At 55.2% G+C, this 111,131-nt stretch carries 120 protein-coding genes, 1 tRNA gene and 2 pseudogenes (1 of these 123 running past the window's edge); 41 read left to right on the top strand and 82 right to left on the bottom strand.

Features of this window, described 5'->3' with window-relative positions; translation table 11 throughout:
- Nucleotides 1-839, top strand: the 3' portion of a protein-coding gene (locus C8N30_RS04685; RefSeq protein WP_025063345.1) for an L-threonylcarbamoyladenylate synthase. Its footprint begins 106 nt before the window's first position; only the last 839 of its 945 coding nucleotides appear in the window; its start codon lies off the left edge, out of view; it ends in the stop codon at nt 837-839.
- A 1-nt stretch (nt 840) separates the two neighbouring features.
- Here the strand turns inward: C8N30_RS04685 and C8N30_RS04690 are convergent, their stop codons facing one another.
- Nucleotides 841-1,395, bottom strand: a complete 555-nt coding sequence (locus C8N30_RS04690) for a YqgE/AlgH family protein (RefSeq protein ID WP_025063346.1) — start codon at nt 1,393-1,395, stop codon at nt 841-843.
- A gap of 139 nt (nt 1,396-1,534) precedes the next feature.
- Here C8N30_RS04690 and C8N30_RS04695 point away from each other — a divergent pair, with 139 nt between their 5' ends.
- On the top strand, nt 1,535-2,341 hold the full coding sequence (locus C8N30_RS04695) for a protein-disulfide reductase DsbD domain-containing protein (RefSeq protein WP_025063347.1): 807 nt from the start codon (nt 1,535-1,537) through the stop codon (nt 2,339-2,341).
- A 5-nt stretch (nt 2,342-2,346) separates the two neighbouring features.
- Here the strand turns inward: C8N30_RS04695 and C8N30_RS04700 are convergent, their stop codons facing one another.
- The 5 genes from C8N30_RS04700 to C8N30_RS04720 all read right to left on the bottom strand — a co-directional run bounded on the left by C8N30_RS04700 (nt 2,347) and on the right by C8N30_RS04720 (nt 9,562).
- On the bottom strand, nt 2,347-6,003 hold the full coding sequence (locus tag C8N30_RS04700; RefSeq protein ID WP_025063348.1) for an efflux RND transporter permease subunit: 3,657 nt from the start codon (nt 6,001-6,003) through the stop codon (nt 2,347-2,349).
- A 3-nt stretch (nt 6,004-6,006) separates the two neighbouring features.
- Nucleotides 6,007-7,464 carry an efflux RND transporter periplasmic adaptor subunit gene (locus C8N30_RS04705; protein WP_025063349.1) on the bottom strand — a complete coding sequence of 486 codons (1,458 nt, stop codon included), beginning with the start codon at nt 7,462-7,464 and terminating at the stop codon, nt 6,007-6,009.
- Between the two features lie 155 nt (nt 7,465-7,619).
- Entirely contained in the window at nt 7,620-8,162 is a 543-nt protein-coding gene (moaB, locus tag C8N30_RS04710; RefSeq protein WP_025063350.1) for a molybdenum cofactor biosynthesis protein B, read from the bottom strand.
- A gap of 3 nt (nt 8,163-8,165) precedes the next feature.
- On the bottom strand, nt 8,166-8,771 hold the full coding sequence (locus C8N30_RS04715; protein ID WP_025063351.1) for a LysE family translocator: 606 nt from the start codon (nt 8,769-8,771) through the stop codon (nt 8,166-8,168).
- On the bottom strand, nt 8,768-9,562 hold the full coding sequence (locus C8N30_RS04720; RefSeq protein WP_025063352.1) for a uracil-DNA glycosylase: 795 nt from the start codon (nt 9,560-9,562) through the stop codon (nt 8,768-8,770). The genes C8N30_RS04715 and C8N30_RS04720 overlap by 4 nt, the downstream gene beginning before the upstream one ends.
- Before the next feature lie 107 nt (nt 9,563-9,669).
- On the opposite strand from C8N30_RS04720, the gene C8N30_RS04725 reads away from it, so the two are divergent.
- From C8N30_RS04725 to C8N30_RS04765, 9 genes are all read left to right on the top strand, one after another.
- Entirely contained in the window at nt 9,670-10,608 is a 939-nt protein-coding gene (locus C8N30_RS04725; RefSeq protein ID WP_025063353.1) for an aspartate carbamoyltransferase catalytic subunit, read from the top strand.
- A 113-nt stretch (nt 10,609-10,721) separates the two neighbouring features.
- Entirely contained in the window at nt 10,722-11,102 is a 381-nt protein-coding gene (locus C8N30_RS04730) for a hypothetical protein (protein WP_147419676.1), read from the top strand.
- Complete coding sequence (locus tag C8N30_RS04735; RefSeq protein ID WP_025063355.1) at nt 11,096-11,629, top strand: hypothetical protein; 534 nt, start codon at nt 11,096-11,098, stop codon at nt 11,627-11,629. The genes C8N30_RS04730 and C8N30_RS04735 overlap by 7 nt, the downstream gene beginning before the upstream one ends.
- 97 nt (nt 11,630-11,726) lie before the next feature.
- On the top strand, nt 11,727-12,158 hold the full coding sequence (locus tag C8N30_RS04740) for a hypothetical protein (RefSeq protein ID WP_025063356.1): 432 nt from the start codon (nt 11,727-11,729) through the stop codon (nt 12,156-12,158).
- Nucleotides 12,159-12,234: 76 nt separating this feature from the next.
- The gene (gene pyrC / locus C8N30_RS04745) at nt 12,235-13,509 is read left to right on the top strand and encodes a dihydroorotase (protein ID WP_025063357.1); all 1,275 of its coding nucleotides are present in this window, start codon (nt 12,235-12,237) and stop codon (nt 13,507-13,509) included.
- A 15-nt stretch (nt 13,510-13,524) separates the two neighbouring features.
- Complete coding sequence (plsY, locus tag C8N30_RS04750; protein WP_025063358.1) at nt 13,525-14,133, top strand: glycerol-3-phosphate 1-O-acyltransferase PlsY; 609 nt, start codon at nt 13,525-13,527, stop codon at nt 14,131-14,133.
- Complete coding sequence (locus tag C8N30_RS04755; protein ID WP_232222836.1) at nt 14,130-14,414, top strand: hypothetical protein; 285 nt, start codon at nt 14,130-14,132, stop codon at nt 14,412-14,414. Before plsY ends, C8N30_RS04755 begins: the two co-directional genes overlap by 4 nt.
- Nucleotides 14,411-15,058 (top strand): DUF3108 domain-containing protein, encoded by a 648-nt coding sequence (locus C8N30_RS04760; RefSeq protein ID WP_025063360.1) that lies wholly within the window; start codon nt 14,411-14,413, stop codon nt 15,056-15,058. Before C8N30_RS04755 ends, C8N30_RS04760 begins: the two co-directional genes overlap by 4 nt.
- A 290-nt stretch (nt 15,059-15,348) precedes the next feature.
- Nucleotides 15,349-15,927 (top strand): DUF805 domain-containing protein, encoded by a 579-nt coding sequence (locus C8N30_RS04765; protein WP_025063361.1) that lies wholly within the window; start codon nt 15,349-15,351, stop codon nt 15,925-15,927.
- A gap of 7 nt (nt 15,928-15,934) precedes the next feature.
- Here C8N30_RS04765 and C8N30_RS04770 read toward each other — a convergent pair whose 3' ends face one another.
- Genes C8N30_RS04770 through C8N30_RS04780 form a run of 3 tightly spaced genes read right to left on the bottom strand, consistent with a single transcriptional unit; the run spans nt 15,935 to nt 18,610 of the window.
- Nucleotides 15,935-17,305, bottom strand: coding sequence for a glutamate--cysteine ligase (locus tag C8N30_RS04770; protein ID WP_025063362.1), 1,371 nt, complete (start codon nt 17,303-17,305; stop codon nt 15,935-15,937).
- A 55-nt stretch (nt 17,306-17,360) separates the two neighbouring features.
- Nucleotides 17,361-17,888, bottom strand: a complete 528-nt coding sequence (locus C8N30_RS04775) for a hypothetical protein (RefSeq protein ID WP_025063363.1) — start codon at nt 17,886-17,888, stop codon at nt 17,361-17,363.
- Complete coding sequence (locus C8N30_RS04780) at nt 17,885-18,610, bottom strand: 16S rRNA (uracil(1498)-N(3))-methyltransferase (RefSeq protein WP_025063364.1); 726 nt, start codon at nt 18,608-18,610, stop codon at nt 17,885-17,887. The genes C8N30_RS04775 and C8N30_RS04780 overlap by 4 nt, the downstream gene beginning before the upstream one ends.
- An 11-nt stretch (nt 18,611-18,621) precedes the next feature.
- Between C8N30_RS04780 and ubiA the strand changes: the two genes are divergently transcribed.
- The 3 genes from ubiA to C8N30_RS04795 all read left to right on the top strand — a co-directional run bounded on the left by ubiA (nt 18,622) and on the right by C8N30_RS04795 (nt 21,879).
- Entirely contained in the window at nt 18,622-19,596 is a 975-nt protein-coding gene (gene ubiA / locus C8N30_RS04785) for a 4-hydroxybenzoate octaprenyltransferase (RefSeq protein ID WP_025063365.1), read from the top strand.
- 61 nt (nt 19,597-19,657) lie between these two features.
- Complete coding sequence (locus C8N30_RS04790; RefSeq protein ID WP_025063366.1) at nt 19,658-21,556, top strand: OmpA family protein; 1,899 nt, start codon at nt 19,658-19,660, stop codon at nt 21,554-21,556.
- A complete protein-coding gene (locus C8N30_RS04795; RefSeq protein WP_025063367.1) occupies nt 21,553-21,879 on the top strand; it encodes a hypothetical protein in 327 nt (108 codons plus the stop codon). Before C8N30_RS04790 ends, C8N30_RS04795 begins: the two co-directional genes overlap by 4 nt.
- A 93-nt stretch (nt 21,880-21,972) precedes the next feature.
- On the opposite strand, the gene C8N30_RS04800 is transcribed toward C8N30_RS04795, so the two are convergent.
- The 11 genes from C8N30_RS04800 to C8N30_RS04855 form a co-directional block, all read right to left on the bottom strand.
- Nucleotides 21,973-22,419 (bottom strand): universal stress protein, encoded by a 447-nt coding sequence (locus tag C8N30_RS04800; protein WP_025063368.1) that lies wholly within the window; start codon nt 22,417-22,419, stop codon nt 21,973-21,975.
- Between the two features lie 77 nt (nt 22,420-22,496).
- A complete protein-coding gene (locus C8N30_RS04805) occupies nt 22,497-22,940 on the bottom strand; it encodes a molybdenum cofactor biosynthesis protein MoaE (protein WP_025063369.1) in 444 nt (147 codons plus the stop codon).
- Between the two features lies 1 nt (nt 22,941).
- Entirely contained in the window at nt 22,942-23,187 is a 246-nt protein-coding gene (gene moaD, locus C8N30_RS04810; protein ID WP_025063370.1) for a molybdopterin converting factor subunit 1, read from the bottom strand.
- A complete protein-coding gene (pgsA, locus tag C8N30_RS04815; RefSeq protein WP_025063371.1) occupies nt 23,187-23,852 on the bottom strand; it encodes a CDP-diacylglycerol--glycerol-3-phosphate 3-phosphatidyltransferase in 666 nt (221 codons plus the stop codon). Before pgsA ends, moaD begins: the two co-directional genes overlap by 1 nt.
- 145 nt (nt 23,853-23,997) lie before the next feature.
- Nucleotides 23,998-25,863, bottom strand: a complete 1,866-nt coding sequence (gene uvrC, locus C8N30_RS04820; protein WP_025063372.1) for an excinuclease ABC subunit UvrC — start codon at nt 25,861-25,863, stop codon at nt 23,998-24,000.
- Nucleotides 25,864-26,148: 285 nt separating this feature from the next.
- Entirely contained in the window at nt 26,149-26,928 is a 780-nt protein-coding gene (locus tag C8N30_RS04825) for an SDR family oxidoreductase (protein ID WP_025063373.1), read from the bottom strand.
- Between the two features lie 10 nt (nt 26,929-26,938).
- Entirely contained in the window at nt 26,939-27,898 is a 960-nt protein-coding gene (locus C8N30_RS04830) for a calcium/sodium antiporter (RefSeq protein WP_025063374.1), read from the bottom strand.
- A 168-nt stretch (nt 27,899-28,066) separates the two neighbouring features.
- Complete coding sequence (locus C8N30_RS04840; protein ID WP_025063376.1) at nt 28,067-28,864, bottom strand: S49 family peptidase; 798 nt, start codon at nt 28,862-28,864, stop codon at nt 28,067-28,069.
- Nucleotides 28,865-28,913: 49 nt separating this feature from the next.
- Nucleotides 28,914-29,675, bottom strand: a complete 762-nt coding sequence (locus C8N30_RS04845) for an ABC transporter permease (protein ID WP_025063377.1) — start codon at nt 29,673-29,675, stop codon at nt 28,914-28,916.
- Entirely contained in the window at nt 29,672-30,604 is a 933-nt protein-coding gene (locus tag C8N30_RS04850) for an ABC transporter ATP-binding protein (RefSeq protein WP_025063378.1), read from the bottom strand. The genes C8N30_RS04845 and C8N30_RS04850 overlap by 4 nt, the downstream gene beginning before the upstream one ends.
- Nucleotides 30,605-30,672: 68 nt before the next feature.
- Complete coding sequence (locus C8N30_RS04855; protein WP_025063379.1) at nt 30,673-31,182, bottom strand: CoxG family protein; 510 nt, start codon at nt 31,180-31,182, stop codon at nt 30,673-30,675.
- Nucleotides 31,183-31,260: 78 nt separating this feature from the next.
- On the opposite strand from C8N30_RS04855, the gene C8N30_RS04860 reads away from it, so the two are divergent.
- A complete protein-coding gene (locus C8N30_RS04860; RefSeq protein WP_025063380.1) occupies nt 31,261-32,238 on the top strand; it encodes a DMT family transporter in 978 nt (325 codons plus the stop codon).
- Nucleotides 32,239-32,248: 10 nt separating this feature from the next.
- On the opposite strand, the gene C8N30_RS04865 is transcribed toward C8N30_RS04860, so the two are convergent.
- The 6 genes and pseudogenes from C8N30_RS04865 to C8N30_RS04890 form a co-directional block, all read right to left on the bottom strand.
- Nucleotides 32,249-33,214 carry an NADPH:quinone oxidoreductase family protein gene (locus C8N30_RS04865; RefSeq protein WP_025063381.1) on the bottom strand — a complete coding sequence of 322 codons (966 nt, stop codon included), beginning with the start codon at nt 33,212-33,214 and terminating at the stop codon, nt 32,249-32,251.
- A 68-nt stretch (nt 33,215-33,282) separates the two neighbouring features.
- A complete protein-coding gene (locus C8N30_RS04870) occupies nt 33,283-33,381 on the bottom strand; it encodes a DUF2474 family protein (RefSeq protein WP_084273613.1) in 99 nt (32 codons plus the stop codon).
- Complete coding sequence (cydB, locus tag C8N30_RS04875; protein WP_037967994.1) at nt 33,381-34,388, bottom strand: cytochrome d ubiquinol oxidase subunit II; 1,008 nt, start codon at nt 34,386-34,388, stop codon at nt 33,381-33,383. The genes C8N30_RS04870 and cydB overlap by 1 nt, the downstream gene beginning before the upstream one ends.
- Nucleotides 34,375-35,802: pseudogene (locus C8N30_RS04880) on the bottom strand (cytochrome ubiquinol oxidase subunit I). Before C8N30_RS04880 ends, cydB begins: the two are co-directional and overlap by 14 nt.
- Before the next feature lie 139 nt (nt 35,803-35,941).
- A complete protein-coding gene (locus tag C8N30_RS04885; RefSeq protein ID WP_025063383.1) occupies nt 35,942-37,273 on the bottom strand; it encodes a sensor histidine kinase in 1,332 nt (443 codons plus the stop codon).
- Nucleotides 37,270-37,941: a winged helix-turn-helix domain-containing protein gene (locus tag C8N30_RS04890; RefSeq protein ID WP_025063384.1), complete on the bottom strand. Its 672-nt coding sequence runs from the start codon at nt 37,939-37,941 to the stop codon at nt 37,270-37,272. Before C8N30_RS04890 ends, C8N30_RS04885 begins: the two co-directional genes overlap by 4 nt.
- Nucleotides 37,942-38,076: 135 nt before the next feature.
- Here C8N30_RS04890 and C8N30_RS04895 point away from each other — a divergent pair, with 135 nt between their 5' ends.
- Nucleotides 38,077-39,159, top strand: coding sequence for a Do family serine endopeptidase (locus C8N30_RS04895; RefSeq protein WP_025063385.1), 1,083 nt, complete (start codon nt 38,077-38,079; stop codon nt 39,157-39,159).
- Nucleotides 39,160-39,745: 586 nt separating this feature from the next.
- Complete coding sequence (locus tag C8N30_RS04905) at nt 39,746-40,240, top strand: copper chaperone PCu(A)C (RefSeq protein WP_025063387.1); 495 nt, start codon at nt 39,746-39,748, stop codon at nt 40,238-40,240.
- A gap of 35 nt (nt 40,241-40,275) precedes the next feature.
- Here the strand turns inward: C8N30_RS04905 and C8N30_RS04910 are convergent, their stop codons facing one another.
- Nucleotides 40,276-40,707 (bottom strand): MarR family winged helix-turn-helix transcriptional regulator, encoded by a 432-nt coding sequence (locus C8N30_RS04910; RefSeq protein WP_025063388.1) that lies wholly within the window; start codon nt 40,705-40,707, stop codon nt 40,276-40,278.
- A 74-nt stretch (nt 40,708-40,781) separates the two neighbouring features.
- Here C8N30_RS04910 and hmgA point away from each other — a divergent pair, with 74 nt between their 5' ends.
- From hmgA to maiA, 6 genes are all read left to right on the top strand, one after another.
- Nucleotides 40,782-42,143, top strand: coding sequence for a homogentisate 1,2-dioxygenase (hmgA, locus tag C8N30_RS04915; RefSeq protein WP_025063389.1), 1,362 nt, complete (start codon nt 40,782-40,784; stop codon nt 42,141-42,143).
- Between the two features lie 33 nt (nt 42,144-42,176).
- Nucleotides 42,177-43,430, top strand: a complete 1,254-nt coding sequence (gene fahA / locus C8N30_RS04920; protein WP_025063390.1) for a fumarylacetoacetase — start codon at nt 42,177-42,179, stop codon at nt 43,428-43,430.
- Nucleotides 43,431-43,450: 20 nt separating this feature from the next.
- The gene (locus tag C8N30_RS04925; RefSeq protein WP_025063391.1) at nt 43,451-44,401 is read left to right on the top strand and encodes an MBL fold metallo-hydrolase; all 951 of its coding nucleotides are present in this window, start codon (nt 43,451-43,453) and stop codon (nt 44,399-44,401) included.
- A 366-nt stretch (nt 44,402-44,767) separates the two neighbouring features.
- Nucleotides 44,768-46,387: an FAD-dependent oxidoreductase gene (locus C8N30_RS04930; protein ID WP_025063392.1), complete on the top strand. Its 1,620-nt coding sequence runs from the start codon at nt 44,768-44,770 to the stop codon at nt 46,385-46,387.
- A 3-nt stretch (nt 46,388-46,390) separates the two neighbouring features.
- Complete coding sequence (locus C8N30_RS04935; RefSeq protein ID WP_025063393.1) at nt 46,391-46,570, top strand: DUF2783 domain-containing protein; 180 nt, start codon at nt 46,391-46,393, stop codon at nt 46,568-46,570.
- The gene (gene maiA / locus C8N30_RS04940) at nt 46,567-47,184 is read left to right on the top strand and encodes a maleylacetoacetate isomerase (RefSeq protein WP_025063394.1); all 618 of its coding nucleotides are present in this window, start codon (nt 46,567-46,569) and stop codon (nt 47,182-47,184) included. The genes C8N30_RS04935 and maiA overlap by 4 nt, the downstream gene beginning before the upstream one ends.
- 98 nt (nt 47,185-47,282) lie before the next feature.
- Here maiA and C8N30_RS04945 read toward each other — a convergent pair.
- The 4 genes and pseudogenes from C8N30_RS04945 to C8N30_RS19270 all read right to left on the bottom strand — a co-directional run.
- Nucleotides 47,283-47,359: transfer RNA gene (locus C8N30_RS04945), tRNA-Arg, on the bottom strand.
- A gap of 78 nt (nt 47,360-47,437) precedes the next feature.
- On the bottom strand, nt 47,438-48,823 hold the full coding sequence (locus tag C8N30_RS04950; RefSeq protein ID WP_025063395.1) for a sensor histidine kinase: 1,386 nt from the start codon (nt 48,821-48,823) through the stop codon (nt 47,438-47,440).
- Between the two features lie 63 nt (nt 48,824-48,886).
- A complete protein-coding gene (locus C8N30_RS04955; RefSeq protein WP_025063396.1) occupies nt 48,887-50,305 on the bottom strand; it encodes a dihydrolipoyl dehydrogenase family protein in 1,419 nt (472 codons plus the stop codon).
- A 12-nt stretch (nt 50,306-50,317) separates the two neighbouring features.
- Nucleotides 50,318-50,989, bottom strand: a pseudogene (locus C8N30_RS19270) (TVP38/TMEM64 family protein); the annotation flags it as partial.
- Nucleotides 50,990-51,350: 361 nt separating this feature from the next.
- Here C8N30_RS19270 and rpmH point away from each other — a divergent pair.
- The 3 genes from rpmH to yidD are packed head-to-tail and all read left to right on the top strand — an operon-like array spanning nt 51,351 to nt 52,151.
- Complete coding sequence (gene rpmH, locus C8N30_RS04960; protein WP_025063397.1) at nt 51,351-51,485, top strand: 50S ribosomal protein L34; 135 nt, start codon at nt 51,351-51,353, stop codon at nt 51,483-51,485.
- A 22-nt stretch (nt 51,486-51,507) separates the two neighbouring features.
- Nucleotides 51,508-51,927 (top strand): ribonuclease P protein component, encoded by a 420-nt coding sequence (gene rnpA, locus C8N30_RS04965; protein ID WP_025063398.1) that lies wholly within the window; start codon nt 51,508-51,510, stop codon nt 51,925-51,927.
- Nucleotides 51,924-52,151, top strand: coding sequence for a membrane protein insertion efficiency factor YidD (yidD, locus tag C8N30_RS04970; protein ID WP_084273615.1), 228 nt, complete (start codon nt 51,924-51,926; stop codon nt 52,149-52,151). Before rnpA ends, yidD begins: the two co-directional genes overlap by 4 nt.
- 22 nt (nt 52,152-52,173) lie before the next feature.
- Here yidD and C8N30_RS04975 read toward each other — a convergent pair whose 3' ends face one another.
- Complete coding sequence (locus C8N30_RS04975; protein ID WP_025063399.1) at nt 52,174-52,707, bottom strand: DUF3833 domain-containing protein; 534 nt, start codon at nt 52,705-52,707, stop codon at nt 52,174-52,176.
- Nucleotides 52,708-52,778: 71 nt separating this feature from the next.
- Here C8N30_RS04975 and ttcA point away from each other — a divergent pair, with 71 nt between their 5' ends.
- From ttcA to C8N30_RS05010, 7 genes are all read left to right on the top strand, one after another.
- On the top strand, nt 52,779-53,618 hold the full coding sequence (ttcA, locus tag C8N30_RS04980; protein ID WP_025063400.1) for a tRNA 2-thiocytidine(32) synthetase TtcA: 840 nt from the start codon (nt 52,779-52,781) through the stop codon (nt 53,616-53,618).
- 102 nt (nt 53,619-53,720) lie between these two features.
- On the top strand, nt 53,721-55,283 hold the full coding sequence (locus C8N30_RS04985) for a putative bifunctional diguanylate cyclase/phosphodiesterase (protein WP_025063401.1): 1,563 nt from the start codon (nt 53,721-53,723) through the stop codon (nt 55,281-55,283).
- A 119-nt stretch (nt 55,284-55,402) separates the two neighbouring features.
- The gene (yidC, locus tag C8N30_RS04990) at nt 55,403-57,232 is read left to right on the top strand and encodes a membrane protein insertase YidC (RefSeq protein ID WP_025063402.1); all 1,830 of its coding nucleotides are present in this window, start codon (nt 55,403-55,405) and stop codon (nt 57,230-57,232) included.
- Nucleotides 57,229-57,984 carry an MOSC domain-containing protein gene (locus tag C8N30_RS04995; RefSeq protein ID WP_025063403.1) on the top strand — a complete coding sequence of 252 codons (756 nt, stop codon included), beginning with the start codon at nt 57,229-57,231 and terminating at the stop codon, nt 57,982-57,984. Before yidC ends, C8N30_RS04995 begins: the two co-directional genes overlap by 4 nt.
- On the top strand, nt 57,984-58,631 hold the full coding sequence (gene yihA, locus C8N30_RS05000) for a ribosome biogenesis GTP-binding protein YihA/YsxC (protein ID WP_025063404.1): 648 nt from the start codon (nt 57,984-57,986) through the stop codon (nt 58,629-58,631). The genes C8N30_RS04995 and yihA overlap by 1 nt, the downstream gene beginning before the upstream one ends.
- 35 nt (nt 58,632-58,666) lie before the next feature.
- Nucleotides 58,667-59,530, top strand: coding sequence for an acetylglutamate kinase (gene argB / locus C8N30_RS05005; RefSeq protein ID WP_025063405.1), 864 nt, complete (start codon nt 58,667-58,669; stop codon nt 59,528-59,530).
- Between the two features lie 26 nt (nt 59,531-59,556).
- Nucleotides 59,557-60,051 carry a SixA phosphatase family protein gene (locus C8N30_RS05010; RefSeq protein WP_025063406.1) on the top strand — a complete coding sequence of 165 codons (495 nt, stop codon included), beginning with the start codon at nt 59,557-59,559 and terminating at the stop codon, nt 60,049-60,051.
- Between the two features lie 48 nt (nt 60,052-60,099).
- Here the strand turns inward: C8N30_RS05010 and C8N30_RS05015 are convergent, their stop codons facing one another.
- The 14 genes from C8N30_RS05015 to rpsM all read right to left on the bottom strand — a co-directional run bounded on the left by C8N30_RS05015 (nt 60,100) and on the right by rpsM (nt 72,956).
- Nucleotides 60,100-60,867: an amino acid ABC transporter ATP-binding protein gene (locus C8N30_RS05015; RefSeq protein WP_025063407.1), complete on the bottom strand. Its 768-nt coding sequence runs from the start codon at nt 60,865-60,867 to the stop codon at nt 60,100-60,102.
- A gap of 51 nt (nt 60,868-60,918) precedes the next feature.
- Nucleotides 60,919-62,217 (bottom strand): amino acid ABC transporter permease, encoded by a 1,299-nt coding sequence (locus C8N30_RS05020; RefSeq protein ID WP_025063408.1) that lies wholly within the window; start codon nt 62,215-62,217, stop codon nt 60,919-60,921.
- A gap of 1 nt (nt 62,218) precedes the next feature.
- Nucleotides 62,219-63,457: an amino acid ABC transporter permease gene (locus C8N30_RS05025; RefSeq protein WP_025063409.1), complete on the bottom strand. Its 1,239-nt coding sequence runs from the start codon at nt 63,455-63,457 to the stop codon at nt 62,219-62,221.
- Nucleotides 63,458-63,600: 143 nt separating this feature from the next.
- Nucleotides 63,601-64,617 carry an amino acid ABC transporter substrate-binding protein gene (locus tag C8N30_RS05030; protein WP_025063410.1) on the bottom strand — a complete coding sequence of 339 codons (1,017 nt, stop codon included), beginning with the start codon at nt 64,615-64,617 and terminating at the stop codon, nt 63,601-63,603.
- A 194-nt stretch (nt 64,618-64,811) separates the two neighbouring features.
- Nucleotides 64,812-65,525, bottom strand: coding sequence for an ATP12 family chaperone protein (locus C8N30_RS05035; protein ID WP_025063411.1), 714 nt, complete (start codon nt 65,523-65,525; stop codon nt 64,812-64,814).
- A 4-nt stretch (nt 65,526-65,529) separates the two neighbouring features.
- Nucleotides 65,530-66,210: an HAD-IA family hydrolase gene (locus C8N30_RS05040; protein WP_025063412.1), complete on the bottom strand. Its 681-nt coding sequence runs from the start codon at nt 66,208-66,210 to the stop codon at nt 65,530-65,532.
- A complete protein-coding gene (locus C8N30_RS05045; RefSeq protein WP_025063413.1) occupies nt 66,207-67,256 on the bottom strand; it encodes an RluA family pseudouridine synthase in 1,050 nt (349 codons plus the stop codon). The genes C8N30_RS05040 and C8N30_RS05045 overlap by 4 nt, the downstream gene beginning before the upstream one ends.
- The gene (gene crcB, locus C8N30_RS05050) at nt 67,253-67,633 is read right to left on the bottom strand and encodes a fluoride efflux transporter CrcB (protein WP_025063414.1); all 381 of its coding nucleotides are present in this window, start codon (nt 67,631-67,633) and stop codon (nt 67,253-67,255) included. The genes C8N30_RS05045 and crcB overlap by 4 nt, the downstream gene beginning before the upstream one ends.
- A gap of 42 nt (nt 67,634-67,675) precedes the next feature.
- Nucleotides 67,676-68,983: a replication-associated recombination protein A gene (locus tag C8N30_RS05055; protein WP_025063415.1), complete on the bottom strand. Its 1,308-nt coding sequence runs from the start codon at nt 68,981-68,983 to the stop codon at nt 67,676-67,678.
- Nucleotides 68,984-68,985: 2 nt separating this feature from the next.
- The gene (locus C8N30_RS05060) at nt 68,986-70,362 is read right to left on the bottom strand and encodes a trypsin-like peptidase domain-containing protein (protein ID WP_025063416.1); all 1,377 of its coding nucleotides are present in this window, start codon (nt 70,360-70,362) and stop codon (nt 68,986-68,988) included.
- Nucleotides 70,363-70,497: 135 nt separating this feature from the next.
- Complete coding sequence (gene rplQ / locus C8N30_RS05065; RefSeq protein ID WP_025063417.1) at nt 70,498-70,914, bottom strand: 50S ribosomal protein L17; 417 nt, start codon at nt 70,912-70,914, stop codon at nt 70,498-70,500.
- A gap of 134 nt (nt 70,915-71,048) precedes the next feature.
- On the bottom strand, nt 71,049-72,065 hold the full coding sequence (locus C8N30_RS05070; RefSeq protein ID WP_025063418.1) for a DNA-directed RNA polymerase subunit alpha: 1,017 nt from the start codon (nt 72,063-72,065) through the stop codon (nt 71,049-71,051).
- A gap of 117 nt (nt 72,066-72,182) precedes the next feature.
- Complete coding sequence (gene rpsK / locus C8N30_RS05075; protein ID WP_025063419.1) at nt 72,183-72,572, bottom strand: 30S ribosomal protein S11; 390 nt, start codon at nt 72,570-72,572, stop codon at nt 72,183-72,185.
- A 15-nt stretch (nt 72,573-72,587) separates the two neighbouring features.
- Nucleotides 72,588-72,956 carry a 30S ribosomal protein S13 gene (rpsM, locus tag C8N30_RS05080; RefSeq protein ID WP_025063420.1) on the bottom strand — a complete coding sequence of 123 codons (369 nt, stop codon included), beginning with the start codon at nt 72,954-72,956 and terminating at the stop codon, nt 72,588-72,590.
- A gap of 360 nt (nt 72,957-73,316) precedes the next feature.
- On the opposite strand from rpsM, the gene C8N30_RS19165 reads away from it, so the two are divergent.
- The gene (locus C8N30_RS19165; RefSeq protein ID WP_147419677.1) at nt 73,317-73,469 is read left to right on the top strand and encodes a DUF2461 domain-containing protein; all 153 of its coding nucleotides are present in this window, start codon (nt 73,317-73,319) and stop codon (nt 73,467-73,469) included.
- A 56-nt stretch (nt 73,470-73,525) separates the two neighbouring features.
- The gene (locus tag C8N30_RS19170) at nt 73,526-73,690 is read left to right on the top strand and encodes a DUF2461 domain-containing protein (RefSeq protein WP_147419678.1); all 165 of its coding nucleotides are present in this window, start codon (nt 73,526-73,528) and stop codon (nt 73,688-73,690) included.
- 118 nt (nt 73,691-73,808) lie between these two features.
- On the opposite strand, the gene C8N30_RS05085 is transcribed toward C8N30_RS19170, so the two are convergent.
- The 15 genes from C8N30_RS05085 to rpmC form a co-directional block, all read right to left on the bottom strand.
- Nucleotides 73,809-74,459: an adenylate kinase gene (locus C8N30_RS05085; protein WP_025063421.1), complete on the bottom strand. Its 651-nt coding sequence runs from the start codon at nt 74,457-74,459 to the stop codon at nt 73,809-73,811.
- A complete protein-coding gene (gene secY / locus C8N30_RS05090) occupies nt 74,456-75,820 on the bottom strand; it encodes a preprotein translocase subunit SecY (RefSeq protein WP_025063422.1) in 1,365 nt (454 codons plus the stop codon). Before secY ends, C8N30_RS05085 begins: the two co-directional genes overlap by 4 nt.
- Nucleotides 75,821-75,937: 117 nt before the next feature.
- Nucleotides 75,938-76,423, bottom strand: a complete 486-nt coding sequence (rplO, locus tag C8N30_RS05095; RefSeq protein ID WP_025063423.1) for a 50S ribosomal protein L15 — start codon at nt 76,421-76,423, stop codon at nt 75,938-75,940.
- 134 nt (nt 76,424-76,557) lie between these two features.
- Complete coding sequence (locus tag C8N30_RS05100) at nt 76,558-77,559, bottom strand: acyltransferase family protein (RefSeq protein WP_025063424.1); 1,002 nt, start codon at nt 77,557-77,559, stop codon at nt 76,558-76,560.
- Between the two features lie 166 nt (nt 77,560-77,725).
- The gene (gene rpmD, locus C8N30_RS05105; protein ID WP_005849797.1) at nt 77,726-77,914 is read right to left on the bottom strand and encodes a 50S ribosomal protein L30; all 189 of its coding nucleotides are present in this window, start codon (nt 77,912-77,914) and stop codon (nt 77,726-77,728) included.
- Nucleotides 77,915-77,916: 2 nt separating this feature from the next.
- On the bottom strand, nt 77,917-78,504 hold the full coding sequence (gene rpsE, locus C8N30_RS05110; protein ID WP_025063425.1) for a 30S ribosomal protein S5: 588 nt from the start codon (nt 78,502-78,504) through the stop codon (nt 77,917-77,919).
- A 129-nt stretch (nt 78,505-78,633) separates the two neighbouring features.
- Nucleotides 78,634-78,993, bottom strand: coding sequence for a 50S ribosomal protein L18 (gene rplR / locus C8N30_RS05115; RefSeq protein ID WP_025063426.1), 360 nt, complete (start codon nt 78,991-78,993; stop codon nt 78,634-78,636).
- 12 nt (nt 78,994-79,005) lie between these two features.
- A complete protein-coding gene (rplF, locus tag C8N30_RS05120; protein ID WP_025063427.1) occupies nt 79,006-79,539 on the bottom strand; it encodes a 50S ribosomal protein L6 in 534 nt (177 codons plus the stop codon).
- A gap of 10 nt (nt 79,540-79,549) precedes the next feature.
- On the bottom strand, nt 79,550-79,942 hold the full coding sequence (rpsH, locus tag C8N30_RS05125; RefSeq protein WP_025063428.1) for a 30S ribosomal protein S8: 393 nt from the start codon (nt 79,940-79,942) through the stop codon (nt 79,550-79,552).
- Nucleotides 79,943-79,954: 12 nt separating this feature from the next.
- Nucleotides 79,955-80,260 carry a 30S ribosomal protein S14 gene (gene rpsN, locus C8N30_RS05130; RefSeq protein WP_025063429.1) on the bottom strand — a complete coding sequence of 102 codons (306 nt, stop codon included), beginning with the start codon at nt 80,258-80,260 and terminating at the stop codon, nt 79,955-79,957.
- A gap of 20 nt (nt 80,261-80,280) precedes the next feature.
- Nucleotides 80,281-80,844 carry a 50S ribosomal protein L5 gene (rplE, locus tag C8N30_RS05135; protein WP_025063430.1) on the bottom strand — a complete coding sequence of 188 codons (564 nt, stop codon included), beginning with the start codon at nt 80,842-80,844 and terminating at the stop codon, nt 80,281-80,283.
- Nucleotides 80,844-81,149 (bottom strand): 50S ribosomal protein L24, encoded by a 306-nt coding sequence (gene rplX, locus C8N30_RS05140; protein ID WP_025063431.1) that lies wholly within the window; start codon nt 81,147-81,149, stop codon nt 80,844-80,846. The genes rplE and rplX overlap by 1 nt, the downstream gene beginning before the upstream one ends.
- A gap of 2 nt (nt 81,150-81,151) precedes the next feature.
- Nucleotides 81,152-81,520, bottom strand: a complete 369-nt coding sequence (gene rplN / locus C8N30_RS05145) for a 50S ribosomal protein L14 (RefSeq protein ID WP_007118848.1) — start codon at nt 81,518-81,520, stop codon at nt 81,152-81,154.
- A 112-nt stretch (nt 81,521-81,632) separates the two neighbouring features.
- Nucleotides 81,633-81,869 (bottom strand): 30S ribosomal protein S17, encoded by a 237-nt coding sequence (gene rpsQ, locus C8N30_RS05150; RefSeq protein WP_025063432.1) that lies wholly within the window; start codon nt 81,867-81,869, stop codon nt 81,633-81,635.
- A gap of 15 nt (nt 81,870-81,884) precedes the next feature.
- Nucleotides 81,885-82,091, bottom strand: a complete 207-nt coding sequence (gene rpmC, locus C8N30_RS05155; RefSeq protein ID WP_025063433.1) for a 50S ribosomal protein L29 — start codon at nt 82,089-82,091, stop codon at nt 81,885-81,887.
- 815 nt (nt 82,092-82,906) lie between these two features.
- Between rpmC and C8N30_RS05160 the strand changes: the two genes are divergently transcribed.
- Genes C8N30_RS05160 through C8N30_RS05170 form a run of 3 tightly spaced genes read left to right on the top strand, consistent with a single transcriptional unit; the run spans nt 82,907 to nt 84,595 of the window.
- Nucleotides 82,907-83,479 carry a hypothetical protein gene (locus C8N30_RS05160; protein WP_025063435.1) on the top strand — a complete coding sequence of 191 codons (573 nt, stop codon included), beginning with the start codon at nt 82,907-82,909 and terminating at the stop codon, nt 83,477-83,479.
- Between the two features lie 60 nt (nt 83,480-83,539).
- On the top strand, nt 83,540-83,941 hold the full coding sequence (locus C8N30_RS05165; protein WP_025063436.1) for a hypothetical protein: 402 nt from the start codon (nt 83,540-83,542) through the stop codon (nt 83,939-83,941).
- Between the two features lie 45 nt (nt 83,942-83,986).
- Nucleotides 83,987-84,595, top strand: coding sequence for a 2OG-Fe(II) oxygenase family protein (locus tag C8N30_RS05170; protein ID WP_025063437.1), 609 nt, complete (start codon nt 83,987-83,989; stop codon nt 84,593-84,595).
- A gap of 62 nt (nt 84,596-84,657) precedes the next feature.
- Here C8N30_RS05170 and C8N30_RS05175 read toward each other — a convergent pair whose 3' ends face one another.
- Nucleotides 84,658-84,864, bottom strand: coding sequence for a hypothetical protein (locus tag C8N30_RS05175; RefSeq protein ID WP_025063438.1), 207 nt, complete (start codon nt 84,862-84,864; stop codon nt 84,658-84,660).
- Nucleotides 84,865-85,097: 233 nt separating this feature from the next.
- Here C8N30_RS05175 and C8N30_RS05180 point away from each other — a divergent pair, with 233 nt between their 5' ends.
- Nucleotides 85,098-85,565: a hypothetical protein gene (locus C8N30_RS05180; protein WP_025063439.1), complete on the top strand. Its 468-nt coding sequence runs from the start codon at nt 85,098-85,100 to the stop codon at nt 85,563-85,565.
- Nucleotides 85,566-85,701: 136 nt separating this feature from the next.
- On the opposite strand, the gene rplP is transcribed toward C8N30_RS05180, so the two are convergent.
- The 11 genes from rplP to rpsJ form a co-directional block, all read right to left on the bottom strand.
- The gene (gene rplP / locus C8N30_RS05185) at nt 85,702-86,115 is read right to left on the bottom strand and encodes a 50S ribosomal protein L16 (protein WP_025063440.1); all 414 of its coding nucleotides are present in this window, start codon (nt 86,113-86,115) and stop codon (nt 85,702-85,704) included.
- An 11-nt stretch (nt 86,116-86,126) separates the two neighbouring features.
- Nucleotides 86,127-86,834, bottom strand: a complete 708-nt coding sequence (gene rpsC, locus C8N30_RS05190) for a 30S ribosomal protein S3 (protein ID WP_025063441.1) — start codon at nt 86,832-86,834, stop codon at nt 86,127-86,129.
- Entirely contained in the window at nt 86,834-87,214 is a 381-nt protein-coding gene (gene rplV / locus C8N30_RS05195) for a 50S ribosomal protein L22 (protein WP_025063442.1), read from the bottom strand. Before rplV ends, rpsC begins: the two co-directional genes overlap by 1 nt.
- Nucleotides 87,215-87,217: 3 nt before the next feature.
- Complete coding sequence (rpsS, locus tag C8N30_RS05200) at nt 87,218-87,496, bottom strand: 30S ribosomal protein S19 (RefSeq protein WP_025063443.1); 279 nt, start codon at nt 87,494-87,496, stop codon at nt 87,218-87,220.
- Between the two features lie 2 nt (nt 87,497-87,498).
- A complete protein-coding gene (rplB, locus tag C8N30_RS05205) occupies nt 87,499-88,341 on the bottom strand; it encodes a 50S ribosomal protein L2 (protein WP_025063444.1) in 843 nt (280 codons plus the stop codon).
- Nucleotides 88,342-88,596: 255 nt separating this feature from the next.
- Nucleotides 88,597-89,478 carry a DUF1206 domain-containing protein gene (locus C8N30_RS05210; RefSeq protein WP_051567218.1) on the bottom strand — a complete coding sequence of 294 codons (882 nt, stop codon included), beginning with the start codon at nt 89,476-89,478 and terminating at the stop codon, nt 88,597-88,599.
- A 187-nt stretch (nt 89,479-89,665) separates the two neighbouring features.
- The gene (locus C8N30_RS05215; RefSeq protein ID WP_025063446.1) at nt 89,666-89,872 is read right to left on the bottom strand and encodes a cold-shock protein; all 207 of its coding nucleotides are present in this window, start codon (nt 89,870-89,872) and stop codon (nt 89,666-89,668) included.
- A 262-nt stretch (nt 89,873-90,134) separates the two neighbouring features.
- Nucleotides 90,135-90,431: a 50S ribosomal protein L23 gene (locus C8N30_RS05220; RefSeq protein ID WP_025063447.1), complete on the bottom strand. Its 297-nt coding sequence runs from the start codon at nt 90,429-90,431 to the stop codon at nt 90,135-90,137.
- Complete coding sequence (rplD, locus tag C8N30_RS05225) at nt 90,428-91,045, bottom strand: 50S ribosomal protein L4 (RefSeq protein WP_025063448.1); 618 nt, start codon at nt 91,043-91,045, stop codon at nt 90,428-90,430. Before rplD ends, C8N30_RS05220 begins: the two co-directional genes overlap by 4 nt.
- Nucleotides 91,042-91,926, bottom strand: a complete 885-nt coding sequence (gene rplC, locus C8N30_RS05230) for a 50S ribosomal protein L3 (protein WP_037967996.1) — start codon at nt 91,924-91,926, stop codon at nt 91,042-91,044. Before rplC ends, rplD begins: the two co-directional genes overlap by 4 nt.
- Before the next feature lie 18 nt (nt 91,927-91,944).
- Complete coding sequence (gene rpsJ / locus C8N30_RS05235) at nt 91,945-92,262, bottom strand: 30S ribosomal protein S10 (RefSeq protein ID WP_025063450.1); 318 nt, start codon at nt 92,260-92,262, stop codon at nt 91,945-91,947.
- Nucleotides 92,263-92,743: 481 nt separating this feature from the next.
- On the opposite strand from rpsJ, the gene C8N30_RS05240 reads away from it, so the two are divergent.
- On the top strand, nt 92,744-93,796 hold the full coding sequence (locus C8N30_RS05240) for a fatty acid desaturase (RefSeq protein ID WP_025063451.1): 1,053 nt from the start codon (nt 92,744-92,746) through the stop codon (nt 93,794-93,796).
- A 692-nt stretch (nt 93,797-94,488) separates the two neighbouring features.
- Here the strand turns inward: C8N30_RS05240 and tuf are convergent.
- The 4 genes from tuf to rpsL form a co-directional block, all read right to left on the bottom strand.
- Nucleotides 94,489-95,664 (bottom strand): elongation factor Tu, encoded by a 1,176-nt coding sequence (gene tuf / locus C8N30_RS05250; RefSeq protein ID WP_025063453.1) that lies wholly within the window; start codon nt 95,662-95,664, stop codon nt 94,489-94,491.
- 66 nt (nt 95,665-95,730) lie between these two features.
- On the bottom strand, nt 95,731-97,851 hold the full coding sequence (fusA, locus tag C8N30_RS05255) for an elongation factor G (RefSeq protein WP_025063454.1): 2,121 nt from the start codon (nt 97,849-97,851) through the stop codon (nt 95,731-95,733).
- A 75-nt stretch (nt 97,852-97,926) separates the two neighbouring features.
- Nucleotides 97,927-98,397, bottom strand: coding sequence for a 30S ribosomal protein S7 (rpsG, locus tag C8N30_RS05260; RefSeq protein ID WP_025063455.1), 471 nt, complete (start codon nt 98,395-98,397; stop codon nt 97,927-97,929).
- A gap of 93 nt (nt 98,398-98,490) precedes the next feature.
- Nucleotides 98,491-98,862, bottom strand: coding sequence for a 30S ribosomal protein S12 (rpsL, locus tag C8N30_RS05265; RefSeq protein ID WP_025063456.1), 372 nt, complete (start codon nt 98,860-98,862; stop codon nt 98,491-98,493).
- Between the two features lie 349 nt (nt 98,863-99,211).
- On the opposite strand from rpsL, the gene C8N30_RS05270 reads away from it, so the two are divergent.
- Nucleotides 99,212-100,024, top strand: a complete 813-nt coding sequence (locus C8N30_RS05270; RefSeq protein WP_025063457.1) for a putative rhamnosyl transferase — start codon at nt 99,212-99,214, stop codon at nt 100,022-100,024.
- Between the two features lie 175 nt (nt 100,025-100,199).
- Here the strand turns inward: C8N30_RS05270 and C8N30_RS05275 are convergent, their stop codons facing one another.
- The 5 genes from C8N30_RS05275 to rplJ all read right to left on the bottom strand — a co-directional run bounded on the left by C8N30_RS05275 (nt 100,200) and on the right by rplJ (nt 110,916).
- Nucleotides 100,200-101,066 (bottom strand): DMT family transporter, encoded by an 867-nt coding sequence (locus C8N30_RS05275; protein ID WP_025063458.1) that lies wholly within the window; start codon nt 101,064-101,066, stop codon nt 100,200-100,202.
- Between the two features lie 156 nt (nt 101,067-101,222).
- Nucleotides 101,223-105,473, bottom strand: coding sequence for a DNA-directed RNA polymerase subunit beta' (gene rpoC / locus C8N30_RS05280; RefSeq protein ID WP_025063459.1), 4,251 nt, complete (start codon nt 105,471-105,473; stop codon nt 101,223-101,225).
- A gap of 98 nt (nt 105,474-105,571) precedes the next feature.
- A complete protein-coding gene (gene rpoB, locus C8N30_RS05285; protein WP_025063460.1) occupies nt 105,572-109,711 on the bottom strand; it encodes a DNA-directed RNA polymerase subunit beta in 4,140 nt (1,379 codons plus the stop codon).
- Nucleotides 109,712-109,952: 241 nt separating this feature from the next.
- The gene (gene rplL / locus C8N30_RS05290) at nt 109,953-110,324 is read right to left on the bottom strand and encodes a 50S ribosomal protein L7/L12 (RefSeq protein WP_025063461.1); all 372 of its coding nucleotides are present in this window, start codon (nt 110,322-110,324) and stop codon (nt 109,953-109,955) included.
- Between the two features lie 79 nt (nt 110,325-110,403).
- Entirely contained in the window at nt 110,404-110,916 is a 513-nt protein-coding gene (gene rplJ, locus C8N30_RS05295) for a 50S ribosomal protein L10 (RefSeq protein WP_025063462.1), read from the bottom strand.
- Nucleotides 110,917-111,131 lie beyond the last annotated feature (215 nt).

Genomic DNA, 111,131 nt, shown 5'->3' on the forward strand with positions numbered 1-111,131 from the left:
ACGGTCTCGGCGCCGATGCGCGGCAAGGAGAAGCTGTAGCGCGAATATATACTGCGAAAGGGCGGCCCACGTTTAACCCCCTGATTGTGCATGTAGCAGACAGCACCGCAGCAAAGACTTATGTGGAATGGCCGGCGCAGGCCGATACTCTCGCGCGCCTGTTTTGGCCTGGCCCCCTTACGCTGGTGCTGCCTTTGCGGGCGGGACATGGCCTGTCGCCATTGGTCACAGCGGGCCTGCCTACTGTCGGCATCCGCGTACCGGCGCACACAGTCGCGCATGAATTGCTCCGCGCATTCGGAGGGCCCGTTGCCGCACCATCGGCGAATCCCTCGGGACGGATCAGTCCGACGACAGCCGATCACGTCGTTGCAGGACTGAAAGGGCGCATCGCGGCAGTCGTTGATGGTGGTGCGTGCGATGTCGGGCTGGAAAGCACGATCATCGGGTTCGACGGTCCAAATGCTGTATTATTGCGCGAAGGCGGACTGCCGTCCGAGCAGATCGAGACGGCCCTCGGCACACCTCTATTGGGCGCGCAAGCAGGTGCCATTACCGCACCTGGCCAGATGTCATCACATTATGCGCCGAAAGGTGCAGTGCGCCTGAATGCGATTTCGGCACGCAGAGGCGAGCATTTTCTGGGGTTCGGCGCGATTGCAGGTGATCTGACCCTTTCAGCCTCGGGCGACACGGCCGAAGCAGCCGCAAACCTGTTTGGTCACTTGCACAGACTCGATGCGATGGGCGGGCCGATTGCCGTGGCACCGATCCCGATGGAAGGGCTGGGCCGTGCTATAAATGACCGCCTTGCCCGCGCGGCAGCCCCGCGTGATTAGATCACGCACGTCCTGCCGCGCTTGACAGGCTCACGGGATCAATGCCGATACTGCGCAAGGCAGCTTCCCAAAGCACATCGGGGTCCGTCCCGAAAACAAGCGCAGGCGTTGCCGGCGCCGTAAGCCAGCCGTTATGTACAATCTCCCGCTCAAGCTGCCCCACCCCCCAGCCGGAATAGCCAACCGTAAAAAGGAACGGTTCAGGCCCTTCACCCGCGGCAATGTCCTCCAGAATATCCTTTGTCGCCGTCAGGAGATAGCCGCCGGGAATAACCGATGGCTCGGGCGCGAGGCGGGCCTGATCACGGTGAAGTACAAAGCCACGCCCTGTTTCTACAGGCCCCCCGAAATGAACAGGCCGCTGCACAGGCCCGCCCGTGGTCGGGATGTCGACCCGGGCAAATACCTCGCGCAGCGTAAGCTCGCGCGCCGGTTTATTCAGGATCAGCCCCATCGCCCCATCAGCAGAATGGGAACAGATAAAAACAACCGAGCGGGAAAAGAGCGGGTCGTCCGTTCCCGGCATGGCAATCAATAATTCCCCTGTCAGATCCATCACATTTTCCTGCCCGTTAATATCAATTCGCCGACCAGCACTCTGACCAGCCCTTCCGCCTGCTGCAAGGTGCATCAGCGAAACATGGCTGACCTACTTGTGACTTGGCAAAACCTGCAGGCAAGCGCAAACAGGAGGAATGATAAAAACACTTCTTTTCGCCACCGCCACGATCTTTACAGTGAACGCTGCCCATGCCGATGACACGTTTGGCGTGCCCGTCACAGCCGAGCTGATTGATGGATGGCAGCAGGCCGATGGTACCCGCGTCGGCGCCATTCGCATCACACTGGCTGATGGATGGAAGACCTACTGGCGTGCCCCGGGCGATGCCGGCATCCCGCCGCATTTTACCTGGGACGGTTCGAGCAATCTGGCAGGTGTTAGCGTGGGTTGGCCTACGCCGGAAGTGTTTGTGCAAAACGGTATGCGCTCTGTGGGGTATTCGAATCAGGTAACCCTGCCTCTGACCTTCGCTGCACAAAAGACCGGCCAACCTGTCGATATCAATCTCGATCTCGAGATCGGGGTCTGCAAGGATATTTGTGTACCTAAAACGCTGTCGATCAGCGGAACGCTGGACAGTGCTGAAACCAGCCCTGTCCCAACCATCGCCGCAGCCATGGCCGAGCGCCCCTATACAGCGCGCGAGGCAGGCGCACGCGGCGTGACCTGTGCAATCAGCCCGTCGAAGGATGGATTGAATATAACCGCTACGATGACCCTACCCGCAACTGGAGGGCGCGAACATGTTGTCATCGAAGCAGGGCGCCCCGACGTTTGGGTGTCGGAGGCAACCTCGACCCGGAGCGGCAACACCCTCACAGCGCAGGCCGAGATGATTGCAGGCGCAGGCGGCGCATTCGCCCTCGACCGCTCCGCGATCCGGTTCACCGTTCTGGGATCGTCCCACGCCGTGGATTTACAGGGCTGCGTCCCGGGCTGAGCAGCCTAGTCACGCAGGGTAGGTGGTTTCCGCAGGAGCATTGCAACGCCGCCAACAATGTAACCCAACAGGGCAATTCCGCCCACGCCGATAACAAATAACAAGAACGCAGCCGGCATAACAGGTCGGCCCGACAGCGCAGGTAGTATTCCATCAATCAACGGGTGAAATGCGCCTGTAACAGCCGCCCAGCCAATAGTGAGCGCGCCCCACCCCAGCACTGCGGCCCATAATCCTACAAGCCCTAGCTGCAGGCCGCGCGCCCGCGACCTTAATCCTCGCCGCATCGCCAAAACCTGTCGCGCTACATCGTGCTGGGCCGCCATCAACGCCGGCACAATCAGCAGAACCAGCACCATACCGAACCCCAAACCGTAGACCAGCGTGATCACAGTGGGTTTGAGAAACTGCGCTTGCTCGCTCCGCTCGAACAGCAGCGGGGCCATGCCCAGAACGGTGGTGAGTGTCGTCAGCATCACAGGCCGCAGGCGGTCTGCTGCACCATCAATGATCGAGGGGATAAGACCACGATCGTGCGCGTATTCATCAATTGTAGTCACCAGCACGATGGAATCGTTTATGATAATGCCCGTCATGCCTAGCAGCCCCACAACGGTGAACATGCTCAGCGGCACACCCCATGCATGGTGCCCATATATTGTGCCAATCAGGCCAAAGGGGATAATTGCCATCACTACCAATGGGCGCGTCCAGCTTCCGAACACCCATGCCAGAACCAGAAATATCCCTGTCAAACACAAGATCAGACCCGTCATCGCATCTCGCAGAAATTCGTCCTCCTGCTCGCTCAAACCTGCGATGCGGTATTCGACCTGTAACTCTGATGCGATGCGCGGCAGAATTTCAGTGGACACCGCTGTGGTAATCTCGGTGGCACGGTCGGCATCATCCTCCGAGATGTCGCCAGTGACCGATATCAACCTGATACCGTTTTCGCGTCGAACCGTGCTGAACCCTGTGCGCTGTTGCACACTTACAATATCACCCAAGGCGACGTAGTTGCCTGCGGCTGTGCGCAACTGGGTGCGGTCCAGAAAATCCGCCGTCAGCTCCCCCTCCGGCAACTCGACCCGTATTGCGGCAGAGCGCGGGCCATCGGGATATGTTGCCGCTTCGATCCCGCCCAGACGGTTACGCAGCACACGGCCAAGCTCGTCGATGGTGAACCCCAGCGCCAGCCCTTGTGGCGTGAGATCGAGGATCAGCTCCTCCTTGTCATACGCCAGATTATCCTGAACAGCACTCACTTCGGGATATTGCAGCAGAGCTGTTTGCAATGCTTGTGAGGCCTCTTTGAGAGTTTGTGTATCCGCACCATAGAACTCGACATCCAGCGCGTCGCCCCCCGGCCCAGAGCGCCAGCCGCGAAAACTCACCGCCTCGGCCAACGGGTGGTTCACTACCTCTTCCTGCAATTCTGCGACAAACGCGAAGCTGGAATAGGGGCGCAGATCGGCGTCGATAAGCTCAATCGAAATGCCCCCCAGCAAATCACCGTCCTTTCCCTCTGCCGCCTCAAGGCCACGCCCGCCGTTGCCCCCGATTTGCGCCATTACATAATCCAGAGGGCTTATTCCGTGTTCTGCCTCGAGCCGTGCAGCGATGGCATCGGTGGCGCGCTGCATCTCTCGCATCATCTCCATGGTATCGCTGCGGGTTGCGCCTTCGGCCATGATGAAGTTACCGGTAACGGATCCGCGCTCGGGGGCGTTGAAGAAGCGCCATTGGACATCCCCCCGAGCAAAAAGCGCAACCTGACTGGCTAGTGCTACCAGCACACCCGCCAAAACGACATATCGCGCCTTGATAACCAACGCCATGAACGGGCGAAACAGGCCCTCGCGCACCCTCTCGAAACCTGCATTGATCACGGTCGACGGTGTGTCGATACCGTGCCGCCCGATGATTTGCATGATCGCACGTAGCCGCGCAGGGCGTGACATCAGATACCCCCCCGCCAGTACCAGTAAAATTCCCGCTATAACGGAAGCATTGCCCGACATAATCGCAAAAGCACCGCCGGGATCCGCACCCGTGATCCACAAGAAACCACTGATCAACCCAAGTAGCAGGCCGGTGACCAGCGCTGTCGCGACAAGGGCAGAGACCACTCCACCTACAATCAGCTTCGACATCGAGAATTTCGAGCGCGACTGCACACCTTCCAGAGCATTTTTCATATGATGAGGCAGGATCAGGAAACATTCGATCAGCGAGGCCACCAGAACGGCGATTACTGTGTAAGGAATATCGCTGATCAATCCCCCGAACCGCCCGCCCACTGCAACCAGACCAAAGAATGCAATGATGGTGGTAAGCGTAGCTGCAAACACCGGCATTGCCATACGCTGCGCCGCACCCTCGGCGGCCTCCGCAGCACTCATCCCCCCCATGCGGTAGCGGTGATCAGCATGCTCACCCACGACGATTGCATCGTCCACCACAATGCCGAGCGTTATGATAAGCCCGAACAGCGAAATCATATTGATCGTCAAACCGCCCAGATACATGAAGGCAATAGACGCACCCATCGCAACCGGAATACCAGCAGCCACCCAAAATGCAGTGCGCGCATTCAAAAACAAAAACAACAAGGCCAACACAAGGCCAAGGCCCATGATGCCATTATCAACAAGCAAATCGAGGCGGCCTGTAATTTCTGCGGCGCGCGTGCGGATCAACTCGACGGCCACGCCTGCTGGAAGGCTCTCCTGCAATGCCGCTGCAACCTCTTCGACGGCCTCCTGAATCCCGATTGCATCACCACGGTCAGAGCGGTCAACACGGACAGAAATCGCCGGATACTCACCAACAAAAAAGCCGATATTGCGATCCACGCCCTGCGCAAACACAGTTGCGACATCCCCCACCAACAAATTGGATCCGTCGGGGTTTGAGCGCAGGGTAATCGCTTCGAGCTCTTGCGGCGTTCGTTTTGCTGTGCCGGTGCGCACGCGGGCATTGGCCCCCGCCACGTCTCCGGCAGGATCTGCGTCAACCTCTTGAGCGATGGCCGCAGCGATCTGCGCCATGCTCACGTCAAATGCCACCAGCTTCGAGGAAGGCACCTCGACGATCGTCTGGGGTGCGGCTACGCCCTGAATGGTGGTACGGGTCACACCTGCAGCGAACAATCGGACTACAAACTCGTCCGCGAACCGGCCAAGTTGTTCGGGACCTACAGGGCCGGTAATTATAACATCCGTTACGCGGTCCCGCCATGCGCCGCGCCGCACGTCAGGCTCCTCCGCCTCCTCAGGCAGTGTTGTGATTGCATCTACTGCCGTTTGGACATCCGCAGTTGCCCGCGCCATGTCCCAGCCAGGCTCGAACTCAAGGAGGATTGTACCGCTTCCCTCGCGGGCAGCGCTCGACGAACTCTCGACCCCCTCAAGACCCAGCAAAGCGGTTTCGAGAACCTGCGAAATCGCCTCGTCAACATCTTCGGCGCCAGCGCCGCGCCAAATTGTGGTAACTGTTACGTTGTCCACAACCACATCGGGAAAAAATTGCGCCCGCATGTTTGGCGCAGAGACGATACCCGCCACCAGCATCAGTACCAACAGAAGGTTGGCAACTGTTTTATGCCGTGTGAAATACGCTAGAATGCCGCCAGCCGTTTTTGGAATTGCACGCCCCATGGCTTAGCCCCCCATCCTGCTTTCAAGCCGCTCGACCACCTGTGCAGGTACCTGCGGCTCTGCTAGTTGGGCTAGCACGCGGGCTTTTGCCTCTTGCGGCATCTGGTTGTTCGCCTCGACAAAGGCTACCAGTCTCGCACGCCGCTCCTCGGTCAGTTCCAACATCTGTGGTGCTGTGGGGGGATCGGGTTGCATCCCTTTGCGAAGTGGTTTGACTGCAATGCCCGCACCCAACAAAGGCGAGCGGGCCTCGACAACTTCGCGTCCTACAATATCGCCTCGAACCAGTACATCATCGCCCTGACGGCGCAGAACTGTCACGCTGCCGGCCTCCAAACGGTCTCCTTCAATAAGCAAAAGCACCCCACCGGAAGCATCCACCGACGAGGACGGAAGGCGGATCACATTCTCCAACGCAGGCTCCTGCACACGCACAGTCACAAAATCACCGGGCTTAAATCCGGCCCCTGCGTCCAGCGAAGCGAACACAAGGCGGCCGGTCTGTCCCTCACCTGTAGCCGCTGATGTGCGGGTTACGCGGCCGCTGGCCTCCAGATCGACACCGGCCACGTCAAGTGTGACAGTTACAGCCGCCTTCAAGATTTCGCCCTGCAGATCGAGCAAGCGCGCAAATTGCGCTGTCGACAGGCGAAATGATACCTCGAGATCCTGCGGGTCTATCAGATCTGCCAAACGCTCGTTTGCACTCACCAACCGCCCTTCGACTACGCTGGCTCCGCTCAGAGTTCCGCCAAAGGGAGCGCTGATGTTTGTTTCGTCCAGACGGCGCTGGGCCTCAGCCACGGCAATTTCGACCCTTACAATGCCTGTAGTGGCCTGATCGATCCGTGCCTCGGCCTGTGCCAGCGCCTGCCGCCGCGACAGGACAGCCTGCCGCGCCGCAGATGCAGCAAGGTCGGTGGTTTCTGAGGCCGCTGCTGTGCCAATGCCGCGCTGGGTCAGATCGGTTTGGCGCTCTGCTGCCCGCACCCTCAGCTCCGCCTGCTCTTGGGCCGCGAGCACTTCATCGCGGGCCAGTTCCAACCCGCGCCGCGCATCACGGGCCTCGGCCTGAGCGTCGGCAAGATCGCTCTGAGCGCGCTGCAAGGCAGATTGTGCATCGGCAGGATCAAGGCGCACCAGAACATCCCCTGCCTGTACCGCGCCACCATCCTCGAATTCGTCGGCCAATGCGATCACACGCCCGCCGCCGGCGGCGCGTAGCTCAAGGGTGCGGCGGCTCGCGATCTCGCCAAAGGTTTCCAGCAAAGGCGTATGTGCGCCTGCCTGCGCCGTGATGACATTGACAGTAAACACACGTTCGCGGGCAGTGCGCTCTTCCGGCGCGTCCGCCAACCGAGATTGAACCGCGCCGCCAACAATCTGCACAGCCCAGACTAGCATACCTAATGTGACTGCGGCCAGAAACAGACCAATCATACTTTGTCTCAGAAACCGCATGCTGTGTCCGCTTTGTTCATATTGTTCCCATTTAGCGCCGGATGCACCTTAACCCAGTAGGAGTTTATACGCGCATCAATCACGTTTCCGTCGCCAATTCGGGACGGAGGGCCAACAAACCTATTGCAGGCGGTCCCCAAGTAGAGCCAAAGCAATTATTTGCGGCGGTGATGCTCGTCCAGACGGGGCAAAATTTCGACAAAATTACAGGGCCTGTGACGGTAATCCAGTTGTTTGAGCAGGATCTCGTCCCATGCATCCTTGCACGCGCCAGGACTACCGGGCAGCGCAAAAAGATAAGTTCCGTTTGCCACACCACCCGTCGCACGCGACTGAACCGCGCTTGTTCCGATCTTTTGCATTGATACGATCGTGAAGATGGTTCCGAACGCATCAATCTCTTTTTCGTACACGTCACGGTGTGCCTCGACTGTAACATCGCGCCCTGTCAGGCCTGTCCCTCCGGTCGATATCACAACATCAACCTGTGAGTCGGTGCACCACGCGCGCAACTGCGCCGCAATCTCCTTACGCTCGTCGCGAATAATTTTACGGTCCGCCAGAATATGCCCAGCATCCTCCAGCCGTGCTACCAGCACATCACCCGAGCGATCTTCGCCCATGCTGCGGGTGTCTGAGACGGTAAGCACCGCGATGCGCACGGCGATAAATTCTTTGGAAAGGTCAATCGTGCTCATCATTCACTCCATCACTGCAAGGCGCACTGCCAGCGCAGCATAAATACTTCCGGTAACATAGCCCAAAGCACTCGACGATTTAACAAGTTTGGCGCCAATGGTTCCTGCAAAGGCACCAACAAGACCGTTCACCACAAAACCGCCCAGTGCGATCATTGCACCGAACGCGAGAAATTGCAGAAATACGGGTCCTGCTTCCGGCACTACAAATTGGGGAATAAAAGCGAGAACAAACCAGATCACTTTGAAGTTGCTCAAATTTGTAAAAAACCCTGCGCGAAAGGCACGCAACGGCCGCATTCCTTCACCCCGTGCGTTTACACCGCTGCTACGAAGGGCCTGCACTGCAAGATACAGAAGGTACGCCACCCCTATCCAGCGGATCGCCATAAATGCCCAAGGAAACGCAGTTATTACCGCCCCGAGGCCCAAACCCGCAATGGTAACATGGACCAAAGCACCCGCGCTCACGCCCGCACTAGCAGCCCAGGCAGAAGCCCGCCCCGAGCGCATCCCTTGTGCAAGGCACAGCATCATATCCGGCCCTGGGGTCACGTTAAGCGCGAGTGCGGCCGGAACAAACGCCAGCAAGACCAGCGGGTCGATCATCTAGACACGTCCTTTGACTTATCCAGAGCAGCCTTGAGATTTAACAAGTCTGCCCAAGCCTCTCGTTTTGCTGCCGGATTGCGCAACAGATAGGCAGGATGGCACATCGGCAAAGCAGGCTTATCGACCGCCACGGTCCATTCCCCCCGCAGTCGCGTGATACCGCGTTTTGACAAAAGCGCCTGACAAGCCCAATTACCCATGACGACCAGCACCGCTGGATCAGCCAGTTCGATATGCCGCTGCAAAAACGGTTTCATCATCGCGATCTCTTCGGGTTTGGGATCACGGTTGTGCGGGGGGCGCCATGGCAATGTATTGGTGATATAGATGGGTGCATCTGCGCGTGTGCGTCCCATATCGATTGCCGCAAACATCTTGTCCAACAGCTGCCCCGCAGCGCCGACAAAAGGCTGGCCTGTACGGTCCTCGTCCCGGCCCGGCGCTTCACCGATAATCATCACGGGCGCACCTGCTATCCCGTCACTAAATACCATATTACGCGCGCCGCGCTTGAGTTCGCACAGATCGAACGCCTCCATGGCTGCGCGCAATTCCTCCAGCGTGGTTGCTGATTGTGCCGCGTCTTGCGCCTCGGCCACCGGGTCCCGTTCGGCCATTCTGACGGGTCCGCGTGTCAGATGCGGCTTTTCCTCTGGTTGTTTGGGCTTTGTCAGACGGTCGGGTAGTGCATATCGGTCAACAGGTTCATTCCCGATGCACTCGTCCGCGCCCAGCTCTATCTGCCAATCCAAAAGCGCGCGCGCTGTGTCAAAGTCCACTGATTCCATGGTGCCACTCTACGCCCCTGTCCACAGGATCAAAATGCCCCATCCGCCGCTTCTTGCCCGTCTGGGCACAGCTCCCTATAACGAGCCAAACAGCGTAGGGTTTGATCATGAGTTATCCACACCGCCACCTGCTTGGTATCGAACCACTACACCCGTCAGAGATCACTACCCTGCTGGATCTCGCAGACAGCTATGCCGACAAGAACCGTACCGCCGACAAACATGGGACAGCCCTTAAGGGGTTGACCCAGATCAACATGTTTTTCGAAAACTCTACCCGCACTCAAGCAAGCTTTGAGATCGCGGGAAAGCGACTCGGAGCGGATGTGATGAACATGGCGATGCAGGCGAGCAGCATTAAAAAGGGTGAGACCCTGATTGATACGGCAATGACCCTCAATGCGATGCATCCCGATCTGCTGGTGGTGCGTCACCCGCAATCAGGAGCGGTAGATCTGCTTGCACAAAAGGTAAATTGCGCTGTGCTGAATGCAGGTGACGGGCGGCACGAGCATCCCACTCAGGCGCTGCTTGATGCCTTGACGATCCGGCGCGCCAAGGGGCGGCTCCACCGGCTTTCTATAGCGATTTGTGGCGATATTGCCCACAGCCGTGTTGCCCGCTCCAACATCATGTTGTTGGGCAAAATGGAAAACCGCATCCGTCTGATCGGCCCACCAACGCTGATGCCTGCCGGCATCGCAGAGTTTGGCTGCGAGGTTTTCGACAACATGGAGGAAGGCCTCAAGGACGTTGACGTGGTGATGATGCTAAGATTGCAAAAAGAGCGCATGGATGGCGGCTTTATCCCCAGCGAAAGGGAGTATTACCATCGATATGGTCTTGACGCAGAAAAGTTATCCCACGCCAAGCCGGACGCGATTGTGATGCATCCCGGTCCGATGAATCGTGGCGTTGAGATTGACGGCACGCTGGCCGATGACATCAACCGCAGCGTCATTCAGGATCAGGTCGAGATGGGCGTGGCCGTGCGTATGGCTGCAATGGATCTCCTGGCACGCAATCTCGTGAGTAATCGCGGATGACGACATCAGAATTCTGGGACAAGGTGCTTGAACCAAACGAAAACCTCCTCTGGTCCGGGAGGCCCGCCCCGACATTTCACCTGCGAAACTGGCGGCTTTACGGATCAGCGCCGATGGCCGCACTGGGCCTTTTTTCAGCGGCATGGCTCATCATTGCGACAACCGGCAGTGAAGGCGACATCTGGCTGCTGGTGTTGCCCGCCCTTTTAGTCGCAATACCTGTCCGAAGCACCTTGCAACAGATCCGAGTCTACGGGGCGACCCGTTACGCCCTTACCAACAGGCGCGTATTGTTTTTCAGAATCGAGGGCGACGAGACCCGCGTGAAAGCGCACCCACATAGCGCAATCTGCGCGCCTGATGTTATCAATACCTTCCCGCCCAGCGTCAGCTTCCTGCGGTATGGAAAGGATCCGAAAAGCACTTTAGGCTTTGAGTATATCAAGAATTCCGAAATTTTAGTGCATCATCTGGAGCAGCGGGAAGAATGGTAACAATCGATATTCCGCGCAATGAAAGCGGCACAATCCGCGTCTTTGCCATTTCACGCCCGATGGCCGATATGGCCCGCGCCGTACAACGGCAGGGAACTCAAGCGCTAGGCGCAGAGCTGTTGGGCCACGAGGTCAAATCTGACGAGATCGAGCTTTTTGCCCTTTCCGATCTGGCAGGAGTAGGTCTGCACGGCTACTTAAGTGAAGGGTATGATATTGACAAATTCGCGCTTCAAAAAGATTTCAGACGGCTCAAAGCGCTGGACGGCTATGTCCTGCTGCATTTCTCGCGGCTCGGGGCGACGCAAGATATCACGTTGTCCCTCCACAGCGATCTGACGCTTATCGGCAGCTATGCGGAACCAAAACCACTTCATACCGGCCCGCCGATTACCGCAGCCTCAGCGGAGCTTTATTCGGGAGCCAGGGCTGCGTTGAAATCACCGGCCCGATCCCGATTGGGCAGTATTCTGACAGGCGTGATCGTACTGCTGCTTTCCCTTTTTATATGGTGGATACTGCGATGAAAGAACCCAAACCTGATCCCAAAATGTCAGGCCGTATTGCGATGATTGCACTTCTGGTCGCCTTTGCCGTAGCCGCGGGCATGGTGTGGATGGCCGGATGAGCGACGCACTTGCCGCATGGTCGCCTACACTGCCGGTTTTTATGCGGCGTTGTGCGATTGTCGGCTTGCTCACGATTGGCCTGATGATGGGGCTTGGCTGGGGCATCGGCAAAACCACCGGTTTTTGGCAGGTGATATATGTCGGGCCTGTTCTAGTGCTTGCGTATAACATCGGGTTCGACGATCCCGCCCGGTGGCGCGCTGTCCGCCAGGACAGGTGGTATCTACGCTCTGACGCCCTCATCCACCACGGGCCTGACGGTGAGGTACGCATACCGCTAGCGGATATTTTGGATGTGCGCACACGGCTGGGGTGGAGCGCGGTTGTCTACCTCAAGGACCGGCAACGCGTGCGCATCGCCTATGTAGAAACGCCAAATAAAATCGCAGCGCAAATCATTGCAGCACGCAACCGCCTGACCCTGTGACACGAGCAAGATACATCTGTATTGACGCAAGGAAAAAACTGCGCCACGCCCTGCATCAGCACCGGAAAGACACGCCATGACCCTTCATTTCATTAACGCTATGCTGATCGATCCCGAAAATGGCACCGAATTCTCCGGATCCGTTACCGTCGATGGCGCGTTCATCAGTGCCGTGACTGCGGGCGGGATCGCCAATCCAATAGGCGAGGTGATTGATTGTCGTGGTAAATTCCTTGCTCCCGGCATTGTCGATCTGGGTGTCAAGGTGTGTGAGCCCGGCGAACGTCATAAAGAAAGCTACCGCTCCGCAGGTCTTGCGGCAGCCAAAGGTGGGGTAACCACCATGGTGACACGCCCCGACACGACCCCTGCCATCGACAGCCCCGAGACCCTTGAGTTTGTGACCCGCCGCGCGAACGAAGCATCGCCCGTGCACGTTCTCCCCATGGCCGCCCTGACCAAAGGACGCGAGGGTCGCGAGATGACGGAAATCGGATTTTTGATGGACGCAGGCGCCGTGGCCTTTACCGATTGCGATCATGTGATCACCGACACACGCGTGTTTTCCCGCGCACTGACTTATGCCCGCAGCCTTGGTGCGTTAGTAATCGCTCATCCTCAAGAGCCGGTTCTGAGCAAGGGAGCCGCCGCAACTTCGGGCAAATTTGCCTCCCTACGCGGATTGCCAGCGGTCTCTGCAATGGCTGAGCGCATGGCGCTGGACCGTGATATGGCGCTGGTCGAGATGACAGGCGCGAAATACCACGCGGACCAGATTACAACAGCACGCGCTTTGCCACCATTGGCACGCGCCAAAGCGAACGGGCTGGACGTCACGGCGGGTGTAGGCATTCATCATCTGACCCTCAATGCACTCGACGTTGCGAATTACCGGACCTTTTTCAAGCTCAAGCCACCGCTGCGTGAAGAGGAGGACAGGCTTGCCATGGTAGAAGCAGTGGCCTCCGGCCTCATCGACATTGTCTGCTCTATGCACACACCGCAGGATGAAGAGAGCAAGCGGTTGCCCTTTGAGGAGGCGGCATCGGGGGCGGTAGGCCTTGAGACATTGCTGCCTGCCGCCCTGCGCCTCTGGCATTCCGGCATGATTACCCTGCCCCAGCTCTGGCGGGCATTGTCGTTCAACCCCGCTCAGCGCTTGGGTTTGCCATCGGGCAGGTTGGCGGCCGGCGCGCCAGCCGATCTGGTGCTATTCGATGGACACACACCTTTTGTGATGGACCGCGCCACGCTGCGCTCGAAATCGCGTAATACGCCGTTTGACGGAGTGCGGATGCAAGGTAAGGTCCTCACCACATACGTATCCGGTGCCTGCGTTTATACCGCCTGATTTGGAGAATACCTCATGCCGATGATTGAAACCTCGCTGATGCTACTGCTGCTTTGGGCGGTAATGGGATACCTTCTCGGTTCTGTACCATTCGGAATAGTAGTGGCCCGTGTGATGGGTTTGGGCAATTTACGCGAAATCGGGTCCGGCAATATCGGGGCCACCAACGTCTTGCGTACCGGATCCAAACCAGCCGCAGCCGCTACATTAATTCTCGATGCTGGAAAAGGGGCCCTTGCCCTTTTGCTGGCACGCCATTTCGCGGGCGAAGACGCAGCGCAGATTGCAGCGTTCGCGGCGATGGTTGGTCACTGCTTCCCTGTTTGGCTCAAATTCGAAGGCGGCAAAGGCGTCGCGACCTTTCTCGGCATATTGATCGCGCTGGCGTGGCCGGTCGGCTTGGCCGCATGCCTCGCATGGCTGATAGGCGCAGGTTTGTCGCGTATGTCGTCCATGGGTGGGCTGTTATCAGCTGCCGCCTCCAGCATTCTGGTTGTCTTAATGGGATACGGCACCGGCTACTTGCTGTGCGTGCTGCTCACTGTGATTATCTTTTGGCGTCACCGCGCCAATATCGCCCGCATCCGAGCTGGAACAGAGCCCAAGATCGGCCAAAAAAAGTGAGGCAAAGCGCGCCGCAGGGATTTGCCAAGGCCCTCAGAGCGATCCCGAAGGGTACGTCAACAGGGTGGATGGACGGCAAACGCTATACAGCGACCCGCACGGATTTCAATAATGGCCGCTCGGTGAAGCTGGTGGCAGAAGCGCTGGACCAATCCGATTATATCAGTCTCAATTTCTACGACCTGCAAAGTGGTGGGCAGATTGCCCCATGCGAAATGCCGCCTGAAAAGGTGATCGAATTCGTCGATAAGTATGCCTCGCTACCGGAGGGCGCGCCGTGAAATACTTTGCGCTGATCTGCGCAGGGCTTCTCGCAGCGCCTGCCTGTGCTCAAGAATTCAACGTATCAATGGGGGGCAAGACCCTTGGACAGTTAGAATTTGTAGAGCAGGGGAACACAGCCACCCTAGAAACCACCCTCGATAGCACCCCGATGGGCGTCTTTAACGGCACATTCACCGGCACCAGCAACGGCACAACCGCAACCAGCCGCTTTGTCGCAGAGAGCCGGTCTTCACGTAAACAGCGCAGTGTCACTGTCGAGATCGCCCAAGGTCGTGCCACAAGTACCGCCGTTACCCCACAAGAGGAGTTAACAGACCTCTCGGATATCACTCGTGTGCCCTCAGGCGTTATGGACCCCGTGCGTACTATTGGCGCCTTGATAAGTGCAGGCAGTTGCCCCGCTGCGATGCAGATGTATGACGGCCGCCGCGTAGTCTCACTCTCACCGGCGGCACGCGACATGGAAGGGGGCACCCTGACATGCACGATGGACTACCGTGTCATTGCGGGACCGGGGCATCTGTCACCGCTGGGTATATCGTCAGCCAAATTGCTGATGCGGTATGATCCAGACGGCGTATTGCGCCAGATCCAGATTGTATCGGGCATTTTCCGCGTAAGCCTTGATCGACAAGGTTAGCGCGTTGCACCAAGCTGATGCCGTTTTCGCGAGCTAAATCCATGAGCGGCCCTCCCACACCGGGGAATCATGTGCAGGTAGCATTGGGTTACCCTGCCACTCGTGCCTGAAGACCCTGTCTTTCGACCGGCATTACCTGCATTTGGGTCCGTGCCCGCGCAGAGATAATTGCAAACAAAAAGAGCCTGCGCATACCGCGGTTTTCTCAACGGCCTTGATTGAACACATTTTCAACCAGATTTGGCCATTTCGCCCGATCAAACTGGGGTTTATTCATGAGGGAAAGCGCCATGACAGGACCATTAACCGCACTCAACCTTGCGTTCGTAAACTACTTTAAATTCTCTGGTCGTGCGACACGGGCGGAGTTCTGGTGGTTCACATTGGTCTATATAATCGTTGGGGCTGCCCTCTTGGCGCTGGATTTTATGACAATCGCCCCCATCTTTTTGGCAGAGAATTACTCCGCGCTCGCGACACTTGGGTTTTTTGACCTTTACTATCCGATCTTTGCCATCCTCACCGCCATACCCTACCTTTCGTTGTCGATCCGGCGCTTACACGATGTCGGATTTTCAGGCTTTTGGTGGCTGCTTAACTTTATTCCCTTTGTCGGTAGCCTTGCCCTGATCGTGCTTTATTGCATCCCCGGCAACAACAACTCTTCACATCACGGCGGGCCCAGATCGTCACCACCAGACGCAACAGGCAAACAACCGACTGCGGACGCGCACAAACGTGCGATGCAAGGCTACGCCCTGCTGTTTGACAAAGACAAACCTGTCACGGCTGAAGTACAAGCCGCCCGCAAGGCAGAGATATCAAATTATTACCGCCAAAAGGTCCTTAAACCTGTAGCGGGCGTTTGACTTTTCCTTAGTAGGAGAACTCGGAATAGATGCGGCTCAGGTCGCCTTTCCACTCGCCGTTGTAGCAATCCAAAAGCTCGTCGGCGGGTGTCTTTCCGGTTTCGATACTTTCCTTCAGAGCGTTGAGGAAATGCGTCTCGTCGGGGACCAGACCACCTGCACCGCTGCGCGCACGCGCTTTGAGCCCCGCCTCGGAAATTGCGACAACCTCGCGTGCGAGATCGTGCATATTGATCCCTCCGACCTTAGCCTGAAGGCCGTCAACCGACGCCGCGACACGCAGGGAATCACGGGTTTCAGCATCCCAGCCTTTTACCAGATCCCAAGCGCCATCCAGCGATGTTTGGTCATACATCAGGCCGACCCAGAAGGCTGGCAGAGCGCACAGGCGGCGCCACGGCCCGCCGTCAGCGCCACGCATCTCGATATAGCGTTTGGCCCGCGCTTCGGGGAATGCTGTCGTCAGATGATCGGCCCAATCACTCAGGGTCGGCGTCTCGCCGGGCAACGCCGAGAGTTTACCGGCCATAAAGTCGCGGAACGACAGGCCCAGCGCATCGATGTATTTGCCATCGCGGTAGACAAAATACATCGGCACATCGAGTGCATAGTTCACCCAACGCTCGAAGCCAAAACCCTCGTCAAAGACGAAAGGCACCATACCAGTACGCGCCGGATCAAGGTCGCGCCACACACGGCTGCGCCATGATTTATGGCCGTTCACCTTGCCCTCAAAAAACGGCGAGTTGGCAAACAGGGCCGTAGCAACAGGTTGCAAAGCGATGGCGACACGCATTTTCTGGACCATGTCTGCCTCTGACCCGAAATCGAGGTTGACCTGAACGGTACAAGTCCGGCGCATCATAACGCGTCCCATTGTCCCAACCTTGGTCATATATTCGTTCATCAGCTTGTAGCGGCCCTTGGGCATCAGATCCATTTGGTCATGGGTCCATTCCGGTGCAGCGCCCAAGCCAATAAACCCGACACCGATCTCGTCGGCAACATCCTTGACCTCTCGTAGGTGGGTATTCACCTCGTCGCAGGTCTCGTGGATGGTCTCGACAGGTGCGCCGGACAGTTCAAGTTGCCCACCGGGTTCAAGCGATACATTGGCCCCGTCTTTCTCCAGTCCGATGAGTTTTCCGCCCTCTTCGACAGGTGTCCAGTTATGGCGGTCGCGCAGCCCTTCCAGCATCACACGAATCGAGCGCTCACCCTCATAGGGGAGCGGCAGGTTGGTATCAGTGCAATAACCGAACTTCTCGTGCTCCGTGCCAATTCGCCAGTCTTCCTTCGGCTTGCAACCGTCAGCAAGGTATTGGGTAAGTTGATCAAAATGCTCGATCGGGCCGCCGCCGGATTGGGGAATAGACATTTTTGGCACTCCGCTTGGTGTTTAGTCCGCAGCGTTGCGGAGAATCTCTGGCTCGTCAATGCAGCAGGGCGTGGGCAGGGCGCAAGGGGGTGCGCTCCCAAATCACAACTGTGTGCCTGCGCCCCGCGCGCAATTCAGTCAGCATGCGTTCAGTCCGCAGGCCCGGCAATTTGGCAAAAGCATCAAATAATGCGTCCGAACCGGCGGCATTCACAGGGATCAGCAGCGCCTCCTGGCCCGACACATCAAGCTGCCAGTGCGCAGGCCGTGAGGTGGTATCGAGGCTAAGGCGTTCAAGATTTTCGAGCGCGACAACTCCGCCAGTGAGCGGCCCGAAATAGGCAATTTGTCCCTCGTCTACCTGCACCGCGCCAGGTCCGTCACCTGTTCCGCGAAACCGCGCACGTTGAAAACCCACAACACCAAGGGCGACACTGCCCAGCACCAGCGCCCAACCGGGCACGGCAAGCAACAAGCCCGGCCCGAAGATCAACCACATCCCCAGCAGTACAAGCCCCACCGCCACCAACACCTCGCGCCAGCGCCACAAAACGGCCATTGCTTCGGGTCTGAAAAACATCAGCGCCAGTCCCCCAACGCCTGTTGCCAAATCGTCAGCGCTGCGACTGCCGCCGTATCCGCTCGCAGGATTCGCGGCCCGAGCGATACAGAAGTAGCACATCCCAGTGTTTGCAATCTTGCGCGTTCACGTTCCGAAAATCCGCCTTCCGGCCCAATGAATATCGCCCATGGCCCAGCATGCGCTGCCGCAAGGGGCGCATGCACTGAAGAGGAGAGAGCCTCGTCGCAGAACATGATGTGGCGTTTTTTGTTCCAAGCGCCCAACAGCTTGTCAAACCGCACCATCTCAGCCACTTCGGGCACAAACGTGCCGCCGCACTGCTCCGCCGCTTCTACGGCATGAGCCTGCAAGCGGTCCCGCTGTATCCGGCCCGAATTTGTAAATTCGGTCTGTACAGGCACAATCCGCGCAGCACCCATTTCGGCCGCTTTCTCAACAATAAAATCGGTCCGGGCTTTTTTGATCGGCGCAAAACAAAGCCAGAGGTCGGGCGGCATCTGCAACGGCCTAGCCTGCCCCAGACACGTCAGCGCCCCGCCACGCTTGCCCGCTTCGGTGACCTCGGCACGCCATTCGCCATCCTGACCATTGAACAGGAGTATCTGCGCGCCTGTCGTCTGCCGCATTACCCCGAAAAGATAATGCGCCTGCCCACGGTCCAAAGGAACTGTTTGCCCATCCCCTAAAGGGTGCTCTACATAAAGTCTGATTTTCGCGTCCATGGGATGGATATATGCAAGACAACGCCCCACCGCCAGAGCGCCCTGACACGGGAACGGTTGCAGATGCCTATTCCCGCAACTGGGTTGACCTTTACGCACCTGCGGCAACGCGCCCCTATCTCCGGCTTAGCCGAGCAGACAGACCGATCGGAACGTGGCTGCTGCTGATCCCGTGCTGGTGGGGATTGGCGCTCGCAATGCTTTATGACGGGCGGGCCTCATGGTTTGATTTGTGGATATTCTCAGGCTGCGCCATCGGCGCGTTCCTGATGCGCGGGGCTGGCTGTACGTGGAACGACATATCCGACCGCGACATAGACGCGCAGGTAGCCCGCACGCGTTCGCGGCCGATTCCGTCAGGTCAGGTCAGCGTCAAAGGCGCTGTGATCTGGATGATCGTGCAAGCTCTCGTTTCGTTCGCGATTCTGCTGACGTTTAATGCGGCTGCGATCCGTCTCGGGATTCTCGCGCTGATTCCCGTCGCGATCTACCCTTTTGCAAAGCGGTTCACATGGTGGCCACAGGTTTTTCTGGGCCTTGCGTTTAACTGGGGGGCGCTGCTGGCATGGACCGCCCATACCGGACGCCTCGACGCGCCTGCGGTTGTTTTGTACCTCGCGGGAATCGCATGGACCCTGTTTTACGACACGATTTACGCCCATCAAGACACCGAAGATGATGCACTGATCGGGGTTAAATCAACCGCCCGCCTGTTCGGCGAGAATACTGCACAATGGTTAAGGCGGTTTTTGATGGCCACCGTTGGGCTCATGGGGATCGCTGTGGTTTATGCTGCACTTCCAAACGCGCCTGTCCTCGCCCTTGCCGTTGCAGTTTGCGGTCCTTGGGCGATGGGGTGGCACATGGCTTGGCAGCTTAGGGGGCTGGACATCCACAATACCGATAAAATGCTACAATTATTTCGGGTTAACCGCGACACCGGCATAATCCCGCTCTTGTTTTTCGCCGCGGCCCTAGTCCTTTGATTGCACCACGCGCGGCGGGGGCGTATCACACTGCTAACCGTCAACAGTTCTGAAAGTGCCTATGCGCCTCTCATCAATGCTCACGATTTTTCTGACCTTTGCGGCCGCCGCTGTGGTGGCCCTAGTAGCAGCAAGTTTCTCGGTACAGCTGATCGAGGACTCGTCGGAGATCGGTGTGCGTGATGCACTTGATGAAAAAGGCATGACATGGGCAGAAGTCGAGGCGAACGGGCTGCAAGTCTCTTTGTCAGGAATTGCCCCCACTGAAGCAGTCCGGTTTTCCGCGCTTACAACCGCAGGGTCTGTTGTTGATGCGGCCCGTGTGATCGACGATATGGGTGTTGCCGCTCAGGAAGCGCTCGCCGCTCCTAAATTCTCGGCGGAGATTCTGCGTAATGAAAGCGGTCTTTCAGTTATTGGCTTGATCCCGACGAGCACGGACCGCACTTACGTGATTTCGCGATTTATTAGCATTGCGGGCACAAAAGGCGTAACCGACTTGCTCGAGACTGCAGATTATCCAGCGCCCGAAACTTGGGAGAGCGCGCTTGAATTCGCGCTGTCAGCCATGAGCAGCCTGCCTCGTGCAAAGGTATCCATCGAGGCAGAGCGAGTCGCGATTACTGCGATAACGAACACAGCACAGGAAAAGGCCCGGCTTGAGCAAAATTTGCGCCGCATGGTGCCAGCCCGGATCAACCTTGTCCTCGACATTTCTGCCCCCCGCCCTGTAATTACTCCTTTTACCACACGGTTCCAGATCACTCCCGAAGGGGCCAGCTTTGATGCCTGCTCGGCCGATACGGCCGACGCTTCAGAGCGGATATTGGCCGCGGCGCGGGCCGCGGGTGCGCAGAATCCACGCTGTATTGTCGGCCTTGGTGTACCCACCCCGCGGTGGGCAGACGCTGTGACCGCCTCGATCAGCGCACTCACAAAGCTTGGCGGCGGATCCATAACGATTGCAGATGCCGATATCACACTCGTGGCAGCACCTGGTACAGAACAGTCTGACTTTGATACAGTTGTAGGCGAACTTGAGAATACACTTCCTCCGGTGTTCGCCCTTCAATCAAAGCTGCAGCGAGAAACTGATCCGAATGCAGGTCCGCCTGAATTCAACGCGAGTCTGAGCCCCGAGGGACGGGTACAGCTGCGCGGCCGCGTCAATGATGATGCCTTGCGCGAACTGACAACCAGTTTTGCAAAAGCCCGTTTTGGCTCTGATCGCGTACAAACCTCCACACGCGTAGTGGACGATTTGCCGCCGGATTGGGCGACCCGCGTTCTTGCCGGACTAGAAGGATTGGGCCAGCTCAGCAACGGTTCTGTGACTGTGACGCCCGACAGCGTTCAGTTGACAGGCAACACTGGCAATCCTGACGCATCCACGACAATTGCATCGATGTTGGCGGGAAAACTGGGCGAAGGCGCTGCATTCGATGTAAATGTAACCTACCAGAAACAACTTGATCCTGTCCTTGGTCTTCCGACACCCGACGAGTGCGAGGCCGAGATTGGCGCGGTGGTCGCTGCGGGCAAGATCAACTTTGAGCCGGGATCGGCAACCATTGACGCCTCCGCGCTGGGAACGATGGACAGTATCGCGACTATCCTCAAGCGCTGTGGAGAGTTGAACCTTGAAATTCAGGGCTATACGGACAGTCAGGGTGGTGGTGAGATGAACCTCGCGCTGAGCCAGAGCAGAGCGGAGTCCGTCCTGAACGAGCTGCGCGCCCGTCGTGTGGTGACCGGATCGTTCAAGGCCGTTGGCTATGGCGAAGAAAGCCCTGTAGCGGACAATGGTACCGAAGCAGGCCGCGAAGCAAACCGGAGAATCGAGTTTCGTCTTGTTCGCTCCGCCGCAGAGAGCGAACAAGACGAAACAGCACTGGAAAACGCTGCCGAAAACGGTGATACAGCATCAGATGCATCGACCGAAGAAAGCGTTACAGAATGAGCAGATTTGAATTCGTCCTTGCGACAGCCATCATTCTTTTCGTTGCATTCTGTATGGGTTGGTTTGCCAATTGGCTATTGCACCGCTTTACCCGCGTGGCTTCGGATGATGTGGCACAGCTTGACCGAATGAGTCAGGAGCTGCACGAGGCCGAAGAAACCCGCGACCAAGCGATTACCTATCTCCAGCAACGCGAGGCAGAACTCACGAACCAGCTGTCGCAAGCCGAAGCAGAACTGCGTGCCGCCATGGACGGTCTGCGCGATGCCCGCCATGAGGCGGAGGAAATGCGCGCCTATATCGAGAGCCAGCGCGTAAGCTAGCACTCTGCCCTCTCCAAAGCCATACAACCCAAAGTCTGGATGTGTCACGGAACGCGCAGGCGCTGGCACTTGGGCCAGTACCGTTTCGAACGTTTAGGGCACTGTCAGACAGGCACATTTAGCTTTTTTGCTAATCTGGTGGGATGTGCTTCCCAATACAAATGATCCTAAATCCCCCAGACCACGCCGACCGGTAATGATGAGATCGGCGCCGACAGCTTCTGCATGATCGAGAATGTCATGGGCCGGATCGCCATGACCGATATGCATTTCAACCTTGCTCACACCTTCGGACGCCGCCGTGGCAAGTGCCTGCTCCCCGAGCTTTTCTGCCGCCTCGCGCAAGAGTTCCTGTTGGGCAATATTTGCCCCCACATAAAACCCCGAGATCGCGTCGGCCGCATAGACCACTGTTTCATCTCTGGGTGTGTGCATGATTGCGAGCGTTGCATCGAATTTCAACGAAATGCAACAGGCCAGACGCAGCGCACGATCCGAAGCATCAGAACCATCAATACCGACAATAATAGATGTAATCATCTTCTGTCCTCCAATTCAGGTTATCACAGAAGAGTAGTCCAAAAACGGTTGGCCGCTTTGACCTAGATCAAGGCGCGCTACCAACGCGCCAATGCGGCCTCATCCTCATCCATTGATGCGACCCATTCCGCCCCAGCCGCAGTAATCTCGCATTTCCAGAAGGGCGCGCGGGATTTAAGGTAATCCATCAGGAATGTGGCACCTTCAAACGCATGTTTGCGGTGTCGCGCTGCGGTGGCGACCATCATGATCATTTCACCAGGGACGAGACGGCCATGACGGTGAATAACAAGGGCGTCCCCGAGATCGAAGCGCTCTATCGCTTGCTGGACCATCGCCGCGATCGCCTTTTCAGTCATGCCGGGATAATGCTCGATCTCCATAGCTTCAAGCGTATCTTCCGGCAGATCGCGCACAACACCTGTGAATGTAACGATCGCACCCATATCACGCCTGCCGGAGGCAAATGCCTCAGCTTCCGCTCCCAGATCGAAAGCCTGCTCCTGAACGCTGATACGCACGCTATCCACCAGTCATCGGGGGGAAAAATGCCACTTCGCGCACACCGGCGAGAGATGCGTCAAAATCCGACAACTCCTGATCAAGGGCAACGCGTAAGGCCGATAGATCCGCAAATGCCGCAGCGTAGCGCTCTTCACGCGCGCACAACTCGGCGACCAGTTCATTCACCGTGGTCGCCGATGTCTCAATCTTCTCACGCGGCAATCCTGTCCGCTCACGTACCCATGCGAAATACAAAATATCCATTAGCGGCCTTCCTTGAGATGTGGCATCGCTTTGACCAGATAATCCCATCCGGTTACCGCCGTAAGCGCCGCTGCTAGCCAAAGCAACCACAGGCCGATCCGACCGGACCATTCCATCGCGATCGCCTTCCACCCCAAACCCAAATGATCCGGCGCTGCACCCGTCAGAATGTCCTGCACCATCTTATCGTCCATGCCGTAAATACTCATGCCCAGATAATGCTCGAAAACGCCCTGGCTGAACAAAACCGCAATTGCCGTCATCTGAAGGGCGGTTTTCCACTTTGCTAACTTCGTAACCTTCAGCGTACCCGCAGTATCGCCCAGATATTCGCGCAAACCTGAAACAAAAACTTCTCTAAACAGGATCACAGTGGCGGGCAGAACCAAAGAAGGTGACCAACTTGAAAAACCGATGATGACCATCAGCGCGATCACCACCATCGCCTTGTCTGCAATCGGGTCCAGCATCGCACCCAGTTTCGTCTCCTGCTTCCATGCCCGCGCAAGATATCCGTCAATCCAGTCTGTTGCGGCCGCCGAGACAAATAGTAAAAGCGCGAACCAGTCCGCGTAGGGGCGCGTAAAATACAAGAACATGACCGCGACACAGGGTGCTGCGAGCAACCGCAAAACGGTCAGGATATTGGGTACATTCCACTTCATAATCGCACCCTACACTGGCCTCCCCGAACCTAAAAGCACCAACCAAACAACAATTGCTCAGGCCATTGCAAATGTCGGGACTTGCGCCTCAAGTTTTACATATATCCAGTCTGCTGCAGCATAAAGAAGCAAAAAGCCTGATATTCTAACCCTTTTCGTGGAAGTAGGCATAAATAGTCTCGGCCAAAGCGCCCGAAACTCCTTCAACCGCCTTGAGGTCCTGCAAATTCGCCCGTGCAACAGCCTTGGCCGAACCGAAATGAGCCAGCAAGGACCGCTTTCGGGCTGCACCAACCCCGGGCACGTCGTCCAGCGGCGTTGCTCCGACAGATTTTGCGCGTTTGGCGCGGTGCGTCCCGATAGCAAACCGGTGAGCTTCGTCGCGCATACGCTGGATGAAGTAGAGGACCGGATCATTGTGACGCAGCGCCATAACGGGTCTGCCTGTCCGGTGGAACTCCTCCTTGCCAGCATCTCGGTCTTCGCCCTTGGCCACACCGATCATCGGAATATCCTCGACCCCATATTCTCGCATAATATCCCGTACGGCGCTGACCTGACCTGCGCCACCATCAATGAGCAGGAGGTCGGGCCAGTGCCCTTCTTTACGCTCCGGATCCTCCTTGATCAGGCGCTTGAAACGACGGGTTAGCACCTCTTTCATCATGCCAAAATCATCACCGGGGGTGAGATCATCCCCGCGAATATTGAAATTGCGGTATTGGCTCTTAAGCATACCCTCCTGCCCTGCAACGACCATCGCCCCCACTGCGAAAGCCCCCTGAATGTGGGAGTTGTCATACACCTCGATCCGATCGGGGACACGCGGTAAGTCGAACGCATCGGTCAATCCCTTGAGAAGCTTTGTCTGGGTGGCACTTTCCGCCATCTTGCGCGCCAGACTTTCGCGGGCGTTGCGCAGCGCGCCATCTACCAGTTCCGCCTTCTCGCCCCGCTGTGGCACCAGCAACTCGACCTTGCGGTTGATCTTGGTGGCAAGCGCATCTGCCATCAAATCTGGATTTTCAATTTCGTGGCTGAGGATCAACTGCGGTGGCGGATCGCGTTGATCATAGAACTGGCCGATAAAGGCTTCGAGCACCTCTGCGGCTTCCACATCATCGCCTATCCGCGGGTAATAGTCATGGTTGCCCCAATTCTGTCCCGAGCGAATGAAAAACACTTGAACACAGGCCTGACCATCCGACATGTGCAGGCCGATAATGTCCGCTTCGGTAACGCCTTTGGGGTTTATTCCTTGGGTCGTCTGAACTTGTGTCAGCGCCTTGATCCGGTCACGTAATGCTGCGGCACGCTCGAATTCCATTTCCTCCGAAGCGGCAGCCATTTCAGCGGCCAGACGTGTCTGAATGCCAGTACTCTTTCCTGACAAGAACTTTTGGGCATCATCCACCGTCTGCCGATACTCCTCGGCACTGATTTTACCCACACACGGGGCCGAGCACCGCTTGATCTGAAATTGCAGGCAGGGGCGCGTGCGGCTCTCGAATTGCGCATTTGTGCAGTCGCGCAGCAGAAAAACACGTTGAAGCTGGTTGAGGGTCCGGTTCACGGCGCCCGCGCTCGCGAAGGGGCCGTAATATGCGCCCTTCTCTTTCTTTGCGCCACGATGCTTTTTGATCTGGGGGTAATCATGATCACGGGTCACAAGAATATTTGGAAAACTTTTATCGTCGCGCAGCAGAACATTGAACTTGGGCTTGAGCTGCTTGATCAGGTTCTGCTCGAGCAGCAGCGCCTCGGTTTCGGTTTTGGTGGTAAGAAACATCATCGACGCTGTGTTGTCGATCATACGCGCTATGCGAGGGCTGTGACTTCCAGGGCGAGAATAATTGCTGACCCTCGCTCGCAAGTTGCGCGCTTTGCCCACGTAAAGAACGCGGCTTTCACTGTCCAGCATCCGGTAAACGCCCGGCGATCCATCCAGTGTTTTGAGATATCCGTGGATTACCTCATATCCAGTCAATTGGATATTTCCCCCGTCAGACATAAGCGCACGATTCTCTCTTTCCGGTCACGTTTTAGCAGCTTCGGCAACCGTTAACATGTCCACGTTTCCTGTGGATAACTCTGTCGATAACTTTCCGAAATCTAAGATTTTTCGTTACTTCCTAGGGACTTCTCTGAATTGGCTAATTTTTAGGCACATTCTCAACATATTGTTTTAATTTACTTTTTTATATTGAAGCACTAATTATATAGCCATCCTAGGTGAATTGCCGACCAAAAGCAGTGCCAGAGCGTACAACGTGCAAAACTTTGCCTCAGATAGCGACTATTCGACCCCCATCACGTCCGGCGTCTGCCAGCCCAGATGCTGGCCCCCATCCACACAGAGCATTTGCCCTGTCACTGCAGATGCGTCCAGAAAGTAGCCAAGCGCTGCTGTGATGTCATCGGGGTTTGCTCCGCGCTCTAGAACTGTGGCGGCGCGCTGCCCCTCAAAATGGGCTGTCGACTGCCGGCTGCCTTGCAGTGTGGGGCCCGGCCCGATCGCGTTCACACGGATCTGCGGCGCGAGGGCCTGTGCAGTGGTTTGGGTCAATGACCACAGAGCAGCCTTTGCCAGAGTATACGTCATGAATTCAGGAGTAAGCTTGCGGACACGTTGGTCCAGCATGTTGATGATGAGACCTTGTGCCAAGGGCTCCCCCATCGCGTCGGGCAATGACTCCAACTCCTGCAGCGCCATCGCCTGACTCAGAACGAAAGGGGCACGCAGATTTGAATTGATATGCCTTTCCCAGCTGTCGCGGGTGGCGCTGGTGATTGTGTCATATTCGAAGATCGAGGCATTGTTGACCAAACAGGTGATCGGGCCGCCAAGCGCATCGACAGCACGCGGCAGCAACGCCTCCATTGCATCAAGTTCGAGAAGATCGGCCTGTAGGGCAACCGCAACGCGCCCCATTGCATTTATCTGCGCGACAACCTCATCAGCACCCTCGCGCGATGATGCATAATGCACCACAACGTCAAATCCGCGCTCTGCCAGATACAACGCCATCGCACGACCCAGTCGCTGCCCTGCGCCTGTTACTAATGCTCGTTTCATATTGCCGTCCTTAACCTGCCAAAACCACAAAGAGATAGGCGGCATATAGTGCCGTGAGCGCAATTCCCCACAGGCGATTGATGTTTTGGCCAAGATAAACAAAAGGAACGAGCAAGAGCGATGCACCTAACATGACCCACAGATCAAAGCGCAGGAACTCCGGATCCACCTCGATTGGCCCGACCAACCCGGCAATGCCGATAATGGCCAATAGATTAAACATGTTAGAGCCGATAACATTTCCCAACGCCACATCAGCCTGACGTCGCAGCGCGGCAACAACCGTCGTCGCAAGCTCTGGCAGGGACGTGCCGATTGCGACCAACGTGAGACCGATTACCGTATCGCTAACTCCGAAAACCTTGGCAATAATCGTGGCATTATCTACCAGTAGCGTTGCCCCCAGGGGCAGTCCAACCAGCCCGAGGACCAGATACATCCCGATCTTCCAAGCCGGCATATCCGGATCAAACCCCTCAAGGTCCTCAGCGTCATCCGTGGCCTCCGCCATGTCCGAATGCCGGTGCGCACGTGCGTCCCGCGCGGCATCAAACAACATCGCCGCAAGGGCCACCAACAGCGCAATCGAGGCAATCCAGTCAAACACGCCACGATATGCTAACGCGATAAACAACAGCGTCGCGGCGATCATATGGTTAAAAGATTTGCGGGTATTGCATTCGGAGGTGTGCATCGTGGCCAGAAGGGCGGGAATGCCGAGCACCAGTAGGATATTAGCAGTATTTGAGCCGACGACATTGCCCATCGCAATTCCGGGAACGTCATCAAGGACGGCCTTTACCGAAATTAAAAGCTCCGGCGCGGAGGTCCCGAATGCGACGATTGTCAAACTTACAATGAGCGCTGGAATACCGACCCGTAGGCTCAGGTTCACTGCTCCTTTGACCAGCGCATCACCCGCAAGCAACAAAATCACAAGACCCAGCCCCGACAATAACCACGCAGTCATCATCCCTGCTTTCCTCCGCAGGCACAGGGCCCTTTGCCGATGCGGTATCGTCCACATCCCTTACATTTGCGCTGGCTCAGAGTCTTACCACCGATCCAGTGCATTTTGCCAAACCATCCGAGCACGCCAATAAACACCAAAAAAAGAGCAACAATTTTAAGAACCATACTACAGGCCGAACCGTGCATATTGGGCACGTTCTTCAATGCCATGTAGCGCGTCCCCGACGACCTGCGCGCCAAAGCGGCTCAGAATGCCTTTTTTGACACCGTAGCGGCGCAACTTGACCTTCTCGCCAAACCGTTCCTGCAGGTGGGGTTTGAGATGGCCGATGCCATCAATCAATCCAACTTCGATTGCCTTGCGGCCAAGCCATATCTCACCGGTAAACAAGTCACGATCCTGCGTAAGTTTACCTGCACGCCGTTCCGTCACATGCTCTTTGAAGTTAATGTGAATATCCTCCAATAACTCCTTGAGCCGTGCAATATCTTCAGGTTTTTCGGGCTGAAACGGGTCGAGCATGGATTTTGAGTTACCGGCAGTATACACGCGTCGCTGAACACCGTTTTTCTCCAATAGCTCGTGCAAGCCGAACCCCGCCGAGATGACGCCGATGGAGCCCACAACAGACGATGTATCGGCATAAATCTCATCCGCTGCCGCCGCGAGCCAGTAGCCACCAGAAGCCGCCACATCCTCGACAAATGCAATCACAGGTACTTTTTTCTGCTCCGCCAACCGCCGGATGCGCGCCCCGATCAAAGAGGACTGCACAGGGCTCCCCCCTGGTGAGTTTATCTCAAGGGCGACCGCCACGGGCTTACCCTTCGAGAATGCCTTTTCGATTACCGGCGCAAGACTTGCGTCATTGAGCGCACCGCGCCCCGAAGTGCCAATCATGCCCGACAGCCGGATTACTGCGACGGTCGGATCGCTTTTTATAAAGGATAGCAATTTTTTCATATTTCACATGTAGAGCCGCGCAGCCCTCGCAACAAGGAGGCGCGCAATATTATTGCCGGATCCGCCAGCCGGTTTTGAAGATCCACCAGATCACTGCCAAACACACTGCCGTAAATCCGGCGATTGCGATCAAACTCACCCCGATCGGCACATCCGCCGCGCCGAAAAATGACCAGCGGAAACCGGAGATCAGATATACTACAGGGTTGAAATGCGAAATCACTTGCCAGACAGGCGGCAACATCGAGATCGAATAGAAAGAGCCACCAAGGAACACGAGCGGCGTGACAATAAGCAATGGCACCAGTTGCAGTTGCTCAAAGTTACCAGCCCAGATGCCGATAATGAACCCCATCAGCGAAAAGCTGACACAGGTAAGCAGCAAAAAGCCGACCATGGCAAAGGGGTGCTGTATCTCGAAATCCACGAACAAAAATGCAGTGGCAAGGATGATCACACCGATGAATAACGCTTTGGTCGCTGCTGCACCTACATAGCCCATCACGATTTCAAGGAAATTCACCGGCGCTGACAAAAGCTCGAATATCGTGCCTATGAATTTCGGGAAATATATACCGAAACTGGCATTCGAAATGGACTGCGTGATCACACTCAGCATGATCAGGCCCGGTACAATGAAAGCACCGTAAGATACGCCCTCAACCTCTTGAATACGGCTGCCAATGGCCGCGCCAAAGACTACGAAATAAAGTGATGTCGACAGAACCGGCGAGATAAAGCTTTGCGCGATTGTCCGAAAAAATCGTGCCATTTCGAACACGTAGATTGATTTGACTGCGGTCCAGTTCATGGCGCATCTCCTTCATGAACGAGGCCGACAAAAATATCTTCCAGACTTGATTGCCGGGTCTCGACATCGCGCAGGATCAGGCCCGCTGCGGCAACGTCAGCCAATAACTTGGTGATGCCCGTCCGCTCGCCTCTGGTATCATAACTGTAGATCAGCGCAGAGCCGTCCTTTTTGAGGCGCAGCACGTCCGACACCAGACTTGACGGGATTTCGCGAAGAGGCTCGGAGAGTTGTACCTCCAGCTCCTTTTTGCCCATGCGTGCCATCAGTTTTTCCTTGTCCTCGATCAACAGGATCTCGCCCTGTGCAATGACCCCCACACGGTCGGCAATCGCCTCCGCTTCCTCGATATAATGGGTTGTAAGGATGATCGTGACGCCATCGCGCTTAAGATCTGCAACGATCTCCCACATGTCACGCCGTAGCTCGACGTCCACGCCCGCTGTCGGCTCGTCCAGAAACAACACCCGCGGTTCGTGGCTGAGCGCTTTTGCGATTAAAACGCGGCGCTTCATCCCGCCAGACAGCTCCCTGATTTGGCTGTCACGCTTGTCCCACAAGGAAAGCTGGCGCAAAATCTTTTCAATAAGCGCAGGATTGGCGGGTTTTCCGAATAATCCACGCGAGAATTTGACCGTGTTCTGCACCCGTTCGAACGGCTCGAGGTTGATCTCTTGCGGGACCAGTCCGATCATCGCCCGAGCGGCGCGAAAATCTGTCACCGTATCGTGGCCACCCACTTTTACTGTACCGGATGTCGCTGTTGTGATCCCGCAAATTGTCGAAATCAAGGTTGTCTTGCCCGCACCATTCGGGCCGAGCAGGGCAAGGATTTCACCCTCTTCAATCTGTAAATCGACGCCTTTGAGCGCCTCGAATCCGCCTGCGTAGGATTTCCGCAGCGCGGTCACATCAACAATAAAAGGCATCGTCACTCTCCGGTTAGGCTACCCCTACCTAGCCCGGAATACCGCAGCGCAACAAGGGTGCCGCAACACTACGACTTGGTGCGCCCGAACCAGCCTTTTTTAGCCTCCGGCTCGGCCAGCTCTTCAGACGGCTCGGCGGGACCCTCAAGGGTTGTTTGCAGATTGTTAAAGAACTGGTCCGCCATTTTCTTCGCAAAGCCGTCGATGATCCGACTGCCCAGTTGGGCCAACTTGCCGCCCACCTTGGCCTCCACATCATAGCTGAGCTCACAGCCGCCATCTTTTTCCAGCAGCCGTACATCGGCACCGCCTTTGGCGAAACCCGCAGCGCCCCCCTTTCCCGCGCCATCAATACGCAGGGAAGTATCAGGCACCATATCGGTTATCTGAACCTCGCCGGTGAATGTCGCTTTGACCGGTCCAACCTTTTGCACAACAGTCGCGACAAACCCCTCTTCGGGAGATCCGGACACCTCGGTGGCACCCGGCACACATGCCTTGAGCATCTCTGGATCCAGCAGGGCGGCATAAACCTGCGCGGGCGTTGCCGCGATCTGGCGTGTGTCTGACATTTGCATGGCGCTCTCCTGATTGGCTCAGCAACTACGCTATGAATTTTTCTGGACACCTGCAACGGGATTGATGAAGGTGCGCGAATGACAACAACCTCAAACCGCGCAGGAACTGCAATCGCTTTTGTGCTGTTTGGCGTCTTATGCATCTCTTTGAACGATATGCTGATCAAGCAACTCTCGGACGGGTATCCTCTGCATCAGATTATCTTTTTCCGCTCGGTTATCGGCCTATTGGTAACCCTCGTCTTTCTACATTTTGAAGGCGGCCTGCCCGCCCTGCGCACCGATACGCCGGTGTTGCACATCCTGCGCGGCGTGTTGGTGGTGATCGCGAACATGTCCTATTTTTTGGCGCTGGCCGTGCTTCCGCTGGCCGATGCGACGGCGCTGTTTTTCGTGGCGCCGCTATTTATCACGCTGCTGTCGATCCCGCTTCTGGGTGAAAAAGTTGGACCGCTTCGCCTCGGTGCTGTTTTCGTAGGGTTTGTCGGCGTGATCATCATGCAACGTCCATGGGCCTCTTCAGACAGTTTGGATGTCTCGCGGATCGTGCTTTTGCTGCCGGTACTGGCCGCTCTGACCTACGCTTTGAATCAGTTGATGACCCGCAAACTAGGGGTGAAAGCTCCAGCCTCCACGCTGGCGATCTATATTCAGGTCACGTTCCTTGTCGTGTCGGTCACATTCTTTCTTGTGGCGGGGGATGGGCGCTTTGCCGCAAATACAACCAATGCCTCGCTGCAGTTTTTGCTGCGCCCTTGGGTCTGGCCCGCGCCCGATGACAAATTGGTATTTCTGGGTATGGGGGTAAACGGCGCATTGATCGGTTACTCACTCAGTCAGGCATACCGTCTGGCGGATGCTGCAACTGTGGCACCGTTTGAATATATCGGTCTGCCCCTCGCTGTCTTTTGGGGACTATGGGTTTTTGGCGATCTGCCGACATGGGAGGTCTGGACCGGCATTATCCTCATCCTCGCCTCCGGCCTTTTTGTGTTCTTCCGCGAGCGGGTCAAATCAAAGCGGGTCACACCGCGGCCCGTGGCAAGGCGACATTAACGTCTGGGCGCTACGCGCCCACATCTACAACAACCTTGCCAACAGCCTTGCGCGTGCGCAAGAGATCAAGTCCGTCATTTGCCCGCTCCAGTGGTAGAACATTACTTACATGAGGTTTGAGACGCCCCTCTAGATACCAGGCCATGAGCTTCTCGAAACTGCGCGGCAACGCTGCGGGGTGCAACTTGGCATATCCTCCAAGGTAAAAGCCCAGAACTGTCATATTTTTAACCAGCAGAATATTCGCGGGGATCTGCGGGACATCACCACTGGCAAACCCCAGTGGCAGCAGGCGTGCGCCAGGGTTGCAAGCGCGCATTGCCGCCTCAAACTGTATGCCCCCAATTGGATCATAGACCACATCGGCCCCGCCCAGCGCCTTTACACTTGCACGTATGTCATCTGTATCCGAATTGATCAGATGATCTGCCCCCAGTGTCGCACATAGCGCAAGCTTGTCCGCGCCGCGTGCGCAGGCGATCACTTCTGCACCCATCAACTTTCCCAACTCCACAGCCGTGAGGCCGACTCCCCCGGACGCGCCCAACACCAACAAACGCTCGCCGGAGCGCAATTGCGCACGATCCTCGAGCGCGATGTGGCTAGTCCCATAGGTGATCAAAAATGCTGCCGCGTCGGTGAAAGGCATAGCATCAGGGATTGCGACGCACACCTCCGCCCGCAATACCGCATACTCTGACAGCCCGTTTACACCGCAATAGGCCGCAATGCGCTGACCCACATAAAAACCGCCTACACCTTCGCCGGTCTGCGTGATCGTTCCCGCCAGCTCCATCCCAGGCACAAAAGGAAGTGCAGGCTTTTCTTGATATTTTCCATTAATCAACAAGGTATCGCCAAAATTCAGCCCACAGGTGGCCACCTGCACAACGACCTCACCGGCCTTGGCAATGGGCATCTCGCGTTCCACCAACTCAAGCGCGGTGTTGTAGTCTGTCAGCTGCATCGCACGCATGGGGGGAGCTCCTATGGCATCAAATCATAGGGCAGAGTGACCCGCACTTCGCCAGTACGCAAGACCACTCAGGGCATAATCGCCAGCCGGATCGCAAAGGCGACAATGCCCAGCGCGCCAACACTCAGTATCCAGATCAGCGCGAACCAGCCTAGCTTACGCAGCATTAGTGATAGCCTTCGGAGGGGTCGATCTTTCCACGGAAAACCCAATAGGCATAGCCCGTGTAGATGAGGATCATCGGCACCAGAACAACCGTGCCCACCAACGCAAAACGCAGGCTTTCGTCAGGTGCAGCAGCATCCACAATCGTCAGGGACGGCGGAATTATGTATGGATAAAAGCTCACCCCGATACCGACAAACCCCAAGACAAACAACGCTTGCGCGCAGAGAAAAGGCCTGACCTCTTGTTGCCGCTGAAGGCCGAAGAAGAGCCCCGCTATCGCTGCAATTACCAAAACCGGCACAATCGCACTGAATGCAGCCGTCGGCCATGCGAACCACCGCTCAAAGTAAACGCCATCAAGAAATGGTGTCCACAGGCTGACCAGCCCCATACAGATCACCGTACCGATGGCAGCCGGCCAAGCCAGACTGCGCATATGACGCTGGATACGGCCCTCAAGCTTTAGGTTGAGCCATGTCGCGCCAAGCATTGCATACCCGATCACCACGGCCACACCGCACAGGACAGAAAATGGCGTGAGCCAGTCCCACCAGCCGCCTGCATAAGCACGGTTTTCGATCTCGATGCCCTGCACCAGCGCCCCGAGGGCGATGCCTTGACAGAATGATGCCATCAGCGAGCCGCCAAAAAACGCCATGTCCCACAGCGGCTTCCACCGATCAGTACGCCAGCGGTATTCGAACGCGACCCCGCGAAAAACCAGTCCCAGCAACATCAGAATAATCGGCATATAAAGTGCCGGCATCACAATCGAATAGGCCAGCGGGAAAACGGCAAACAGTCCCCCGCCACCCAGCACCAGCCATGTCTCGTTACCATCCCACACGGGCGAAACAGAGTTCATCATTACGCTACGCTCCTCCTCGTCGGTGGTAAGCGGAAACAGAAGTCCGATACCCAAATCAAAGCCGTCAAGAATGATATAGACCAACACCGCAAAGGCGATGATCCCTGCCCAGATGAATGAAAGCTCAAGCCCCAGCATTGGATGTCTCCTTTTTGCGGTCCATGTGCTGCTGCGCAGGTGTAATGCCTGCAGTACGGATCGGCCCTTCGTCGCGCAGCGCCTTTTCGGCCAATTCCTTGACCGGTTTGTTCATCATTCTCAGCAAGTAGTACGTCCCTGCGCCGAACACGAAGAAGTACACAACGATAAACGCCAGAAGCGACGCGGCCACAGCGGGTGCTGCGATTGGTGAAAGGCTATCAGAAGTGCGCATCAACCCATAGACTGTGAAGGGCTGGCGCCCGACTTCGGTGGTGATCCAACCGGCAAGCACAGCAACAAAACCCGCAGGTCCCATCGCGACGCTGGCGCGATATAACCATGGTGCATCATAAAATTTTCCGCGCGCCCGCTGCACAACGGCCCACATACCCAGTCCAAGCATCGCAAACCCGAGTGAAATCATCACACGGAACGACCAGAACACAATCCCCACCGGCGGCTCGTCCTCATCCGGTATGGTGTCCAGACCGTCCATCGGCGCGTTTAAATCATGCTTGAGAATAAGCGAGCTGAGCTTAGGAATCTCGATGGCGTAATCTATCCGCTTTTCCGCAGAATTCGGGATGCCGAACAAGATAAGCGGTGCACCCTCGGGATGACTGTCAAAGTGACCTTCCATCGCCATTACTTTTGCGGGTTGATGCTCCAGCGTGTTAAGACCGTGAAAATCGCCAGCGAGAATTTGCAAGGGCGTAACGACAATCAACATCCACATCGCCATCGAGAACATCTTGCGGCTATAGGCGTCTGCACGGTCGCGCAGCAGATGCAAAGCGCCCACCGCACCCACCACAAGCGCCGTGGTGAGATAGGCCGCCAGCACCATATGTACCAGACGGTAAGGAAAAGACGGGTTGAAAACGATGGCCCACCAATCCTCGGGCACGAACTGACCGACATCATTGATTGCGAAGCCTGCGGGTGTGTGCATCCAACTGTTGACCGACAAAATCCAAGTCGCGGAGAGCAGCGTACCAAACGCGACCACTGCCGTTGCGACCATGTGCAGGGTATTCCCCACCCGCTCGCGTCCGAACAACATGATGCCGAGGAAGCCGGCCTCTAGAAAGAACGCCGACAAAACCTCATAGGCCATCAAAGGTCCAACGACTGGACCAGCCCTGTCCGAGAAAACCGACCAATTGGTGCCAAATTGGTAGGACATGACGATCCCAGATACGACCCCCATGGCAAAAGCCACCGCAAATATCTTTTTCCAGTATTAGAACAACATTTTGTAAGTGCCATTGCCAGTTTTCAGCCACAGCGCATTCAGCACAGCAAGATAGCTGGCCAATCCGATCGAGAAAGCAGGGAAAATAATGTGAAAAGAAACAGTAAATGCGAACTGAAACCGCGCCAGAAGCTCGGCTGAAAACCCGTCAAACATCGTCTTTTTCCTTGTGTCTTACGGCGCAGCGATACCTTATAAGCATGCTAAATTAAAACATGCCTAAGTGTCACAGGCCACAATTTAATGAAAAAAATTCACTGGCCGATTTATGCGGTGTGTCATGTCCCGGCATCGCTCAGGTCGGGAAGCTCACGCGCACCCGCAATCCTGGACAAGCATCTTCAAACGCCAGTGTCGCACCGTGTAACCGTGCAACGCCGTCCACAAGGCTCAACCCAAGCCCGTTGCCGGGCGTATTGCGGCTACGGTCAAGACGGTAGAGGCGCTGCACCACGCGCCCATGCTCGGAGGCTGGAATACCCGGGCCGGTATCCTGCACCACCAGCGCAATCTGCCCTGTAGATTGCTGCACACTCACAATAATATCTGCCCCTTCACCGGTGTGCGAAAGCGCATTTTCCAACAGGTTGGCGATCATCTGGCCCAGTAGATTACGCTCACCCGACACCATCACCCGCTCCGGAGCCTCCAGCCCGAGCGATTGCCCGCGCTCCGTCGCAGTCGGTTCATAAACCTCGACCATCGTGCGGCACAGCTGCGCGAGATCTACGGGCGCGAAGCGGGCCTTGAGCGTGCCATTCTCGACCTGCGCCAATTGCAGCAACGAGGTGAATACCGCCGAAATCCCCTCAACCTCTGTCCGCGTTTGGGCCACCAGTTCGGATGCTTCGCCTTCTTGAACCACATCGGCCAAAGCCTCGAGGCGCAGTGAAACGCGCTGTACCGGTGTTTTCAGGTCATGCGCGATATCGGAGGATACCTGCCGCAATGCCGCGACCGAGCGCTCCTGAGCGCCTGCCATGCCATTGACGGCAGCGCCGATTCGTACAAGGTCATCCGCCCAGCGCGGGCCGGTCGCTACGCGCGCACCCAGATCGCCGCTGGTCAATCTTTCCAGCGCGGCGCGGATCACCTCCACATGCCGCTGGGAGCGCCGCGCCAATATCAACCCGCCTGACAGCGCAATCAGCACCGTAGGTAGCAGGCTGATCCACAAGATATTCAAAAAAACGGGGCGTAGCGCCTCAATCTCGGCACGGCTGCGCGCAATGGTCAAACGGCCTCCGTAGAGCCGCGCACTTAGCGCGAGGTATTCGCCGGCAAGCTCCGCGCGCCCCTCCTCGAGCGAGATGATATGAAAGCCTTCGTCGTCCCGCGCCACCGCACCATTGCCGAAAATCTGGCCATCGCGGCTCACAAAACTCAGGACCAGACGTCCGGGATCTGTCTGTGCTGATTCAGCTTGCACCAGTATTGCCACTGCGCGGGCAGACGGCGCAGCGCGAAAGCCCGCCATATCCTGTGCCAGATCATCGCGTACCGATTGCTCGAAAGCGGCGCGGGTAACCGCATAACTGGCCGCAAGGCTCAGTAGGCTCACGGTGCCGAACAACACAACCAGCACTAATGCCAAACGCAGCGGCATGGAGCGCCACAGCTGCTTCATGCGTCGATCCGGTAGCCTGCACCGCGCACTGTTTTGATCAGCTCGGACGCAAATGGTTTATCAACTTTTGCCCTTAAACGACTCACGTGGGTTTCGACAACATTTGTCATCGGATCAAATGACAAATCCCATACCCCTTCAAGAAGCATAGTGCGGGTCTGCACACGCCCCTTGCGGCGCAGCAAAAACTCCAGCAGGGCGAACTCGCGCGGCAACAGATCAATCTCCTGCCCAGCGCGGGTGACTCTACGGGTCAGCAGATCAAGGGTCAGATCACCTACAGACAGCGCTGTTTCCTGCTCGACCGCTTGCGGACGACGGCCAAGGGCGGCCACGCGCGCCGACAACTCGCCAAAGGCGAAAGGCTTTACCAGATAATCGTCACCGCCCGCGTTCAGCCCGCCGATGCGGTCCTCGACCGATCCCATCGCAGTGAGAAACAGGACTGGTGTTGCGTTCCCTGCCCCGCGCAGGGTTTTCACAAGTGACAGTCCGTCCACATGCGGCAACATCCGGTCGACGATCAACACGTCATAGCCGCCTCCTGTTGCAGCAACCAATCCCGCACGCCCGTCCGTCAACAGATCAACTACGTGCCCTTCCTCGCGCAGCCCACGTGCAATGTAGGTACCCGTAGTGGCATCGTCTTCTATTACTAATATTTTCATAACCTCACTATAGGCCCTACTGCGTCTCTCTACATCCACCAGCGTATTACAGTTTTGTATAGCGGCGCGGGGATGCCCTGTAACCTTGTGCGCCCATCTTTGTCTCAATCGCAAACCAATGCACAAGGAACCATCATGACATCTTTGCTTTCCAGATCCGCCCCCATTGCCATCGCCGCTGCATTGGCGCTAACGCCTGCTTTGGCCCCGACTGTCGCATTTGCTGTGCCTGCGGGCGGTTACGGTGACTTGGTGGAACAGGTCGCCCCCGCCGTCGTCTTCATCGAGGTTACCGGTGAGGAGCAGGCCTCGCGCGCCTTGCCCGACAATATTCCGGAGGCTCTGCGCAAGCGGTTTGAAGAAGAGATGCCAGAGGGCAGTCCGCGTGGGGGCCTTGGATCAGGCTTTATCATCTCGGCTGACGGCCAGATCGTGACCAATCACCATGTTGTCGACGGGGCCAGCACAGTGAAGGTGAAACTGGCCGACGGCCGCAGCTTCATGGCGGAGGTCATTGGCAGTGATCCCGCTACCGACATCGCCCTACTGTCGATCAAGGCTGATGTAGACCTGCCATTTGTGGGCTTTGGCAATTCTGACACAATGCGCGTCGGGGATGAGGTTGTCGCCGTGGGCAATCCCTTCGGCCTCAGCTCTACAGTTACGAGCGGGATTATTTCGGCCAAGTCACGCGATATTAATTCAGGCCCTTATGACGAGTTTATCCAAACGGATGCGGCGATCAATCGGGGTAATTCAGGCGGGCCGCTTTTCAATAACGATGGCGATGTAATCGGGGTAAATACTGCTATTATTTCGCCCGGTGGCGGGTCCGTTGGTATAGGCTTTGCTGTACCTTCGGATGTTGTAAGAACCGTGGTGGCCGATTTGGCCGATGATGGCACTGTGACCCGCGGTTGGCTGGGTGTAAGCATCCGCCCCATGAGCGACGAGGTAGCACAAGTGTTGGGTTATGAAGCAAGCCAGGGCGCAGTGATTGAGGCGGTTTCCAAGGACAGTCCCGCCGCTGCAGCAGGGTTGGAGAGCGGCGATATTATCCTGAGCTTTGAAGGCAATCAGATAAAAGCTCTTGGCGATCTGACCCGCGCTGTTGCCGCCAAAAAGCCGGGAGATACCGCCGCTGTTTCACTGCTGCGCCGTGGCAAGGAAATGTCGCTGAGCGTCAAGATTGGCACACTGGCCCCGCAAGAGGCCTGATCCTGTTTGGCATCTGTGTTGCCCGCACAGGCGCCATTCACGCTCCTTGCCCCCTCAAGGAGCAGATTCCCCGGATGCCTAGAATGATCCGGGGTATTTTTGCCTCTGATAGCAAGGGCCGGACGTAACAATGCCGCAGCGACAGGCGCTGGTCCCCGCTTTCATGCAGGTGTATGCATCGCTAATGATGCGAATAAATCATATCGGTACTCGACATGTACTGCTTGCGTTTTTGACGCTAGCACTTTTGAGCCTGCCCTTTGCCCACCGCGCAGGTGCGGCGCCAATGACGTCCCAGATGACGCAGTTTCTCGCGATGGGTGGCGAACCATCTGACCTCTGCGGTGATAGAGATATCCACCTCGCGGGCGGATGTGAAAGCTGCCGGATTGTGGGTGAGATGCTTTTGCCATTGCCCACGCAATCCAAAATGCCCTCATCCCCTCCGGTGCGAATGTTTGTGCACCAATGCTCACAGCCAGTCTTAAGCCAGCCCAAGCCTTATATTTCTCCTCCTGTGCGCGCACCACCGAGCGCCTGACATCTCCAACCTCTGTCAGCGTCACATACCACAGGAAAATATATCATGAATACTCTGATCAAAGCCGCCTTTGCGGTACTCTTCTCAACGGGCATCGCACAAGCCCATGAATACACGGTCGGCTCTTTGAGCATTGGACATCCGATGGCCTTCGAGACTGCAAAAACCGCTAACGTCGGCGGTGGCTATATGACCATAACCAACAGCGGCGCATCTTCCGATACACTCATAGAGGTGCGCGTTGCACACCTTCCGCGCATTGAAATGCATAAGTCCGAAACCGACGCAAACGGTGTGGCACGGATGATCCGTCAGGAGGGTGTCGAAATCCCCGCAGGCGAGACTGTCACGCTGGTCCCCGGCGGTCTGCACATCATGTTTATGGGGCTGAACGGAGACCCCTTCGAGGTGGGCGAGAAGATCAGCGCAACCCTCGTATTTGAGAACGCAGGCGAAATCGCGGTTGTCTTCAATGTCGAGGAACGCACAGCCGGTGATCGCGGCACGATGGACCACTCCGATCATAAGATGTCGAACTAAACGCAACGGGCGGGCCGCTGGTACGTGCGGCCCGCCTATAGCTTTGCAATTTTTTCCAGACACTGGCGCAGGATATGACGCTCTTCGGGGGTAAAATGTGCCGCCAACTGCGCATCATACGTTCGGGCCGCCTGACACAAATCCGCATAGACCGCCTCCCCTTGCCGAGTGAGCGACAGCGTTTCGTGCCTGCGGTCATGTTCCTGCGGAACCCGGGTGAGAAAGCGCTTTTGCTCCAGCGCACCAACCGCCCTGCTCACCTTGGTTTTATGGAGGCTTGCGCGCGCGCAGATCTCTTTTGCCGTCATCGCGCCGTATCGCCCCAGATGAAACAATGCACGCCATTCAGTGCGGAGCATTCCATAGCGCTGACGGTAATACTTCTGAAATCCAAGGCTGGACGCTTCGGCGGCCTGATTGAGCAAGTAAGGCAGGAACTGCCCCAAATCAAAATGAACTTCAGCCATCTTTTCAACTTACCTGTTGTTAGTTACAAATCAAACTAATACTCCCTTTCATAAAAGACAACAAAGGGATCATCATGAACAAAGTAACGTCCCCCCATGGCCTTCAAACCGCCGCAACGACTGTTGGCACCACCGATGGCTATATGCCCGGCTTCGGTAATGACTTTGAAACCGAAGCTTTGCCGGGTGCCCTTCCTCAAGGGATGAACTCCCCCCAAAAGGTCAATTATGGCCTTTATGGAGAGCAGCTCAGCGGGACGGCGTTTACTGCCCCAAGCCATCAAAACGAACGCACTTGGTGCTACCGCATCCGCCCTTCGGTCAAGCACACCCACCGGTTCACGAAGATCGATCTGCCCTATTGGAAATCGGCCCCGCATGTGGACCCTGACGTCACCTCGCTGGGCCAATACCGCTGGGATCCGCTAACCCATTCCGATACACCCCAGACATGGCTCACAGGCATGCGCACGATGACAACAGCGGGCGATGTGAACACACAGGTCGGGATGGCGAGCCATATCTATCTGGTGACGGAATCGATGAAGGATTCATATTTCTATTCGGCAGATTCCGAAGTGCTGGTCGTTCCGCAGGAGGGGCGTCTGCGTTTTGCAACCGAATTGGGCGTCATAGACATTGAACCCCAAGAGATTGCGATAATACCGCGTGGTCTGGTTTACCGTGTCGAGGTCCTTGAGGGGCCCGCACGCGGTTTTGTATGCGAAAACTATGGTCAAAAGTTCCATCTACCCGGCCGTGGCCCCATTGGCGCGAACTGTATGGCCAATCCGCGCGACTTCAAAACACCGATTGCGGCGTTCGAGGACCGCGATGCACCTTCTACAGTGACGATCAAATGGGCAGGGCAGTTCCACGAAACCAAAATCGGGCATTCGCCATTGGACGTTGTTGCGTGGCATGGGAATTATGCACCGTGCAAATACGATTTGCGTACATATTGCCCCGTAGGCGCTATTCTGTTCGACCACCCCGATCCGTCGATCTTCACCGTGCTGACCGCTGATTCCGGCGTTGAGGGTACAGCCAACATTGACTTCGTCTTGTTCCGCGACCGCTGGATGGTCGCAGAGGATACCTTCCGCCCACCATGGTACCACAAGAACGTCATGTCCGAGTTGATGGGGAATATTTTTGGCATTTATGACGCTAAACCAAAGGGTTTTGTACCAGGCGGCATGTCTCTACATAATATGATGCTGCCACACGGACCGGACAAAACTGCCTTTGAGGGCGCATCCAATGCGGACCTGAAGGCCGAAAAACTGGCTAACACCATGTCCTTCATGTTCGAGACACGCTTTCCGCAACACCTCACGGCGTTCGCGGCCAATGAGGCGCCGTTGCAGGATGACTATATCGACTGCTGGAGCGACATAGAAAAGAAATTCGACGGCACACCCGGCAAAAAGTAGGCATGCCTGCGCCAAACCACCAAAGGATCACAGATGACATTGATGAAATCATGGGTACAAAGCGCCAACAGCGCGAAGACCCCCTTCCCGCTTAACAATCTGCCCTATGGCGTGTTCACCACCAATGCGCTGGAGCCGCGCTGCGGCGTGGCGATCGGAGACATGATCTTTGATATGGCCGCCGCCGAGGAGGCCGGATTGATCGAGTTGGCCGAAGATCCGGTATTTGATGTGCCTTACTGGAACGATGTGATGGAATTGGGGCCCGAAGCATGGGACGCCCTGCGCGCACGTCTGGTTCAGTTGCTGGCCGATGGTGCGGCGGAGCAGGCCACCGTGGCCCCCCTGCTGGTTCCCATGGCAGATGCGCGGATGGAAATGCCCATAGTCGTGGCGGAGTTTACCGACTTTTATGCGGGCAGGCATCACGCCACAAACGTGGGCACGATGTTCCGCGGGGCAGAAAACGCGCTGCCACCTAACTGGCTGCACATCCCAATCGGGTATAACGGGCGCGCCTCGACGGTGATCGTTTCCGGCACCGACATTATCCGCCCCAATGGCCAGACCAAAGCGCCGGACGCCGACATGCCAGTGTTTGGCCCCTGCAAGCGCCTTGATATCGAGCTGGAGATAGGCGCGATCGTCGGCACTGCCTCCGAAATGGGGCATCCGGTGAGCGTGGCGCAGGCCGACGAGATGATCTTCGGATACGTATTGCTCAACGACTGGTCGGCACGTGATATTCAGGCATGGGAATATCAACCGCTGGGGCCGTTCCAGGCCAAAGCCTTTGCAACCTCAATCTCACCCTGGATCGTAACCCGCGCTGCGCTAGAGCCATTTCGTACTTCGACCCCCGCCCGCGAGCTCGATCTCCTCCCTCACCTCGAAGAGCCGGGCCCGATGCTTTATGACATAGATCTGAGCGTGACGCTCCGCCCTGAGGGCGGCGAAGCGGTTACAATATGCGAAACCAATTATAGTGAAATGTACTACTCCGCGCCCCAGCAACTGGCCCATCACGCAAGCTCGGGGTGTGCGATGACACCCGGTGATCTACTGGGGTCGGGCACCATATCGGGCGCTGAGCCGCACCAGCGTGGCAGCTTGCTGGAGCTGTCATGGGGTGGCAAGGAACCGATTGATACCGGTGGTGGCCAAACCCGTAGTTTCATCGAGGATGGCGATACCCTTACTCTGCACGGTGCTGCAAAGGGCGACGGCTACCTTATCGGGTTCGGCACTTGCGCCGGAACAATTAAACCCGCCGTAAAATTTCCGTAAATTCACGTTAGGACAGATCCATGGCCAAAGCATTTGCCTCCCAAGGCGACATGACTGAGAAGAAAATCACATTCGATGAGATCGGGCGCGACCTGTGGGCGTTTACTGCCGAGGGTGACCCGAATTCAGGTGTAATCATCGGCGACGAGAGCGTGATGATCGTCGAGGCGCAAGCCACCCCACGTCTGGCGCACAAAGTGATCGAGCAAGTCCGTAAGGTGACCGACAAGCCCATCAGCCATGTCGTTCTCACCCACTATCACGCGGTGCGCGTTCTGGGCGCCTCGGCTTATGGCGCCCAACAAATTATAATGGGCGAGGCCGCACGCGGTATGGTCATGGAGCGCGGTCAAGAGGATTGGGATTCCGAATTCCAACGCTTTCCCCGCCTGTTCGAGGGCTACGAATCAATTCCGGGACTGACCTTTCCCACCACTACGTTCAACGACCGTATGACAGTGCATCTGGGCAACCGACGCGTGGACCTGATGCACCTTGGCCGTGCGCATACGGCAGGCGATATCGTGATCCACGTTCCCGACGAGAACGTGATGTTCACGGGCGATATCGTCGAGGACCATTCCGCCTGCTATTGCGGTGATGGCCATTTTGCTGACTGGGGTAAAACCCTTGATGCCATCAAAGCCTATGATGTGAACTCGATCGCGCCCGGTCGTGGTGGCGCACTGATCGGCAAAGAAGCCGTAAACCGCGCCATCGAGAGCACCCGTGATTTTGTGAACTCCACCTACACTCCCGCCGCCCGCGTAGCTGCCACCGGTGGTACGCTCAAGCAGGCATGGGACGCCGTGCGCGCAGAATGTGATCCCAAGTTCAAGGATTATGCCATCTACGAGCATTGCCTGCCCTTCAACGTGGCCCGCGCCTACGACGAAGCACGCGGCATCACGCATCCACGCATCTGGACAGCCGAACGTGATTTGGAAATGTGGGCCGCCTTGCAGGGATGATCGAGCCACCCGCCACCATAGGCTGCGCACTCGACAACGTGAGTGGTGTCGGGTTCTCCCTGTGCATTTTGATGCTCATGGCGATGTCGTTCTACGCCAACTCAAAGTGCAAACAGCGCCTCGTGCATCTGTCTTGGGCTGACAGACTTGCTCAAGCAAAAAATGCTGACGACCTGCGGCGCGCGACAAGCATTTGGAAATTGGCGTTAATACCCGCGCTTTGTTTTTCACTGTCGGTGTGGTCAACGAGATTTTGGGGGCTGCCATTGGCCCTCTTCGGGAACGAGACCGCATGTCCATCAGGATGGCAGCAGCCACGTAGCCTTCGGGCACTTTCGAGTTAACTTGAGAAGCGGAGATTAGATCATGGTTGCAACACGCTATAAAACTGCCTTCCAGCTCTATCCCTATGCCCGCGTACCGGCCCAAGACGCAGCGCCCATGCGTCATCCCGTCGTCATTGTCGGCGGTGGCCCTATCGGCCTCGCCCTTGCCCTTGATCTGGGGCAAAAGGGCACGCCTGCGCTAGTGTTGGATGATCATGACGGCGCAGGCCTCGGCTCCAAAGCAATCTGCTTTTCAAAACGCACGCTGGATATTGCGAATCGTCTGGGTGCCAGCCAGCCGATGGTTGACAAAGGCGTCGTTTGGAATGTCGGAAAAGTGTTCCATGCCGATCGCAAGGTGTTTGAGTTTAACCTGCAACCAGAGGCAGGTCACCGCAATCCTGCCTTTATCAACCTGCAACAGCCCTATTTCGAGAAGTTCCTCGTGGATGCGATCAAAAACGCTCAAACCGCCGGTGCCCCCATCGAGATACGTGGGCGCAACTGCGTCACCGCGATGGAAGACCAAGGGAGTTATAGCACACTTACCGTCGAAACACCTGACGGACCCTACCAGATTGAAGCCGACTATCTCATCGCTTGTGACGGTGCCCGCTCACCGCTGCGCGACATGATGGGACTGAGTTTTGATGGACGTGTGTTCGAGGATAATTTCCTGATCGCCGATGTGCGCATGAAGGCCGATTTCCCAACCGAGCGGTGGTTCTGGTTCGAGCCACCGTTCAAGGACGCAGGACAGTCCGCGCTGCTGCACAAACAACCCGACGACATTTGGCGCATCGACTTCCAGCTTGGCTGGGACATTGACCGCGACAAGGAGCTGGACCCCGCCCGCATCCGTGCGCGTGTTAATGCGATGCTTTCTTCTCGGACCGGCTCTGTACCGGAATATGAGCTGGAATGGACTTCGATCTATACCTTCCAATGCCGCCGTATGGCCAAGTTTCGCCATGGTAGTGTGATCTTTGCAGGCGACAGCGCCCATCAGGTATCTCCGTTTGGCGCACGCGGCGCCAACTCCGGTGTGCAAGATATCGATAACCTCGCTTGGAAGCTTGATCTAGTGATTAAGGGATTGGCAGACGACACCCTCCTCGATTCTTACGCGACCGAGCGCGAGCATGGAGCAGATGAAAACATCCTCAACTCATCCCGCGCCACTGATTTCATGACGCCCAAGTCGCAGGTTTCTAAAATTTTTCGCAATGCGGTGCTCGATCTGGCCAATTCCCATTCCTTTGCCCGTCCGCTCGTCAACTCGGGTCGCCTTTCAGTTCCCTGCAATTATGTCGGGTTCTCCCTGTTTGGTGCGGATACACTGTCAGGCCCCGAAGGCACACGTCCGGGCACGGTTTGCCCCGATGCGCCGCTGAATGACGGCTTTTTGCTGGATCATCTTGGCGGAGGCTTCACGCTTTTGGCGCTGGAGTGCACCGCGCAAGACGTATCTCACCATGGCATCATGGCGAAATCGCTGGTGATCGATAACGCGTCTGATGCACTCAAATCCCGGTATCTGGGAGATAAACTGCAAGGGGTTTACCTGATACGGCCCGATCAGCATATCGTTGCCCGCTGGGCCAGTTTTGACGAAAACGCTGTCCAAACCGCACTCACCATAGCAATCGGAAAAGACTGAATCATGCTCATCCTGACGCCTAACCTGCCCGACCCTGACGGATTTTACGATGAGCTTTTACATGCGCACACAGGCCTGAGCAAAGATCAAAGCGATGCTTTGAATGCGCGACTGATCTTGGTGCTTGCGAACCATATCGGGGACCGTGCGGTGCTTACGGCTGCGTTTGAGGCTGCAAAATGACAAATATCGTGCTGTGGGATTATCCAAAATCTTCCGCTAGTTACCGTGTGCGCATCGCACTCAATTTGGCGGGTATCGACTACCGCATCAAAACTGTGGACCTTTTGGCCCGAGAACACCTCGGCACTGACCACCTTGCACGCAATCCGCAAGGGTTTGTGCCTGTCCTGGATATTGATGGCCATCGCCTGACCCAATCGTTGGCGATACTCGACTATCTGGACTGTACCCGCAATCTCGGCCTTTTGCCGTCCGAGCCTGCTGAGCGCGCGCGCCAGAGTGCCCTCGCCCATGCTATCGCTGTTGACCTCCATCCTATATGCAACTTGTCCGTTGCGGGATTCGCAACCAAGGGCATGGAGCCTGCGCGCACCGAATGGATGCGCCACTTTATTACCCCTCGTTTGGCCGCATTCGATGAAATGCTTGGGAAATTCAGCCAGTCGCCCTATTGCTGTGGCGATACGCCCAGCCTTGCCGATGTCGTTCTGATGCCACAGGTATATAATGCTATCCGGTGGGGCGCGCATTATGAGGACTTTAGGAGGATCGTCACGGTTGCCAAAGCATGCGAAGCACATCCCGCCTTTGCAAAGGCGCATCCAGACACGTAGGTGACCGCCGTCTGCGCATCGCAGATGAAAAGAACGTCAGACTAAACATTTTGCTGATTTTAGTCACAAGCCAACCAAACTCATGGCTTGAAGTGAAATGGTGCACCCGAAAGGATTCGAACCTCTGGCCCCCTGATTCGTAGTCAGGTGCTCTATCCAGCTGAGCTACGGGTGCACAAGTGGCGGTTTAGTATCAGCGCTCTGGCAATGCAAGCCCCCTAAAGACCCAAAATCGCCGCGAATGCATATTTTCTTAAATCGTACCGTCACCCCTTGGCAGCGTGATCAGAAATTCGGTGCCACCATCGCCGGTACGTAGCAATTTGATGTCGCCACCGTGGCCGCGCACCAGCTCTGCCGAAATCGCCAGCCCGAGACCTGAGCCCCCTTTGCGTACAGACCCCTGAAAGGCGGAAAAGAGATAATCTTGTGCTTTTTTTGGCAATCCAGGTCCGGTATCGGATAATGATATGCACCATGCCTCTGGTGTCTGGGAGGCATCCACAACAATCGCGCCGGCACGACCTGAAGCCGTGATAGACTGGCGGGCATTACGGACCAAGTTGCCCAAGACACGGTGCATTTGCTCGGGATCAGCCCTAATCTGAAGCGCCGAAGGCACGGTAGAGGTGAAACTGACATCAAAATCACCTGCGGCAAGCTGTTCGGCATACAGAACGTCATCGACAACTTCCGCCAAGCGCATCAGCGTCAAGGTCGGACCGGGCTCCTCTGCCTTGCCAAAGGCCAGTGTTGATTCGCACAAATGAACGGCCCGCGTGATAGAGCCTACAAGCTTGGGTGCCAGACGTACGACGACAGGATCTTCAGACATTTCTATCCGGTCGGTGAACAGCTGGGCTGACGTCAAAATATTGCGCAGATCATGGCTAATCTTGCTCACTGCAGATCCCAACTGGGCCAGTCTTTCCTTTTGTTTGAGCGCGCTTGTCAGCTCTGTCTGGAGAGATTTCAGCGCCTCTTCGGCCTCGCGCAGCTCCGTCACACCGGCAGAGGGAATGATGATCCGCCGCGCATCCTCCGGCGCCGCCGCGTATCGCTGCATATGACCGACCACGCGCTTGATGGGCTTTACCAAAAAAATACGCAGCGAAACAAACAGCAGCAAGGCCGTGAACACGGAGATAACAGCTGAGAGGATTAAAATCCGTAGGCCATAGTCGATCATCGCTGTGCGCATCGGGGCGGTGTCCATCGTGACCTCGATAAGCAGCCCTGCCTCGCGCACCGGCGCACCGATCACACGAATCACCTCGTTATTGGGGTTCAGCAGCCGGCGCATAGCATCGCCGATCAATGTCATTGCAGAGTTATCACGCAGATCTATCGTGGTCGCGATCGCATGCGGCATCGGTGACGACAACACAAGCTGGCGCACTTCGTCGCGGCGCAAAACGATGTTGAACACCTCCGCATTGCTGAGCAACTCGGCTTCCAGTTCGGGGTCGATCATATCGTCCGCCAACAAAGTCAGCGAGGCAATCTGCGCCCGCTCCAGCCGGTCGAGCATGTAATCCTCGCGAAACCGCGCAATTGACGGCACAAAAATCATGATTTCTGCGAGCATCACAAAGATTGTCGTCAGGATCAGCAACCTGCCAGAGAGGGAATTGATCATGCTAGAGGTCCAGCGCTCCAAGGGATGGCGGGCGGGGCATCGTCACAGACTCGCGCCGCTCCGTCATGGAACATACCGCTGAACAAAGCCGACCACACGCTTGACCAGATCACTTTCAAACAGGCGCGGGCTAAAATATGCCCCCGCCGCCCTCTTGTTGATTTCACCAATGGTCGGATAGGGCGCGACCATGGCTGCAATCTGACTCATTTTCATGTTATTAGCCAGCGCCAGCGCCCAAAGATTGATCAACTCCCCTGCCTGGTAGCCGACAATCGACGCCCCCACAGGCCGCCCTTTTACGACCATCACTTTGATAAATCCTTTGGTTTTGCGCTCCGCGATCGCACGATCATTGTGAGAGTAGTGAAAGCGTACAACTTCAAGGGCCGAGCCATGCTTTTTCTTTGCCTCGGCCTCTGTGAGCCCGACTTGCGAGAGCTCCGGATCTGTATAAGTTGCCCAAGGAATATGGGTCGTCTTAGCTTTGGACGGCAGGCCAAACAGCATCGAGCGGATGATAACCCCCGCATGGTATCCTGCCACATGGGTAAACTGTAGGCCTCCCGCCACATCACCAATCGCATAAACACGGCGATTGTTTGTACGCAGGTTGTCATCCACAGTAATTCCGTTGCGCGAAGGCTTTACCCCGCCCGCCTCAAGATCAAGCTTATCGGTGTTGGCCTTGCGACCCACTGCCATAAGCAGGTGCGAGCCTCTGAACACACGGCCATCTTTTGTCTCGACCTCGATCGCTCCGGCTTTTCCACGTACTTCCGCAGCCAGCGCATCTTCGGCAATCTCGACCCCTTCGTCCCTGAGCGAGGACAGCACCACTTCGGCCAGTTCTGGATCATCCTTGCCCAGCGCCTTGGCCCCCTCGATAACAGTAACTTTGCAGCCCATGCGAATATGCGCCTGTGCCATCTCCATGCCGATAGGCCCGCCGCCGATGATCAACAGATGCTCCGGCACCTCACGCAGATCAAACAACGTCTCGTTGGTCTCATAGGGGACATTCGCCAAACCGGGGATCGGTGGAACCAGCGGTGACGAGCCGGTGGCGATAACAATGCGTCGCGCTTTGATTATTTTATCGCCCGCCTGCACTTCCGTCGGCGAAATAAATCTACCGAATTCGCGGATCACATTGATCCCGAAACCTTCGAACCGCTCTTGACTGTCAACAGGTGCAATGGTCGCGATCACGTCATGCACATGATCCTTGGCAGCGGCGTAATCCACCGTACCCGAAGCATCTGAGACCCCGAATTGCACGCTGTGTTTCTGGGCATAAGCAGCTTTGCCAGTAGCGATCAGCGCCTTGGACGGGACGCAGCCGTAATTGAGGCAATCACCACCCATCTTGTGCCCCTCAAGCAATACCACATTAGCGCCCATCTGCGCCGCCCCCGCTGCAACAGAGAGCCCCCCTGAACCGGCGCCAATGACCAAAATATCGGTTTTTATATGTTTCATTTCAAAATTTCCTTTTTTGCCAGTCACGGCTTTGATCACGACGGGAAGCAGCGACAAGGCACAAAGCCCCAGAATTGGCAGCAGGATATGCGGCTCAAAGATAATACCGAGGTTCGGAGTTTCACCACGGGCAAAAACCTCACCAAGGCCCGCTCCGACGGAGGAATAAACCAATGAGCCGGGGATAATGCCCAAAAATGTAGAAATCACGAACCGTTGGATCGGGACACCCAGAAAAGCCGGTATCAGATTGGCCACAAAGAACGGCACCGCGGGCACCAGCCGAATGAAGAACAGCATTGACCACTGATTTTCGTCCAACCCCTTTTTAATTTTGGCCACCAACCCGTCAGAGGCTTCCATTCGGGCCTTGAGTTTGTCACCCAGCCCCATTCGTGCCGCCAGAAAAATAAATGTGGCGCCGATCGTCGCTGCGCTGACGTTGATGGCTGCGCCAAGAAATGTGCCGAACAAAAAGCCACCCGTGAGTGTCGCAATCGACGCCCCCGGCAGTGAGAATGTTACAATTAACACATAACAAAATACAAACCCAAGAACGGTCAGAGCAAAATTACTGTCGCGGAAGGCAATCAGCGCCTCCCGATTATCGCGCAACGCGTCAAAACTAATGTAATCGCGCAATGCAAAGGCGCCTACAATCGCGACAACTGCAATCAGCGCCATCGGCGCATACCGCGCAATTGCTGGCTTTCCGCCGACGATCTTGCCGGTATCCTGTGTCTTGTCTGTCATATTCCGCGCCTGAAATTGTTATCTCTTCCGACCTAGATGCGCCTTTCGCCGCCGATGCGACACCCCGCTCACGGGCGATTGATCACCTGTGTAGGATGAAGGGCCCGTTTGGGCCTTTAACGGCCAGATTGAAACATTTCTGCCCTCGCAGATGCAGATTTATTGCAGATCAAGCCCGTTTGCAGCACGGCAGGGTTTGACTTGGCCGCCGCAGGCCTTTAGGGGACAGATCTGAATTGACGCGTAACGGCGAATCCGCTGTGCGCAAACTATACTAGATGGAGACGGAGCGATGAAGCGCACCTTTCAACCCTCGAACCTCGTCCGCAAGCGTCGCCACGGCTTTCGTGCACGCATGGCAACAAAAGCAGGCCGCAAGATTATCAATGCACGACGCGCCCAAGGCCGCAAAGAGCTGAGCGCGTAATACGCACTTTAGGCTTTATTCTATGACACCGCCGGAGACGGACCAGATTGGCAAATACGCCGAAGGGTCAAGGTCTGCGGCGGATTTGTCATGTCCAATACCGACTGTCCTGACCCAGCGGCGCGATTTTCAACGCGCCTCACGCGGGCAGCGTGTCGCCATGGCGGGGTTTATCCTGCAAGCGCTGCGCAGACCTGAGGGCGAGGCAGATGGCATACGCATAGGCTATACCTGCTCTAAAAAGGTCGGCAACGCCGTGGCGCGTAACCGCGCGAAACGCCGCCTGCGTGAGGTCGCCCGCTCAAGTCTACCAAGCCTCGGCAAGTCGGGGCATGACTACGTGCTCGTCGGTCGCAATACCTCAACAGCCTCACTTCCCTTCGCACAACTCATGGCGGACATGGAAAAAGCGCTCGCTATTTTACATGGTAGCCGTAGTTGAGCCTCGTGGCGCAACTGGTCGCTATACCTGTGCGTGCCTACAGGCTCGTTTTTTCCCCTTGGGTTGGCTTCAACTGCAGGTATCAACCTACCTGTTCTGCCTATGCTCTCGAAGCATTAGAGAAACATGGCGCAGTGAAGGGCAGCTACCTTGCAGCGCGACGAATCGGACGCTGCCATCCATTTGGCGGTGACGGATATGATCCGGTCCCTGACAAAGATTAAACGGACCCCGGACTGATTGCCATCATGGCTTTTCAAAGGTGATCAGCACCTCGCCAATATCGACACCATACTTTTTCATGTAGGCGCGGTTCAGGACACGGTCGCCGCCCATATCCCACATCCAATCGTCAAAATTAACCCGCAATGTACCGTCAGGAACAGGTAGGTCGATCTTGTACTTCCAGTTAAAAGTATCGCCCCTCTCCTCCCCTTTCGCCACTCCCAGAACGCCATCGGCAGAGCCGGTCCATGTCTGGTCTGCAACGATCGGCCCTGTCTTTTTCAAACGCCATATCCTCTGCTCTGTGGTGCCTTCGGCATAGACGAAATCCTCAACCAGCGTCAAAGTCTCGCCGTCCCATTTACCGGTAACAACCACATCGAATCGTCGCCGTACGGTCCCAAACACATCCTGAAACTGCCCTTTGGCGACCACACGACCATCAAAAAACTCCTCAAGGTTAAAATCGGTCAACGAGAGCTTTTCATCCTCCAGCGCAGGTTTACCAACGCAAGCACCCAACATCATCGCAGCCGCAAAAATCATAACTCGCATGGTTATACTCCAAAGCCTTTCGGTAGGAGATAACCTGATATAGAAAAAATCAATTGCTACAGGAGCGACACATGCTGGACCACCCTGACGAAATTCATCCGCTTTTCTACGGCGCGCCCCGTACAATTGCGTTCAAAAAGCTCCGCAAGCGTATCGTGCGCCAAACCCGCGAGGCAATGGACCAATACGGCATGATCGAACCCGGGACGAAGTGGCTTGTGTGTCTGTCAGGTGGTAAAGACAGCTATACACTCCTCGCAGTTCTGCACGAATTGAAATGGCGCGGGTTGCTGCCTGTCGAGTTGCTCGCATGCAATCTGGATCAGGGTCAGCCCGGATTTCCCGCCACTATCCTGCCCGAATTTCTGGACAAAATGGGCGTTCCGCACCGCATAGAGTACAAAGACACCTACTCAATCGTTATGGATAAAATTCCGCAGGGTCGGACATTTTGTGCACTTTGCTCACGACTGCGGCGGGGAAATCTCTACCGCATCGCCCGCGAGGAAGGATGCTCCGCCGTGGTATTGGGTCATCACCGTGATGACATGCTCGAGACATTTTTCATGAACCTGTTCCACGGTGGACGCTTGGCAACAATGCCGCCGAAGCTGCTGAACGAAGAGGGCGATTTGTTTGTCTACCGTCCTTTGGCACACGTGGCAGAGGAGGATTGTGAACGTTTCACAGCTGCCATGAATTACCCTATCATTCCCTGTGATTTGTGCGGCTCGCAGGACGGCCTGCAGCGCCAACAAGTGAAGGCGATACTTGACGGGTGGGAACGCAACAGCCCGGGCCGTCGCCAGATCATGTTCCGGGCACTCTCGAATGCACAGCCTTCGCACCTTTTGGATCCAACCTTGTTTGATTTCGCGGGCTTGATGCGTGATCCCGAAAATTTAACATAATCTCGGTCAATGAATCATAGATCCGTTAACCAGCGGTTTGGATGATTCTCGCTAAGGTGAACACACCAGAGCGTATGGACGCACTGGATCGGAGGGTCACCAGTGCCGAACAGACGTCAAAAATCCAGCACAGCGAAATCTCTGGTGCTTAAGGGGCCGATCGCGAATTTGCTCATCGGGCCTCCGGCGCTTGCTTTTGTTCCTGCTTTTTCCCTTGCTGCATTTTGGTTCGGGGGAGAAGGGGCATTGCTTGTCGCTGCAGCATTGGTTCCGGCCGCCTATCTGATTTTCGGTGGCATCGGCGCGATAGCGGATAACATCAAAACTAATCCGTTCGACAAAAACGGAGTATTGGCGCGCGCCGCCATGGTTGAGAAATGCGACACCATCGCGGCAGAGGCGGACGAAACCGGGCTACTCTCGTGTATCCATATTATTGAAATTGTCAGCTTTCCCGATCTCTTGGAGCGCTTCGGGACTGAAGCAGGGGAAACCGTAATCGCGCGAATGGCGGAGCGGTTAACCGGTGTGATGCGCGATGGTGATACAATCGGCCAGCTCGGCGATGCACGATTTGCGGTGTGCACCAGTCCGGTTAGACAATTATCGTTGGAGCTTTGCATTCAAATGGCAGGGCGGCTTCAGACTGTCGCGGAGGAGCCTTATTCAATCGACGGTACAGTAATATACACCGACGTCTGCATAGGATTCTGTCAGCATTCCCTTGCGCCCGTGAACAGTTCGGGTGAATGGCTTGAGGCGGCCCACGTTGCCTTGCGCAGCGCGCAAGCAAACGGTGCATCGAGCATTCGCGCCTATTCCGATCAGATGCATCAGGATCGTACAATTCGCCGCGCTCTGAACGAGGATGTGGTTGCAGCCTTGGATAGCGGCGAAATTACGCCTTGGTTCCAACCTCAACTGTGCACCGATACAGGACGCATTACAGGTTTTGAGGCACTGGCACGCTGGACGCATCCCGTCCGAGGAGTCATCTCACCTGCTGAGTTTCTTCCTGCTGTCGAGGCAGCAAACCTGCTTGAGCGTTTGGCAGAAGTTATGATGTATCACAGCTTTCGGGCCCTCAAGGAGTGGGATGCCGAGGGATTAGTTATTCCCCAAGTCGGCGTAAATTTCACTAGTTCGGACCTCAGCAATCCGCGCTTGTTGGAGAAGATAAAATGGGATCTCGACCGGTTTGAACTCACACCGGAGAGACTGGCCGTCGAAGTTTTGGAAACCGTTATCGCAAGCAATGCCAACGACATGATAACTCGTAACATTAATGCATTGGGGAAGCTGGGGTGTCGTATCGATCTTGACGATTTCGGCACGGGCAACGCGTCGATTTCCTCAATCCGCCGGTTTTCAGTCAGCCGGATCAAAATTGATCGCAGTTTTGTCATGAAGGCTGACCGTGATCCCGAGCAACAGCGCATGATCAGCGCAATCCTCACGATGGCAGAGAGATTGCAGGTCGAAACTTTGGCAGAAGGGGTAGAGACAGTGGGCGAACATGTCCTATTGGCCCAACTTGGCTGTGATCATGTACAGGGATTTGGCATTGCGCGGCCTATGCCCTTTAACCAGACGATTGATTGGATCACCAAGCACAATACAAAGCTTCGAGATGTCCCCCAAATCATGCAAACGCGTCAAAAATAGGCTTCATCAAGCCAAGAATACATGGGGCAAACTAACCCTACTACCCGAATCCGCTTGACCTTTGACCGAACCCGTTGTGTACCCAGCGGACAGTTTTCAGACATCAGGTGGCCAGACGAATGGACAACGATCAGAACAAAAATCTCATCATTGCAACAGCGCTAAGCTTTGTCGTGATCCTTGTGTGGTTCGTGCTTTTTCCGCCACCGGAGCCTGAAACCCAGATCGAGGGAACAGTCACATCGCAAACTGCACCTGTTGGAGAGTCTCTTACAACGCCGACTGCTGATGCACCCGCAGTTGTTCCCGAAGCAACCGCGACGCCGGAGACGGCTAACAGCGCACTGGCAAATGCGCCCCGCGTGCGGATTGAAACACCACGCGTGAGCGGGTCTCTTTCACTTCTGGGCGGTCGAATTGATAAGCTGTCGCTAAACGACTACACCACATCCCTAGAGGATAATGCAACGATCGTTGAAATCCTGTTTCCGGCCACAGAACCTAATGCACAGTATGCTTTGCACGGATGGGCTGCTGATACAGGCGTTGAAGCCTCAGGAGTGCCAGGGCCTAATACCCCTTGGGAACTAACAAGTGGCGAGATACTGGGCGTGGATACGCCAGTAACCCTCACTTGGGACAATGGCTCAGGCCTTTTGTTCTCGAAACAGATCGCAATTGATGACCAGTTCATGTTCACTATCACGCAATCTGTCGAAAACACGAGCAATGCATCGGCAACAATGGCCCCGTACGCTATCCTCGCGCGTCATGGCATACCAACTGATCTGAAAAACTTCTTTATTCTTCATGAGGGCCTCGTCGCCATGACGGACGGTGAATACTCCGAAACCGATTGGGACAAGATGCCGGAGTTTGAATTCAACCAGCGCGCAGGTGCGCGGACGGATGAACGCCAGATTACAGAAAACGGTTGGATCGGCTTTACTGATCACTATTGGATGAGTGTTCTTGTTCCACAGCAAGGCACCGCATTCAAATCAGTCGCTAAATACGATGAACGCCGCGACATTTACCAGACGGAAGCCCTAAGTCCGATCCAAACCGTTGAACCGGGGCAGACTATTTCGAACACCACCCAGTTTTTTGCAGGCGCAAAGGAATGGGACATTCTCAAATCCTACGAAGATCAGGGCGTCTACAACTTTATTGACGCAATCGACTGGGGTTGGTTTGCCTTCCTGACCAAGCCGATTTTCTGGCTCTTGCACCAGTTTAACTTACTCATCGGCAATATGGGCATCGCCATTGTCGCGCTTACTTTATTGATAAAGGCACTTCTTTTCCCGCTTGCCTACAAGTCCTACGTGTCTATGGCGAAGATGAAAGAGCTTCAGCCAAAAATGGAGAAGCTCAAGGAAGAGGCTGGTGACGACAAGCAGAAAATGCAGCAGGGGATGATGGCTCTCTACAAGAAAGAAAAGGTAAATCCGGCCGCTGGCTGCTTGCCAATCCTAATGCAGATCCCGATATTTTTCTCTCTCTACAAAGTAATTTTTGTTACGATCGAGTTGCGTCATGCTCCGTTCTTTGGCCCGTTTCAGGATCTTAGCGCACCTGATCCAACATCAATCTTTAACTTTTATGGCCTTTTGCCTTGGGGCGTGCCGGATGCAGGTAGCATCATGGCGTTGGTGTTTATCGGCATCCTGCCGTTGCTGTTGGGCATTTCCATGTGGCTCCAGCAAAAACTCAATCCAGCGCCCACTGACCCTACTCAGCAAATGATCTTTGCATGGATGCCATGGGTTTTCATGTTCATGCTGGGCGGTTTCGCCTCTGGCCTTGTTGTATACTGGATCGCTAACAATACTATCACTTTTACCCAGCAATACCTGATCATGCGTAGTCAGGGCTACAAGCCCGACTTACTCGGCAACATCAAAGGTGGCTTCGGGCGCAAGTCAAAAGCAGAGCCGAAAAAGTGATAGAGGTCGCGGCGCTATGGCGCCACCCGATCAAAAGCCACGGGCGTGAGGCGCTGGAGCGTGTCACGCTATTAGCAGGCAAGACGATGCCGTGGGACCGATTCTGGGCCGTTACGCACAGCGCAACCAAATTTGATCCGCGTACAGCCCGATGGATGCCATGTGGTAATTTCATGCTAGGTGCGCGGGTGCCCGCCCTCGCCGCAATATGGGCAAGCCTGGACGAAGAAAGCCGCAGTATTACCTTGAGACATCAGGCGCTTGATGATTTGCAGTTTTGCCCCGATGATCCGGTGGGTATCGCAGAGTTTCTGGCGTGGATTGCTCCACTTTGCCCCGAGGGCCGGAACAGACCCCATTCTATTGTGAGCGCTGAAGGGCGCGGAATGACCGACAGCGCCTTTCCGTCAATCTCAATTATGAGCATGGCGAGCCATTCAGCAGTTGCGGATGCTTTGGGGGTGGATCTCAAAACGGCGCGTTGGCGCGGAAACATCTGGCTTGCCGGTCTACCCGCGTGGGAAGAACATAATTGGATGGACCGCGATATCCGCATCGGAAAAGCCATCCTGCGCGTCCGTGAACGAATAAAACGGTGTACTGTGACAAATACCAATCCAACGACGGGTCTGCGCGATACGGACACGTTAGCCACCTTGAAGAGCGTGTTCGGGCATCAGGACTTTGGCGTTTATGCTGAAGTCATCGAAACTGGTGAAATTTCACTCGGCGCAAAAGCGGAGCTTGTCTGATGCAATTATCTTTTCCCCTCGCAGAAGAACCGGATGCCCAGACACTGGAGCGGGGACGACTGCTGTTTGCCGGTCAAACCGAATTTGTGAAAGGTGTCGTTGCGATGTCTGGCCTGCCAGAGGCCGACCGCCTTGAGGTCTGTTTTGCAGGCCGTTCAAATGTCGGAAAATCCACCCTCATTAATGCATTGACGGGCATGAAGGCTCTTGCACGCGCCTCCAACACGCCCGGACGCACACAGGAGATAAACTACTTCACTGCGGGTGATTTCTATCTGGTCGATCTTCCCGGCTATGGTTATGCAAATGCCCCCCTCCCCATTGTCGAAAAGTGGCAACGGTTACTCAAGCAGTTCCTACAAGGACGGCAAACCCTGCGCCGTGCCTTTGTCCTGATCGATGCACGCCATGGCGTAAAGTCCGTAGACGATGAGATCATGAGCCTGCTAGACAGTGCAGCCGTGACGTTCCAAGCTGTCCTGACAAAAGCTGACAAAGTGAAGGAAGTCGAACGCGAAAAGATCCTCCATCAAGTACGTGGTGCGCTTGCCAAGCATCCTGCTGCCTATCCTGAAATTATTTTGACTTCTTCAGAAAAAGGCTGGGGTATTCCAACACTACGCTCTGTCATTGCCACGCTCGAATAAGCGCCTATGATCCCTATAAAAACGGGATCACGAGAATGAGAAAACAAGAAATGAACCGCGACTGGGCCGCCACTGCCGCTACATTGTCACAAGCGCTGCCCTACATGCAGCGCTATAACGACGCTACTGTTGTAATAAAGCTGGGCGGCCACGCCATGGGCAGCGACGAGGCAATGGTAGAGTTTGCCCGTGACGTCGTTCTAATGCGGCAAGTTGGGGTAAACCCTGTGATCGTGCATGGCGGCGGGCCAATGATCAATGACATGCTCAAGCGCCTCAATATTAAATCCGAATTCGTAAATGGCAAGCGTGTGACAGATGCCGCCACCATGGAAGTGGTCGAAATGGTGTTGTCTGGTCTGGTCAATGCAAAAATTGTGCAGGCGATTTCCGAGCAAGGAGGTCGCGCTGTTGGCGTCTCGGGTAAGGACAGTGGCCTCATCATCTGCGAGGCAGAAGATCCTGCTCTGGGACTTGTGGGAAAACCCACAAAGGTTAATCCGCGATTGCTGCTTGATATGGCCGATAAAGAGCTGATTCCTGTCATTGCTCCGTTGGGGATGGGAATGAATGGCGAGACGTTTAACATAAACGGAGATACCGCCGCCGGGGCCATCGCTGCTGCGCTCAAGGCTGACCGTCTACTGCTGCTAACGGATGTGTCAGGCGTGAAAAATGCCGCGGGCGAGGTTCTCACCGAGCTTACGTCAACTCAAATCAAGGAAATGACAGCAGACGGAACGATTGCCGGCGGAATGATCCCGAAGACGCAAACCGCCCTCGATGCTTTGGCAGCGGGGGTGCGGGCAACCGTTATTCTCGACGGTCGTGCACCAAATGCATGTCTCTTGGAGCTCTTCACAGAGCACGGTGCAGGCTCAATCATTCGCTCCGCCTGACCTTTTCGGAATGTGAACATGACACGATGAAGCGCCTTATCCTCATGCGCCACGCCAAGTCGGACTGGTCGGATCCTATGACCACCGACCACGAACGTGGCCTGAATGCACGCGGCATTGCCAGCGCAAAAGCGTTGGGCCGCTGGCTGGAGGAACATAAATTGATGCCGGATCTGGTTCTATGTTCCGACGCGACGCGCACGCGTGAAACGCTCGCACTTTTGAATTTAAGCTCTGCGGAGAAGGCATTCAGTCGTGAACTCTATCTTGCCGAACCAGACGTGATGTTGCGGCTCGTGATGCAGCAAACGGCAGATTGTATGATGATTGTCGCTCATAATCCTGGCATTGCAATGCTCGCGGCTTCTCTCCCAAGCGATGAACCGGATCATGACGAATTTGATACCTACCCAACGGGGGCGACGCTCGTTGTGGAGTTTGACATCGGAACATGGCGAGAGATAGCCTTGAACACCGGATCACTCGCACACTTCACGGTCCCAAGGGACATTATGCGCTAAGGGCGAGGTCATCCCCCGCCCTTTTGCTAAACTAGAATTTCAAAGACTTTAGTGACCCAAAATCTGGCTCAGAAACAGCTGCGTACGCGGGCTCTGCGGATTGTTGAAGAACTCTTCAGGCTCGTTCTGCTCAACAATCTGGCCATGATCCATAAAGATAACACGGTTAGCGACCTGACGGGCAAAGCCCATCTCGTGCGTAACACAGATCATCGTCATACCTTCCTCGGCAAGCTCGATCATCGTGTCGAGTACCTCCTTGATCATCTCAGGATCAAGCGCGGATGTAGGCTCGTCGAACAACATGATCCGAGGTTTCATACACAGTGAACGGGCGATGGCCACGCGCTGTTGCTGACCACCGGACAACTGACCGGGAAATTTGTCCGCCTGATCGGGAATTTTTACCTTTTCGAGATAATGCATCGCAATCGCTTCAGCTTCTTTCTTGGGTGTTTTGCGAACCCAGATCGGAGCAAGTGTGAGATTGTCGAGAATGCTCAGATGCGGAAACAGGTTAAAGTGCTGAAAGCACATGCCAACCTCAGAACGAATCTTATCGATGTTTTTGAGGTCAGAGGACAGCAAAGTGCCATCAACTTCAATCGATCCCTTCTGGTGCTCTTCGAGAGCATTAATGCACCGGATCAGGGTAGACTTTCCCGACCCCGAGGGCCCGCATACAACGATACGCTCCCCTTGGTATACCGTCAGGTCAATATCGCGCAGCACGTGGAACGTGCCGTACCATTTGTTCATATTCTGGATCGAAATCGCGACTTGGTCGGACACTTGCATCTTTGCGGATTCAGCCATGGCCTAACTCTCCTTGTTTAATACGCTATCGTTTACGCTTCTTGGGCGCGATTAGCGGTGATCAGTCGCAAGCCGGCGTTCAAGCCACTGCGAATATTGCGAAATGCCGTAACACACGACAAAGAACAAAACGGCGGCAAATCCCAGCAACTCCCAATAAACGCCGTTCCAATCAGTAGAGGCGAGGATGGGGCCACGGATCATGCCAACGAGGTCAAACATCGAGATAACAGAGACCAATGTTGTATCCTTGAACAGGCCAACGGCGATGTTCACGATACCAGGAATTGAAATCTTGAGGGCCTGCGGTAGAATGATCAGGCGCATTGATTGCGCATAATCAAGGCCGAGACTGTTGGCAGCCTCATATTGCCCTTTAGGCAAGGCCGCCAGGCCGCCGCGGATCACCTCGGCGATATAGGCGGCAGAGAAGAACGTGATCATGATAACCACCCGAAGGAACAGATCGACCGTCGCTTCAGGAGGAAAGAAATACGCCAACATCACGCTTGCTACAAACAGCAGCGTAATCAGCGGCACGCCGCGAATGAACTCGATAAAGACGACACAAATCCATTTGATCAAAGGCATTGAGCTTTGACGACCCAACGCCAGCGCAATCCCAAGCGGGATTGAAAGCGAGACACAGGTAAGACCCAGCATGAGGTTGAGCATGAAGCCGCCCAGATCACGAGAGGGCACAGAGCCCAAAAGTGGCATATCGGGTGCGATGGTGGGTACAATGAGCCCCCCAAGGTACCATACGACCGCCGCAGCAAAAACCCCGCCGAAGAAGCCTAAGGCAAAGTTCTGAGCCACAAAGCGAGCGTAAAAGATGTATCCCGCGATGAAACCCAGCAGAGCAAAAATCGGAGTCCAGACCGTCCCGCCCCAAATCAGCCAATAAGCAATGAACGGAAACAGGGCCGTAAAAATAAGCAGTTTCCGTGGCAGGTCAAAAAATAACACTGGTGCCAATGCAAAGAACATCAGCACAAGCGCTACAGTAGGGCGCCAATAAAATTCAGAAGGGTATTTGAACCCGAATAGCAACTGGTTCCAACGTTCAGTCAGAACCGAAAAGCACGCGGCAGACTTTCCCTGCAAGATTTCGCGGCATTCCGAAAGCGACGAAGTGGTCCAAAGCCCCCCCAGTATCCACGGCAACGTGGACGTCAGGAGCAGGAAAATCACATAGGCCGCTGCAACCGTCAGCAATGCGTTGGGCCATGTGGCGAACAAATTATCGCGCATCCACTTGACTGGGCCAGCTGCACTCGATGGTGCAGGCTGTTGCTCGATGTCAGTTGTACGTACGAAGGCTACAGAATGTTCATGTGTATCTGACATCTCAGCGCTCCTTCAATTTCATCGAGTTATTATAAACGTTCATCACGGCAGAGATCGACAGCGAGATAAAGAGGTAAAAAGCCATCAATAGAAGGACGCATTCGATCGCCCGCCCCGTCTGGTTAAGCGTGATACCACCCAGCGTAGCCGTGACGTCAGCATAGCCTACCGCGATCGCCAGCGACGAGTTTTTGGTAATATTGAGGTATTGCGAGATCAGCGGCGGAATAATGACGCGCAACGCTTGGGGGAGTACAACAAGGCTCATTACCCGATTGGGGCGAATACCTAAAGCAGCAGCAGCTTCGGTCTGGCCCTTGGATACGGCCTGAATACCTGCGCGAACGTTTTCAGCAATAAAGGCACCGGTATAAACCGACAGTGCAAGCCAGAGCGCGATCAAAGGACCCCCGATCTTGATACCACCGGAAAAATTGAAGCCGGTTAGCTCCGGCATTTGCCAGCTCAGGCCAAGAATCAGGCACATGATGACGATCGGCGCGAACCAAAGGGCAAGATTAGTCCAGAGCGTATTGGGACGAATGCCTGTTTCTTCCTGCGTCCGGTTTGCACGCGCAGTTACAAATCGTGTTGCAAAGAATGATCCTACCAGCGTGGCAATTATCAGCACCCAATTAAAGATGCTCCCATCAGCGCCGCCAATGCCGCGCGTAAAATAGGGACCCGGAATATAAACTCCCCGATTTGTGAAGGCGAACATATCCAGCAACATTGATGATGTGGCATCATCGCCGCGAAAATCACGCGGGCTTGGCATGACGGCGGTCATGATGGTGAAAATGATAATGATCCAGATCAGAACCGGAATATTTCGGAAAATCTCTACATAAACTGCCATCAACTTGCGCACGAGCCAATTGTTGGACAAACGAAGCACACCTGCGAGCACGCCGAGGACTGTCGCGGTGAGGCAGGCCATAAAAGCCACCAGAAGTGTGTTCAGAATACCTACAATCGCCGCACTCAGGTTCGAAGACTGACTTGTATAAGGGATCAGCGTTTGATTGATGTCGTATCCGGCAGAACTGCCCAGAAACGAGAACGAAATATTCAAACCCGCAGCCCGCAAATTCGCAGCAAGGTTGGAGTAAAGATAGGCCAGTGCCAATGCGAGCAAAAGCGCCGCTACGACCTGCAAGGTCATTGACCGGTACCTCGTGTCGTTCAACAGCATAGAAAGCTGGAACGAGCCCTTTGGCGGGTCCGAGAGTGTCGACATTTGATGTATCCCCGTTGTCCCGATTTATTTGATCATGCGTCTTTTGACGTCAGTATCGGGTCATTTATTTGGTCGTGTAGGTAATAGTATTTTGATGTTTGCGCAAAGGGCGCGGTAATTTCCGCGCCCTTTGGCAGTTCTACTTAACGGAACGGTGGCGAATAAAGCAGGCCGCCGTTTGTCCACTGTGCGTTCAGACCACGCGCCAGACCAATTGGTGTTTCTTCGCCAAGGTTCTTGGCAAAGATTTCGCCGTAGTTGCCCTGAGTTTCGATCGCGCGCTTGGCCCAATCTGCATCCAGACCCATCATCGCGCCAAGGTCACCTTCGGTGCCCAGCAGACGTGCTACTTCTGGGTTTGTTGTCGAAGCAACCATTTCGGCCACGTTTGCCGATGTGACGCCCAGCTCTTCTGCGGTGATCAGCGCGTTCATTGTCCACATGACAATATCGCCCCATTCGTTGTCACCGTGACGTACGAGCGGACCAAGTGGCTCTTTGGAGATGATTTCTGGCAACAGAACGTGATCGCCAGGCGCTTCGAATGTGGCGCGCGATGCGGCCAGACCGGAAGCGTCGGTTGTGTAAGTGTCACACGCGCCGGCGAGGTACTGCTGGATTGCTTCAGCGTTTGTCTCGATTGGCACCGGCTCGTAAGAGATGTTGTTCGCACGGAAGAAGTCGGCGAGGTTCAGCTCGGTTGTGGTACCGGTCTGGATACAGACGGTCGCACCATCAAGATCTTTGGCGGATGACACACCCAATGCTTTGGGGACAAGGAAACCTTGGCCATCATAGTAGTTCACGCCAACGAAATCAAACTTGAGATCTGTATCGCGGGACATTGTCCACGTCGTGTTACGCGCCAGCACGTCAATCTCGCCCGAGGACAGAGCAGTGAAGCGGGTTTTACCTGTTGTTGGCACGAACTCAACAGCTGTTGCGTCGCCCAGAACAGCAGCAGCAACCGCACGGCAAATTGCAACGTCAAAGCCTTCCCATTCGCCACTTGCGTTTGGCGCAGCGAAACCCACAAGGCCGGTTGTCACACCACAGTTCAGTTTGCCGCGTGCTTTCACATCGTCAAGCGTTGCCGCACCGGCAGCACCAGCGGTAAGACCGGCGACTGTGAGTGCGCCGAAAATAATTGATTTGTTCATTTTAACCTCTTCCTGATTTTCCGCCACTTTCGGGCGGATAAAACCGGTACGTTGCACACCGGCGGTGATACTTTGTAAGTTTACCCTACATCGTGGCGGTGAGTGTGTGCGGATTCCGTCATGAAGGTCAAGGGTTTCAGCATTGAAACCGATACAGTTGAATAGGCTGACCCAGCGTAAAGCCTAATTTGGGGCTATTCCGCCTGAGAGAGATCAAACATATGCTTTGCGTGGATAAATGCGTCCCTTTTGAGGACCGCTAAAGCCGTTGCATCCTCGTCTTCACCCCATTGCTCTTCCTGCCAAAGCTCGTCGAGTCGCGAAATTGTCCACAAATCGATCGCGGGCTTTGCGTCCAGCGTAGCAGCGAAGCCCAGCACAAGAGAGCCGGAAAGACTCACCAGATCGTGGAATGCCGCCAGCTCGAAAGCATTCAGAGCATGTGTGCGTTGGTATAGCTTCTTTATTGCGTCGTCGTCTTGAGGCTGGTGCATGATACCTGTGCGCGTTTCCAGCCGCACAGCCAAAACCTCCGCGGCCCAATCAAGCATCGGGTTCCAGATCGCGTTTTGCCGCGCAACCAACTCTTCGGGCGTGTCTGCACGGTAGCACAATAAATCGCTGTCACCGTATGCTGCCAGCATATCCGCTACTTCGGCATGCTGCACGCTGACCTTGTCAATGGCAGCATTGGCCGTTTTTGTGACTGGCATTGTGTTAGGATTGATAATGTCCACCTGCGAATCCCATTCGATGGCAATAGCATGCGCCATAGCACGGGTTGGCACCCTCAGGGGCTGCTTAGCAGGCGTCTTGACCCCGCGCCCGTCCAGTTCAACCGCAAATCCACCGTCTGCCTCAGTCACTGACGCAGCTTTCCAGAACCGCTTTGCTTTCCAGTCAGCCATCTGTCTATCCTTTGAATATCCGGTCCAGCAGCACTGGCAGCGCATCGAACCGGTCAATCATGTGCTGAGCCGCCGTCAGCCGCGTCGCCGGATGATAGCCCCAGCGCACCCCGATACCCGTAATTCCCGCCGCCTGTGCCATTTCCATATCAAAACTTGTATCGCCGACCATAACCGCGTTTTTTGCCTGTACGCCCGCCTCCTCCAACGCCGCTGACAGCATTGCGGGATGCGGTTTGGAAGGGTGAAAATCTGCGACCTGCTGGGTCACAAACATCCCTTGCAGTCCATGCGCCTCGATCAGCTTATCAAGACCGCGCCGCGACTTTCCGGTGGCGACCCCAAGAACGATGTCCGGCCTTGCATGCAGATGTTCGAGTACCTCGCGCGCCTGCGGATAGAAAGGCGAGGAGAGCACGGCGCCCTGATCGGCCCGCAATGCCATGTAGGCATCCTTATACCCCTGCACCAGCCGCGCCTGCGTATCGGCGTCTGCTTCTGGGGCCAATTCGCGCATGAGCACGTCGAGTGAAAGGCCAACCACACTCAGAACCTGATCACGTGCCGGCGTCACCATTCCTTGGCCATCGAACGCAAGCTGCATCGCACCCAAGATATCCGCCTGGCTGTCCACCAATGTGCCGTCCACGTCGAATATCACCAACCGTAGTGGTGTCGCGCTCATCCCCATGTTTCCCCGAACGGGTCATCAGGTGCAAATTTTGTCTGCCATGCGAAGGTATCCCAGGTGCGCTGCATGTGTTCGGGCAACGGTGCAACCAGATTAAGCATCGCCTTGGTCGAAGGATGCTGGATTGTGATACTTCGCGCATGCAGGTGGAGCTTTTTCGAGATATCCCCCCCCAGTTGCGCGCCCCAACCATCACCCATATTTTCCTGACCGGAGCCACCATACTTGCCGTCGCCGACAATCGGATGTCCGATTTCGGCCATATGAACGCGCAGCTGGTGTGTGCGGCCTGTGACAGGGCTCAGCGCCATCCATGCCGCTCGTGTTCCAACCTGTTCCAAAACGGTGTAGTCCGTGGTTGCACGCTTGGCTCCTTCGGTGTCGTCAATATCACGCGGGTGTACGGCGTACATCTTTTCGCCCTCGCCGCGCGCACCGTGGCCCGCAGCCTTGACCAGACCAAACTTGATTGTGCCATCGCGTGGATGCGGCGCACCTGCGACAACAGCCCAGTAAACCTTGCGCGTTTCACGGTGACGGAAATTCGCTGTCAGCGCTTTTGCCGCCTCACGTGTGCGCGCCAGCACCAGTACGCCGGAGGTATCTTTATCCAAACGGTGCACGAGTCGCGGCTTTTCATCCAGATCGAACATCAGCGCCTCGGCGAGCGCATCCACATGCCGCTCTCCCTGCCCCGATCCACCTTGCACAGGCAATCCCGGCGGCTTGTTTAGCGCGATAACGTGGTCATCGCGGTAGATCACGCAGGCGCGGATCATTTTTGCCTCTGCATCGGTCACGGTTGTCCGCTTCGTTGGCGGCGGCGCATCTCCTGTGGGCAGAGGCGGAATACGGATCTCCTGACCAACCTCGACGCGGGTCGAGCCTTTTACCCGCCCGCCGTTCACACGGATTTCGCCCTTGCGGCACATCTTTTCGATGCGGCCCTGAGGGATCTGTGGAAAAACACGTTTGAACCAACGGTCCAGCCGCTGGTCTCCGTCGCCTTCAGCAACCGTAATCATTTGTACCTGGCTCATGCCAATACCCCTCTGGCGATCCACAGCCCCAACATTAGTCCACCGATACTCAGCCCGACAGACAGAAACACATATGCCCCTGCCGCCCCGATCTGGCCCCGCTCCATCAGCGCCACCGTTTCCAGCGAGAAAGCCGAAAAAGTGGTGAAGCCGCCGAGGATACCGGTCATCACAAACGGCCCGAAATGGGTCAGGCCCTTTTGCGCTGCGACCACGACAAAGATCCCCATTAGAAACGAGCCGACGATATTGACCGACAGCACCGCAACCGGAAACTCGGCTGGCCCCGTCAGGCGCAATACGCCAACACCCGCCATGTAGCGACATGCTGCACCGATAGCACCGCCCAGAGCGACAAGAGAAACAGTTGTGATCATGTTGCTCCCATCGCCTGCCGACGTACAAGAGTCAACTGCGTGTCAACCTTTGCGTTGGCCGCGCAACTTGGAGAAATACTCGAGCCGCTTCTTCAAATCCCGCTCGAACCCGCGCTCGACGGGTTGGTAAAGGCTGGGACGCTCCATTCCCTCTGGGAAATAGTTTTGCCCCGAAAACCCATCCTCTGCGTCGTGGTCATAGGCATAGCCTTTGCCGTATCCTTGATCCTTCATCATTCCCGTGGCCCCGTTCAGGATATGCTTGGGCGGCGGCTCGGAGCCGGTTACCTTTGCCGCAGCGCGCGCACTCTTGTAGGCGATGTAGTTGGCATTACTTTTTGGCGCGAGTGCCAGATAAATGACCGCCTGCGACAATGCCAGTTCGCCCTCGGGCGACCCGAGCCGTTCATAAGTATCCCAGCTTTGCAAGCACACCGCTTGCGCTTGCGGGTCAGCAAGGCCGATGTCCTCCACCGCCATCCGCACGATTCTTCGTGCCAAAAAGCGCGGATCCTCCCCACCTTCAAGCATCCGCGCAAACCAATAGAGCGCCGCGTCAGGGTCGCTGCCGCGCACCGATTTATGCAGGGCCGAAATGAGATTATAATGCTCGTCTCCGCCTTTATCGTATTGAGCAGCACGCTTGCTCAGCCGCTTACCCAATCCAGCAGCATCAAGAGGTTGATCAATCTTCCACGCCGCGACCTGCTCAATCAGGTTGAGAAGGGCGCGCCCGTCGCCATCCGCCATATCGAGCAGGGCCTGCTGCGCACCGTGATCAAGCGGCAGGCTCACCCCCAGTTCGTCCTCGGCCCGCGCGACCAGCTTGCGCAGATCATCCTGATCGAGACGTTCCAGCACCAAAACCTGCGAACGGCTCAGGACAGCACGGTTCAATTCGAAACTGGGGTTCTCTGTTGTCGCTCCAACCAAAAGGATCGTACCGTCCTCCATATGCGGCAGGAACCCATCCTGCTGCGCCTTGTTGAAGCGGTGAATTTCATCAACAAACAATAGCGTGCCCTGCCCGTTCTGGCGCCTGATCTTTGCCGCCTCGAACACGCGCCGGAGTTCCGGCACACCGCTGAATATCGCGCTGATTTGGACAAAATGTAGGTCCGTTTCGTCCGCTAACAGACGAGCAATCGTTGTTTTACCCACACCGGGCGGACCCCAAAAGATGAGTGATCCTAACGTGCCGGAGGCCAGCATCACCGTTAGAGGGGCATCTTCCCCTAAAATCTGGGACTGACCGATCACCTCTGCCAGCGCCTTGGGCCGCATCCGGTCCGCAAGAGGGCGAAGACCACTCTCGACTGTGGCGGTCGATGCGCCAAACAGATCAGCCACGCCTACCTCCCGAACCGGATTTTGATACGCTGCGCCCCGCGCTGGACAACCATCTCAAACCGCCGTTCAGCTCCCGCCAATAGCGCTGCCGCCTCGTCAGGATGGGTCAAGGGCACTCCGTTTAACACCATAATGACATCACCTGCTCTTAGACCTGTACGTCCTGCAAAAGGACCAGCATCCATCACCGCAACGCCTGTAATTTCCAAAGGAAGGTTCAAGTCCGCCAGAACCGCAGGATTGATCCTTACCAGTGTCAGCCCTGGCAGAAGGCTGGCTTGCGGTAACGTCACCGCATCGCGAGATGGCTCTTCAGGCGCAGCAATTAGGGAAACACGCACCGTCTGCTCGACACCCCGCCTGTAGAAGGCAACCTCGGCCTGCGCGCCTGGCCCTACCACACTCATCCTGTAGATCATCTCGGAGGGCGTATTCACCTGCTGTCCCCCCACACTTACGATAACATCTCCAACCTCTAAACCTGCCTCTTGAAACGGGCTCACCGGATGAAGCCCGGAAATGATAATCCCGCCAGAGCGGTCAAATCCCATAGTTGCTGCCATATCCGCATCCAGCGACTGACCGTTGATGCCAGCCCATGGCCGCCTGAAATCTGTCAGGCCTGCTTCGGATTGGGCCATAAAAGCGGCAACAAGATCGGCAGGAATGGCAAAACCAATTCCGTTGGACCCACCCGAGCGGGTCAGAATCGACGTGTTTACTCCAATAAGCTGCCCCGCCATATCGACCAGTGCACCCCCCGAATTGCCCGGATTGATCGGCGCATCCGTCTGGATGAAATAGCCGCGACCGCGACCGCCCGTACCGCCCGAACGCGCTAAGCCTGATATGATCCCGCTGCTCACGGTCTGCCCCACACCAAACGGGTTCCCTATAGCCAGCGCAAGTTCACCGACTTCAACTCCATCACTGGCGCGCAACGGCAAAAACGGCAGCGGCTCGGGCGTGTCAATTTTAAGAATTGCGAGGTCGCTCTCCTCATCTCCCAACAAAACCCGAGCCGTGAACTCGCGTCGATCAGTCAGGACCACACGGATATCAGTCGCCATGCCGACTACGTGGTAGTTGCTCACCACGATCCCGTCCGCGGACAGAATTACCCCAGATCCTAGCGAATTTTGAACCCGTGGTTTAGGATCAGCGGCGGGATCGCGGAAAAATCGCTCAAAAAACGGGTCGGATTGAAGGGGCGTGCGACGCACTTCCTGCACGACTTTTGCGTAAATATTTACGACTGCTGGCGCGGCCTGCTTTACCACTGGAGCAAAACTGAGCTGCATTTGCACTGCTGTCTGCGGAACTTCCTGCGCAAATAAAGGGGCAGCAACCAGCGCAAGAATAAGAGGAATATATTTCATATCCCAGATATGCGCCAAGCTCTATGCATCTTGCAACCGATCTCACTTAGCTCGCGAAATTATTCCGCTAAGCTTGGAAACGCAAAAAGCCCCGCAAATAAGCGGGGCCCTTTTATCTCGCCTCATCAAGACGAATTATTCGGAAGCGTCCATCGCTGCAACGCGGGCTTTGTCTGCGGCGCCTTTGGCGTCGCGGTCACGGTCTACAAACTCGATAATGGCCATTGGTGCCATATCACCATAGCGGAAGCCAGCTTTCAATACGCGCACATAACCACCCTGACGGTCTTTGTAGCGGGGGCCAAGGATATCGAACAGTTTTGTAACATACTGGTCTTCTTTAAGGCGCGCACGGGCCTGGCGGCGGGCGTGCAAATCACCGCGCTTGGCGAGTGTGATCATCTTCTCGATAATCGGACGCAATTCTTTGGCTTTTGGCAATGTTGTCTTGATCTGCTCATGCTCGATCAGTGAGCCGGCCATGTTGGCCCAAAGCGCCTTGCGGTGCTCATGTGTGCGGTTCAGACGGCGGTATCCACGTGCGTGACGCATAGTTTTTCTCCAAGTGATGTGCCCTCTACGGGCGGTTTTACTTTGTCTGGCTGGCGTGCGTAGCGCCAACTCTCCTTGGGGTCGTTTGACCCAGTCTGTCGAAAGGCGAGGATCAAGCCCCGCCCCTCATAGGCTTAAAAGTTATCTTCGAACTTTTTGGCCAGATCTTCAATATTGTCCGGCGGCCAATCCTCAACATCCATGCCGAGGTGCAGACCCATGCCAGACAACACTTCCTTGATCTCGTTCAGGGACTTGCGGCCAAAGTTAGGTGTGCGCAGCATTTCAGCTTCTGTTTTTTGGATCAGATCGCCAATATACACGATATTGTCGTTCTTAAGGCAGTTAGCGGAGCGTACGGACAGTTCAAGCTCGTCCACTTTCTTAAGCAGAAGCGGGTTGAACTCGAGCCCATCATCGTCGTCCTGACGGGAAGCGGACTCAGGCTCGTCGAAGTTGACGAAGATGCCGAGCTGGTCTTGCAAAATACGCGCAGCAAATGCCACAGCATCGTCCGGCGTCAGCGAACCATCGGTTTCAACTTTCATCGTCAGCTTGTCATAATCCAGCACTTGTCCCTCGCGGGTCGGCTGAACATCATAGCTAACTTTTTTGACCGGCGAGTAGATCGCATCGATCGGAATAAGACCGATGGGCGCGTCTTCAGGCTTGTTCTTGTCGGCAGAAACATAACCCTTACCGGTGTTTACCATCAGCTCCATGTAGATGTCGGCACCGTCGTCGAGGTGGCAAATTACATGGTCGCGGTTCAGGATCTCGATACCGGCAGATTCGGTGATATCACCAGCGGTCACAACACCAGGGCCTTTCGCGGAGATCGAAAGCCGCTTTGGCCCTTCGACTTCCATGCGAATGGAAACACCTTTGAGGTTAAGAATGATGTCGGTGACATCTTCACGCACGCCAGCAACTGATGAGAACTCATGCAAAACGTTGTCGATTTGTACGGAAGTAATGGCAGCGCCCTGAAGCGAGCTCATCAAAACACGACGCAATGCGTTGCCCATTGTGAGGCCAAAGCCACGCTCGAGCGGTTCTGCAATCACAGTAGCCTGACGTGCAGGATCGTTGCCGGGTTTTACGTCAAGCTGTGTTGGCTTGATCAATTCGGCCCAATTTTTGTGGATCATTAGTCCCTCCATTCTTGTTCGCATCCGTATGTCCGTCCGGAGCAAACTCCCGAGGTTTCAGAAATCGTATAGGGTCCGCACCAAACTGATGCGAACCCCGGGTAGAATGATCGTCGCTTAGACGCGGCGGCGCTTTGGCGGGCGACAGCCGTTGTGAGCCATTGGCGTCACATCACGAATCGAAGTGATGTTGAAACCGGCAGCAGCAAGGGCGCGCAGTGCGCTCTCACGGCCGGAGCCTGCACCCTGCACTTCGACTTCAAGCGTTTTCACGCCGTGGTCCTGAGCTTTTTTTCCTGCATCTTCAGCAGCCATCTGAGCAGCATAGGGCGTAGACTTACGCGACCCTTTGAAGCCCATCGTGCCAGCGGAGGACCATGCTATCGCATTGCCCTGCACGTCGGAGATCAGGATTTTTGTGTTGTTGAAAGAAGAGTTCACATGCGCAACACCAGCTGCGATGTTTTTGGAGACCTTCTTCTTGGTGCGTTTTGCTTCGCGTGCCATTAGCTGAGCCCTCCCTTATTTCTTCTTACCGGCAATGGCCTTTGCAGGGCCTTTGCGCGTACGAGCGTTGGTGTGCGTACGCTGGCCACGCACAGGCAAGTTACGACGATGGCGCAGGCCACGGTAGCAACCCAGATCCATCAAACGCTTGATGTTCATCTGTGTGTCACGGCGCAGGTCACCTTCGACGGTGTAGTTTTCGTCGATGTGCTCGCGGATTTTGAGGATTTCAGCATCTGACAGCTCGTTAATACGGCGCGTCATTTCAATGCCAACAGCTTCGCAGATTTTTTCTGCGGAGGTGTTGCCGATGCCAGTGATATAGGTGAGGGCGATTGGAACCCGCTTTGCAGTCGGGATGTTTACGCCGGCAATACGTGCCACGTGTGCAATTCCTTTTTTGTTGCGGGTCCGTCATTCCGGACCCTTTTTTCACAACACAAGCCGGAGGCGATTTGGCCTGCGGGCTACAGCTGATCAGGTGATCTTGCGTAACAAGCCGAAGCAGCCACGCGATTTGATTCTCTGTCGAGAATTTGGTGATTATGAGCTTTTACTAGGGGCGTCAACCCAGGCAACAAAATGCTGGTTGATTATTCGGTTTCTGCGCTAGCTGTTGCCGATCGTTCCAAATGCCAGCAGTCAGGAAATATCATGTCAGCCTTCACCCCACAAGCGTTCCAGTTACTTGCCGAGTTGGAACAACCCCATATGTAGAACCAGTGTATCGGTAATCCTGACCACATGGGACACAAAGAACGAAACCCGCGGGATGGATTAACCCAGATCAAGCCCAAGGGCGGTATGATCGCAGGAGGCTTTTACCAACTCGCCACCACAGACCTCAATATGGTCCGTGACGGGATCATTCAGATGAACAACGCTTTCGCGTCGTAGCAAGAAATCTATAGGACAAAGGCTTTCCACTGAATTAAACCAACAGCTTCAAAGCAATGCCACGCTGCTTAAAGCAGCACCAAAATCATCCTTTGGCCGACTACCTCAAGCTCAAGGGACACACGCTACGCAATGATGAAACACCTGAGGTCTCGTTCAGCGGGGATATCGTGGAGCGGAGCTTGGCTCTTGCCGAAATTATTGCGCTGATGAAAGCATAGACACGCGATGCTCTGACACGTGGACCACGATATCGTCAGTAAACCTTGCAGAAAAAAAGCGGGCCGGGACCTTTTAAAAATCCCAACCCGCTTCCCAATTCAGTAAACGGATAAACGATCAAGCGTCCAGAACTGCCGCTATGCTGTTTTGCACTTCCTCAATCTCGCCCAGACCATCGACGTTACTGAGCATTTCCTTGGCGTAGTAATAGCCGATCAGCGGCGAGGTTTGCTTATAATATGCCATCAGCCGTGTTTTCAGGCTTTCTGCGTTGTCGTCAGCGCGGCGCTTGAATTCGGTCTTTTTTCCGCACGATGTACAAACACCATCGGAGGGCACTGGCTTGGTATTGTCGTTATAGACTTCACCGCAGCCTGCGCAGGTGGAGCGTGCCGTTATCCGATCCACAAGTGCCTCGTCATCAACCCGCATTTCGATGACGGCATCAAGGGACTGGCCCTCTGCAGCGATCAACTCACCCAAGGCATCAGCCTGCGCAAGAGTGCGAGGAAAGCCGTCGAAAATAAAACCACCGTGACTTGCTTTGTCTGCCAGCTTCTCGCGGATCAGGCCTATCACGATTTCGTCCGTTACAAGTGCACCGCGAGCCATGACATCGGCCACGATCTTACCCATCTCGCTGCCGCTGTCTTTTGCTTCGCGCAGCATATCGCCAGTACTCAGCTGAACCATGTTGCGTGTCTCAACGAGGTGGCGTGCCTGAGTGCCTTTACCAGCACCTGGTGGTCCGAGAAGGATAATGTTCATTTGCGTGCAGGGCTCCGTTTTTTGCGTCCTTTGCCGGATTTGCCACGCAGCTGTGACTTCTCCAACAGGCCTTCATATTGATGTGCCAGCAGATGGCTTTGAACTTGCTGGATGGTATCCATTGTGACGGATACCACAATCAACACTGACGTACCGCCAAAGTAAAACGGAATGGCGAACTGACCGCGTAAAATCTCGGGCAGGATACAGACAGCCGCAAGATAGGCGGAGCCAAGGATAAGAATTCGATTTACGACATACTCAAGATATTCTGCCGTCTTCTTCCCGGGGCGAATACCAGGCACAAAACCGTTCTGATTTTTCAGGTTGTCTGCGACTTCGTCGGGCTTGAATGCCACATTGAAGGTATAAAAGTAGGCGAAGAAAACAATCATCGCAATGAAGAACAACAGATACAGCGGCTGTCCGGGCCCAAAGTTTGCGAGCAGCCAAGACATGATAGGGTTTGTCGAATTACCAGAGAACGTGCTGATCGTAACTGGAAGCAACAACAGCGAACTAGCGAAGATTGCAGGAATAACACCGGCAGGGTTCACTTTGATAGGTAAGTGGCTGGACCCACCATCATAGACCTTCATGCCGACCTGACGCCGCGGGTACTGGATGTGGATCTTGCGCAGAGCGCGTTCCATGAACACAACAAACATGATCGTAGCAATAACCATGACCAGAACCGCCACGATCACAGCAGGAGAAATTGCGCCGGAGCGACCGGAAGCAAAGAACTGTGCAATAGCGGCGGGAACCTCGGCGATGATACCAACAAAGATAATGAGGGATATGCCATTGCCGATACCGCGCGCGGTGATCTGCTCGCCCAGCCACATCAGGAACATCGTACCACCAACAAGTGTGATCATACACGCAATGCGGAAATACATACCCGGATCAGCAGCGATATCGCCTGCCTCCAGGCTCACAGCAAGGCCGTAGGACTGGACCGTCGCAAGTGCAACAGTACCCCAGCGGGTATACTGATTGATCTTTTTACGGCCTTGTTCGCCCTCTTTCTTGAGCTGCTCCAACGACGGCACCATGGAGGTGAGAAGCTGAACGATAATCGAGGCAGAGATATAAGGCATAATGCCCAAAGCAAAAATACCCATGCGACCAAGGGCGCCGCCTGTAAACATCGAAACCATGCCGCCGATGCCCTGCCCTGCCTGCTCCATAAAATCGCGCAGCGCACCACCGTCGATACCGGGTACAGGGATAAATGTTCCCAAACGGTAAACGATCAGCAGACCAAGCGTGAACAAGATGCGGTGGCGCAAGTCGGTCGCCTTACCAAAGGCGGACCAACTTGAATTGGCGGCCATATTCTCGACGGCAGATACCATGTGAGGGCTCTCTTTTCTTAAACAAAACGCCGCCCAAACCGTTTTCCGGCGGGCGGCGTTAGGGAAAACTAGAAGGTATATGTAAGCGGCTTAAGCGCCGCTCACAAGTCCGAAGGATTACTCGGAGGCTTCTGCCGCTGCTGCCACTGCCTTGATGGTCAGGCTTCCGCCCGCCTTTTCAACAGCTTCGATTGCGGTTTTGGATGCACCTGTAACATCGAGGTTAATCTTCGACGTTACATCACCCTTTGCAAGGATGCGGATACCGTCGCGCTTGCGACGTACAACACCGGAAGCAACCAATGCATCCTCGTTGATGACTGATTTGATGTCCAGCTTGCCAGCGTCGACAAATTTCTGGATCAGGCCCAGGTTAATAGCGGAGTAAGATTTGCGGTTCGGCTTGGTAAAGCCACGCTTTGGCAGACGTTGGTAGAGGGGCATCTGGCCGCCTTCGTATCCTTTGATCGCAACACCTGAACGGGATTTTTGACCTTTGATACCACGGCCACCCATTTTACCGGTGCCGGAACCAGGACCACGGCCAACGCGTTTGCGTGGTTTCGTTGCGCCTGGGTTGTCTGAAAGTTCATTGAGTTTCATGTCGCTTCTCCTTTTGCCGGAAATACCCCCCAGCGACGGGAGCGGGTAGACGCGGCGTTACGATTCTCGTGGGCAAAATTATGTCCACCACGGGCGTATAGGGGAAGGAGCAACATGAGGCAAGTAGCTGAAATTCACAGGCCAAGCACCTTTATAACGCGTAATCTGCGTGCTACGGCCAGCACCACAAGCGGAAGAAGCAGACCCACAAGAGTTGTCGCAGCCACGACCGATACAAAACCATCGAACCCAACCTCGCGCATCGCAATCCTAAGCGCGGCTGAGAAAATCGTATGCATTAAGTAGATTGCCATAGACCCCTGACCCAGCACAACCAGAACCCGTAGAAGGGGTCCCGCCTTAAGTCCTCCAAGAAAGCAGACCCAGACAGACAGGACAAGCGCTAGCGAGTGTATAGCTGATACTTGATTGCCCTGGACCAGCCAGAGCAAAACGAGAAACATTCCGAGCGCGAATAGGCAAATGATCGAACCAGGCTGCCACCGCAAGAACGCCCCTGCAGCGATTCCTGCAAGGAAGTATGGCACATGGGCGAGCATGGGCCCCCAAATAAGCGACGGGACTGAGAAGAGTGGACTCACCACCAAGAGCGCCACAACCCAGACTGCTGCGATCCAGCGCACCGCTTGCGCTGGCACCTCACGCAAACCGACGCGGTGCACAACGATCAGTAACAACTGAATCAAAAACAAAGCCCAAAGAAACCACAAATGTTCGAAAGGAGGCAGAGGAATAAGCGGAAAATCCGTAATACTCACAGGGCCGTTCGCACGATCGCCGGCCAGTAGCTTGAGCCCAAAAAAGAGCCATGTCCAAAGCGCCATCGGCCACAGCAATCTTGTAATCCGCCCGCGGACAAGTGGAACAGTCCCCTGCTTCCGCAAGGTTTCAAGAAATAGTAGACCGGATAAAAAGAAAAACAGAGGCATGTGAAATGAATAAATGAGAGCGTCCACAGCTCTAAACAGATTGGCATCCCCAGCAAAAGTGGCTGACTGTTGGGGAATGATCCCTGTCAGCTCCGCGCCACGCCAGGCATGGCCAAAAACGACAAGACTGATGCCTATTCCCTTGGCGCCGTCGATTACGTCAATTCGAGCGGAATGATCGGGCATGCAAATGGCTCATAAAAAAACTGGTTATCGCTCTAACACAGAGAGGTTAAACAGAGCGCAAATCTCACGCGCGCATTCCTAACCCCAAAGAGCACTTCACAAACAAAATGCCCCGCACATAAATACGGGGCATTCAAATATCATACAAAAGAGGCAGCCAAAAGGCTTAGCCTTTTTCTTCAATAATTTCGACCATGTGGCTGATCTTGCGGATCATGCCGCGTACGGAAGGTGTATCTTCCAGCTCGCGTACACGGTGCATCTTGTTAAGTCCCAGGCCGATCAGCGTTGCACGTTGGTCTGCTGGGCGACGGATCGGCGAGCCAACCTGCTTGATTACAATAGTCTTAGCCATGCTTATGCCTCCTCAGCCACTTGTGTGGACGAGTCAGTTGCATCGTCACGCTTTGGCAGGATGTCAGCCACTTTCTTACCGCGGCGCTGCGCGACAGAACGTGGAGACTGTTCTTTTTTCAATCCGTCCATGGTGGCGCGGATCATGTTGTACGGGTTCTGCGAGCCAATGGATTTAGACACAACGTCTTTGATCCCAAGCATCTCGAATACGGCACGCATTGGACCACCGGCAATGATGCCAGTACCCTCTGGGGCTGTACGCATCACAACTTTACCAGCACCGTGACGGCCCTGCATGTCGTGGTGCAGCGTACGGCCTTCACGCAGCTGGACGCGGATCATCTGACGCTTTGCCTGCTCGGTGGCTTTGCGGATGGCCTCAGGGACCTCCTTCGCTTTACCTTTACCAAAGCCCACACGGCCCTTCTGATCGCCAACAACCACAAGAGCAGCAAAACCAAAGCGCTTACCGCCTTTTACAGTTTTGGATACGCGATTGATCGCGACCAGACGGTCAGCAAATTCTGGCGCTTCTTCACGCTGGTTGCGGCGGTTGTTGTTACCACCCCGGTTTTCATCTCTGGCCATGCTGGCCTCCTTAACTTGCGGGCGATTGCCCTGTTTTCACAACCCTTGGTGAGGCATGCTCCCGGGTCATCGAGAGGATCGAAATCCTCTTCAAATGGATATTGGCGGAACCGAAGCCCCGCCAATGACTTAGATCTTCAAACCACCTTCACGGGCTGCGTCGGCCAAGGCCTTCACTTTGCCGTGAAACAGGAAGCCGCCACGATCGAAATAGGCAGCTTCAACACCAGCAGCTTTCGCACGCTCTGCGATCGCTACGCCGACTTTTGTCGCCGCTTCGATGTTGTTTTTGCCGACCACGCCAAGAACCTTTTCAAGCGACGAGGCGGAGGCGACTGTTACGCCATTCACATCATCGATCAGCTGAACGCTGATATTCTTGTTGGAGCGATGCACGGACAGGCGCATGCGCCCGCGGTTCGTGCGACGAAGTTTGTTCCGAACGCGCAAGCGGCGTTTGATGAACAGTTGTCTTTTGCTGTTTGCCATCTGTTGCGTTCCTTACTTCTTCTTGCCTTCTTTGCGGAAGACGAACTCACCCTTATAGCGGATGCCTTTGCCCTTATAGGGCTCGGGCTTGCGCCATGCGCGGATGTTCGCAGCGACCTGACCAACAAGCTGTTCGTCAATGCCTTCCACAATGATTTCGGTCTGCTTTGGAGCTGTTACAGTCACGCCTTCTGGCGGTGTGTAATCAACGTCGTGGGACAGGCCGAGGTTCAGTTTCAATGTGTTACCATTCATGGCAGCACGGTAACCAACACCTTGGATCTCAAGCTCTTTCTTGAAACCGTCGGTCACGCCGGTCACAAGGTTACGAACCATCGTGCGGGACATACCCCACTGCTGGCGCGCGCGCTTGGACTTACCGCGAGGTGTTACCGTTACCGCATTCTCTTCTACAGTCATGGTTACATCATCAGTTGCTTTGAAGATGCGGACCCCTTTGGGGCCTTTCACTTCGATTGTCTGGCCGCTGACGCTTGCGGTAACACCGCTAGGCAGATCGACGGGCTTCTTACCAATACGAGACATCAATTTCTCCTTAGAATACGGTGCAAAGCACTTCGCCGCCAACGTTGGCTGCGCGTGCTGACGCGTCCGACATCACACCCCGGGGGGTGGAGACAATCGACACACCCAGGCCCTGACGGACGGAGGGAAGGTCTTGTGAGCCCATGTAAACGCGGCGTCCGGGTTTTGAAATCCGTTTCAGCTCGCGAATAACAGGTTCGCCTTCGTAATACTTGAGGCTGATCTCGATTGCGGGGTGGCCGTCGGCCCCCGTCATCAGTTCATAGCCCCGAATGTAGCCTTCATCGGCGAGCACGTCCAACACCCATGCACGCAGCTTGGAAGCTGGGGTCATGACGGTGGACTTGCCGCGAAGTTGACTGTTGCGGATGCGTGTCAGCATATCTGCGATAGGATCGGTCATCTAATATGCTCCTTACCAGCTCGACTTGACCATGCCGGGGATCTGGCCTGCTGAGCCAAGATCCCGCAGCGCGATGCGCGAGATTTTCAATTTACGGTAATAGGCGTGTGGACGGCCGGTCAGCTGGCAACGGTTGTGCAAACGCACAGCCGAAGAGTTGCGCGGCAGCTTTGCCAAGTCGAGGGTTGCGCGAAAACGCTCTTCCATCGGCTTTGTCTCGTCGCTGATAATCGTTTTCAGCGCCGCACGCTTAGTGGCGTATTTTTTGACCAATGCTTCGCGCTTCTTCTCGCGAGCGATCATGGATTTCTTAGCCATATCTAATTTCCTCTCCGCGCTTAGGAATTGAAGGGCATGTTGAAAAGCTTCAACATTGCCTTCGCTTCAGCGTCGGTTTTCGCTGTAGTAGCGATTACGATGTCCATGCCCCAGTTTTCATCAATTTTATCAAAATTGATTTCGGGAAACACGAGGTGCTCTTTCAGGCCCATAGCATAATTGCCGTTACCATCAAAAGATTTGCCATTTACACCGCGGAAGTCGCGAATACGTGGCATTGCAACCGTGATCAGACGATCAAGGAATTCGTACATGCGGTCACCGCGAAGAGTAACCTTCGCACCCAGAGGCATTTCTTCCCGTACCCGGAAACCCGCGATGGATTTCTTGGCGATGGTCGTCAGTGCCTTCTGACCAGCGATCAGTGTCAGGTCTTCCTGAGCGGATTTGGCTTTTTTGCTGTCACGGACAGCTTCTGCGCCACAACCGATGTTCAGGACGATCTTGTCCAAACGCGGGATCTGCATGTCATTGGTATAGCCGAACTCTTCTTTCATCGCCGCGCGAATGCGGTCTTTGAAATCGGCTTTGAGGCGGGGTGTATAGGCTGCGGTATCGAGCATCAGATTACGTCCCCTGTTGTCTTGGCAAAGCGAACCTTGGTATCGCCGTCCATTTTGAAGCCTACGCGAGAAGGCTTGCCGTTGGCATCCTTGATCGCGAGGTTGCTCAGGTCCATCGGCATCGACTTGGGAATGCGACCGCCCTGTGATTCTTGGGTCTGACGTGTGGCACGAACGTAAACGTTGATGCCCTCTACGACGGCTTTGTTTGACTTTGGATCAACGGAGGCGATTTTGCCCTCTTTGCCCTTATCCTTGCCTGTCAGAACGATGACAGTGTCACCCTTTTTAAGCTTAGCAGCCATGTTTATAGCACCTCCGGAGCGAGCGAGATGATTTTCATGAAGTTTTTGGCGCGCAGCTCACGAACAACTGGTCCGAAGATACGAGTACCAACAGGCTCGTTGTTGTTATTCAGGATAACAGCAGCGTTGCGGTCAAAACGGATGGCTGTGCCATCGTCACGACGAACTTCTTTTGCGGTGCGAACGACGACGGCCTTACGGACGTCACCCTTCTTTACACGGCCGCGTGGAATGGCTTCCTTTACCGAGACAACGATGATGTCGCCTACGGATGCGTATTTACGCTTGGAACCACCCAGGACCTTGATGCACTGAACACGGCGAGCGCCGCTGTTGTCAGCTACATCCAGGTTGGTCTGCATCTGGATCATTTGGTTTCTCCCGACCTGTAGGGGGCGATGCGTGCCTGATCCCTAGGGTTTCGATTATATTGCTATCCGGAATGGATAACGCGACCGCCCTAAAGGGTGGCCGCATGAACGATCATGCTTCCGCGATGATCACTTCCCAACGCTTGGTTTTGGAACGTGGTGCACATTCAATGATGCGAACTTGCTCGCCCACTTTGAATGTATTGTTTTCATCGTGCGCCCGGTATTTTTTGGACTTACGAATTGTCTTCTTGAGAACCGGGTGGGTAAAGCGACGCTCTACGGATACGGTTACTGTCTGTTCGTTGGCGTCCGAGGTTACGGTGCCTGTCAGGATACGCTTTGGCATGTGCTCAGGCTCCTCTTACGCGTCTGTAGCTGCGGCTGCAGCTTTCATGTTCAATACTGTTTTCACGCGGGCGACGTCACGCTTGACGGTACGCAAACGCGATGCATTTTCCAGCTGGCCGGTGGCTTGCTGGAAACGCAGGTTGAACGCTTCTTTTTTCAGGTTCACAAGTTCATCGCGGAGCTGGTCCGGTGTCTTGTCGTGCAGTTCTTTGGCGATCATGCCATTTCCTTTCAACATCACCAGTAGGCCCCCGGAGGGTGACCATGATTCTGGTGGAGTTCATGATGAAGCTGCCGGATAGCCCCTATCGCCCTGCGGCGCAAGCCCTAGTGCTGATACGGAACGGAAAACTTATGGTTTTCACTCTTATCGCACTGGGACTTATTGAGAGCAAGCGTCGAGCAGGCCTACATCATCATCCTCGAATATGGATTGCTGTGCGCGGACGACCGTAACACCAGAGAATACAAGATGGTCTTTTTGCATAACAATTTAAGTCCCGGCACGGTTTCACGGGGCAATCCGGCATAGGTTGGGCCAACCTCATTCCTCAAATTTTTTGCAATATCAGTTTGCATAGTATCCGCGGCGCTGTGGCAGCTTAGCGAACAAGGACGCGCATGTGGCTGTTGCCTGCGCAAATGGAGCAGCCTCGAATATCAACGGTTCACATGCGTTTAGGGATATGCTGGCCAAAGTACTCACATAGATGCGCACCACAGGAACTCCAATCGAAGCACGGCGGGAATATTGCCAACCCGTCCCGCACTTTAGCGAAACTACCGCATAGCAGGAAATTCTCGAGGAACTGACAAGTTGAATTGGGTGCAGAACATTCCCGCAGGATTACGCAGCCTCCCGTAGTCCGTTACATTTCGCACAAGTTGAGCACCCACATTGCCGCGACATTGGGAATAGTGACTCACACTATATGCCAAAATAAAGTACCTTCTTCTCAGTTGCTGCTTCAATTTTTTGACAATATCAGCTACAAATGTTGCTTTTGATAGAAAATTACTTTGCATGGGGTTGTGATGATTGAAGTCGGAATTCTCATGGGCCTTCTGGGTCTCGGCCTTCTCTTTGGTTTGGAAGGAGATAATGGGGCCGACGAACCGAAAACCGGCGGCGAAACACCCCCTGACCCGAGTGAGGGGTTTGCCGATAACGGCCAAACCACACTCATTGGGACGGATGGCGATGATACATTCGACCAAAGCTCCTTTAACGCGAATGACATTTTTACAGTTCTCGGGGGAGAAGGCGATGATCACATCACCTATGACCCTAATTATCGTGAAGCGGGCCGAGAGCCTGCAGGGTTTGCCGAGATCTATGGTCAAAACGGTGACGATCAGATCGATATGGTTGGCTACTCGACAAACACAAGCACGGCATTCGGAGGAGAGGGTAGCGATACGCTCATCGGTAACCACGGGTCCGTGCTGCAGGGCGATGCGGGCGACGATGTTCTGGTGCTCGACGGTCAACTGGAGGGCGCAGCCTTTGGCGGCGATGGAAACGATACGCTGAGCGGATCACAGGACAATCACTTTTATGGCGAGGACGGCGATGACGTCATTAACGTGACACATCAGAACCTATGAAACGGAAGTGGTTTTGCAGACGGCGGCGCAGGCGATGATGCGATCACGATCTCGAGCGGGATGGGAAGCCCATTTGGCGTGAACGAAGGGCTTTTGGTACACGGTGGGGTGGGCAGTGACACCTTCATACTTGACCTTAGCATCAACGACGATGCCGAATGGATCGAGACAAACGGCGCAGGAAACGCCGGCTCCGGAATCGAGATCGCGGACTTTGATCCCGAAGAGGACCAACTACTTGTCGAAGTGAGCGCAATCGCGAGCGAGGAGGACAACACATACACCGTCGAACTCGTCGAGGTCTCCGAGACCGAATATACCTTGCGATTCGATATTTTCGAGAGCGACCTTCCCGAAGGCATGTTGCAACGAGGGTTCTCTCTGACAATCCTGACAACGGGGCCGATCACATTGGATGAAATAGCCTTTGTCGGCCAACCGCCCGCCACCGCAGCCGCATAACAGCGCCCCTCGTCAACGTCATTTGGCGGCGCTATAAGCGGCCACATGACACATATCAAATCCCTCTTCGTGACCCGCCTGTACCAAGCGCCGCTTGGGCCTATTGATGCTGCCGAGCTAGAGGCATCATGCTACTCCATCGCCGAGGATGACGAGGCAGGGCAAGCATGGTGTGAGGAAAACGGCTATCCGGGTTATACCTCATACGCATCCCTCACCGATCTCGGCTGGCGCTTTCCGATCTTTGCGGATGTGATCAAGGCGATTGACGCCCATGTCGCGGCGTTTGCGGAGGATCTGGAGTTTAATCTCGACGGGCGTGAGTTGAAGCTGGAGGACATCTGGATCAACATTCTGCCTGAGGGTGGCACCCATTCGGGCCATATCCATCCGCATTCCGTGATTAGTGGCACAACCTATGTCGCGATGCCCGAAGGCGCGAGTGCGATCAAATTCGAGGACCCGCGTTTGCCAATGATGATGGCGGCCCCTGCCCGCCGCAAAGATGCGCGCGAAGAGTTGCGCACCTTTGCCTATGTCGCTCCCGCAGTTGGTGATGTGCTGCTGTGGGAGAGCTTCATCCGCCATGAGGTGCCAATGAACATGTCCGAGGAAGACCGCATCTCGGTTTCGTTCAACTACGCTTGGGCCTAGGCATCCATCAATCCGGATCGCAGGTGCGATACTTTTGTTAGCTTGACCATGCCTCATGCCCCTTAGGGCTTGGGATATTTCTTGCGCGCCTCTTCTTGCTCTTTCACCAGTGCCTTTTCTTCCTTGGTCATCTTGTTCCCCCACTGGTTGTTGGACAGCCCAAGATCGGCAGGCATTGGTTTTGTTTTTCCCTTCTTGATGGAGCCCCCCTTGTTGAGGAACTCCTTGATGAGGTCTTCGTCTGTGGTGGGTTTGGGAACTTGTTTCATAGACGCGGTTCCTTTTGCTATGCCGTGTATTCGAGTCTGTATTAGACCTTTGTGCCTGGAATGGGAATGGTCAGCTCCCTACAGTGTTTTCGCGCAAATCTCATCACGGCCAGTAACATGTTTGCGCGCCTGGGCCGGTTGGGCTGGACTGGTAGCCGCCATTGTCACACCTAGAGTTCACACATTGAACTCAACCCAAAAAGATCCTCAGATACAAAGCGAGCCTCAACCCCATGAACGCACTCACCCTCACTAACTCAAAGAATATCGTCCTCGCGGGCCTTGTCGGAGAAATTACCTTTGAAGCATATGCATGGCTGGCGTCACCTGTTCTTTTTGGAGTGAAACTTGAACCCGCAAATTTGGTAATCGGCCTCACGAAAGCCGCAACGGGAATGCCGCTCCCATATGCTGCTGCTTTCGCCATCCACTTTCTAATCGGCAGTCTTGGTTTCGCTGCGGCTGTGTTCCTCATGAAGCAGATCACAAAGGTCGGCTATGAGCTTGCTGGCATTCTGACGGGGCTGGCGCTCTGGTTTATCGCTCAAGGAATACTTGCGCCGCTTATGGGCCGAAACTTCATGATGGATTTCGGGACGTACACACAGTCGTCATTTGTCGGTCATGTTGGCATGACACTCCTGATTGCAGTCGTATGGAAACACTTGTCCAGACAGGAGCAGGCTGTGAGAATCGGCTAAATTTCAACCTTCCGAATGTAAAAAGCCCCCGCTGTTTATCACAGCGGGGGCTCTTTTTGAGCGGTGCCGGTACAAGCATTCTAAAGAGAATACACTGCCTCCGGCTGGACAGAGAACGCTTACGCGCCTTCGTCTTTTACCAGTCTTCGCGTACAACTACGCGGGTTTTGATCGGCAGCTTCATTGCGGCCAGACGAAGTGCTTCGCGCGCTACGTCATCGCCTACACCATCGATTTCAAACATCACGCGTCCAGGCTTTACTTTGCATGCCCAGAAATCCACGGAACCTTTACCTTTACCCATCCGTACTTCAACGGGCTTGGAGGTTACCGGCACATCCGGGAAAATGCGGATCCAAACACGGCCTTGACGCTTCATATGGCGCGTCATGGCACGGCGTGCTGCTTCGATCTGGCGCGCGGTAACGCGCTCAGGTTCGATTGCTTTGAGACCGTAGGTGCCGAAGTTCAGGTCAGACCCGCCCTTCGCAAGGCCCTTGATGGAGCCTTTGAACTGCTTACGGAATTTCGTACGTTTTGGCTGTAGCATCTATCTACTCCTTAACGCCGACCGCCGGCACCGCGGGGTGCTGGGCCGTCTTGCATTTCTTGTGCCTTGCGGTCACGGGCAGCGGGGTCATGTTCCATGATCTCGCCCTTGAAGATCCACGTCTTGATACCGATGATGCCGTAGGCAGTCATGGCCTCAACGTGGGCATAATCGATGTCCGCACGCAGTGTGTGGAGCGGTACGCGACCTTCACGATACCATTCGGTCCGCGCGATCTCGGCACCGCCGAGGCGACCCGCAAGGTTCACACGGATGCCAAGTGCACCCATACGCATGGCGTTTTGTACCGCACGCTTCATTGCGCGGCGGAAAGACACCCGACGCTCAAGCTGCTGTGCAATGCTCTCACCAACAAGGGCTGCGTCCAGCTCGGGCTTGCGCACTTCAACGATATTGAGGTGCAGCTCGGAGGCTGTGAACTGGGACAGCTTTTTGCGCAGACCTTCGATGTCTGCACCTTTCTTGCCGATGATGACACCTGGACGTGCTGTGTGAATTGTCACACGGCACTTCTTGTGCGGACGCTCGATGATCACACGGGAGATACCCGCCTGATGGCATTCTTTTTTGATGAACTTGCGGATTGCGAGGTCTTCCAGAAGAAGATTCCCGAAATCCTTGGTGTCGGCATACCAGCGGCTATCCCATGTACGGTTAACCTGAAGGCGCATGCCGATTGGATTGACTTTATTACCCATTATGCCTGCTCCTCAACTTGCCGGACGACGATGGTGATTTCCGCAAACGGCTTCATGATCTTGCCGAAACGACCACGCGCGCGGGGACGGCCCCGCTTGAGTGTCATGTTCTTGCCGACATAAGCCTCGGCCACAACAAGTTCGTCCACGTCGAGGTTATGGTTATTCTCGCCGTTGGCGATCGCGGACTGAAGGCATTTCTTCACGTCGATTGCGATACGCTTTTTGGAGAAAGTGAGGTCCGTGAGGGCCTTGTCCACTTTCTTACCACGGATCATTGCGGCAACAAGGTTGAGTTTCTGCGGCGACGTTTTCAACATGCGCAGTTTTGCACGTGCTTCATTGTCTGCCACGCGGCGGGGATTTTTATCCTTGCTCATGGCTTATTTCCGCTTCGCTTTTTTGTCGGCTGCGTGACCATAATAGGTCCGCGTTGGTGAATACTCACCAAACTTCTGACCGATCATGTCTTCAGTGACGTTTACAGGGATATGCTTGTGACCGTTGTAGACGCCAAACGTCAAGCCAACAAACTGGGGCAAGATGGTAGAGCGGCGCGACCAGATCTTGATCACTTCGCTGCGACCGCTCTCGCGGGAGGCTTCGGCCTTTTTGAGGACATAAGAGTCAACAAAAGGACCTTTCCATACTGAACGAGACATTCTTAGCGCCCCTTCTTCTTGGCGTGGCGCGATCTGATGATCAGAGCACTTGACGCTTTTTTCTTGTTACGAGTCTTGGCACCTTTAGTCGGCTTGCCCCATGGGGTAACCGGGTGACGACCACCAGATGTCCGGCCTTCACCACCACCATGCGGGTGGTCGATCGGGTTCATAACGACACCGCGCACAGATGGGCGGATGCCCTTGTGACGCATGCGGCCCGCTTTACCGTAGTTCTGGTTCGAGTTGTCGGGGTTAGACACGGCACCAACAGTCGCCATGCACTCCTGACGCACCAGACGCAGTTCGCCCGAAGACAAGCGGATCTGTGCGTAGCCACCATCACGACCAACGAACTGAGCGTACGTACCGGCGGCACGAGCGATCTGACCGCCTTTGCCTGGCTTCATCTCGATGTTGTGGATGATTGTACCGATAGGCATGCCTGAGAACGGCATTGCGTTACCTGGCTTGATGTCTGCTTTTTTGGAGGAGACGACCTGATCGCCAATAGCAAGACGCTGGGGAGCAAGGATATAGGCCTGCTCGCCGTCATCATATTTTACGAGCGCGATAAACGCGGTCCGGTTCGGGTCATATTCAATGCGCATGATCGTCGCGGTGACGTCCAATTTGTTACGCTTGAAATCGACTATGCGGTAGAGGCGCTTTGCACCACCACCCTTGCGACGCATTGTGATCCGTCCGGTGTTGTTCCGTCCGCCATGCTTGTGAAGTCCCTCAGTGAGGGCCTTTACAGGGCGACCTTTCCAAAGCTCCGAACGGTCGATCAGTACCAGCCCACGCTGGCCTGGCGTCGTCGGTTTGTACGACTTGAGTGCCATGTTCTCTGTCTTCCGTTTTGCTTGTCTGCGGCCCCGTAGGTCCGCTGTGGTTAGAGGGCCCCGAAGGTCCCAGAGTAGTGTGCAGGATTTGAGCCTTGCACAAAGACGAAGCCCCAGACGAATCTGGGGCTGTGCCGATAGGGTTCTTTAGGTTGGTTGACGCAGGGGGTCAAGGCAGCAGTGGGAATTTCGCATCATTCTGCCCATCTGCCTCGGCAGCAACAATTAGTCAGGGGCAAAACGCCATCAAACTGCTCACATGGAAATCTGCGAGGCGAGGTTCTTCACCGATTTGTCGCTGGCCTTCGGGATAATCCTGAAGGCCGCGTTGACAAAACAAAACAGCGAAAAGCAAAGTAATCCCAGACACAACACAATCACGAGGGGGGTACCAAAGCTTTGATCGTGCAACCAGTCAAAGGCTGAGCCCAGACCGCCCGCCTTGGAGGCATCGACCGTAGCAGCAGCATAAACAATCAGGGCGCCTACGATCAAAATGCTGATGCCTTGTGCACAAAGGCCTGCACGAAGCAGCGGGTTCCAGTGGAGCGTGAAGTGATTTGCCTGCAAGTCGTCACGATAACTTTGCGAAAAGCCTTTGTTGATATAATATAAACCTGCACCCACGGTCGCCACCCCCGCAGAACCGATGATCCATGGCCCCAGAGGCGTCTGCATCACGGCAGCGAGAAGACTCCGGCCACCATCGCCGGAGTTCCGATACCCAAGCGCGGCAACCGCCAGAACACCAATAACACTGTGCAGCAATCCGGTTATAACCATCGCTGTCCGCGCAAAGATTCCCCTCGCGGATGTTCCAAATGCCTCCAGATCCCAAAAACTGTCGATGCACCGCCAGATCGCATATGCAAACATTCCAGCAGCAATGATCGACACAATAAACATGCCGATCAATCCATCCATTGACCGCATTGCTGATTCCGCACCCTCGGCTTCGCCCCCATGCCATACCGACCAAAGCGATACGCCGGCGACCACCAAATAAACAATGCCGCGTCCGCCGTACCCAGCCCGCATGATTGGCATTGCCCATGCGAAGTCGTCCGGGTTGATGTCGGACAGAATGTCGGAACGCCTCGGCACTACGTGTTTACGAAGGAATTCGGCGAACGCCATTGGGACTCATCTCTTCTTGTTCACGTACTGGGACAAACAAACTTGGCGGTGGTTGGTTCCCGATCGCACCAAACCAGACCTCAAACTAATTGTGCAAAAAGCCGTTTAGAAAGCGCGAAGGGCGCGGCCATTAAAGCCACGCCCTTCAAATTCTTTCAAACATCAGCCCTCGAAAGGGCAGCCCAGCTTATGCCAGCGAGATGTTTGTTGCTGATTCACGACCGTCGCGGCCGGCTTCGATATCGAAAGTAACTTTCTGATCATCGGACAGCCCTGTGAGGCCTGCCTGCTCAACGGCGGAGATGTGTACAAACACATCTTTGCTGCCGCCATCGGGAGCGATAAAGCCGAAGCCTTTAGTTGTGTTGAACCATTTTACTGTACCAGTGGCCATTAGAGTATTCCTTATTTTAACTGCCCACAGAATGCGGCAGGTCGGCTAAGTCAGGTAAAAGATCGTCAGACTGAGCCGTAAGGAGCAGTAATTCCGATAGATATAGTAACGTCGCACGCTCCTAATGCGCTATTATCACTTCAATAGCAAGCAATTTCGCGAACGCTTCATATTCGGTCGAATTGGCGCCAATGTCATTCTTTCAACGAAAAAGGGCCCCCGCAGTCTGCGAGGGCCCTTCTCAAATCATGTCGTGACCGCTTCAGAGACCGGTAGAGACGTCGATGGTGTTACCCTCTTCGAGCGTCACATAGGCTTTCTTAACGTCGCGACGTGTACCGAGCTGACCGCGGAAGCGCTTGACCTTGCCTTTGGTGATGGACGTATTCACGGCCTTCACTTTTACACCAAAGAGAGCTTCAACAGCTTCCTTGATCATTGGCTTGTTCGCGGCGATAGCAACCTCGAAAACAACTGCGTTGGCTTCTGAAGCCATTGTAGCTTTTTCCGTGATCAACGGCTTGCGGATGATATCGTAATGTTCTGGCTTCGCGCTCATTTCAAACGGGCCTCCAGTGCTTCGAGTCCTGCTTTTGTGATGACAAGTGTATCACGCTTCAGGATGTCGTATACGTTTGCGCCCATTGTTGGCAGGATATCCAGACCTTCAATGTTGCGCGCGGCTTGCAAGAAGTTCTCATTCACGGTTGCGCCGTCAATGATCAATGCCCGCTTCCAGCCTAGGGATTTCACCTGCTTGGCCAGTGCGGCTGTTTTGCCGTTCGACATCGCATCGTCGATGATGACCAGTGCGCCGGCCTTCATTTTCGCCGACAGCGCATGACGCAGACCCAGCTTGCGGAACTTCTTTGTCAACTCGTGACCATGGCTACGAGGGGTTGGACCCTTGTAGATACCGCCCCCGCGAAAGATCGGTGCCGAGCGTGCGCCGTGGCGTGCGCCACCGGTGCCTTTTTGGCGGTAGATCTTCTTGGTGGAGTAGCTGACTTCGCGACGGGTCTTGACCTTGTGCGTACCGGCCTGCGCGTTATTACGCTGCCAGCGCACGACGCGGTGCAAGATATCGGCGCGTGGCTCAAGGCCGAACAGGGCCTCGTCCAAGTCGATCGATCCTGCGTTGCCGCCGTCGAGATTGATGACATCTAGTTTCATGCGTCACCTTCTTTCTTGGTTTCATCGAGCGTTTCGCTCTGATCGCCTGCTTCTGCTTTGTCCGACGCAATATCGGCTTCAGCTGCTTTCAGCGCTTCGGCTTCCGCTGCTGCGGCTTCCTCGGCAAGACGCTTTGCTTCTGCTTCTGCTTCGGCTGCTGCTGCGGCTGCTGCTTCTTCGGCTGCCTTGGCAGCTTCACGTGCGGCGGAGGCTAGCGCACCAGGAACAATTGCGCTGTCAGGGAACGGCTTTTTAACCGCATCCTTAACTGTCACCCAACCACCTTTGGAGCCAGGTACAGCGCCTTTGACCATAATCAGACCACGCGCGCTGTCAGTTTTAACAACTTCGAGGTTCTGAGTTGTCACGCGGGCGGAACCCATGTGACCGGCCATTTTCTTGCCTTTGAAAACTTTGCCCGGATCCTGACACTGACCCGTGGAGCCATGTGAACGGTGAGACACGGAAACACCGTGCGACGCCCGCAGACCACCAAAGTTGTGGCGCTTCATCGCACCCTGAAAACCCTTACCGATGGATGTACCCGCCACGTCAACATACTGACCTGCAAAGTAGTGATCGGCAATGATCTCCTCACCAACAGGAAGCATTGCTTCTGCGTCGATGCGGAATTCGGCAACCTTGCGCTTTGGTTCAACCTTTGCTGCTGCAAAGTGGCCGCGCATCGCTTGTGACGTGCGCTTTACCTTTGCTGTACCCGCACCGAGCTGAACAGCAAGGTAGCCGTCCTTTTCGAGAGTACGCTGTGCAACAACCTGTAGGTTATCGAGTTGAAGAACAGTAACCGGAATCTGGCGGCCGTCTTCCATGAACAGACGGGTCATGCCCATCTTTTTTGCAATAACGCCTGAGCGCAACATAATATTACCCTCCTACGCTTATGACTGCAGCTTGATCTCGACGTCCACACCAGCGGCGAGGTCGAGCTTCATCAGCGCGTCAACGGTCTGGGGGGTCGGATCAACGATATCCAGCAAACGCTTGTGCGTGCGGATTTCGAACTGGTCACGGGATTTTTTGTCAACGTGGGGACCACGCAAAACAGTGAATTTCTCGATTTTGTTCGGCAGCGGAATGGGGCCGCGAACGGAAGCGCCTGTGCGCTTTGCGGTGTTGACGATTTCCTGTGTGGAGGCATCAAGCACCCGATAGTCAAACGCCTTGAGGCGGATGCGGATGTTCTGGCTGGCAGCCATAATACAAATCCCTTATCTTCGGGATGGAAACGGAGAGGAGGACGCATGCTCATCATGAGGCCTCATCGCGCTGTAGTCTAACGAAGGAGGGGCGCGCTAATGGCACACCCCGTCAATCTGCTGGCGTATAGGGGGAGTCGCTACTTGTGGCAAGGGCGTATCGGCAATTCATCGATCTCAAGTATGACTGCATCATATTCGCATTATGAGATGAGCTCCCACTGCTCACGCGCCGCAGTTTACTGGTTCTTGCATTTCACAGACCCAGCACAGCGCGGGGTGTTAATATGACGCAGGCCGCTGCAAAGCTCACAAACCCAGAGAGAATGACCCCGATCCCTTAGAAAATAAGCAAAATTCGTCTAATAGTAGGTGCTTTTCGCTGATGAGAATAAAATCTTAAGGGGCGCGGAGGCATTATCTGTTGTTCAATGTGTGCTTTGGTTTATCAAGGCGTCTATTAGTTATAAGAAGCAGGCATATGAACCAGTTTTCAGGCAATTTTGACCCCGTTACAGATAAGACATCAGTTCCGGCGCGCGCGCGCGACTGGATAAAGGTGCTATCCAACTATCGCGAACCCAGCACATCACGTAGTTTTTACGAACTCGGCCTAACACTCGGGCCATTTATCACGCTTTGGGCGCTGGCGTGGTGGTCCCTCTCGATCAGCGCGTGGCTGACATTGGCAATTTCCTTGTGCAACGCTGCCTTTATTCTCCGGCTCTTTGCGATCCAGCACGATTGCGGACATGCATCGTTCTTCAAGAACCGTACACTCAGCGATTGGGTAGGCCGTGCCATTGGCGTGTTGACTCTCACACCCTATGACGTTTGGCGGCGCGCCCATGCGATACACCACAGCTCGTCGGGAAATCTGACACGGCGCGGCATTGGTGACGTGGATACCCTCACAGTCGCAGAATACGAAAAATTGTCGCGATATCGCCGTTTTCGCTACCGGATGTACCGCCATCCAATCGTACTTTTCGGCCTCGGACCAGGATACTTGTTTTTCCTCGAAAATAGACTGCCCTTTGGCCTTATGGCGAAGGCGCGTTATTGGGTAAGCGCAATGGGCACAAACTTCGCTATTATCGGCGCGCTCACATTAATATGGTACTTTGGCGGACTAATGCCAATTCTTCTAATCTTTGTACCGTCCACACTTCTGGCCGCGACCGCTGGCGTCTGGCTGTTCTATGTCCAGCATCAGTTCGAAACAACGCATTGGGAAGAGGAAGAAGATTGGGACATGCACGACGCGGCCCTGATGGGTAGCTCGCACTATGTTATGCCCTCCGTTCTGCAATGGCTCACGGCGAATATCGGCATCCACCATGTTCATCATCTTTACAGTCGGATCCCGTTCTACCGCTTACCCCAGGTACTCAAAGACCATGAGGGCCTAGCGAAGATCAATCGTATGACAATCCGCGAAAGCATCGTAAACGCGCGATTGCACCTGTGGGACGAAGATAGCAAACGTTTGCTGTCCTTCGCAGAAGCAGAAACGATGATCGCCACGCGCTAACGACTGTTAAATTTGACCGTCCGGAATGAGGCCGCTCTTTCGAGAGCGGCCTTTTCTTTTACCACCAGCGGAACATCATTTTCATAATCGAGAGCCTGATACCGTTCAGCCGTCGGCAGCGGCAACCCGGATGAATGATTAGCCACCAAGAATCTGGAACACTGAATAAAAATGGATATCGCTTCTAAAGCGAACGAAAACAGACTTTTCAGCATTATGGCGAACCCTAGTATACTAGTTCTTACTAATTCCGCGGCCGAGTTCAAACTTCCGCGCGTTTGAACTCGGCCCGTAATGTGCCTACTGAAATCGCACTTGAGGATCATCCCATAGCTACCGAGCAAGGAGAAGAATACCAAAATTAACTTCACAGATGTTTAATATTTAAAGGCTGTTCATTCATGCTCTGGACCAGATTGTCTGATCAGGATGAAATTTCCCGCTAATAATCAGGAGAAGCAGCCATAATTCAATCAATGATAGCCAAGTGAATTTAACAGTATTCCTCCGACGAGGCTATCCAATCCCGGCACGCAGATCCATAGGCACTTCCCCTGTAATCGGTATGCACATGTCCGAAAGCATTCACAGAAGACGGCAGCAAAATTCATATTCACTCATAACAAAGGCCCCCCCATTCGGGGAGGCCTCTGCATTTACGAGATCGCGGAATGGCCTTGCGACCGCCTCGCTTACTCGGTGATTTTTGACACAACACCCGCGCCAACAGTGCGGCCGCCTTCGCGGATCGCAAAGCGCAGACCATCTTCCATCGCGATCGGTGCGATCAGCTCTACGTTGAACTGAAGGTTGTCGCCCGGCATAACCATTTCAGTGCCTTCTGGCAGCTGTACAGTACCGGTCACATCCGTCGTACGGAAGTAGAACTGTGGGCGGTAGTTCGCAAAGAATGGCGTGTGACGGCCACCTTCCTCTTTGGTGAGGATATACGCCTCTGCAGTGAACTTGGTGTGTGGCATAACCGACTTTGGCTTACACAGAACCTGACCACGCTCAACGCCTTCACGGTCGATACCGCGCAGCAGAACACCAACGTTATCACCAGCTTCACCACGATCCAGCAACTTGCGGAACATTTCAACGCCTGTGCAGGTCGTTGTTTTGGTGTCGCGGATACCAACGATCTCGATGCTGTCGCCAACGTTGATCACGCCACGCTCGATACGGCCTGTCACAACTGTACCACGACCGGAAATCGAGAACACGTCTTCCACCGGCAACAAGAACGGCTGGTCAACAGCACGTGCAGGTGTCGGGATGTACTCGTCAACAGCGGCCATCAGAGCAACAATCGACGACTCGCCGATTTCTGGCTGGGTGCCGTTCATTGCATGCAGCGCGGACCCGGGGATGATCGGGATGTCGTCGCCGGGGTACTCGTACTTCGAGAGCAACTCGCGGATTTCCATTTCAACCAGCTCGAGCAGTTCGGCGTCGTCGACCTGATCAACCTTGTTCATGTACACAACCATGTACGGAATACCAACCTGACGACCAAGCAGGATGTGCTCGCGCGTCTGTGGCATCGGGCCGTCTGCTGCGTTCACAACAAGGATCGCGCCGTCCATCTGCGCCGCACCGGTGATCATGTTCTTCACATAGTCCGCGTGGCCGGGGCAATCGACGTGCGCATAGTGGCGCGACTCTGTCTCATACTCGACGTGGGCTGTGGAAATCGTGATGCCGCGTGCTTTTTCTTCGGGCGCGCCGTCAATCTGGTCATAGGCTTTGAAATCACCAAAATACTTCGTGATCGCAGCTGTCAGTGTCGTCTTACCGTGGTCAACGTGGCCAATCGTGCCAATGTTGACGTGCGGTTTGTTACGTTCAAACTTTTCCTTTGCCATGGTGGTGGCTCCTTAATGTTCAATGTGGGTTGGATCGGTGCGCGAGTAGCCCGCGCACCGATCGGATTATGCAAATTTAGCTTGGATCTCGTCAGAGATGTTCTGTGGTACGGCCTCGTAGTGGTCGAACTGCATGGTGAAGTTCGCACGACCCGAAGACATCGAACGCAACGTGTTGATGTATCCGAACATGTTCGCAAGCGGTACGAAGCAATCGATTGCAATCGCGTTACCGCGAGTGTCCTGCCCCTGAACCTGACCGCGACGCGATGTCAGATCCCCGATGATACCGCCGGTGTACTCTTCCGGTGTGATAACTTCGACTTTCATGATCGGCTCGAGCATCTTTGCGCCCGCCTTTTTCATACCTTCGCGCATACCCATGCGGGCAGCAATCTCGAACGCCAAAACGCTGGAGTCCACATCGTGGAACTTACCGTCGATCAAGGCAACCTTGAAGTCGATGACAGGGAAGCCTGCAAGCGGGCCTGAGTCCAGCACGGACTTGATGCCTTTCTCAACGCCTGGGATGTATTCCTTCGGTACAGAACCACCAACAACGCGGCTCTCGAAAGAGTAACCTTCGCCAGGCTCGGTCGGCATCAGGATCATCTTCACTTCTGCGAACTGACCGGAACCGCCGGACTGTTTCTTGTGAGTGTAGGTGATTTCTGCCTCGCGCGAGATCGTCTCGCGGTATGCAACCTGAGGCGCACCGATGTTGGCTTCGACTTTGAATTCACGCTTCAAACGGTCCACTAGGATATCAAGGTGCAATTCGCCCATACCCTTCATGATAGTCTGGCCGGATTCAATATCTGTCTCTACGCGGAAGGATGGATCCTCGGCGGCAAGACGGGCAAGACCCATCGACATTTTCTCTTGGTCAGCCTTTGTTTTCGGCTCAACCGCGATTTCGATAACCGGTTGTGGGAACGTCATTGTTTCGAGAACCACAGGGTCTGCAACTGAACAAAGCGTGTCACCCGTCGTCGTATCCTTGAGACCTGCAAGCGCAATGATATCGCCTGCCCATGCTTCCGTGATTTCTTCACGTTCAATGGCGTGCATCATCATCATACGGCCAACACGCTCTTTTTTACCCTTGGTAGAGTTCAAAAGCGTATCACCCTTGTCGAGTTTACCCGAGTAGATGCGTGTAAACGTAAGCGAGCCTACAAATGGGTCGTTCATGATTTTGAACGCAAGACCGGAGAAGGCCATCGCATCATCCGCACGGCGCGGGATGTTACGTGTTTCTTCTTCATCGCCCGGCTTGAAGCCCATGTAGTCGACAACATCCAGTGGGCTGGGCAGATAGTCGATAACGGCGTTAAGCAAAGGCTGAACACCTTTGTTTTTGAACGCGGAGCCACACAAAACCGGAATGAACTTGATTGCGAGTGTACCCTTACGGATCAACTTGCGAAGAGTAGCGACATCAGGCTCGGCGCCGTCCATCAGATAGTTCTCCATGGCCTCGTCATCCATCTCGACCGCATTTTCGATCAAGTGGGCACGCCAGAAGTCAGCTTTCTCTTTCAGGCTGTCGCGGATCGGCTTTTTGATCCAGCTTGCGCCAAGATCTTCACCTTCCCAAACCCATTCTTCCATGGTGACAAGGTCAACCATGCCTTCCAGCTCGGTCTCGGAACCGATCGGGATTTGAATAGGTGCAGGCGTGGCGCCTGTACGGTCCTGAATCATCTTAACGCAGTTGTAGAAGTCGGCGCCAATCTTATCCATCTTGTTAACAAATACGATGCGCGGGACTTTATAACGGTCGGCCTGACGCCAGACAGTCTCTGTCTGCGGCTCAACACCGGCGTTTGCGTCAAGAACGGTCACCGCCCCATCGAGAACGGCCAAAGAACGCTCAACTTCGATCGTGAAGTCAACGTGTCCGGGTGTGTCGATGATATTCATCCGGTGCTTCGGGCTGTCTGGCTCGGTGCCAGTCTCAGTGCGCTCCCAGAATGTGGTCGTCGCAGCGGAAGTAATTGTAATACCCCGTTCCTGCTCCTGTTCCATCCAGTCCATCGTCGCGGCGCCGTCGTGCACTTCGCCAATGTTGTGGGATTTGCCTGTATAGAACAGGATGCGCTCGGAACAGGTGGTTTTACCCGCATCAATGTGCGCGATGATACCAAAGTTGCGATACAGTTCGAGGGGATAGTCGCGTGCCATTTGTAAAGCGTCCTCAGAGGTTTTGCTTTGAAAAGTGTCAGGGGCCGCGCGTATCGCGGCCCCGATCTTAATCGGTTACCAGCGGTAGTGGCTGAATGCCTTGTTTGCATCAGCCATTTTATGCGTGTCTTCACGCTTTTTAACGGCTGTACCACGGGACTGGACAGCGTCCATAAGCTCGCCTGCAAGGCGCTCTTCCATGGTGTTCTCGTTGCGCGAACGTGCAGCTTTGATCAACCAGCGGATCGCCAGCGCCTGACGGCGCTCCGGGCGAACCTCAACGGGCACCTGATACGTGGCACCACCAACGCGGCGCGAACGAACTTCGACGCTGGGCTGGATGTTCTCGAGCGCTTCGTGGAACACTTCCACTGGGGCGCGCTTGATCTTGGATTCAACGCGGTCGAAGGCGTTGTAAACGATACGCTCTGCAACCGACTTTTTGCCGTCGATCATCAGGTTATTCATGAATTTTGTCAGGATCAGATCGCCGTATTTGGCGTCTGGCAGTACTTCGCGTTTTTCAGCGGCGTGGCGGCGTGACATCTTGTTGTCTTCCTCTTGGCGGGGTGCATCGCAGATGCGTGCATAGTGTCTGTTTGTAACGGCCCTGCGTCAAACACAGGGCCAAAGGCGATCTTACTTCGGACGCTTCGCACCATACTTGGAGCGGCGCTGCTTACGATCTTTGACGCCTTGCGTATCGAGAACACCGCGCAGGATGTGGTAGCGCACACCGGGAAGGTCTTTTACACGACCGCCGCGGATCAGAACCACGGAGTGCTCCTGAAGGTTGTGGCTCTCGCCGGGAATGTAGGAGATCACTTCGAAACCGTTGGTCAGGCGAACCTTGGCAACTTTACGCATCGCGGAGTTTGGTTTCTTTGGTGTGGTTGTGTAAACGCGCGTACAAACGCCACGCTTCTGCGGGCATTCCTGCAGGTGCATGGATTTCGAGTACTTGCGTTTTGGCTGGCGCGGTTTGCGGATCAGCTGCTGAATCGTTGGCATTCCGGTTTTATCCCCGTGTTGCTGTCTTTTTTGCAAAAGGGCAAACCCTTCTGCGGTGAATAGTGTGCTGCATACGTCCATGCAGCGCGGCTAGAGCAGTAGGTCCAATGCAATATGGCCGCTACGCTTCCGTACCGAGGTAAGCGAGGCGGCTATGCTAACAGAGGATCGGGCCAGTTAAGGCGGCCTGGATCGTGACCACATGCGGTATGATATGCGGCGAAAGGGCGACCCCTCACGCGTGATAACGGGCGTATACGCAGAGTCGCCGTGGCTGTCAACAGGTGCGCCCTCTTGCCAAAACCCCTGCCCCTCCCACATAGTCTGCCAAACGTGCGTGAGGTGATCTGTGACACTCCAAGTTATCGGCCTCTGCCGGTTTTCCTATCCGGCCATTGGCGGCTTTCAGGTCGAGCATGAAACTATGGAGGAGCGGATTGACTATCTCTATGATGAAGCACGTATTGACGAACGGTTTCATCTGTTCGAGGCTGTTGCCCTCCCCTCCCTCCGCGCCCAGACCGACCCTGATTTCGAGCTTATCATTGTGGTGGGTGACCAGATGCCAGCGCATCATCGGGACCGGCTCGACGCGATTATTTCGGACATGCCGCAGGCACGCATCCACGCCGAGCCCCCGCGCCCCCAGCGGGAAGTGATGAAGAAAATTCTCAATGCGGCGCGACGCGATTTCTCACAGCCGTGCCTGCAGTTCCGCTTTGACGACGACGATGCGGTAGCGATTGATTTTGTCGAGCGCTTGCGAAAAGCCGCCAAGGATTGCGATGCCCTACTCCAACAACACAAGAGTGTCGCGTTTGACTGGAACAAGGGATATATCGCAGAATATAGCTCAGAGGGCATTGCCGCGACCGAGATATTCCGACCTTTTGACGTGGCCGCCCTTGGGATGTGGGTGAAGGGTGATTGTCACCTGACAATAATGAATTTCGCACACAATAAAATAGACCGTTTCATGCCCGCTGTCAGCTTCGATGAGCCGCGGATGTTTGTGCGTGGGCACAACGCGTCAAACGACAGCCGTCAGAAGCCGGTGAAACCTGTTCACTTAAAGCCGTTTAACCGCGAGCAGTCAGAGGCTTTCAGGAAACGTTTTGCCATTGATGTCGAAAAAATCCGGCAGATCTTCGGTGGAACCTGACATCACGCCCACGCTTACTGCTACGCTAAGGATAGGATGTTACGCGGCAAAAATGATTTCTACGACAGCCCTCTGACGTTGATGAAGACCTAGCCGATTACAATCCCTTGGAAGTAATCAGTAGCCCATACTGCGTGTACCTAAGGGATCCATGATGACCACCTATGAGCGCGTTTTAAGCCCTTGAAAGTTTTCGCTCGCGGTAGAAGGTAAACACACCAGTCGCGACAACGATTGCAGCCCCCAACAGCGTAAGCGCGCGCGGCACTTCATCAAAAATCACATACCCGACCCCCATCGCCACCACCAATCCGGTATAGCGGAAGGGGGCGATAAACGAGACATCGCCTGTGCGCATCGCCTGAATGCTAAAGAAATATCCGACCAGCACAAAAACGGCCGAGCCGCTGATGCCGAGGCCGACCGTGCCGGACACAGGCGCCCATTGTTGCGTAAGCGATGCAAGGCCCGCTGCCAACATTACGGCTACTGTTGTGCCAAGCGTGACAGCCATGCCTGGTACCTGCGCCGACAGACGCCGCGTGATCAAATCGCGCACCGTCACGCCCATTACCGACGCCAGCGCGTAAAGCGACCAAACGTTGAACCCCTCCACACCGGGCCGGATGATCATCATCACCCCACACAGACCAATCGCAATCGCCAGCATCCGCCGCCAACCCACAGCCTCTCGGTAAATCAGCGCGGAGCCGAGCGTAACGGTAAGCGGGACCACCTGCATAATCGCATTGAGGTTCCCGATTGGCATGTTGAATAGGGCACTGAGAAAGAAGTAGGCCGTAATGATCTCGGCTAGTCCACGCAGGCCGATCAGGAGTTTATCCTCACGAGACACCTGGTATTTTAAAGTGCCGAGACTTCGTGCGAGGATGAAAATGAGTAGCGTGGCCAATACTCCCCGTAAAAAGATAAGCTGGAACAATGGGATGCCGCCGCCCGTAAGCTTGAGCACTGTATCGTTCATCACGAAGGCAATCATCGAACCCATCATTAGAAGGGCACCGGTCGTGTTTGGGGTCATTGAAATATCCTAAGCTCCGCTCTGATATTGAGCGTTTGCTTCATGGAGGGCAATGCACCCTAAACCCATTCAAGGCAAATAAATATTAGGCAAAGAAAAACCCCCGCAACCGGATGGCTGCGGGGGTTCTTGCTGTTTTAAAAGCTTAAAGCGGTATCAATCGCGGCTGTCTTCGTCAAAGCTTGGTGCCTGATTGAATACATCCCCTCCGACAATGTCTTCGGCAGGTGCAACAGGCGCTGCAAGCGCGGCTGCTTTTTCCGCTTCGATACGGCGTGCTTCTACGACGACATTATCGCGGTCAGATGCCACGCGGCGCATCTGCTGCGTTGCTCCGCCAGTACCCGCAGGAATCAATCGGCCCACGATGACGTTCTCTTTCAGACCGACCAATTTGTCGCGCTTGCCCTGTACCGATGCTTCGGTAAGTACACGCGTGGTTTCCTGGAAAGACGCTGCCGAGATGAAGCTGCGGGTTTGCAGCGACGCCTTGGTGATACCCAGAAGGATCGGTTCGCCTTTTGCGGGACGGCCGCCCTTCGACAGAGCCTTCTCGTTGGCCTGATCGAACTCTTGCTTGTCCACATGTTCGCCCTTCAGCAGCGTGGTGTCTCCGCTCTCCTGGATCTCCCACTTCTGCAGCATCTGACGCACGATTACCTCGATGTGCTTGTCGTTGATCTTCACACCCTGCAGGCGATAAACGTCCTGCACTTCGTCGATCATGTAGTCAGCAAGCGCTTCCACACCCATAATGGCAAGAATGTCATGCGGCGCAGGGTTGCCGTCCATGATGTAATCGCCCTTCTGCACGAAGTCACCTTCGGCTACGGGAATGTGCTTACCTTTTGGCACCATGTATTCGACTTTGAAGTCGGGGTCTTCCGAGCTCTCGATCGCGATGCGGCGCTTGTTCTTATAGTCTTTGCCGTAGCGCACATAGCCGTCGATTTCAGCGATAATGGCGTGATCCTTGGGGCGGCGTGCCTCAAAAAGTTCGGCCACACGTGGAAGACCACCGGTGATGTCCTTGGTCTTGGAACCTTCGCGCGGAATACGTGCAATAACGTCGCCTGCTTCCACCTCGGTGCCATCTTCCACGGACATAACAGCGTCCACGGACATCGGATAGGTGATCGGATTACCCGCAGAGTTACGCAGCGGTTCGCCGTCTTTGTCCTGCAAAATGATCTCGGGCTTAAGCTCGTTTCCTTTCGCAGCTGAACGCCAGTCAATAACGATCTTCTGTGTCATACCGGTTGCATCATCTGTCTCGTCTTTGACAGAGATACCCGAGATGAGATCGACATGTTTGATCGTACCCGAAGCTTCAGCAATCATCGGCAGGGTATAGGGATCCCACTCATACAATTTGTCGCCGCGGGCAACGGTGGCGCCCTCTTTGACAAACAGCTTGGTACCGTACCCTACCTTGTGGCTTGCGCGTTCATCACCGTTCTCATCGATGATCAACAGCTTCATATTCCGGCCCATAACCATGGTCTCATCCGACGAGTTTTGCAGCGTGTTGCTATTCTCGAAGTGGATTTTACCGGATTGGGAAGCTTCCTGGAAGGACTGCTGGCCACCTTGCGCAACACCGCCGATGTGGAACGTCCGCATCGTCAGCTGTGTACCCGGCTCACCGATGGACTGTGCCGCGATGATGCCAACGGCCTCACCTTGGTTAACCAGCGTACCGCGTGCAAGGTCACGACCGTAGCACATCGCGCAAACACCCTCTTCCGCTTCACAAGTGAGCGGAGAACGGATCCGCGCAGACGCAACGCCTGCTTCGTCGAGAATGTCGGCAAGACGTTCATCGATCATCGAACCGTTTGCGACCAATACTTCATCTGTACCGGGACGCATCAAGTCTTCAGCAACCACACGACCCAACAAACGCTCGGCCAGTGAGGATACGACTTCGCCGTCATTGACGGCTGCTGTCGCAGTGATCGCAACGTCAGTACCGCAATCGTGCATACGCACAATACAATCCTGTGCCACATCAACCAGACGGCGTGTGAGGTAACCGGAGTTCGCAGTCTTCAAAGCTGTATCCGACAGACCCTTACGAGCACCGTGTGTAGAGTTGAAGTACTCCAGAACGGTCAGACCTTCTTTAAAGTTCGAGATGATCGGTGTCTCGATGATGTCGCCATTCGGCTTGGCCATCAGGCCGCGCATACCGCCCAACTGCTTCATCTGAGTTACAGAACCACGCGCACCGGAGTGCGCCATCATATACACAGAGTTCGGCTCATTCTCGGAACCGTTCTCGGCGTAAGTGGTGTCGGAAATCGCACCCATCATCGCGTCGGTGACTTTGTCGTTACACTTTGACCATGCATCGACAACTTTGTTGTACTTTTCACCCTGAGTGATCAGGCCATCCATGTACTGCTGCTCGAAATCCTTGACCTGATCGCGGGTTTCTTCAACTAGCGGCCATTTGCTGTCCGGGATCAACATATCGTCTTTACCAAACGAAATACCGGCCTTGAAAGCCTGACGGAAACCCATGGTCATGATCTGATCACAGAAGATGACGGATTCCTTTTGGCCACAATAGCGGTAAACAGTATCGATAACCTGCTGTACTTCTTTCTTGCGCAACAGACGGTTGACGAGGTCGAAGGGTGCTTTGGCATTCAGTGGCAAAAGCGCGCCAAGCAGTACACGACCAGGTGTTGTATCGAAACGCACGTCGATCTCGTTGCCTTCGGCATCGATCTGTTTGATCCGCGATTTGATTTTGGCGTGCAGATGCACCTCGCCAGCGTCCAAAGCATGCTGAACTTCGTCAACGGTTCCAAACACTTTGCCCTGACCGACCATGCCTTCACGTTCGAGGGTAACATAGTAAAGACCCAAGATCATATCCTGTGACGGAACGATAATCGGTGCGCCGTTTGCAGGCGAAAGAACGTTGTTGGTGGACATCATCAGAACACGTGCTTCCAGCTGGGCTTCCAGCGAGAGGGGCACGTGAACCGCCATTTGGTCACCGTCAAAGTCGGCGTTGAACGCGGAACAAACCAGCGGGTGCAGCTGGATGGCTTTACCTTCGATTAGAACCGGCTCGAACGCCTGAATGCCAAGACGGTGCAACGTAGGCGCACGGTTCAGCATGACTGGGTGCTCGCGGATAACTTCGTCGAGGATGTCCCAAACTTCGGGACGTTCTTTTTCAACGAGCTTCTTGGCTTGCTTGACTGTCGAGGACAGACCTTTGGCTTCAAGACGCGAGTAAATAAACGGTTTGAAAAGTTCCAAAGCCATCTTTTTCGGCAGACCACACTGGTGCAGCTTGAGCTCTGGACCCGTCACAATCACGGAACGGCCGGAGAAGTCGACGCGCTTACCCAAAAGGTTCTGACGGAAGCGACCTTGCTTACCCTTCAACATGTCGGAAAGCGATTTCAACGGACGCTTGTTAGCGCCTGTAATCACGCGGCCACGACGGCCGTTGTCAAAGAGCGCGTCAACAGATTCCTGCAACATCCGCTTTTCGTTACGTACGATGATATCGGGCGCACGCAGTTCAATCAATCGCTTGAGACGGTTGTTACGGTTGATCACACGACGGTACAGATCGTTAAGGTCGGAGGTCGCAAAACGGCCACCATCCAGCGGCACCAGTGGACGCAGCTCTGGCGGGATCACGGGGATCACTGTCAGAACCATCCACTCAGGGCGGTTGCCGGATTCGAGGAAGGACTCAACCACCTTGAGGCGCTTGATGATCTTCTTTGGCTTCAACTCACCGGTGGCTTCTTTGAGCTCTTCGCGCAGTTGGTCGGCTTCTGCTTCGAGGTCAATCGCTGCCAGCATTTCGCGGATTGCTTCGGCGCCGATGTTCGCGGTGAAAGCATCCATGCCATAGGCGTCCTGAGCGTCCATGAACTCTTCTTCGGTCATCATCTGACCATAGGTGAGGTCCGTCAGGCCCGGCTCGATAACGACGTAGTTCTCGAAATACAGAACACGCTCCAGATCGCGCAGCGTCATGTCGAGCATGAGGCCAATCCGGCTTGGCAGAGATTTCAGGAACCAGATGTGCGCAACTGGCGAGGCCAGCTCGATGTGGCCCATCCGCTCACGGCGCACCTTTTGCAGCGTGACTTCCACACCGCACTTTTCGCAGACAACGCCGCGATATTTCATACGCTTGTATTTGCCGCAAAGACATTCATAATCTTTGATCGGCCCAAAGATACGTGCGCAGAACAGACCGTCACGCTCTGGTTTGAACGTACGGTAGTTGATGGTTTCGGGCTTTTTGATCTCACCGAAAGACCACGACAGGATACGCTCTGGCGATGCCAGAGATACCTTGATCTCGTCAAAAGTCTTGGTGGGGGCAACCGGATTAAACGGGTTGTTTGTAAGTTCTTGGTTCATTGGATGTCCTTAGATTTATTCTCGAAAGCGGGGGAGAGTAACGGCACCCAAACTCTCGTGGAGAGTTTGGGCTCGAAGTCTCGAAAAGACTTTGTTTGTTACTCTTCGTCCTCCGCATCCAGGAGTTCCATGTTGAGACCCAGGCCGCGGACCTCTTTGACCAGAACGTTGAACGATTCAGGAATACCTGCCTCGAAGTTGTCCTCGCCTTTGACGATGCTCTCGTACACTTTTGTACGGCCAGCAACGTCATCCGATTTCACGGTAAGCATTTCCTGCAAAGTGTATGCAGCGCCGTAGGCCTCAAGTGCCCAGACCTCCATCTCACCAAAGCGCTGGCCACCGAACTGTGCTTTACCGCCCAATGGCTGCTGGGTAACCAGCGAGTATGGTCCGGTTGAGCGCGCGTGGATTTTGTCGTCCACGAGGTGGTGCAGCTTGAGCAGGTACTTCACGCCAACAGTAACCTTCCGGCTGAACTGCTCGCCTGTGCGTCCGTCAAACAGGATCGACTGGCCGGATGTGTCAAAACCTGCACGTGCGAGGCTGTCGTTGACGTCCGCTTCCTTTGCGCCGTCAAAAACGGGCGTAGCAATCGGCACACCGCGGGTCACGTTGCCCGCCGCCTCCAACAACGTATCCTCGTCCATGCCGACAATACCCTCGTCATAGACATCATCACCATAGGCCAACTTCATCGCTTCACGCACAGGGGTCATATCGCCGGAACGCTTATATTCTTGCAGCGCCTCGTCGATGTTAATGCCCAGACCGCGTGCGGCCCAGCCCATGTGCGTCTCAAGGATCTGACCGACGTTCATACGCGACGGCACACCCAACGGGTTCAGACAGAAATCAACTGGCGTACCATCTGCGAGGAACGGCATGTCTTCCATTGGGACCACTTTGGAAATAACACCCTTGTTCCCGTGACGACCGGCCATTTTATCACCTGGTTGAAGCTTACGCTTCACAGCGACGAAGACTTTAACCATCTTCATCACACCGGGGGGCAGATCGTCGCCACGGCGTACTTTCTCGACTTTGTCCTCAAAGCGGGCATCCAAGGTCCGTTTCTGGATCTCGTACTGCTCGTTCAGGGCTTCCACGATTTTCGCGTCGTCTTCGTCCTCAAGTGCCAACTGCCACCACTGACCACGTGTGAGCACCTCGTCGAGGGTCTCTTCCGTGATCTGGCTTCCGGGCTTCACACCCTTAGGGCCTTTGACAGCGGTTTTGCCAAGGATCATCTCACGTAGACGGGCAAAGATGTTGCGATCAAGGATCGCCAGCTCGTCGTCGCGGTCACGGGCCAGACGCTCGACCTCTTCACGCTCGATTTGCAGGGCACGTTCGTCTTTTTCCACACCGTGGCGGTTGAACACACGTACCTCGACGACTGTACCGAAATCACCCGGCTTCACACGCAGCGATGTATCGCGCACGTCGGATGCTTTCTCACCAAAGATGGCGCGCAGGAGTTTCTCCTCGGGCGTCATCGGGCTTTCGCCTTTCGGTGTAATCTTACCGACAAGAATATCGCCCGGCTCTACGTCTGCGCCGATATAGACAATGCCAGCCTCGTCGAGGTTCCGCAGCGCTTCTTCACCAACGTTCGGAATATCGCGTGTGATTTCCTCTGGTCCAAGCTTTGTATCGCGTGCGGCGACTTCGAATTCCTCAATGTGAATCGAGGTGAAGACGTCATCGCGCGAAATACGCTCAGAGATCAGGATGGAGTCTTCATAGTTATAACCGTTCCAAGGCATAAACGCGACGACCACGTTCTTCCCAAGGGCGAGTTCCCCCATGTCAGTGGACGGACCATCAGCGATCACCTGACCTTTTGTTACCACTTCACCTACCTGTACCAGCGGACGCTGATTGATGCAGGTGTTCTGGTTGGAGCGCTGGAACTTACGCATGCGGTAGATATCCACGCCTGCATCGCCCAACTCGAGGTCTTCGGTCGCGCGGATAACGATACGCGTTGCGTCAACTTGGTCAATCACGCCCGCGCGCTTTGCCATATAGGCCGCACCAGAGTCGCGTGCCACAACCTCTTCGATACCTGTACCAACAAGTGGTGCCTCGGCTTGCAGAAGGGGAACCGCCTGACGCTGCATGTTCGAGCCCATCAAGGCTCTGTTCGCATCGTCATTCTCGAGGAACGGGATGAGAGAGGCGGCAACAGACACCAACTGCTTTGGCGAAACGTCAATCAGGTCTACGTTCATGGAAGGCGACAGTGTGTAGTCACCTGATTTACGGGTGGAAACCAGATCGTTCACGAACTTCATGTTCTCGTCGAGGTTCGCGTTGGCCTGCGCCACTGTGTGACGCATCTCTTCCGTAGCGGACATATACTGGACTTCGTCCGATACAATGCCGTCTTTTACCTTACGGTAGGGTGTTTCGATAAAGCCGTATTTGTTTACGCGAGCGAAAGTCGCCAGCGAGTTGATCAGACCAATGTTTGGACCTTCGGGCGTTTCAATCGGGCACATCCGGCCATAGTGCGTCGGGTGAACGTCACGTACTTCAAAACCGGCACGCTCACGGGTCAGACCACCTGGTCCAAGCGCTGAAAGGCGACGCTTGTGCGTAACCTCGGAGAGCGGGTTTGTTTGGTCCATGAACTGCGACAGCTGCGAGGAGCCAAAGAATTCACGCACCGCAGCAGCAGCAGGTTTTGCGTTAATCAGGTCTTGTGGCATGACTGTGTCAATTTCGACGGAAGACATACGTTCCTTGATCGCGCGCTCCATGCGGAGCAAACCAACACGGTATTGGTTCTCCATCAATTCACCGACAGAGCGCACACGACGGTTGCCGAGGTGATCGATATCGTCGATATCGCCGCGGCCATCGCGCAGGTCTACAAGCGCTTTGATACATGCCACGATATCGTCGCGGTCCAGTGTGCGCTGTGTGTCTTCTTTGTCCAGTGCAAGGCGCATGTTCATCTTTACACGGCCAACAGCAGACAGGTCATAACGCTCGCCGTCAAAGAACAGCGTGTCGAACAGGTTTGACGCGGCCTCGACTGTGGGTGGCTCACCCGGGCGCATAACGCGGTAAATGTCCATGAGCGCGGTGTCGCGGTTCATGTTCTTATCTGCGGCCATCGTGTTGCGCATGTAGGGGCCGACATTGACGTTGTCGATGTCCAAGAGTGGGATCTCGGTGATGCCCGCATCGACCAGCTCTTTAGCTGTACCGCCGATGAGCGTGCCGTCTTTGTCGTACTCCAAAGTCATCTCATCGCCAGCTTCGACGTAAATCGCGCCAGTTTCTTCGTTGATAATATCTTTGGAAACAAACTTGCCTTCGATGTGGCTGAACGGAACCAAAAGCTCGGTCACGCTGCCTTCATCAATCAGTTGTTTTACGGCGCGGGGCGTTACTTTTTTGCCAGCTTCGAACAACACTTCGCCGCTTGCCGCGTCGATGATATCATAGGTCGGGCGGGTGCCGCGAACACGTTCCGGGAAGAACGGCGCGATCCAGCCTTTGCCAGCCTCGAGCTTATAGTGAACGGTGTTGTAATAGGCATCCATAATCGCTTCTTGGTCGAGACCAAGCGAGTACAGCAGAGTTGTTACGGGCAGCTTGCGGCGACGGTCGATGCGCGCGAACACAATGTCCTTCGCGTCGAACTCGAAATCGAGCCATGAACCACGGTAAGGAATGATGCGGCAGGCAAACAGCAACTTGCCGGAGGAATGTGTCTTACCCTTGTCGTGGTCAAAAAACACACCTGGAGAGCGATGCATCTGGGACACGATCACACGCTCGGTACCGTTCACAATGAAGGTACCGTTTGGCGTCATAAGGGGCATATCTCCCATAAACACATCTTGCTCTTTGATGTCTTTAACAGACTTTGCACCTGTATCCTCATCGATATCGAAAACGATCAGACGGAGCGTCACTTTAAGCGGCGCGGAATACGTCATGTCGCGCTGCTGGCATTCCTCGACGTCATATTTCGGCTTCTCAAGCTCGTACTTTACGTACTCGAGAATAGATGTCTCATTGAAATCCTTGATCGGGAAAACCGACTGGAAAACGCCCTGAATACCATCACCGTCGGTGGGCGTCTCGGCATCGCCAGAGTTCAGGAACAGATCATAAGAAGATTTTTGAACCTCGATCAGGTTCGGCATTTCCAGCACTTCGCGGATTTTGCCATAATATTTACGTAGACGCTTCTGGCCAAGGAAGGATTGTGCCATGTGTCGTGTCACCTTTCGTGTCTCTTGCCTGAACGCTGCCACCGGGAACGTGGTGCGCTCATCAGAGCGGTTTAGTCCTGTCTATGCTGGAAAGCGTCCCACCGCCTTCCTTCCGACCATTGGACCTCTCCAGAAAGACGCTCATGCTTAAAAGCGTCTTTCAAGACAGGTTTGGCCGGACGGAGATTCACCCCATCCAGCCTGTTTTTTGTGTGCAGGACGTAAAGCCCTGCGAAGTGGCTTACGCCAGTTCGATCTCGGCACCAGCTGCAACCAGCTTTGCCATGATTTCTTCGGCTTCCGCTTTCGAAACGCCTTCTTTGATTTTACCACCGGCCTCAACGAGGTCTTTGGCTTCTTTCAGGCCGAGGCCTGTGATGCCGCGAACTTCTTTGATCACGTTGATTTTGGATGCGCCGGCGTTCTTCAGAACAACGTCGAATTCAGTCTTTTCCTCAGCAGCAGCGCCTGCATCCGCAGGGCCCGCCATCATGACTGCGCCACCGGCTGCAGGCTCGATGCCGTACTCGTCTTTGAGGATTGTCTTCAGTTCTTGTGCTTCAAGCAGTGTAAGACCAACGATGTCTTCTGCCAGTTTTTTCAGATCAGCCATGTTTTAGCTCTTTCCGTTAACGATATGTGTGTTCCAACGCGCAGTTTCAACCGCTACGTCGATGTGACGATAGTGTCGCTTAGGCAGCTCTGTCTTCGATCGTTGACAGAATGGATGCGATGTTGCTTGCAGGTGCGCCAATGGCCCCGGCGATGTTCGATGCTGGTGCGCCCAACATGCCCGCGATTGTGGAGATAAGCTCCTCGCGCGAAGGCAGTTTGGACACGGCTTCGACACCGGCGACGTCCAACGCGTTCTCACCCATTGCACCACCGAGGATAACCAGCTTCGGGTTATCTTTGGCGAATGCCTGAGCAACCTTGGCCGCAGCCACAGGATCCTCAGAGTAGGTCAGAACGGTCATACCCGTCAGAAGGTTCGCAATGCTTGCGCATGGCTTGCCCTCAAGGGCGATCTTGGCGAGCCGGTTTTTGGCAACACGCACAGATCCACCCGCAGCGGTTGCCCGCGCACGTAGATCCTGCATTTCAGCAACTGTCAGACCGACGTAGTGGCTAACCACTACAACGCCAGAGCTTTCAAAGATCTGGCCGAGCTCATCGACCAGCTGTTCTTTTTGTGCTCTATCCACAGTTTCTCTCCAAAGTTATCGGAGGGGTGACCCTCCGGGCTCGTTTCGTCAGGCAAGTGTTGCCTGACATCGGGTCCTTACGGGTCCTTCCCAAGACCGTCCGAGAGCAATGCTCTAGAAAAGTCACGAGTTTTCCCCATCTCAGGCAGGAATTATGAGCATAAAACACAGCCCACCCGCCATCTCGGACGAAGCGCAAAAAGCGCACGACGAAT

The organism is Sulfitobacter guttiformis, from assembly GCF_003610455.1.
In the GTDB taxonomy this organism is placed as follows: Bacteria; Pseudomonadota; Alphaproteobacteria; order Rhodobacterales; family Rhodobacteraceae; genus Sulfitobacter; species Sulfitobacter guttiformis.

What these genes read in the sequence shown, in the direction of transcription:
- C8N30_RS04690 (WP_025063346.1), bottom strand. Translation starts at nt 1,395, where the DNA reads ATGGATCTGACAGGGGAATTATTGATTGCCATGCCGGGAACGGACGAC.
- C8N30_RS04695 (WP_025063347.1), top strand. Translation starts at nt 1,535, where the DNA reads ATGATAAAAACACTTCTTTTCGCCACCGCCACGATCTTTACAGTGAAC.
- C8N30_RS04700 (WP_025063348.1), bottom strand. Translation starts at nt 6,003, where the DNA reads ATGGGGCGTGCAATTCCAAAAACGGCTGGCGGCATTCTAGCGTATTTC.
- C8N30_RS04705 (WP_025063349.1), bottom strand. Translation starts at nt 7,464, where the DNA reads ATGCGGTTTCTGAGACAAAGTATGATTGGTCTGTTTCTGGCCGCAGTC.
- moaB (WP_025063350.1), bottom strand. Translation starts at nt 8,162, where the DNA reads ATGAGCACGATTGACCTTTCCAAAGAATTTATCGCCGTGCGCATCGCG.
- C8N30_RS04715 (WP_025063351.1), bottom strand. Translation starts at nt 8,771, where the DNA reads ATGATCGACCCGCTGGTCTTGCTGGCGTTTGTTCCGGCCGCACTCGCG.
- C8N30_RS04720 (WP_025063352.1), bottom strand. Translation starts at nt 9,562, where the DNA reads ATGGAATCAGTGGACTTTGACACAGCGCGCGCGCTTTTGGATTGGCAG.
- C8N30_RS04725 (WP_025063353.1), top strand. Translation starts at nt 9,670, where the DNA reads ATGAGTTATCCACACCGCCACCTGCTTGGTATCGAACCACTACACCCG.
- C8N30_RS04730 (WP_147419676.1), top strand. Translation starts at nt 10,722, where the DNA reads ATGGCCGCACTGGGCCTTTTTTCAGCGGCATGGCTCATCATTGCGACA.
- C8N30_RS04735 (WP_025063355.1), top strand. Translation starts at nt 11,096, where the DNA reads ATGGTAACAATCGATATTCCGCGCAATGAAAGCGGCACAATCCGCGTC.
- C8N30_RS04740 (WP_025063356.1), top strand. Translation starts at nt 11,727, where the DNA reads ATGAGCGACGCACTTGCCGCATGGTCGCCTACACTGCCGGTTTTTATG.
- pyrC (WP_025063357.1), top strand. Translation starts at nt 12,235, where the DNA reads ATGACCCTTCATTTCATTAACGCTATGCTGATCGATCCCGAAAATGGC.
- plsY (WP_025063358.1), top strand. Translation starts at nt 13,525, where the DNA reads ATGCCGATGATTGAAACCTCGCTGATGCTACTGCTGCTTTGGGCGGTA.
- C8N30_RS04765 (WP_025063361.1), top strand. Translation starts at nt 15,349, where the DNA reads ATGACAGGACCATTAACCGCACTCAACCTTGCGTTCGTAAACTACTTT.
- C8N30_RS04770 (WP_025063362.1), bottom strand. Translation starts at nt 17,305, where the DNA reads ATGTCTATTCCCCAATCCGGCGGCGGCCCGATCGAGCATTTTGATCAA.
- C8N30_RS04780 (WP_025063364.1), bottom strand. Translation starts at nt 18,610, where the DNA reads ATGGACGCGAAAATCAGACTTTATGTAGAGCACCCTTTAGGGGATGGG.
- ubiA (WP_025063365.1), top strand. Translation starts at nt 18,622, where the DNA reads ATGCAAGACAACGCCCCACCGCCAGAGCGCCCTGACACGGGAACGGTT.
- C8N30_RS04790 (WP_025063366.1), top strand. Translation starts at nt 19,658, where the DNA reads ATGCGCCTCTCATCAATGCTCACGATTTTTCTGACCTTTGCGGCCGCC.
- C8N30_RS04795 (WP_025063367.1), top strand. Translation starts at nt 21,553, where the DNA reads ATGAGCAGATTTGAATTCGTCCTTGCGACAGCCATCATTCTTTTCGTT.
- C8N30_RS04800 (WP_025063368.1), bottom strand. Translation starts at nt 22,419, where the DNA reads ATGATTACATCTATTATTGTCGGTATTGATGGTTCTGATGCTTCGGAT.
- moaD (WP_025063370.1), bottom strand. Translation starts at nt 23,187, where the DNA reads ATGGATATTTTGTATTTCGCATGGGTACGTGAGCGGACAGGATTGCCG.
- pgsA (WP_025063371.1), bottom strand. Translation starts at nt 23,852, where the DNA reads ATGAAGTGGAATGTACCCAATATCCTGACCGTTTTGCGGTTGCTCGCA.
- uvrC (WP_025063372.1), bottom strand. Translation starts at nt 25,863, where the DNA reads ATGTCTGACGGGGGAAATATCCAATTGACTGGATATGAGGTAATCCAC.
- C8N30_RS04825 (WP_025063373.1), bottom strand. Translation starts at nt 26,928, where the DNA reads ATGAAACGAGCATTAGTAACAGGCGCAGGGCAGCGACTGGGTCGTGCG.
- C8N30_RS04830 (WP_025063374.1), bottom strand. Translation starts at nt 27,898, where the DNA reads ATGACTGCGTGGTTATTGTCGGGGCTGGGTCTTGTGATTTTGTTGCTT.
- C8N30_RS04840 (WP_025063376.1), bottom strand. Translation starts at nt 28,864, where the DNA reads ATGAAAAAATTGCTATCCTTTATAAAAAGCGATCCGACCGTCGCAGTA.
- C8N30_RS04845 (WP_025063377.1), bottom strand. Translation starts at nt 29,675, where the DNA reads ATGAACTGGACCGCAGTCAAATCAATCTACGTGTTCGAAATGGCACGA.
- C8N30_RS04850 (WP_025063378.1), bottom strand. Translation starts at nt 30,604, where the DNA reads ATGCCTTTTATTGTTGATGTGACCGCGCTGCGGAAATCCTACGCAGGC.
- C8N30_RS04855 (WP_025063379.1), bottom strand. Translation starts at nt 31,182, where the DNA reads ATGCAAATGTCAGACACACGCCAGATCGCGGCAACGCCCGCGCAGGTT.
- C8N30_RS04860 (WP_025063380.1), top strand. Translation starts at nt 31,261, where the DNA reads ATGACAACAACCTCAAACCGCGCAGGAACTGCAATCGCTTTTGTGCTG.
- C8N30_RS04865 (WP_025063381.1), bottom strand. Translation starts at nt 33,214, where the DNA reads ATGCGTGCGATGCAGCTGACAGACTACAACACCGCGCTTGAGTTGGTG.
- C8N30_RS04870 (WP_084273613.1), bottom strand. Translation starts at nt 33,381, where the DNA reads ATGCTGCGTAAGCTAGGCTGGTTCGCGCTGATCTGGATACTGAGTGTT.
- cydB (WP_037967994.1), bottom strand. Translation starts at nt 34,388, where the DNA reads ATGCTGGGGCTTGAGCTTTCATTCATCTGGGCAGGGATCATCGCCTTT.
- C8N30_RS04885 (WP_025063383.1), bottom strand. Translation starts at nt 37,273, where the DNA reads ATGAAGCAGCTGTGGCGCTCCATGCCGCTGCGTTTGGCATTAGTGCTG.
- C8N30_RS04890 (WP_025063384.1), bottom strand. Translation starts at nt 37,941, where the DNA reads ATGAAAATATTAGTAATAGAAGACGATGCCACTACGGGTACCTACATT.
- C8N30_RS04895 (WP_025063385.1), top strand. Translation starts at nt 38,077, where the DNA reads ATGACATCTTTGCTTTCCAGATCCGCCCCCATTGCCATCGCCGCTGCA.
- C8N30_RS04905 (WP_025063387.1), top strand. Translation starts at nt 39,746, where the DNA reads ATGAATACTCTGATCAAAGCCGCCTTTGCGGTACTCTTCTCAACGGGC.
- C8N30_RS04910 (WP_025063388.1), bottom strand. Translation starts at nt 40,707, where the DNA reads ATGGCTGAAGTTCATTTTGATTTGGGGCAGTTCCTGCCTTACTTGCTC.
- hmgA (WP_025063389.1), top strand. Translation starts at nt 40,782, where the DNA reads ATGAACAAAGTAACGTCCCCCCATGGCCTTCAAACCGCCGCAACGACT.
- fahA (WP_025063390.1), top strand. Translation starts at nt 42,177, where the DNA reads ATGACATTGATGAAATCATGGGTACAAAGCGCCAACAGCGCGAAGACC.
- C8N30_RS04925 (WP_025063391.1), top strand. Translation starts at nt 43,451, where the DNA reads ATGGCCAAAGCATTTGCCTCCCAAGGCGACATGACTGAGAAGAAAATC.
- C8N30_RS04930 (WP_025063392.1), top strand. Translation starts at nt 44,768, where the DNA reads ATGGTTGCAACACGCTATAAAACTGCCTTCCAGCTCTATCCCTATGCC.
- C8N30_RS04935 (WP_025063393.1), top strand. Translation starts at nt 46,391, where the DNA reads ATGCTCATCCTGACGCCTAACCTGCCCGACCCTGACGGATTTTACGAT.
- maiA (WP_025063394.1), top strand. Translation starts at nt 46,567, where the DNA reads ATGACAAATATCGTGCTGTGGGATTATCCAAAATCTTCCGCTAGTTAC.
- C8N30_RS04950 (WP_025063395.1), bottom strand. Translation starts at nt 48,823, where the DNA reads ATGATCAATTCCCTCTCTGGCAGGTTGCTGATCCTGACGACAATCTTT.
- C8N30_RS04955 (WP_025063396.1), bottom strand. Translation starts at nt 50,305, where the DNA reads ATGAAACATATAAAAACCGATATTTTGGTCATTGGCGCCGGTTCAGGG.
- rpmH (WP_025063397.1), top strand. Translation starts at nt 51,351, where the DNA reads ATGAAGCGCACCTTTCAACCCTCGAACCTCGTCCGCAAGCGTCGCCAC.
- rnpA (WP_025063398.1), top strand. Translation starts at nt 51,508, where the DNA reads ATGACACCGCCGGAGACGGACCAGATTGGCAAATACGCCGAAGGGTCA.
- C8N30_RS04975 (WP_025063399.1), bottom strand. Translation starts at nt 52,707, where the DNA reads ATGCGAGTTATGATTTTTGCGGCTGCGATGATGTTGGGTGCTTGCGTT.
- ttcA (WP_025063400.1), top strand. Translation starts at nt 52,779, where the DNA reads ATGCTGGACCACCCTGACGAAATTCATCCGCTTTTCTACGGCGCGCCC.
- yidC (WP_025063402.1), top strand. Translation starts at nt 55,403, where the DNA reads ATGGACAACGATCAGAACAAAAATCTCATCATTGCAACAGCGCTAAGC.
- yihA (WP_025063404.1), top strand. Translation starts at nt 57,984, where the DNA reads ATGCAATTATCTTTTCCCCTCGCAGAAGAACCGGATGCCCAGACACTG.
- argB (WP_025063405.1), top strand. Translation starts at nt 58,667, where the DNA reads ATGAGAAAACAAGAAATGAACCGCGACTGGGCCGCCACTGCCGCTACA.
- C8N30_RS05010 (WP_025063406.1), top strand. Translation starts at nt 59,557, where the DNA reads ATGAAGCGCCTTATCCTCATGCGCCACGCCAAGTCGGACTGGTCGGAT.
- C8N30_RS05015 (WP_025063407.1), bottom strand. Translation starts at nt 60,867, where the DNA reads ATGGCTGAATCCGCAAAGATGCAAGTGTCCGACCAAGTCGCGATTTCG.
- C8N30_RS05020 (WP_025063408.1), bottom strand. Translation starts at nt 62,217, where the DNA reads ATGTCAGATACACATGAACATTCTGTAGCCTTCGTACGTACAACTGAC.
- C8N30_RS05025 (WP_025063409.1), bottom strand. Translation starts at nt 63,457, where the DNA reads ATGTCGACACTCTCGGACCCGCCAAAGGGCTCGTTCCAGCTTTCTATG.
- C8N30_RS05030 (WP_025063410.1), bottom strand. Translation starts at nt 64,617, where the DNA reads ATGAACAAATCAATTATTTTCGGCGCACTCACAGTCGCCGGTCTTACC.
- C8N30_RS05035 (WP_025063411.1), bottom strand. Translation starts at nt 65,525, where the DNA reads ATGGCTGACTGGAAAGCAAAGCGGTTCTGGAAAGCTGCGTCAGTGACT.
- C8N30_RS05040 (WP_025063412.1), bottom strand. Translation starts at nt 66,210, where the DNA reads ATGAGCGCGACACCACTACGGTTGGTGATATTCGACGTGGACGGCACA.
- C8N30_RS05045 (WP_025063413.1), bottom strand. Translation starts at nt 67,256, where the DNA reads ATGAGCCAGGTACAAATGATTACGGTTGCTGAAGGCGACGGAGACCAG.
- crcB (WP_025063414.1), bottom strand. Translation starts at nt 67,633, where the DNA reads ATGATCACAACTGTTTCTCTTGTCGCTCTGGGCGGTGCTATCGGTGCA.
- C8N30_RS05060 (WP_025063416.1), bottom strand. Translation starts at nt 70,362, where the DNA reads ATGAAATATATTCCTCTTATTCTTGCGCTGGTTGCTGCCCCTTTATTT.
- rplQ (WP_025063417.1), bottom strand. Translation starts at nt 70,914, where the DNA reads ATGCGTCACGCACGTGGATACCGCCGTCTGAACCGCACACATGAGCAC.
- C8N30_RS05070 (WP_025063418.1), bottom strand. Translation starts at nt 72,065, where the DNA reads ATGATCCACAAAAATTGGGCCGAATTGATCAAGCCAACACAGCTTGAC.
- rpsK (WP_025063419.1), bottom strand. Translation starts at nt 72,572, where the DNA reads ATGGCACGCGAAGCAAAACGCACCAAGAAGAAGGTCTCCAAAAACATC.
- C8N30_RS19165 (WP_147419677.1), top strand. Translation starts at nt 73,317, where the DNA reads ATGGGACACAAAGAACGAAACCCGCGGGATGGATTAACCCAGATCAAG.
- C8N30_RS19170 (WP_147419678.1), top strand. Translation starts at nt 73,526, where the DNA reads ATGCCACGCTGCTTAAAGCAGCACCAAAATCATCCTTTGGCCGACTAC.
- C8N30_RS05085 (WP_025063421.1), bottom strand. Translation starts at nt 74,459, where the DNA reads ATGAACATTATCCTTCTCGGACCACCAGGTGCTGGTAAAGGCACTCAG.
- secY (WP_025063422.1), bottom strand. Translation starts at nt 75,820, where the DNA reads ATGGTATCTGCCGTCGAGAATATGGCCGCCAATTCAAGTTGGTCCGCC.
- rplO (WP_025063423.1), bottom strand. Translation starts at nt 76,423, where the DNA reads ATGAAACTCAATGAACTTTCAGACAACCCAGGCGCAACGAAACCACGC.
- C8N30_RS05100 (WP_025063424.1), bottom strand. Translation starts at nt 77,559, where the DNA reads ATGCCCGATCATTCCGCTCGAATTGACGTAATCGACGGCGCCAAGGGA.
- rpmD (WP_005849797.1), bottom strand. Translation starts at nt 77,914, where the DNA reads ATGGCTAAGACTATTGTAATCAAGCAGGTTGGCTCGCCGATCCGTCGC.
- rpsE (WP_025063425.1), bottom strand. Translation starts at nt 78,504, where the DNA reads ATGGCCAGAGATGAAAACCGGGGTGGTAACAACAACCGCCGCAACCAG.
- rplR (WP_025063426.1), bottom strand. Translation starts at nt 78,993, where the DNA reads ATGGCAAACAGCAAAAGACAACTGTTCATCAAACGCCGCTTGCGCGTT.
- rplF (WP_025063427.1), bottom strand. Translation starts at nt 79,539, where the DNA reads ATGTCTCGTATTGGTAAGAAGCCCGTCGATCTGCCTAGCGGTGTTACC.
- rpsH (WP_025063428.1), bottom strand. Translation starts at nt 79,942, where the DNA reads ATGACCGATCCTATCGCAGATATGCTGACACGCATCCGCAACAGTCAA.
- rpsN (WP_025063429.1), bottom strand. Translation starts at nt 80,260, where the DNA reads ATGGCTAAGAAATCCATGATCGCTCGCGAGAAGAAGCGCGAAGCATTG.
- rplE (WP_025063430.1), bottom strand. Translation starts at nt 80,844, where the DNA reads ATGCTCGATACCGCAGCCTATACACCCCGCCTCAAAGCCGATTTCAAA.
- rplX (WP_025063431.1), bottom strand. Translation starts at nt 81,149, where the DNA reads ATGGCTGCTAAGCTTAAAAAGGGTGACACTGTCATCGTTCTGACAGGC.
- rplN (WP_007118848.1), bottom strand. Translation starts at nt 81,520, where the DNA reads ATGATCCAGATGCAGACCAACCTGGATGTAGCTGACAACAGCGGCGCT.
- rpsQ (WP_025063432.1), bottom strand. Translation starts at nt 81,869, where the DNA reads ATGCCAAAGCGTATCCTGACAGGCACCGTAACCTCGGACGCCAACGAA.
- rpmC (WP_025063433.1), bottom strand. Translation starts at nt 82,091, where the DNA reads ATGATCGCCAAAGAACTGCACGACAAGACACCGGACCAGCTCCGCGAT.
- C8N30_RS05160 (WP_025063435.1), top strand. Translation starts at nt 82,907, where the DNA reads ATGATTGAAGTCGGAATTCTCATGGGCCTTCTGGGTCTCGGCCTTCTC.
- C8N30_RS05165 (WP_025063436.1), top strand. Translation starts at nt 83,540, where the DNA reads ATGGGAAGCCCATTTGGCGTGAACGAAGGGCTTTTGGTACACGGTGGG.
- C8N30_RS05170 (WP_025063437.1), top strand. Translation starts at nt 83,987, where the DNA reads ATGACACATATCAAATCCCTCTTCGTGACCCGCCTGTACCAAGCGCCG.
- C8N30_RS05175 (WP_025063438.1), bottom strand. Translation starts at nt 84,864, where the DNA reads ATGAAACAAGTTCCCAAACCCACCACAGACGAAGACCTCATCAAGGAG.
- C8N30_RS05180 (WP_025063439.1), top strand. Translation starts at nt 85,098, where the DNA reads ATGAACGCACTCACCCTCACTAACTCAAAGAATATCGTCCTCGCGGGC.
- rplP (WP_025063440.1), bottom strand. Translation starts at nt 86,115, where the DNA reads ATGCTACAGCCAAAACGTACGAAATTCCGTAAGCAGTTCAAAGGCTCC.
- rpsC (WP_025063441.1), bottom strand. Translation starts at nt 86,834, where the DNA reads ATGGGTAATAAAGTCAATCCAATCGGCATGCGCCTTCAGGTTAACCGT.
- rplV (WP_025063442.1), bottom strand. Translation starts at nt 87,214, where the DNA reads ATGAGCAAGGATAAAAATCCCCGCCGCGTGGCAGACAATGAAGCACGT.
- rpsS (WP_025063443.1), bottom strand. Translation starts at nt 87,496, where the DNA reads ATGTCTCGTTCAGTATGGAAAGGTCCTTTTGTTGACTCTTATGTCCTC.
- rplB (WP_025063444.1), bottom strand. Translation starts at nt 88,341, where the DNA reads ATGGCACTCAAGTCGTACAAACCGACGACGCCAGGCCAGCGTGGGCTG.
- C8N30_RS05210 (WP_051567218.1), bottom strand. Translation starts at nt 89,478, where the DNA reads ATGGCGTTCGCCGAATTCCTTCGTAAACACGTAGTGCCGAGGCGTTCC.
- C8N30_RS05215 (WP_025063446.1), bottom strand. Translation starts at nt 89,872, where the DNA reads ATGGCCACTGGTACAGTAAAATGGTTCAACACAACTAAAGGCTTCGGC.
- C8N30_RS05220 (WP_025063447.1), bottom strand. Translation starts at nt 90,431, where the DNA reads ATGAGCGCGAAGCCAGAACATTACGATATCATCCGCAAGCCGTTGATC.
- rplD (WP_025063448.1), bottom strand. Translation starts at nt 91,045, where the DNA reads ATGAAACTAGATGTCATCAATCTCGACGGCGGCAACGCAGGATCGATC.
- rplC (WP_037967996.1), bottom strand. Translation starts at nt 91,926, where the DNA reads ATGTTGCGCTCAGGCGTTATTGCAAAAAAGATGGGCATGACCCGTCTG.
- rpsJ (WP_025063450.1), bottom strand. Translation starts at nt 92,262, where the DNA reads ATGGCTGCCAGCCAGAACATCCGCATCCGCCTCAAGGCGTTTGACTAT.
- C8N30_RS05240 (WP_025063451.1), top strand. Translation starts at nt 92,744, where the DNA reads ATGAACCAGTTTTCAGGCAATTTTGACCCCGTTACAGATAAGACATCA.
- tuf (WP_025063453.1), bottom strand. Translation starts at nt 95,664, where the DNA reads ATGGCAAAGGAAAAGTTTGAACGTAACAAACCGCACGTCAACATTGGC.
- fusA (WP_025063454.1), bottom strand. Translation starts at nt 97,851, where the DNA reads ATGGCACGCGACTATCCCCTCGAACTGTATCGCAACTTTGGTATCATC.
- rpsG (WP_025063455.1), bottom strand. Translation starts at nt 98,397, where the DNA reads ATGTCACGCCGCCACGCCGCTGAAAAACGCGAAGTACTGCCAGACGCC.
- rpsL (WP_025063456.1), bottom strand. Translation starts at nt 98,862, where the DNA reads ATGCCAACGATTCAGCAGCTGATCCGCAAACCGCGCCAGCCAAAACGC.
- C8N30_RS05275 (WP_025063458.1), bottom strand. Translation starts at nt 101,066, where the DNA reads ATGACCCCAAACACGACCGGTGCCCTTCTAATGATGGGTTCGATGATT.
- rpoC (WP_025063459.1), bottom strand. Translation starts at nt 105,473, where the DNA reads ATGAACCAAGAACTTACAAACAACCCGTTTAATCCGGTTGCCCCCACC.
- rpoB (WP_025063460.1), bottom strand. Translation starts at nt 109,711, where the DNA reads ATGGCACAATCCTTCCTTGGCCAGAAGCGTCTACGTAAATATTATGGC.
- rplL (WP_025063461.1), bottom strand. Translation starts at nt 110,324, where the DNA reads ATGGCTGATCTGAAAAAACTGGCAGAAGACATCGTTGGTCTTACACTG.